The following is a 115,343-nucleotide window of genomic DNA, read 5'->3' on the forward strand; positions in this document are numbered from 1 at the left end:
AACTGTGCTTGCGCCGTGGCATAATTTTGTTCGTTTTGGCTTAATTTAGCTTGTAAATCAGCTTGTTGCTTTTCACTTGAAGCTAACTGAGAAGAGAGTACATTTTGTGCGGTTTGAGCCTCTTTTAGTGCTTGTTCTAAGACAACTTTTTGCTCTGCTTGTACTGTTTTTTCTGCTAATGATGCCTGAATTTTCTCAGCAAGTTGCTCTTTTTCAGCTAATTGAGCCAATAATTGCTGGTTTTGCTGTTCTAATTGCTTAATACCCGCTTGCTGTGCAGCTAAAGCAGATTGAACATCCTCTTTCTCACTTTTTGCTGTGTTAAGCTCAGTTTCTTTTTGTTTAAGCAATTCTTTTTGCTGTAATAGCTCATTCGTCACTAATTTCACTTGCTCATCAGTGCTGCCAGCAATCTGTAACTGGTTTTTGGCATCCAGTTCTAATTTAGCTATATTCGCGGTTAATTGCTCAATTTTTAAATTCGCAGCAGCGTATTGCTGCTCTTTTTCAGCCAATTGCTGCTTTATTTTTGATTGTTCAATTGCACTCTCATTTAATTGTTTTTCAAGCTGAGCAATTGTTTCTTGAGTTTGCTGATTTTCTTGACTGAGCTGGGTTAAATTATTCTGTTTTTGTTCAATCGTTTTTTCTGCTTCTGCAAGCTTATGGTTTAACGTATCAATTAACGATTGATCATCTGATGATGAATTTAATAACGCTTGTAACTGCGTTATCTGATGTTTATTTTGCTTAACATCGTCATTAAGCTTATTAATTTCAAATTCTTTTTCGGCGATTGTCTGTGTTAATTGCGCAATACTCTTATTGTGATTAATTAACTCAGCAACTAACTGCTCATCATTTAACAAATTATTGTAAGCAATAAGTTGGCCTACACCTTGAGCTATACCAAATTTATATAAGTTGGTTAACTGTTGGCGTTCAATTAATTTAGCGAGCTGTTCAAGATAAGCCGTAGCATCTATCCCTGATGGCCGTGCAAATTTAGATGAATATAACCCCAGAGGATCGAGGACGAGCTGGTATTTTGCAAAATCTTTTGCAAGATACGCAGGGTTCCATTGATTACTTTGAAAAAAATAAGGATAAGATGAAAGCAATACAGGTGCTGATACATTATCAACAATCACCGGGCAAACTCCAGAAAAGGTTGTATTTTCTGGTTCTATCGGTGTCGTTTTAGCAGCATCGACTGGCTTAGTCGATGCTGCGCCTGATTTTCTTTTACCCGTTGTCTTACCTTTGGTTCCTTTATTCGCCGCCGCGGACTTTTGTCTTTCCTTTGGCGCAGGCACCGTCGATAAGGAAGAGAAGATATCGTAACCTTGAGCTTGTGTATTAACTGGCTGTTGCTGCTGCTTTTGCTCACTTACTTTGCCTTCATTTTCCAAATGAAGGTAAGTATCAAAATCATCAATAACGCTATTAAATTTGTCTGCTTTTGGAGCATGACTAAAAAATGTCGTAACAAGTGCCAGCGACACACAAAGTCTAAGGTTTATTCTCATAATCCACTAATTTTCTTCAATGTTGATTCGGTAGACAATACTGAGTTATAGCGAACTTTTGCACAGAGTACTTTCGTTTTAGACTCAATCGCCATTTGCAGTAATTCAATTGTGTCAGGGCTCGCGGTGCTTTCAACTTCTCTGTAAAGACGGTTGATATCACTCACTTCCTTAAATGAACCTACTAAACGATTGTAATCTTTTGGTGAAAGTGTTTTTAGTGCGTTTAATTCCTTAACGCACGTATTGAGGTGTGCAAACGTTTGTTGATCAGCGCCACTTTGTCCATAAGTTGTTGTCGCTATCGGAGTGCGATTAATAGCGCTATTTAACACTTTTTGAGATTCTGGGTATGAATCATCAGTTTGAGTTGCATTTACAGCAGGTTGCGGAGCAACTGGAGTCGTATTTGCATTTACTGTTTGTTTTGGGGTGTTCGGCGTTGCTGTATTATATGTGTCTGAGCCAAATGTACAGCCAGAAAGAAGAGCCGTACCTGCTATAAGCAAAGATGCAACATGAAATTTATTTTTTAAAAACATATGGTTACCTTACCAGTACTTTTCTTCGCTATTATAATGATGTCCAAGAAACCTAGTGTAAGCTAAAAACTAGTTATTTTCTATAAGTCCGAATGTAGAAATAGAGTCATCTCATAAATTTAGATTAAAATAATTTTAGTTTTAAATTTATTTTATCGCTACTCTTTCGTTACTTTTATGAGCTTATTCTTATTAATACACCAAGTCAGTCATAAATTAACACTTTTAACGTGCCATTTAATTATATTATGTTATCTAAACATTATTTTACTAGCTTATGTAACCATAAACATAACAGTTCAATAACACAAAATTCGAGTTCTTTTTTATCTTGCTGCTGAAACATTTATTCACAAATAAAATAGCTTTATCACACAAAAAAAGTGTTTTAATCAGTCTAATAGCCTTTATATTGCTTTAAAAATTTTAGTATAACCATTTCACCTGAAAATAAGTAACTTCACCTAAACCCCAATTATAGAAAAGACAGGAACAATAAATTTCATGTGTACTCAACGGGTTATGTTAAAAAAAACAGCGTAGGCCCTATGTAATACCTGTGTAAGTATACCAACTCTCTGACATAATTACTTATACTAAATTGATACCATTCGTAACTCAAATTTATTTTCAACATTATTATATAGACTACTTTTTACTAATTAGCTAATGCCTAGGATAAAAATAGGTAAATACATATTATTTTGATATTAGTTAGATTGATTCGTGGATATAAGGGATAAAATGAAAGGAATTACTGAACATAATAAGAGTTAACAATGTGCCCAGAGTTATCTGGGCACAAAATAACACAGATTATTTTGTCGGACGTAAAGCTGGGAATAAAATAACGTCGCGAATAGTATGACTGTTAGTGAATAACATCACCATACGGTCGATACCAATACCAAGACCCGCAGTTGGCGGTAAACCATGTTCTAACGCAGTCACATAGTCTTCGTCATAGAACATTGCTTCATCATCACCTTCGTCTTTTTGACGAACTTGTTCTGCAAAACGTTCTGCTTGGTCTTCTGCATCATTTAATTCTGAGAAGCCATTACCAATTTCGCGACCACCAATGAAAAACTCAAAACGGTCTGTAATAAATGGATTATCATCATTACGGCGTGCTAAAGGGGAAACTTCAGCTGGGTATTCAGTGATAAAAGTTGGTTGAATTAAGTGACTTTCCGCAACTTCTTCGAAGATTTCACACTGAACACGGCCTAAGCCCCAGCTTTTCTCAATCTTAATACCTAACGATTTTGCAATCGCTACAGCTTTATCCATATCGTCTAAGTCAGCCACATTCGTTTCTGGACGATATTTACAGATAGCTTGCTTCATGGTCAATTTAGTGAACGGTTGACCGAAATCAAACTGTTGATCACCATACTGAACGACTGTATTGCCTAACACTTTTTGTGTCAGTGTACGGAATAAATCTTCCGTTAATTCAATCAGGTCACGGTAATCTGCATACGCCATATAGAGTTCCATCATGGTGAACTCAGGGTTATGGCGAGGTGATAAACCTTCATTACGGAAGTTACGGTTAATTTCGAAAACACGTTCGAAACCACCAACAACGAGACGTTTTAAGTACAGTTCTGGTGCAATACGCAGATACATATCAATATCTAACGCATTGTGATGCGTAATAAATGGACGCGCTGATGCACCACCAGGAATGACTTGCATCATTGGGGTTTCAACTTCCATAAAATGGCGGGCAACCATAAAATTACGCACTTCAGCTAAGATTTTAGAGCGCACAATGAACGTATTACGTGATTCATCATTTGCAATCAAATCCAAATAACGCTGGCGATAACGTGTTTCTTGGTCTGATAAACCGTGAAATTTGTCTGGTAGCGGGCGCAAGGCTTTCGTTAATAAACGAACTTCATGGCAGTGAACCGTCAGTTCGCCTGTTTTCGTTTTAAATAAACGACCTTTGGCACCTAAAATGTCACCTAAGTCCCATTTTTTGAACTGTTCGTTATAAACGCCTTCGGCTAAATCATCACGAGATACGTAGATTTGAATACGCCCGCCGACATCTTGCAATGTTGCAAATGAGGCTTTACCCATGATACGGCGAGTCATCATACGACCCGCAATAGAGACTTCAATATTTAAGTCTTCCAATTCTTCTGATGACTTTTCACCATACTGCGCATGAATTTTGTCAGAAAGATCTTCACGACGAAAATCATTTGGGAATGGAATTCCTTTTTCACGCAACGCCGCGAGTTTTTCTTTACGGGTTTTCAGTTCGTTATTCAAATCGGGAGCTTGTTCTGCACCCTGTTGCTCTTGAGACATTTTTTCCTCACAGGCCAGCTTTTAAACTAGCTTCAATGAATTTATCCAAATCACCATCCAGCACGGCTTGCGTGTTACGCGTTTCCACACCAGTACGTAAATCTTTTATTCTTGCATCATCAAGGACATAAGAACGAATCTGGCTTCCCCAGCCAATGTCTGATTTGTTCTCTTCCATCGCTTGCTTGTCTGCATTTTTCTTTTGCATTTCCAGTTCATATAGCTTCGCTTTTAACTGGCGCATCGCTTGGTCTTTATTTTTATGCTGCGAACGGTCGTTCTGGCACTGCGTCACAATATTCGTTGGAATATGGGTGATACGTACCGCTGATTCCGTTTTGTTTACGTGCTGACCACCCGCACCTGAAGCGCGGTACACATCAATACGTAAATCCGCAGGGTTAATTTCGATATCAATATCGTCATCAACTTCAGGGTAAATAAAGGCCGAGCTAAACGAAGTGTGACGACGCCCACCGGAGTCAAATGGACTCTTTCGAACCAAACGGTGAACACCCGTTTCCGTTCTTAACCAGCCGTAAGCGTAATCACCAATAATTTTCACTGTTGCTGATTTTAGACCCGCAACGTCACCATCAGACTCTTCAATAATCTCGGTTTTAAAGCCCTTTGACTCAGCCCAACGCAAGTACATGCGTAATAACATACTTGCCCAATCTTGAGCTTCAGTGCCACCAGAACCTGCTTGTAAGTCAATATAGCAATCAGCACTGTCATATTCACCAGAGAACATACGGCGAAACTCCAGCTGCTCTAATTTCCCTTGCAGTTGCTCTAACTCAGCACCGGCCTCGTTGAATGTGTCTTCATCGTCAGCTTCAACCGCCAACTCTAATAAACCTTCAACATCTTCAAGGCCTTGTGTTAGCTGATCGATTGTTTCAACTATCGCCTCAAGGGATGAGCGTTCTTTACCGAGTGCTTGCGCCCTTTCTGGCTCATTCCAGACATCAGGTTGCTCAAGCTCTGCGTTGACTTCTTCTAAGCGTTCTTTCTTGGCATCATAGTCAAAGATACCCCCTCAGAACCGCTGTCCGATCAGACAGGTCCTGAATCTTACTTTTTACTGGGTTTATTTCAAACGTCATTTTCAATATCTTATGGTTGGTCAAAAATAATTTTTTATTTACAAACCATTTAGTATAACGGAATTTATCACAGGTTTATAGCGCTCTGAGGTGCTAATTCAGCCTAAGTTACCCCAACATATTTATGATTAATCAGGCCAAATATGTTCAACCATCAGCTGTACACTTTTTTGCCCGCGATATTCATTTACGTCGAGCTTAAATGCAATTTTAGCTTTTTTAATACTGTTATCCGGCCACCTACGCACATCAATATTAAACATAATCGCATCAAGCATTGGCCCACCGTTTATAGGTTCTAACATCAGTTTAAGGTGACGCTCCCCCACTAAACGCTGCTGTAATAACTGAAAATGGCCATCAAATACAGGCTCAGGGAACGATTGCCCCCACGGCCCACTTTCACGAATGAGTTCTGCGGTTTCTAGGCAAAACTCGTTGCGAGAAAGTTCACCATCGCTCCAAACAACACCGGCAAGTTGCTCAGGAGCAATAAGCTCGCCCATTAAAAGCTCAAAATGGTGCTTAAAATCTGCAAAATTATTTTCTTCTAAGGTCAACCCTGCGGCCATTGCATGACCGCCAAACTTTTGCATTAAGCCTGGTTGCAGCGTATTAAGCCGTTCAAGGGCATCGCGCATATGCACACCTTGAACTGAACGCCCAGAGCCTTTCAGTACACCATCCCCGGCAGGCGCAAATGCAATCACAGGTCGGTGATATTGTTCTTTAATTCGAGAGGCTAGAATTCCAACAACCCCTTGGTGCCATTCTGGGTGATAGATGGCAAGGCCGTTTGGTAATTGATTATCGCTGTACTCAAATTTATTAAAAAGAACGGATGCTTCTTGCTGCATTCCTTGTTCAATTTCACGACGAGCTTGATTTAACCCATCTAATTCGTTAGCAAGCTCCCTCGCATAGGCCATATCATCAGTCAGCAATAACTCAATACTCACTGACATATCATCCAACCGACCTGCCGCATTTAATCGCGGACCAAGCGCAAAGCCAAAATCATTGGCAACAAGCCTCGATAAATCACGTTTTGAAACTTCAACTAACGCCTTAATACCTGCGCAGCAACGCCCTGCTCGAACACGGTTTAATCCTTGGTGAACCAGTATCCGATTGTTGGTATCAAGGGGCACCACGTCCGCCACTGTACCTAATGCCACCAAATCAAGATATTCCGCTAAATTAGGTTCGCTTAACCCTTGTTGGATAAACCATTCTTTTTGGCGTAAATGTGCGCGCAGTGCCGACATTAAATAAAATGTCACCCCGACGCCCGCTAATGATTTTGAGCCGAAGTGGCACTCATTGAGGTTTGGGTTAATAATAGCGTCGGCTTCAGGTAGTGTTTCACCCGGCAAATGGTGATCGGTAATAATGACATTAATCCCATATTGCTTTGCAACGGCTACGCCTTCATGAGATGAAATTCCATTATCCACGGTGATAATTAAATTTGCCCCCCGCTTGTGAGCTTCTTCTACCACCAACGGTGTTAACCCATAACCATTTTCAAAACGATTCGGTACGATATAATTTAAATTGACATAGCCCATCGATTTTAATGCGCGAATAGCCAGTGCTGTACTTGTTGCACCATCCGCATCAAAATCCCCTACAATGGTAATGGATTCATGCTCCGTCAGTGCTCGGTAAAGTAAGACAAGTGCATTTTCAATGCCTGATAGCGAACGATAATCCAGCAAATTTGTGGCTTTACGCTCTAGCTGAGCCATATCCGTGATACCACGATGCAGGTAAATGCGCTGCAATAATTCAGGGAGCCCTGGAAGTTGAGCGGACTCACCATCAACGTGCCGTTGTCGTAAAAAAGTTTCTACATTCACAATAATTAACTATTTTTCGTCGAGTAATTGAATAAGCGCATCAGGTTTTAGGAAGCCAGGTAGCATTTGACCATCAGGTAAAATAATCGCAGGGGTACCTGTCACTTTAAATAAGTTAGCAACACTCATATGCTTACTTAGATCAATTTTACAGTTATCAATCATCGCGACTTCTTCGCCTTTAAACGCTTGTGTTAACGCATTTTGTGGTAAGCCATTACACCAGATAGACGCCATTTTTTTACCCACATCACTTTGGGCACCTTGACGAGGGTAAGCAAGATAACGCACCGTCACACCTTTGCTATTAAGTTCGCCTACAGTTTCATGGAGCTTTTTACAATAGCCGCAACTGATATCGGTAAAAACCGTCACCACGTATTTTTCTTGCGGCGCTTTGAAATAAATCATTTCATTTTTGAGGGCTTCTACCTTTTTCATTAACGGTTGATTACTAATATTGACTGGGGTTTTTCCACTCATATCGTAAATCGGCCCCTGAAGTAAATACTTACCATCATCCGTGATGTACACAATACCTGTCGTAGTTTCTACGACATTTAACCCGACAATAGGCGAAGGTTTAATCGACTCTACTGTCATATCGTATTTTGCCAATGTATCACGAATGACTTTTTCTTCTGTTGCAGCATAGGTAGTTGTCGTCATTGCAACAAAGCAAGCTGCTGCCAATAATAGCCATTTACGTTTCATTAATAATCCTTTAATTGTCATCCTCTTGGATGATGTTGTTCATGTAGCGCACGTAATCGTTCCGTCGCAACATGAGTATAAATTTGCGTTGTTGATAAATCGCTGTGTCCTAATAACATCTGTACGACACGTAAATCTGCCCCATGGTTCAATAAATGTGTTGCAAAGGCATGTCTAAGGACGTGGGGCGAGAGCGATTCCGCATCAATTTGTGCCAGCACCGCGTAATACTTTATTCGATGCCAAAATGTTTGCCGGGTCATTTTTGTTCCACGTTTACTTGGAAACAAAATATCGCTGGTTTTACCCTTTAATAAATCAGGGCGGCCTTCATCAATGTATTTTTCCAGCCAATATATTGCCTCTTCCCCCAAAGGAATCAATCTTTCTTTATCGCCTTTCCCGACAACACGGATGACGCCTTGGCGCAAACTAATGTCAGAAAACGTTAAACCGATCAGCTCAGAAACACGTAAACCACAGGCATATAAAACCTCTAGCATGGCTTTGTCACGCAATTCTAGCGAGTCTTCTGTTGCAGGCGCATTTAATAAATCGTCCACTTGCTGTTCACTAAGGTCTTTTGGTAATCGCTGCGGTATTTTAGGTGCTGCTATAACAGCTGAAGGGTCATCCGCCCGCAGTTTTTCACGATATAAATATTGAAATAAACGCCGCATCGCACTTAATAAACGCGCTGAGCTTGCCGCTTTGTAGCCGCCATCGATACGCTCTGCGAGAAAAGATTGTAAATCAATTGATTGAACGCTTTCTAAATGCAACTGATGCGCATCAAGCCATTTATCTAGCGATTGAAGGTCATTTCGATACGAGGCTAATGTATTTTCAGCTAAATCTTGTTCAAGCCAAATTGTATCAAGAAATTGTTCAATTAATGGATTAAGGTGTTTTGTTTCCACGACCAATTCGTTTCCTTTGAATAATACCACACGATTCTATTATGCCTGCATGGGGGTGCATCTGTTACAATACCCTTCTTGTGATAAAAACCATAGCTGGACATAGTAATAATATATATGAAAATAGGTCTTTTTTACGGTTCTAGTACCTGTTATACCGAAATGGTTGCCGAAAAAATACGTGACATTCTCGGTGATGATTTCGTCACGCTGCATAATGTCAACGATACCCCTCCCAGTGAAATGGAACAGTACGATATTCTGATTTTGGGAATACCTACGTGGGATTTTGGTGAAATACAGGAAGACTGGCTAGAAATTTGGGACGCGCTTCCCAATCTTAACTTAACAGGCAAAATTGTTGCTATGTATGGGTTAGGCGATCAAATAGATTATAGCGAATGGTTCCTTGATGCTCTTGGATTGCTTTATCATCAACTTAAACCCACAGGCGTACAGTTTATTGGTTTCTGGCCAACGGATGGTTACACCTTTGATAGCCCTAAACCTTTGAATGAAACTGGTGACATGTTTGTTGGGTTAGCCCTTGATGAAGTGCATCAATTTGAGCAAACTGATGAGCGCATTGCACAGTGGTGTGTGCAAATTTTACAAGAAATCGAAGCGTCTCTTTAAGACGCAATTCTGGCGGTAAATCATGTTCCTATTAGGCGTTAATCCATTTACTTTTAAATATCAGGGTATTGGAGCAATAGCTGATTGAGATTCCGCCAGTTTTCTTCTGAAACTGAATCTTTGGCTACCCACAAATGAATTTTTTGTGCCTTGCCTTGCAACGCTTCTAATGTAAGTAACACACCATAACGGCTTAGCCATGGCGCTTTCACGATATTCCATTCGTTTTTCTTCCATTGAACTTTATTGCCATTTACCAGCACGGCGACACCTTTTATTTTGCTGATATTTTTTTGGCTTTTTGCCCAACTGGCGACCACGATGACCAACAATGGTAGCCAAAACATGGAATTACCTGGTGACCATGGTGCAAGCAGTAAAAATATACCGACTGCGCCATGAACACAGGTAGAAAAAAATTGTGTCTTCCACGAAATGGAGAGATTAGATTTCCACAGGACCACGATTTTTATTTTTTTCCTGAATGAGTTTAACCATACGGAACAGCTCGTCATCCTCTGGACGACCGTGATTCATTAACCAATTGAATAAGTCTGGATCCGCACACTCTAATAAACGAACAAATATCTGTTTGTCTTGCGTTGATAAGCTATCGTATTCATACTCAAAAAACGGCATGATTGAAATATCTAGCTCACGCATTCCACGCCGACACGCCCAATGAATTCGTGCTTTATTCTCAATATCCATTCCACTACGACCTTTTGTTGCAGTTAACTGATAAGATTGATTATTTTCAATACTCTAACAGATTATCTACGAAGAAAACATGTCATAGACTACATTGTTGTAATTTTAGTAGTAAAATGCCGTTTTTCTACAAACAGGTGCTAAAAAAATCCGAGATAATGCAAGCTGCATCATAATAACTACTTGCAATGTTATCTAGCTATTTTACCATTAAGCACCTTTATCTATCAAAGAACAACAGGTGAAATCATGACTACCCACATTGATAGTACACAGCAATTTCCCCTTGAATCTCAGTCTTTACCACTCGTTTTGATTTCACTGGAAAACTGGGAACTCATTCATCTTACTGGCCTCGACGCAGAAAAATACCTGCAAGGGCAAGTGACCGCGGATATCGCAACACTGACACAAGCCCATGCCTTAACAGCACACTGTGATCCAAAAGGCAAAATGTGGAGCGACCTACGCCTATTCCATCATTTAGATGGTTTTTCTTATTTGCTTAGACGCAGCGTTGCAGATTCACAATTAGCTGAGCTCAAAAAATATGCAGTTTTCTCTAAGATTACATTTGAGAAAAAACCTGAACTGAAATTGCTGGGTGTTGCAGGAAAAGGGGCAAGAGAAGCACTCGCAACGTTGTTTACCACATTACCTGATGAGCAAAACCAAGTTGTCACTGAGGGCGATGCCACGTTGTTGTACTTTTCACTCCCTGCAGAACGCTTCTTAGTGATAGCCACTGAAGACATAGCACAAAAGATATCTGACACATTAAGTGCTGTTCAAGTCGGTGATGATCAATGGCTTGCGTTAGAGCTTGAAGCGGGTTTTGCTGTTATTGACCAAGAAAATAGTGCGCAGCACTTACCGCAAGCTACAAATCTGCAAGCACTTCCTCATGGGATCAGCTTTAAAAAAGGCTGTTATACCGGCCAAGAAATGGTGGCTCGAGCAAAATTCCGTGGTGCCAATAAACGTGCAATGTATTTACTAAAAGGCACTGCCACAACACTTCCCACTATTGGTGAAGGCGTTGAATGGCAATTAGGTGACAAATGGCGCCGTACAGGTACTGTCCTTGCCGCTGTACGCTTAGGTAATGGCGAAATTTATGTGCAAATCATTATGAATAACGATATGGAAGCCGACAGTGTTTTCCGCGTTATGGCCGATGAACAAAGCCATTTAACCATTGCTGCTTTACCTTATTCATTAGAAGAAGAACATTAATTGAGGTTTTTATGTCATCAGCATTAAGTAACAAGCCCGCTGAGGTGGTCAATTTTGGGGCTTTTACTGAAGTCGTCCAATTTTTAATGGAACTGGATAAACTAAAAAGTGTTTATCGTAAAAATAAGTTGCTCAACCGTGAACGCCACGAAAATACGGCGGAACACAGCTGGCAATTTGCCGTTGCGGCAATGAGTTTTGCGCCTTATGTTCAAGGCGTGAATATCGAACATGCGATTAAACTGGCTCTCGTGCATGACATTGTTGAAATTGATGCGGGTGATGTATTGGTTTTCGATAATGCAGCTCGTGATGCTATTCATGCAGAGGAAGTCAAAGCCGCAAACCGTATTTTTAACCTTCTACCTAGCCCACAAAACGCAACATTGTTGGCGCTGTGGAATGAATATGATGCATTAGAAACCCCTGAGTCGGTCTATGCGAATGCGATTGATAGGGCAATGCCAATGCTGATGAATTTGCATAATCAAGGGCAAAGCTGGGTCGAAAATCATATTCGACTCGAACAAGTGCTCAGCAAATGTGATTACATTGAGCAAATTCTTCCTGAGTTTTACCAACAGCTTAAACAACAATTAGAGCTTGCCCAACAAAAAGGTTGGCTACTTTAATTAATAGGCTAAAGCGGCTTTTCTGTCGCTTTAGCCGACCCCTGAAAGCATCTCTTCACTTACCGCCCCTTAAATGAAACTAACCTAATTAATAGCAATCTATTAAATTAAATTATACTTAGATAAATAATTTCCTAGTAATTTATCTTTTATATAGTTTTTATTCGCTGTCAATGAGGTCAAATATGCCAAAAGACAATAAAAATGCTTCCCCTTATTTATTATTGCTTGATATTCATTCCCCTTCTATTGTTCAGTTCAATAAATCAACTCATCACCTGATGCCACTCATTGAAGGTCTCGGTGGTACACCTGACGGTATCGCCGTTGATCCTGATAATCGCTTAATCTATTGGAGCAATATGGGGGATAATTTTGATGAAAATGATGGCTCAATCAATGTTATGCACTTTGATGGTAGCAATAGAAAAATGCTATTAGGCAAAGGAGCAATAAGAACCCCCAAACAATTACAACTCGATCTGCTCAATCAACGGTTGTATTGGTGCGATCGTGAAGGTGGAATGGTTTCTTCCTGCCGCATTGATGGTTCCGATCTAATCACCCACATTGCAAGGCCGAGAGATAAAAATGATCAAGTTGATATACTTGAACAATGTGTAGGCATTGCCATTGATATAAAAAATAATTGGATTTACTGGACGCAAAAAGGAACACCGAAAGGGAATTTAGGCCGTCTCTTTAGAGCGCCATTAAGCCCTGAAAATTCGCAATCCCCCGAAAGCCGCAGTGATATTCAGTTACTCTTGGCTAATTTACCTGAGCCTATCGATTTATTACTCGATGAAGAAGCGAATATTTTATATTGGACGGATAGAGGTGCTGAACCTGATGGTAATAGCCTAAACTGTGCCAACGTGACCCTTCATGGGCTCACAGATCACCGCGTAATCAGCCGAGGATTCAAGGAAACAATAGGTCTAACTTACGATAAATCGGCACAACTGATGTATGTCGCCGATCTCCTTGGCGGCGTATATCAAGCGAATATAACAACGGGTGAGGTTGAAAAGCTTTACCAAGGTAACGGCTTTACAGGTATTGACCAATATTCTGGTTAAACGATAGAAAAGTAAAAAGGCTTGCCCCAATGAAAAAGGAAGCAAGCCTAATACTGATCCAACTAAATATATCTAGTTTACCAATTCGGACTGTTACATATACTCTTCAATCGGTACACATGAACAATGCAAATGACGGTCGCCATAGACATCATCAAGGCGTTTTACCGCTGGCCAATATTTATTCGCTTTGGTTTGTTCCGTTGGGAATACGGCTAGCTCGCGACTATAAGCATGTGGCCAGTCACTCGCCAGTTCAGTTTGCACGTGTGGAGAATTCACCAGTGGGTTATCCTCTAACGTCCATTTCCCTTCAACCACTTGGTCAATTTCATCACGTATCGCTAGCATCGCGTCAATGAAACGATTGATTTCTGTGATACTTTCAGACTCAGTCGGTTCAATCATCAATGTTCCCGCGACTGGGAAAGACATTGTTGGTGCATGGAAGCCATAGTCAATCAAACGCTTAGCAATATCTAATTCGCTGATCCCAGTATCTTTCTTGATAGGACGTAAATCGACGATACATTCGTGAGCCACATAGCCTTCTTGCCCTGTGTACAGAATGTCATAACGACCCGCAAGGCGCTTAGCGATATAGTTCGCATTCAAAATTGCCACTTGGCTTGCCTTTCTTAAGCCATACGAGCCCATCATGCGAATATACATCCAGCTAATCGGTAAGATTGATGCACTACCAAACGGAGCAGCAGAAACGGCGCCTTGGTCAGTAACCATATCTAATTCGACTACGGAATGCCCCGGCACAAAAGGTGCGAGATGCTTTTTCACACCGATAGGCCCCATACCTGGGCCACCACCACCGTGTGGGATACAGAACGTTTTATGTAAATTAAGGTGAGAAACATCCGCGCCAATAAAGCCCGGCGTCGTCAACCCAACCTGCGCATTCATGTTGGCACCATCAAGGTACACTTGCCCACCATGTTGGTGAATAATTTCACACACTTCGCGAATACTTTCTTCGTACACCCCATGCGTTGATGGATAAGTGACCATCACACAGGATAAATCGTTGCTGTGCTGCTGCGCTTTTTCACGTAAATCTGTTAAATCGATATTACCTTCATCATCACAACGCACTACCACCACTTCCATTCCCGCCATATGGGCAGAGGCTGGGTTAGTCCCGTGTGCCGAAGCTGGGATCAAACAAATATTACGCGCGCCTTCATTGCGGCTTTCATGGTAACGGCGAATCGCTAACAGGCCAGCATATTCCCCTTGAGCACCGGAGTTTGGCTGCATGCAAACTGCATCGTAACCGGTTAATTGCACCAACCAATGGGAAAGCTGCTCAATCATTTGATGATAACCTTGCGCTTGATCCGCAGGGCAGAATGGGTGTAATTCCCCAAATTCTGGCCACGTAATCGGGATCATTTCCGCAGCGGCATTGAGCTTCATGGTACAAGAACCGAGTGGGATCATCGCTTGGTTCAACGCTAAATCTTTGCGTTCTAAACTGTGCATATAACGCATCATTTCCGTTTCGCTGTGGTAACGGTGGAAATTAGGATGCGCTAAGATTTCGTCTTTACGCTGTAATGCTGCAGGGATGGCTTGTTCATTTTCAGCCACTTGCTGGTCTAGTTTTTCAAAATTTAATTTGTCATCAGAACCAGTTATTACGGCGAATAATTCATTAATATCGTGGCGAGTGGTTGTTTCACTCAACGTAAGACCTACAGCACCATGAATATCGGTTCGTAAATTGATTTTTGCTTTTTCTGCACGCGCTAACACTGCGGTTTTATCGGCCACTTCAATCGCTAAGGTATCAAACCAAGTTTTATGGCGTGATGTGAAACCCGCATCCGCTAATGCTTTCGCTAAAATAGAGGTAAAGCGATGGATACGCCCTGCAATCAATTTAAGCCCTTCAGGGCCATGATATACCGCGTACATGGCGGCAATATTTGCCAGCAAGACTTGGGAAGTACAAATATTGGAGTTCGCTTTTTCACGGCGAATATGTTGCTCACGGGTTTGCATTGCCATACGTAGCGCAGTATTGCCCGCTGCATCACGGGAAACTCCAATAATACGACCCGGCATGGCGCGTTTAAACTCATCGCGACAAGCAAAAAACGCCGCATGTGGACCGCCATAGCCCATCGGTACACCAAAACGTTGCGCGGAACCGAAAACAATATCTGCCCCTTGTTTACCCGGTGCAGTTAATAGCACAAGTGCCATCATTTCTGACGCAACGCAACTGACAATTTGGCGCGCTTTTAATTGAGCAAGCAGATCAGTGTAATCATGGACATTACCTGTTGTGCCGACTTGTTGTAACAGCACACCAAACACGCCCTCGTGTTCTAAAACTTTGTCAGCACTGTCGACAATAATTTCAAAACCGAAAGTCCCTGCACGCGTGCGTACCACATCAAGGGTTTGCGGGTGAACATCATCCGCCACAAAGAAGCGTTCTGCATTTTTTAATTTGCTAATGCGTTTCGCCATCGCCATCGCTTCTGCCGCAGCCGTGGCTTCATCCAATAATGATGCAGAGGCAAGGTCTAACCCAGTTAGGTCAATGGTGAGCTGTTGGAAATTGAGCAGAGATTCTAAGCGGCCTTGGGAAACTTCAGGTTGATAAGGCGTATAAGCTGTATACCAGCCCGGATTTTCCAGTAAGTTACGTAAGATAACAGGAGGTAATACGGCAGGTGCATAGCCCATCCCAATGTAACTTTTGTAGCGTTTATTCAACGATGCAATGGCTTTTAATTCAGCCAATGCTTCTTGTTCGGTGGCTCCGCCGCCTACTCTTGGCGGCTCTGGAAGTAAAATGGCCTTCGGCACAATTTTATCCATTAGGTTATCGAGCGATGACGCCCCCACGGTATCTAACATGGTTTTTATTTGTTGTTCTGAAGAACCAATGTGGCGCGAGATAAATTCTGAACGGTTTTCTAATTGACTCAGTGACATCGACATATCTGTGTTCCCATCCTTTGTCTGCTATGCATAAGTTGTCGGGCGGTTATTACGGAACTTGCGAGATAACACTCAAAATCAGTGATGTAGCGATTGTTTCTTGTTTCTTGTTTCTAACTATTTGTCTTTTTTAACACTCTAAAAGGTGTTTATTCTATCTAGTTTGCGTTGTGGCTAGGCAGCAAGCGAGACAATCTTGGGGAGCATACACCAGTATGTGACCCAAGTTGTCGAGTGCAGCCAACACCGCCACAACACAAAATATGACGAATAAACTATTCTTCAGCTTCAATCATAGAATTATACCCAGCCGCATCAATCAAATCCGCCAACTCTGCGGTATCCGATGCTTTAATGCGGAAAATCCAACCTTCTTGATACGGCTGTTCGTTCACCAGCTCTGGAGAATCGCTCAGTTCACTGTTCACTGCCACAATTTCGCCGCTCAGTGGTGCATAGATATCAGACGCGGCTTTTACAGACTCAACCACTGCTACATCATCACCTGCGCTCACGACATTACCCACTTCAGGTAAATCCACAAACACCATGTCCCCTAACGTTTCTTGCGCATGTTCTGTGATACCAACGGTATATTCACCATTGCCTTCATCACGCAGCCACTCATGTTCACGGGTATACATTAACTCTTTAGGTGTATTGCTCATCATTAGCCTCTCATTTTAAATTTATTCATTGGGTTAGCCCAAATTACACTAAGCAGTTACCTTCGCGGACAAAGCCCGGTTTAACCACTTCAACTGGCATTTCTCGCTGTCGAATTTCAACAATCGCTTTGTCTTGAATTCCGTTCGGGACACGTGCTAACGCAATACTGAAACCTAAAGTGGGTGAGAAAGAACCACTGGTAATAACGCCTTCTTTCAATTCACCCAGATCATCCGTAAAGCGAACCACTTGCCCTGCTCGCAGTATACCCTTATCACGCATCACAATACCGACAAGTTTTTCAGTTCCTTGTTCACGTAACTTTTCGAGGGCTTCACGGCCGATAAACTGGCGGTCTTCAGGTTTCCATGCAATAGTCCAACCCATATTGGCTGCAAGGGGAGAAACACTTTCATCCATATCTTGGCCATATAGGTTCATCCCCGCTTCTAAACGTAATGTATCACGGGCACCTAGCCCAGCAGGATGGACGCCAGCTTTCAATAATTTATGCCAAAAATCAATTACCTGCTCTTTTGGCATTGCAATTTCATAGCCTTTTTCGCCAGTGTACCCTGTTGTGGCGATAAACAAATCGCCCGTTTGAACCCCATAAAATGGCTTCATGCCGGCAATGGCTTGATTTTGTTCTGGAGTCAATAATGAATGGACTTTTTCTGGCGCTTTAGGGCCTTGAACAGCAAGAAGGGCTAAATCATCACGCACTTGGATATCAACCGTATAACCTGAGGCATGTTGCTCAATCCATTCGAGGTCTTTTTCCCGTGTCGCGGAGTTAACCACAAGACGGTAAAAATCATCAGCAAAGTAATACACAATCAAGTCATCAATCACGCCACCAGATGCATTCAACATACCGGTATACAGTGCTTTGCCTTGCTCAGTGAGTTTATTGATATCATTTGCTAAGAGGTAACGTAGGAAGTCACGGCAGCCACTGCCATGCAAATCGACAATGGTCATGTGGGAAACATCAAACATCCCTGCATCCGTTCGAACAATATTATGTTCATTAATTTGCGAACCATAATGCAATGGCATCATCCAACCATGAAAATCCACCATCTTTGCACCACAAGCAATATGCTCGTCATACAGTGTTGTCTGCTTTACCATGAATACCCTCTTTGTTCGATTAAGATATTTTGGAATGTTTACGGGTTAAAAATACCAATTGGCAATTATTAAATGGGCATTTTTAACCTGACGCAAACGATAACTTCTGTAAAAAAACTACCACTATTTGTCTTCTGATCCTATAAAAAAAATAGGGCGACCTACCCACTGTATTACTGATTACCCCCTACTTTTACCAGTGAATTTTGTTAAATAATTGAGAATGATCACTCAAAAACAGCCTTTCACTGCTTATTTAGCTCAAAATACCACCAAACTAACCCCTAAACACGCGGATGATTAAATTAATCAAAAGCTCATTAGATGAGAAAAACTAATGCGAAAAATTGATGTAATTAGTTTTTTTCAGGCATAAGAGAAATGAAAAACAGAGAGCTAAAAAACAATTCCTATCGAAATATGAAATTTTTTGACACAAAATTCAGCATAATTAACTGGCAAAAAGAAAAATGCAATATATTACACAAAGGATGAATTAATATGTTTCAGGTAAGTTCAACAAAAAGCAGTATTCCTTTAACACCGACCAGTGAATACAGCACACAAAACCTCATTCCACAAAAGCACATGGAAAGCCATCAACACTCTTTTGTAACGGAGCTAAGTGCAAACCATTTTCCTACAGAAGCGGAAGGAAAACCGATGTCTACATTGATTAACAAACTCAAAGGAACTGATTCAATAGCTGACGCAAAAAAATTAACCAATGAAATAAAAACAGCAGCAAAGAAGTTAGCTGATGGTATTCAAGAGATGAGAAACAATTATTTTACGGTAGAAAATGAAGACACAGATTTGGTATATGGTCGCATGGCAGAGGGGTATACTGATTCCGATCGTGATAAATACATTAGAGCATTAGTTCACTATTTCCAATGCGATAACGAATTAACGTCATTACCCAATGACCTTGATTTCTCAATTAGAAGAATAGCGGCACCACATCATAGTGGCCAGGTATACGGTGACTGGAAGGCACTTGAAAACTTAATCAAAGGTCAATCAACCGTCCTGCCTGACTTAACCTATAACCGTGGTTCTACCCAGTTCGGTTAACGACAAAAAATAGAGCTTATATAACAAAAAAAGAAGGGTTTCACTTTCAACCCTTCTTCTCAGATTAAAATAAATACCAACTATTCAGTCACTTCAACCTGTAACTGTTCCAGCCACTTAGGCATATCAAACAGCCCCATCGCGTGGTTCAATAGTTGGGGTTTTACACCCGGTAGGCTATCTGCCAATACTAAACCGATATCGCGCAAAAGTTTTTTCGCAGGGTTATTGCCATCGAACAACTCACGAAAACCTTGCATCCCCGCCAACATCAATGCAGCACTGTGTTTACGGCTACGCTCATAATCACGCAAATAAAAATACTGACCAAAGTCCTTACCTTCACGGTGCAAGCGTTTAATTTCACCGATTAACATCGCCACATCCATAAACCCAAGGTTAACACCTTGCCCAGCCAATGGGTGGATGGTATGGGCAGCATCGCCCAATAAGGCTAATCGCTGCGCCGCAAACTGCCGTGCATAACGCCCTGTGAGTGGAATGGTCATGCGGTCACTTTCGACTTGGCACAAACCAAGCTGAACATCGAATGCAACGGCAAGTTCTTTATCAAAATCAGCTTTATCGAGTGCTTGGCGCCTTGCGGCTTCTGTTGCTGGTTGCGACCAAACAATAGAGCAAAGATGCGGATCAGCTAATGGTAAAAAGGCTAGAATGCCTTCGCCATCAAAAGATTGACGCGCAACACCCTCGTGCGGCTTTTCTGTGCGAATGGTTGCCACCAGCGCGGTATGTTCGTAATCCCAAAATGTCAGAGGGATATCGGCATGGCTGCGTAACCACGAATTTGCGCCATCAGCGCCAACAATTAGCCTTGCGGTCAGCATACTTTCATCATCTAACGTGATAAACACATCATTCTCACCCCACACCACCTTCTTGATGGTGGCAGGTGCCAATAATGTCACATCACGCAGCTCTGACGCTTTTTGCCACAATGCATCGCGAATCACATTATTTTCAACAATATGGCCTAAATGGGTCAGGTTGCGCTCTTGCGCTGAAAATGTGATACGACCAAAACTGTTGTTATCCCACACTTCCATACCATTATAGGCAGCGGCTCTCATGCTCTTAATCGCTGACCAAACGCCTAAATGAGTTAACAGTTTTTCACTTGCCGCATTAATCGCGGATACCCGTAATGCATAAGGCTCCGACGCAGAAAATGTCTTTTTCGGTGGGTGATTTTCCACCACAGCAACGCGCAGGCCGCTTCCTTCAAGGCCACATGCAAGGGCAAGCCCCACCATGCCACCACCAGCGATAACCACATCAAACGATTGCATACTTTTTTCCTCTTTATTTCGTGGTTATTGGTGAACAACCCAACCCAATGTTTGGCGAGCCAAAACATCGCGGACAGGCGGCAACATCTCCATTGCCATTAAACCTAAATTTCGCCCCACAATTAATGGGATACAGCGATTTGCAAATACGCGAACCAAACCGTCTGTCATGGTCACGGTTTTTTCTCGGTCAATTGCACGCGCTTGTTGATACTGGCTTAATAGGGAATAACTGCCAATATCTTGCTGATTTTCATGAGCCTTAACCAGAATTTGCGCCAGTTGCATCACATCACGGATACCAAGGTTAAACCCTTGCCCCGCAATGGGATGTAACGTCTGAGCGGCATTTCCGACTAAAACGACTCGATGGCTCACCGGATTCAGTGCTTTGCGCAGCGCCAGCGGGTAACAATGGCGTTTGCCCGCCATGTCTATTTTCCCTAAGCGCCAACCAAATGCGGTTTGTAACTTGTTGATAAAGGTTGCATCATCCCATGCTTTAATCGCATCCGCATGCTCTTGGTGATGGCACCATACTAGCGAACTACGGCCTTCTGACATAGGCAATAACGCCAGTGGACCAAACTCGGTAAAACGTTCGAAAGCTTGGCCTTGCGGGTCAATGGCCGTTTTCACATTGGCAATAATCGCCACTTGGCCATAATCATCCTGCTGCCACTGCATATTGCAGGCTTGACCCACTAAAGAACGGCTACCATCGGCGGCAATGATTAGCGCCCCGCTCACCGTTTCACCTGTATCTAATGTTACGGTGACAGAATCTTGTTCGCGGTGGATACGTTCAACTTTTGCGGGGCAATGTAGCGTTACCCCTGGTGCTTTTCGTAATAATGAAAAGAGGCGAGCACCGGCTTCATGCAGCTCAATCACATTGCCAAGTGCTGGAATATGATAGTCTTTTGCGTTGATATTCACAAAACCCGCATGCCCGCGGTCAGACACATGAACGTGAGTAATCGGCGTTACGCAATCAGCAAACGCAGGCCATACCCCTATTTTCGCTAAATATTGGCACGTACCATGGGCTAATGCGATAGCACGCGCGTCGAATCCGGGGTGTTTACCTTCTGGCAAAGAGGCCTCGATTAATGAAACCGATAATTTTCCTTGGCTAAGTGAAGAAATCGCCAGTGCCAATGTCGCGCCAGCCATTCCTCCACCCACGATGATCACATTCATGGGTTGTTTCTTACCTTTTTATGATTAACCTTTTACTGTTAGTAACCCCTACCCCAAACGCTGTTTTGCAGCTGCCATTAGGGCTTCAATTTCATCAGGGTCTTTGACCACTAAGTCCGTTAAGTTTTCATTCCCGTTTTCAGTGATCACAATATCATCTTCAATACGAATACCGATACCACGGTATTGCGGCGGCACGTCAGCATCTGGCGCAATATATAAACCAGGTTCAATAGTCAGCACCATGCCCACTTCTAATGTACGGTCACGGTCTGTACCATAGAACCCCACATCGTGCACATCTAACCCTAACCAATGACTTAAACCATGCATAAAGAAGGCTTGATATGCTTTGTTTTCGATCAATTGATCGACATCGCCATGTAAAATTCCGAGTGCAACCAACCCTTCGGTTTTAATCCGCACAATTTCACGCGTGACTTCATGGATGCTGGTACCTGGGCGATACAACGTTAATGCAGTATCTAATGCTTTGAGAACAATGTCATAAATTTCACGTTGTGCCTGACTAAACTTGCCATTAACGGGGAAAGTACGAGTAATATCCCCTGCATAGCCGTCAAACTCGGCACCGGCGTCAATCAGTACTAACTCACCATCTTTCATTTGGCATTCATTTTCGGTGTAATGCAAAATGCAGGCATTTTCGCCGCTACCAACAATCGAATTATAAGATGGGAAGCGCGCTCCATGGCGAGTAAATTCATGTTCTAACTCACCACAGAGTTGATATTCATACATATTTGGGCGGCAAGTTTCCATTGCGCGAATATGTGCCAAGGCAGAAATACGCCCCGCCTCACGCATTGTGTTCAGTTCGGCTTCAGATTTAAACAAGCGCATTTCATGAACAATTGGGCGCCAATCGATAACCGTTTGCGGCGCATGTAAATTACGGCGGCTACCTTTACGCAAGGTTTCCAGCGCATCAAACACCAGCTTATCTGCGTAAGCAAATTCACCCTGTGCATGGTAAACCACATCCAATCCATTCAGTAATTGGTAAAGTTGCTCTTCAATTTCACCGAAAGGTAATGCTTTATCGATACCCAGTTTTTGAGGGGCTGCTTCTTGACCTAGGCGGCGACCAAACCAAATTTCTGCCGTTAAATCACGAACGCGGTTAAAAAGAACGGTATGGCTATGTTTTTCATCGCTTTTAATCAGTACTAATACTGCTTCTGGCTCACTAAACCCTGTCAAATACAGAAAATCACTGTGTTGACGATACGGGTATTCACAATCGGCATTACGCTGCGCAGGCGGCGCAGAAAAAATAATTGCGGCACTCCCCACGTCCATTTTTGCCAATAATGCATTGCGACGAGCAACAAATTCCTGTTTATTCATACCGTTTTTGCCTTATTATCTGAATTATTAGGTTACTAACATATTACTGCTGCCAATATGCGCGACGATAATGACTTAACACTGATTAAAATCGACCTAAAGCCGCTTCGTTCTACCTTTCGATAAAACAAAGTGGCGTGTTTTTAGTGACAAACAAGTCGGGATTAGTGAAGGATCGGCTTGTTATTCTCAGCTGCTGTTGGGCCTTTTTTCGGCTCAACTAACGCGATATAACATAACTGCACAGCCACTCTCACATACTCAACCACTTCTTCCAGCGCTTGTTCGAGTTCTTCTTGGTCTTCATCTTCATCGTAACCAAGCATCCCGATATTACGCAGATCCGTAATGACTTCGCTGATTTCTTTTTTATCAGCTAGTTTCGGTTGTGCGACACCCACACCTAATAAAAAGTGATTAACCCAGCCCGCTAATGCATCTGCGTGGTCAAATATCGACGCATCTTCATCAGGGAATAGCATGGTAAATGCAAATTCACTGTCATCAAGTGCTTCAAATGTAGTATCGAACAGCTCGCGTAGAGGTTGAGCGACCGTTTGTGGGAATGCAAGGCCATCGTTTGCAAGGTCATGGACAAGTGTTTGCCAGACATGGTCACGACTTCCGCCACAGATTAACCCCGTTATTAAACCATGGATTTCCGCAGCGGTAAGTGCTATTGAGTGCTGTTGCAGCAGTTTGTCCAGTGATTCATAGTTTGGTAAAGATTTTTGTATAGACATCTGAATTCGTCATGTTAGCTTATGATTCGTGATATGCTACCATCAAGGGTAGTCGCTAACCAGTATGCTTTTGTCTTATCTATTAATTGCGCCAAATATGATGTATTTATGGCGAGTATTATTCAGTATGGAGGTTTCATGTCCGCACAACCTGTCGACATTCAGATTTTTGGGCGTTCAATGCGCGTTAATTGCCCATCAGAACAAAAAGAGGCCCTTCTTGAGTCGGCTAAAGAATTAGAACAACGCTTGCAAAATCTGAAAGATAAAAGCGGCGTTACCAATATGGAACAGCTTATTTTTATCGTAGCATTGAACGTCTGTCACGAATTAGCACAAGAAAAGACAAAAACGCGTGATTATGCTTATAATATGGAAGAGAAGATAAAAATGTTGCAACATACCATTGAACAAGCGTTGCACGACCAGGTGAAGATCACTGAGAGGCAAGTATTGCCCTTAGAGTAAATCTGCTTATTAATCAGACACTAGTAGAAAAAAATATACAAAATTAGGGTTGCATTTTAAATCTAGTTTCGTACAATGAAGTCACTGAGTAACGAAAAGTTCTCAAACCAAATTTCTCTGAGATGCGCGTGAGTGGGCGAGTCCCCTGAGCCGATATTTCAACTAAAAAGAATGCGGTTATTGCGCTGGTGAGCATGCCTGATTCGTTCAGGAAGCCTAAAGGTTGCTAAACTGCGTTCACCTTGAACCAAGGGTTCAAGGGTTACAGCCTACAACGGCATCTTGGAGACCCTCAATTTTTTTCTTGTTGTACTTTCAATCGCTTAATCCCTCAAACTCAATTTATTAACCTACACTATTTCTGGCCTTGCGATATACTATTTTGAATATTGCTATTTCCTATCGCCGTCCACTGTAGGTTATTTATATGCAAGACACACTTTCTACGCAGCGCCAACAAATCCGCCAAGCCATACGCCAAGCTCGACGTCAGTTAACCCCTGAGCAGCAAAAAATAGCGGCTGAACAAGCTAAACTCAATGCGTTGCAGCACCCTAAAATTGCACAAGCAAAAAATATCGCACTGTTTTTATCGTTTGATGGTGAAATTAATACCCAGCCACTTATCGATGCTTTATGGCAACAACACAAACAGGTTTATCTACCTGTTTTACACCCTTTTAGTGCTCATCATCTATTATTTCTGCACTATCGCCCAGACACGCAGTTAATCAAAAACCGCTTTAATATTGCAGAGCCCCCCTTAGATATGCGCGATGTTCTCCCCCCTGAACAACTTGATGTGATGTTAATTCCGTTAGTGGCCTTTGATAACCAAGGGCAGCGCTTAGGAATGGGGGGTGGGTTTTACGATAGAACGCTAGCGAACTGGCAACAAAGTGGTTTTTACCCCATCGGACTAGCTCATGATTGCCAACAGGTTGAACAGTTACCAGTTGCGTATTGGGATATTCCGCTGCCTGAAATTATTACCCCGAAAAAAATATGGCGCTGGTAATCAATACCTGCGCCATATCATGAGAAAAAACGGGTTATGGGAACTTAGAACAACAGACGTGCACGAATAGTGCCCGGCAGGTCTTTCAGTTTCTGTAGTGCTTCATCCGTTTGATTTGGTGTTTGCATCAGTACATCGATAACGACGTAACCCACATTACCTGACGTCCGTAAATACTGACCCACAACGTTAATGTTGTTGTCAGTAAACACTTGGTTAATGCTATTCAAAATACCCGGACGGTTTTCGTGGATATGCAAGAAACGGTTAGTGTCTTCAGTGTGTACAGGCAGAGAAACTTCTGGGAAGTTGACCGCAGAAAGCGTTGAACCGTTATCAGAATATTTTGCCAGTTTACTCGCAACTTCTAAGCCAATGTTTTCTTGTGCTTCTTCTGTAGAGCCACCAATGTGAGGCGTTAAAATCACATTGTCGAATTTAATCAGCTCAGAAATAAACGGGTCATTCGGGTCGTTATTTGCCGCGGGCTCACTTGGGAATACGTCAACCGCTGCACCGGATAAATGCTTGCTTTCCAGCGCTGCTGCCAATGCAGGAATGTCCACCACGGTACCACGTGACGCATTGATAAAGATTGAACCTGGTTTCATGCGGTCAAACTGTTCTTTAGCAAACATGTTTTTCGTGCTGGCCGTTTCTGGTACATGCAAGCTGACGACATCACTCATATTGAGTAACTCAGTCAAAGAACGTACTTGGGTTGCATTTCCTAAAGGCAGTTTATTTTCAATATCATAGAAGAAAACATTCATACCAATGCCTTCAGCTAAGATCCCCAGCTGAGTACCGATATGGCCGTATCCAACAATACCAAGGCGTTTACCACGTGCTTCAAAACAGCCTTTTGCTTGTTTTTCCCAAATACCACGGTGCGCTTGCATATTCGCTTCAGGAATACGACGTAACAACAGTAATAGCTGGCCTAATACCATCTCAGCAACGGAACGGGTGTTTGAGAATGGTGCATTAAAGACAGGGATACCACGTTTTGCCGCGGCGTCTAAATCCACTTGGTTGGTTCCGATACAGAAGCAACCAACCGCCACTAACTTTTCAGCGGCAGCGAAAATCTCTTCAGATAAATGAGTGCGGGAACGGATACCGACAAAGCGCGCATCTTTGATCGCTTCTTTTAATTCTTCATCAGACAATGCGCTTTTATGGTATTCAATATTGGTATAACCCGCTGCTTTTAAGTTATCAACCGCGCTTTGGTGAACACCTTCTAGCAGTAAAAATTTTATTTTGTCTTTATGCAAAGATACCTTGACCATTTCCCTACCCTATCGTGAACGTTTTAAATTTGTGACAGATGAATTTGCTTGTTTGACTCATGGTTTTGCTCAACATAATTCAAGGCATATCCATACCAGCACATTCATCTACCTTGAAATCTGAAAAGAGTATACCAACATAGCAAAATTCAGCGCAGTATCAATACAACCGTTTGCTTAAGGCGTACTAAAAAGCGCGAGGAAAAAGAAGTTAAATGGTAGAAAATCAGGAGCAGTAACACAAAATAAGGATTTTTCCTGCACAATGCATATTAGTGTGAGATATATCACCAAAATCGCGGGATAATAAAAATAATGAAATAAATTTCAAATTAATGATATTTATAAAACTGGTCAATTATTTTTCAATCTACCCACTAACCAAATACGTTAACGCCTTTTTTTTACTGCACAAAAAAGCCAGCAACTAAATAGTTTGCTGGCCTGTAGATTAACCAAATTAATTTATCGCAAATAATTGCGATTATAGTTTGATCGTTTTAACCCCGGCATCCGTTGTGCCCATCAGGACAACATCAGCACCACGATTAGCAAATAAACCAACAGTCACAACGCCCGCGATACCATTGATGGTGTTTTCTAATGCAACAGGGTCAACAATACTTAAATTGTGAACATCTAAAATCACGTTGCCATTATCAGTAACCACATTTTGACGATATTCCGGTGTACCACCCAGTTTGACCAATTCACGCGCCACATAGCTACGCGCCATTGGGATAACTTCAACAGGCAGAGGGAACTTGCCTAACACATCAACCAGTTTTGATTGGTCAACGATGCACACAAAGGTTTTTGCAATCGCAGAAACGATTTTTTCACGTGTTAACGCAGCACCGCCGCCCTTGATCATGTTCATATGATGGTCGACTTCATCCGCACCATCAACGTAAACATCTAATGAGTCCACTTCATTACAATCAAAAACAGGGATACCCAACGATTTAAGTTTTTGCGTAGACGCTTCGGAGCTAGAAACAGCACCTTCAATTTGCCCTTTCATTGTTGCCAATGCATCAATAAAGTGTGATGCAGTAGACCCTGTACCGACACCAACAATTGTGCCGGGTTTTACGTATTCCAGTGCTGCCCAACCCACCGCTTTTTTTAATTCATCCTGCGTCATGCTCATGCCTTTTGCTATTTAATTGAGACGTAATTAAGAATTAGTATATACCGAGCCCGCAATAAGTTGCAGTGTTGTTCGCTGCATTTGTGCGTTACTTCTTGTGATTTGTCGAGTGCCCGCAATAATTGCAGGTGTTATCAATAAAAATATGGCATAGTGCTTAGCAGAATAACAACAAGGAGACTTTTTGATGAAGCGCCCCGACTATCGCGCATTACAAGCACTGGATGCCGTTATCCGCGAACGCGGCTTTGAGCGTGCAGCTCAAAAGCTTTGCATCACGCAATCCGCTGTTTCACAACGGATAAAACAGCTAGAAAACCTGTTTGGGCAACCGTTACTTGTGCGAACCGTTCCGCCGCATCCGACTGAACAAGGGCAAAAGCTGTTAGCGCTGCTTCATCAAGTTGAATTGTTGGAAGAACAATGGCTTGGGGATGAAAATACGGGTTCAACGCCTCTGTTACTTTCCCTTGCCGTCAACGCCGACAGTTTAGCAACGTGGTTCCTCCCTGCGCTCAACCCTGTTTTAGGTAATAGCCCTATTCGGTTGAATATCCAAGTGGAAGACGAAACCCGTACTCAAGAACGTTTAAGACGGGGTGAAGTGGTAGGTGCAATCAGTATCCAGCCACAAGCGTTACCCGGCTGTTTAGTCGATAAACTCGGCGCGTTGGACTATATCTTTGTTGCTTCTCCTGATTTCGCCGCCAAATATTTCCCAGATGGTGTCACTCGCTCATCCCTATTAAAGGCCCCCGCAGTGGCATTTGACCACTTGGATGATATGCACCAAGCGTTTGTTCAGCAAAACTTTGGCTTATCGCCGGGCAGTGTTCCTTGCCATATTGTTAATTCGTCCGAAGCCTTTGTGCAATTGGCTAAGCAGGGTTCTACCTGCTGCATGATCCCACATTTGCAGATTGCTGATGAATTAAAAAATGGTGAGTTAGTCGACTTAACGCCGGGGTTGTGCCAACGCCGTATGCTGTACTGGCATCGCTTTGCGCCTGAAAGCCGCACGATGAAGAGAGTGACTGACGCCCTCTTAAAAACCGGGCGCCAGATGTTAAAACAAGAAGATGAAATTGCAGCTGAAAGTTAACGTTTTAGCTCAAACACCACATCAACTTGGTCATTAAAATCAATGCTTTGCTGTTCATAGGTCTCATCAATGTTGAGATCTTGAACAGCGGCTTTCATTTTCCCACCATAGGCTCTCGCCGCTATTGGGTAAGGCACTGCCGCAGGCGCATTATAACTGATGCTATACACTGGACCTAACTGCGCATTAAACCCTTTTGCAACTTCAGTTGCTTGCTCTGTTGCATTTTTGATGGCTTGCGCGCGGGCTGCATCACGATATTGCTCAGGTTTTAACACACCAAATTGCACTGAGTTAATATCATTTAAACCTGCCGCTAACGCACCGTCTAACAGGGTATTCAGTTGGTCCAGTTTAGTCACTTTCACTTCAACGGAACGGGTTGCAGTATAACCTTCAATCGTCGATTTTTGTTTTACACTGCTGTAATCATATTTTGGCTGCGTACGCACATTGGCCGCGTTAATGTCCTGTTTTTCGATTCCATTTTTCTTTAAGAATTCGAAATACTCGGCAACGCGCTTGTCTACAGCAGCTTTTGCCGCAGCGGCGTCTTTTGCAGTCACTTCAACAACAATGTTCAACGTCGCCATATCAGGCGTTGCTTTCACAACAGAATTACCAGATGTGGTAATGTGCGGGCCATTCGGTAACGCATCGGCCAGAGACAGGGTAGGAACCGCCGTACCTGCCACCATGGCAGCGAGAACTAAAGATTTTAATTTCACAGAACCTCCCAATACAATAATTTGTCGCTAAAAAAGGGATAGTTCACCATAAACTATCCCGAGTACAAATTAACAGTAACACATCATAAAAAAAGTGCAGATCAGAATAATAAGAAATTCACAGTATTTATCATTCTGTTGAGGTTATGTTGTTGTTAAGAGATTACCCCTAATCCTTTAAGCCCTTGTATTGCCAATTGAAGTGCAATAAACCACATCACACTACCCACAAAAACGTTGATAATTCGCTGTGAGCGTGGCTTATTCAGCACAGGCGAAAACCATGCGGCTAAAATCGCTAAAGCAAAGAACCAAACAAATGATGCTGTCAGCGCCCCCGCCGTAAACCAAGGCCGTAACTGGCTTTCTAATTGCCCTCCCACACTACCAAGTACGACAAAAGTGTCTAAATACACATGCGGGTTTAACCATGTGACGGCAAATAGCGTAACAATCACTTTCCAGCGGGTAATGACTTTATTTTCAGCTTGTAAGACGGCATCATCTGGGCTGAGCGCGGTGCGAAATGCGCCATAACCATACCATGCCAGAAAAATAACCCCGGCCCATGTAATTAACTGCATCAATATTTCAGATTGGCTTAATAGCGCACTGCCGCCAAATACCCCACCAATAATTAACACGGTATCACTTAAAGCGCATAGAAATGCACTCATCATATGAAACTGTTTACGGCTGCCTTGCTGTAAAACAAAGGCATTTTGTGGCCCTAGTGGTAAAATCATCGCTGCACCAAGAAGTGCGCCCTGAACATACGTTGTAAACATGCAAAAAACCCTAATAATTATTCAATTCGTATGCGCAAATAGTAGCGAGAAAAAATTATTAGTGGAAATGATTAACTCTAATAGGTCATAAGTTAGACTTATATAATGGAAGGGAAATACAGAGACAAAAATAGCGCCATAAATAGCGCTATTTTATTGAATCTAATTAAAAATTCATTTATTGAATTTTATGGGTTTCTGAACCTTGTTGGTGCAGATGCACATCCATTTGTGGGAATGGGATACCAATATTGTGCTTGTCTAATGCACGTTTGAAGTTTTCCATAAGATCCCAATACACCGCCCAAGTATCGCCATTGGTTGTCCAGTAACGTACCAAATAGTTTAAAGTCGACGGGCCCATTTCATTAAGGCGGATGGTCACACCTTTATCATGTTGAATGCGCGGGTCAGCAGCAACAATGTCACCTAACACTTTCTTCACAACATCAATGTCAGAATCGTAAGCAACACCAACGATAATATCACGGCGGCGGTTTGGCTCACGCGAGACGTTAATAATGTTGTCTGCAATGATTTTACCATTTGGGATCACAATAATGCGGTCATCCCCAGTTCTTAGCGTCGTTGAGAAAATTTGCACGTTTTGTACGGTACCTTCAACAGCACCGATTGTCACATATTCCCCTGCTTTAAGTGGTCTAAATACCACCAGCAATACACCTGCGGCAAAGTTACCCAGTGAATTTTGTAATGCTAAACCAACCGCTAAACCTGCCGCCCCCATCACCGCAATAACAGAAGCCGTTTGAACACCAATCTTGCCTAAAACGGCAATTAAGGTAAATGCAACAATGGTATAGCGCGCAATCGCCGATAAAAAGTCACTGACGGTTGTGTCAATACCTTTCATGGTCATTACACGGTGTAAACCGCGGCCAACCCATTTCGCAATCATCATACCGACAATCAGGATGACAATGGCAGAAACAATATTCACCACATACTGGACTAACAGATCTTGGTTTGCGACAAACCAATTCGTTGCATCATTCAACGCACCTGTAACATCATCAGTATTCATATGTGTGTTCCTTTCGCTTTTGTTATCAAAAAATAAATTTCTGCTAGCTCATTTTAACTAGAACGTTAAATCGCTAGTTTTACACTGCAAATAATAGCGATAATTTGTTAAAATACAAAACTTATCACTAAAAAAAATGCATTTATCGGTTTTCGATAACAAAAACACGATAGTCTTTTAACATTAATAGGAAGTCATCAATACCACAAAAAGCAACACTTTCATTATCATAGTAACTCATCCCCTCTTCGAGGCCTTCAGTTTCAAACGATAACTGGTTAGCTTTAATCATCACTTCTTCATCATCAAGCAGTAGCGTATATTCGTGCCCAATCAGCTCCCACTGATTTTCACTGCCTTTTAACTTTTCGTAGTTTTCTTCGATAGTATCGAGCAGACTAAGGTCGTTTTTAACCTCTTCATTTAGCCAATATCCAATCGCCTCATGATCCATCGAGAATTTTGCGGAGATAACTCCGGTAATATCTTGGAAAAATTGGTAGTCCATATGCAATACCTCTACTCTTTGCGTCATTATGCTCAGTATAACGCGAGATAATTCGATTTGTTGAGAGGTATTAACGCCTATTCTGAGATATTTCAATAATGGCATGAATTTCAACGCATCCGCGATAAAACTCGCTTAAAATTAATGCAAATAATGTGAATGTACGAAATAGGAGTCTCAATGATCAATCGATTAGACCATATTGTTCTCACGACAACGCAATTAGACGCCTGCCTTGACTTTTACCAACGCGTTTTAAAAATGCAGGTCATGACCTTTGGCGAGCAGCGTTATGCCCTGCAATTTGGCCAGCAAAAAATCAATATCCATCAATATGGTAAAGAGTTTGAACCCAAAGCACACTTGCCTGTACCCGGTGCGTTAGATTTATGTTTTATCAGCGATATCTCTCTCGCTGAAGTTCAGGCTCATATTCAACAGCAAGGGGTAGAAATTATTGAAGGGCCCGTGAAACGAACAGGGGCAATGGGGCCAATTCTATCTATCTATTTGCGTGATGTGGATTTAAATCTGATTGAGATTTCTGAATATCTTTAAAGCATAAAAAAGGCCTCTGTTTGTAGAGGCCTTATAATTACCAAAATAATGAATTAGACTGCGGTTTGGAAAATCACACCGTCAGCTTTTTCAGTATATTGTGATAACTGGTCAAAGTTCAGATAGCGGTAAGTATCTGCCGCGGTTTCATCCACTTTGTCCATATATTGCAGGTATTCTGCTGGGGTTGGTAAACGACCTAACAGTGATGCAACAGCCGCTAACTCAGCGGATGCAAGGTACACATTCGCTCCAGTACCTAAACGGTTCGGGAAGTTACGCGTTGAGGTCGAAACGACGGTAGCGCCATCTGCCACACGTGCTTGGTTACCCATACACAGTGAACAGCCTGGGACTTCAATACGCGCCCCACTCTTACCAAATACGCTGTAATAACCTTCTTCCGTTAATTGCGCTGCATCCATCTTCGTTGGCGGAGCAACCCATAAACGTGTTGGTAATTGGCCTTTATGCGAGTCTAATAACTTACCTGCGGCACGGAAGTGACCGATGTTAGTCATACAAGAACCGATAAACACTTCATCGATTTTCTCGTTTTGAACATCAGAAAGTAAACGTGCATCATCTGGGTCATTTGGTGCACACAGAATTGGCTCTTTGATATCATTTAAGTCGATTTCAATTACAGCTGCGTATTCCGCATCTGCATCACCTTCAAGCAGTTGTGGATCTGCTAACCAACTTTCCATGCCTTTAATACGACGTTCGATAGTACGACGGTCGCCATAACCTTCTGCGATCATCCATTTTAACAGGACGATGTTAGATTGCAGGTATTCTGTGATTGGCGCTTTATCCAGTTTGATCGTACAACCTGCGGCTGAACGCTCAGCAGAGGCATCCGCTAATTCAAACGCTTGTTCAACTTTCAGTTCTGGCAGACCTTCAATTTCTAAAATACGGCCAGAGAAAATGTTTTTCTTCCCTTTTTTCTCAACCGTCAGAAGGCCGTCTTTAATCGCATATAATGGGATAGCATGTACAAGGTCACGTAACGTGATACCCGGTTGCATTTCACCTTTAAAGCGCACCAATACAGATTCTGGCATATCCAGTGGCATAACCCCTGTTGCCGCAGCAAACGCCACCAGACCAGAACCCGCAGGGAACGAAATACCGATTGGGAAACGAGTATGAGAGTCACCACCTGTACCAACAGTATCTGGTAACAACATACGGTTTAACCACGAGTGGATAATACCATCCCCCGGACGCAGAGAAACACCACCACGGTTCATGATGAAATCAGGTAATGTGTGGTGAGTTGTTACGTCAACCGGTTTTGGATATGCCGCAGTGTGGCAGAATGACTGCATCACTAAATCCGCAGAGAAGCCTAAACACGCTAAGTCTTTTAACTCATCACGTGTCATTGGGCCTGTCGTATCTTGCGAACCGACAGAGGTCATTTTTGGCTCACAGTATTCACCTGGGCGAATACCTGGGCGACCACAAGCGCGACCAACCATTTTCTGTGCTAATGAGAAACCACGATTGCTTTGTGCAACAGATTTCGCATGACGGAAGACGTCAGTTACTTCTAGACCTAATGACTCACGCGCTTTGCTGGTTAAACCACGACCGATGATCAGTGGAATACGACCACCTGCACGCACTTCGTCAATCAGCACGTCTGTTTTTAATTCAAACGTTTCGAGTAATTCATTAGTTTCGTGGTTGCGAACTTCACCTTTAAATGGATAAATATCAATGACATCACCCATATTCAGTTTAGAGACATCCACTTCAATTGGTAGCGCACCGGCATCTTCCATTGTATTAAAGAAGATTGGCGCAATTTTGCCACCTAATACCACACCACCGCCGCGTTTGTTCGGGACGAATGGGATATCATCGCCCATAAACCACAGTACGGAGTTGGTTGCAGATTTACGTGAAGAACCTGTACCCACAACATCACCGACATACGCCAGTGGGAAGCCTTTTTTGTTCAGTGCTTCGATTTGTTTGATTGGTCCAACGTTACCCGCATCATCTGGCTCAATACCTTCACGGGCATTTTTCAGCATCGCTAACGCGTGCAGAGGAATATCTGGGCGTGACCATGCATCTGGTGCAGGTGATAAGTCATCGGTATTGGTTTCGCCTGTCACTTTAAATACCGTGACAGTCATTTTTTCGGCTAATGCAGGGCGTTGTTTAAACCACTCTGCATCTGCCCATGATTCAATAACTTGTTTCGCGTGTGCATTCCCAGCTTTCGCTTTTTCTTCTACATCGTAGAAGTTATCGAACATTAATAAGGTGTGGGAAAGGGCTTTTGCCGCGATAGGAGCTAATTTAGCATCATCCAGCGCTTCAATCAGTGCATGGATATTATATCCACCCTGCATAGTACCAAGCAGTTCAATCGCTTTTTCAGGGGAGATCAGAGGGGAGGATGTTTCGCCTTTTGCGATAGCGGCTAAAAATCCAGCTTTTACGTACGCTGCTTCGTCAACACCAGGGGGGACGCGGTTGGTCAGCAGGTCTAACAAGAAATCTTCTTCACCTTTGGGTGGGTTTTTCAGTAACTCTACCAGTGCAGCTACTTGTGACGCATCTAATGGCTTAGGGACAATCCCTTGAGCGGCACGCTCGGCTACGTGCTTACGGTATTCTTCTAGCACGACGTTCTCCTCGCTTCTTTGTTATTTATATACCCGGCTGTCTGCACCTTATTGACAAAATTATCATCCGGTGCCAGGTCAGAGGAATTTGCTCGCATAATCTCAATGGCGGTAAAATTATGTCCAGCTTCGGGCTCTCAGCATAGCAGAATTTAAACGTAATGTTAATTCATTCACAAGAAAGTAACATTTATCTACTAACTTCATGCCTTAACACTTAATTACGGGTTATTTTTTAGCTTAAGAGACTATAAATCATCATAAAAAGCTGAAAAAACCATACTTTTTATAATGCATTTTGCTGAGTAAAGCACCCTCTTTTGTGGCTTTTTCCTTCAGGTATCACAAATTATATTTATTATCGCAATTTTATTTACATTACTAATTGATAAGGTAAATCATTGCGATTGGTTTTAATCAACTTAAAGGATTTAATTGATTTTATTGGCCTTTTATTCCAAGCAGGTTTCCGAAGGGATCAACGAACTGACACATTTGCTTGTTACCATCTATTAACATCGGTCCACGATACAACTTAGCCCCTAACTGAGTAAAGTGCTCAAACGCCAAAGCAAAATTGTCTACTTGCCAATACAGCACAGTTCCTTTTTTACCTTCACTGACTTTTTCATCCGCTTGCACCACTTCTATCGTAAAGTCCCCCACATGCAATAAGGTAAAGTCAAACTCAGGTAAATATTCAGCAATAGCTTGAGGAAATGCCTGTTGATACCAAGCCAGCCCTGCTTGAACATCAGGTACGTGAATTAAAATCGCAGTTGGTTTTAGTTGCATGATGGTTTAGTTATTTAACTAGATGATAAACGATGGCCTGTATCATAAGAAGTTATCAAATCAGATCAAGTACGCTGTTAGCTTGATAAGTGTGAATGATTTAGGTACATCATGATAAGTGAGAGAGTTAGATGACCGTTTAAACGACCACCTTAATTTAATAGAAAGCACGTGCAAATTCGTATTAGACAAAAACCTTCTGATAAAACGTTAGACGGAAAATTTAAGATCCCACATACTTTCCATATTCATTTTTCCATAAAATCGCTGGCATTTCATAAAAATAGAAGTTCAGCGCATCATCATCTTCTGCTTTAGCATTTTCAGGCCAGTGTTGTTCAAGATGATTAACAATTTCTTGGCTATTAATATCCCAATATGGAATAACGTTGCCTAAAGGGTCATCTGGAGAACAAAATTTAATTACTTGCTCATCTAATAGCTCTTTTATCATAGAAAAAAATATACATCTATGTTCATAAAAAGATTTATTTGGATTCCAACCCACTATAGAACCAAACAACCCTGATAACCATAGCCCTTTTGCATCACCAATAATTTCATCAAAATGTAACGTTTTTTCCATACTAGATACAACCTGTTAAATTGCAGTCTAAAAGCTAATCTTTAACGACTTTAATTTCTTTATCAACTAGACGCCCAAAGCTTTCACTTTGTGAAATTACGGTGACGGTTTTCTGTATTAATTCATCAATACTAACTTGAAGCTGTTCAGGAATTAAGTATTCCATAGATAGAATCTGCCCTCGATGGTTCTACGTCCATTCTACAGTCCCATCTTTAAGTATCCAAACGGCTCCGCCAGGGCATTCTTTATCAAAAAACCAAAACTGATCAATTAATTGCTCTTCTGTTTCTGGAAATGCTGTATAGAAGCACTGTAATTGTTCATCTATTGAACCACTTAAAAATTTACCGTTCTTAGCTAATTTTAACTTTCCATCACTTAATAGCTTGTCTAAGAACCAAAAGAATATTTGTTTCCTTTCCTGAAAAGGGAAATTATCATACAGGGCATGGAGTGAAGGAAGCATATCTGGCGTGATATATGCCCATAACCCATCAAGGGCTTGGGTTTCAGCGTATTCAGCAATAGTTTTATATTCAATATTTGATATCATCTTATTTGTTACCTAAACTTGATCTCTGCATTTTTTCCAAGGCCGTTCTCTACTTGGCGTAAGGTTGGATTGTTTCTTATTTGGACTGTCCAGCGAGCTCCTGTTTGTTCTGCCGAACTAGATACGCTCCTAAGTGTTATCATTGTACCATCAGTTAGTTTGGCAGTATAAATACCATCTTTTACCTTAGTTAAGGGTTGAGCAGCTAATTGTTCAGCATAATTATATATCTGTTTGTCTGTTAAATTTTGACTATCATAAATCCTCGTTGAATAACGATTTCCTCCTACACCTTGTTTAATTGTTTGACCGTCAATAGTTATAGTCTGAGAAGGTGAGTCTTTATCATAAACCCGCGTTAATTCCTCAAAATTCTTTTGTTGTTGTTCATTATGACGAGCATGTTCCTCATCCCCAGGCTCCCAACCATCCGGTGTGCCAGAAGTACTGCCACCTAATTCCACTTTTTCTGAATTAGATAACTCCTTCCCAACATTTGGATTTTTTGCTGCTTTATCTAAATCATTTGAGCAGCTCATGCCAAAAGAGCAATCAAACGTTTCCGCTAGACCATCGCGAATATTGCCTAATGTATTTTCTATACCTTTCGCAAGGCCACTATTTGCCGTTTGTGTTACTTGCGAGTTTGAACCTGCACGATAAGGTAATGTAGGAACACTTGGCGTGGGGATAGCCAATACACTACTTCGAGCTATTCTCAGTTTATTTAATTCATGTATATTAGACTGAATTTCATTCAACGTATTTTGATGCCGCGCTTTAAAAGCCAATAAATGATTTCTTGCTTCTATTTCGACGCGCTGATTAACTGCCTTATAAAATGGCTCTACATTAAAAAAATCAACTCGGGGTATACCCGGTATTTTACCTGAAAAATTATTAGATAAAATTCTATCTCTATCTTGCTTCGTATTTAATTTTAATGTTGCAGTGATATTTAACTCTGATGAATAGAACTTCCATTGATAAGTACAAGGGTATTGCTCTGGGTTATTCAAAAACTTCCACTCATAAGATTTTTCAATATTACTCAGTTCCCCCCTTAATATAACAATTTTATCTTCGATAATTTCTTGTGGTGATTTTGGCGGTTCATATTTTAAAACGGGTAACTCTGGTGGTGACTGTACCTGATCCTGATAATCATAAAACTCCTTTTGAGGAGGCTCTTTATGGAAGCTATCATAATAATCCGCTTCTTTTAACCTATCATAATAATCAGTAACCCATGTATTTTTATTTATGTCCTCATATTGATCATCAGAAACATGATTCATTTCATTTTGAAAATAATGACTAAAGCTACTGGGTGGGGAGTGACTTCCTATTACTGTCATTGAATCTATATGACTCATATTTTCCATAATCTAATATCCTTATTAGCGATTAAATAACTCAATAAGGAAAATAAGATTTTAATTTTTTATAGTCAACTAAGCGATATCATTCTAATAATATGAAATTTCAGAATTAAATAATTATATTTAAAATAAGCATTAGTGAATTAAATAAAATATTGTTTTTTATTTTTAGACAGATACAAAAAAGCCAATGTGTTTCCACATTGGCTTCTTTATATGCGTTAGTGATAAATAGCCGACTAGAGAGACCATTTACCACTGCGAATTAGAAAATTACTTTTTCTTTTTCGCTTTTGCATTTGGTAAGTCAGTGATGCTACCTTCGTAGATCTCAGCAGCCATACCAATTGATTCGTACAGTGTTGGGTGAGCATGGATAGTTAATGCTAAATCTTCTGCATCACAGCCCATTTCAATTGCTAGACCGATTTCGCCCAGTAATTCGCCACCGTTCACACCGACAACCGCACCACCGATAACACGGTTAGATTGCTTGTCGAAAATCAGCTTAGTCATACCTTCTGAGCAGTCAGATGCAATTGCACGACCTGATGCAGCCCATGGGAAAGTTGCCACTTCGTAGCTGATGTTTTGCTCTTTCGCTTCTTTCTCAGTTAAACCAACCCAAGCAACTTCTGGCTCAGTATAAGCGATAGATGGGATAACTTTCGGGTCAAAGTAGTGTTTCAGACCAGAGATAACCTCTGCGGCAACGTGACCTTCATGAACACCTTTGTGAGCCAACATTGGTTGACCAACGATATCACCGATAGCAAAGATGTGCGGAACGTTAGTGCGCATTTGTTTATCCACGTGGATAAAGCCGCGATCGTCAACTTCAACGCCAGCTTTGCCTGCATCTAAGTTTTTACCGTTAGGAACACGGCCGATGGCCACTAATACAGCATCATAACGTTGTGGTTCTGCGGAAGCTTTTTTACCTTCCATAGACACATAGATACCGTCTTCTTTCGCTTCAACTGCAGTTACTTTCGTTTCTAACAGCAGGTTGAATTTTTTGCTGATTTGTTTGGTGAATACTTTAACCACATCTTTGTCAGCCGCAGGGATGACTTGGTCAAACATTTCAACCACATCGATTTGAGAACCCAGTGCATGGTACACAGTTCCCATTTCTAAACCGATGATACCACCCCCCATAACCAGAAGACGCTCTGGAACTTCTTTCAGTTCTAACGCATCGGTTGAATCCCAAATACGTGGGTCTTCATGAGGAATGAATGGTAATTGAATTGGACGTGAACCCGCTGCAATGATTGCGTTATCGAAATTGATAGTCGTGCTACCGTTTTCGCCTTCAACAACCAGTGTATTTGCACCTGTAAATTTACCCAGACCGTTAACGACGGTAACTTTACGGCCTTTCGCCATACCAGCCAGACCACCTGTCAGCTGATTAATGACTTTTTCTTTCCATAAGCGAACTTTAGAGATATCCGTTTTTGGCTCACCAAATACGATACCGTGCTCTGCTAATGCTTTCGCTTCTTCGATCACTTTTGCAACATGCAACAAAGCTTTTGAAGGGATACAGCCAACGTTTAAACAAACACCACCAAGGGTTGAATAACGTTCTACTAAAACAGTTTCTAAACCTAAGTCAGCGCAACGGAAAGCCGCAGAATAGCCTGCAGGGCCTGCACCAAGCACAACGACTTGGGCTTTAATTTCAGTACTCATCATGACCTCTTTTTGTTTTGTCCAGCGGTACTGCTGAATAAACGATCTTCCACTGGAAAAGTACACACCGAGAGCAGTTTACAGAATTGTTAACACCCTGAAAAGGCTCATTTCGTGATGTAACTCCCAACCTTTCGTAGCAGCAGCAAAAAATTCTGCCTCAGCCTAAATAAAACAGACCGGCCTATCAGCCGGTCTTATTATTTACATCACTAAACGGCGAATATCGCTCATTAATTGCCCTACTAGGGTGATGAAGCGTGCTCCATCAGCCCCATCGATGACACGGTGGTCAAAGGACAGTGACATAGGCAGGATCAGGCGAGGAACAAACTCGCTACCGTTCCAAACAGGTTTCATTGAAGAACGTGACAGCCCCATAATAGCAACTTCTGGTGCGTTCACGATTGGTGCAAAACCGGTTGTACCGATACCACCAAGGCTAGAGATGGTGAAACATCCGCCTTGCATATCAGCCGCAGTCAGTTTACCTGCACGCGCTTTCTTAGAAACTTCCATCAGTTCACGAGATAACTCTAAAATGCCTTTTTTGTTAACGTCTTTAAAGACAGGAACAACTAAGCCATTTGGTGTATCAACCGCGATACCGATATTGATATATTTTTTCAAGAACAGACGCTGTGCATCTTCAGAAATCGAGCTGTTAAAGCGCGGCATTTCTTCCAGAGCGCGAGCAACCGCTTTCATGACAAAAACTAATGGCGTGATTTTCACGTCCAGTTTTTTCTTCTCTGCTTCTTTATTTTGTTGCTTACGGAATTCTTCAACTTCAGTGGTATCCACTTCTTCCATCAGCGTAACGTGCGGGATCATCACCCAGTTACGGCTCAGGTTTGCACCAGAGATTTTTTGGATACGACCCAGTTCGACTTCTTCAACTTCACCAAATTTGCTGTAATCAATTTTCGGCCATGGCAGCATACCTGGTAAACCGCCACCTGCCGCAGCTGGAGCTTCAGCACGTTTGACTGCATCTTTCACGTAAGCTTGAACGTCTTCACGCAGGATACGGCCTTTACGACCAGTGCCTTTTACTTTCGCCAAGTTAACACCAAACTCACGCGCTAAGCGGCGAATAACCGGTGTTGCATGAATGTATGCATCGTTCTCAACAAATTCATTTTTGCTATCAGCTGCTTTCGCAGGTGCAGAAGCTGCTGGAGCTGGCGCTGCTGCAGGTGCTGGTGCCGCTGCTTGAGCAACTGGCGCCGCAGCTGGTGCTGCACCTGCGACTTCAAAGGTCATGATCAGCGAGCCAGTTTTCACTTTGTCGCCTGCCGCAATCTTGATTTCTTTAACGGTTCCAGCAAATGGTGCAGGAACTTCCATTGATGCTTTGTCGCCTTCAACCGTAATGATTGATTGCTCAGCAGAAACGGTGTCACCCACTTTAACCATCACTTCGGTAACTTCAACTTCATCACCGCCGATATCTGGAACGTTAACATCTTTAATTGCAGAGGCTGCTGGAGCCGCTGGTGCTGCAGCTTGTGCAACTGGAGCTGCGGCTGGCGCTGCACCTGCAACTTCAAAGACCATGATCAGCGAGCCAGTTTTCACTTTGTCGCCTGTCGCAATCTTGATTTCTTTAACGGTACCTGCAAATGGTGCAGGGACTTCCATTGAAGCTTTATCGCCTTCAACGGTAATTAAAGATTGCTCCGCAGTCACGGTATCGCCAACTTTAACCATGATTTCAGTAACTTCAACTTCATCGCCACCGATATCAGGTACAGCAACCTCTTTTGACGCTGCTGCGCTTGGTGCTGCCGCAGGAGCAGCTGGCGCTTGTGCTGGAGCAGGCGCAGCTGCGCCCGCTTCTGCTTCAAAAACCATGATCAGCGAGCCAGTTTTGACTTTGTCGCCAGTCGCAATTTTAATTTCTTTTACCACACCCGCTTGTGGCGATGGGACTTCCATAGAGGCTTTATCACCTTCAACGGTAATGAGCGATTGCTCTGCTTCTACTTTGTCGCCAACTTTAACCATCACTTCGGTGACTTCAACTTCATCAGCACCGATATCTGGCACTTGGATTTCAATAGACATTGATATTTACCTCTTATGCCAAACGTGGGTTAACTTTTTCTGGGTTGATGTTGTATTTTTTAATCGCTTCTTCAACGACTTTAACATCAACTTCACCACGTTTAGCTAATTCACCTAACGCTGCTACGATGACATAGCTGGTATCCACTTCAAAGTGGTGACGCAGGTTTTCACGACTGTCAGAACGACCAAAACCATCAGTACCCAGTACACGGTAATCACTTGCAGGTACGTAAGTACGAACTTGTTCAGCAAACAGTTTCATGTAGTCAGTTGATGCAACCGCTGGCGCATCATTCATCACTTGTGCAATGTATGGAACGCGTGGTGTTGCAGATGGGTGCAGCATGTTCCAACGCTCACAATCTTGGCCATCACGCGCCAATTCAGTGAATGAAGTTACGCTGTAAACATCAGAACCGATGCCATACTCAGCAGACAGGATATCCGCCGCTTCACGAACGTGGCGCATCATTGAACCTGAACCTAATAACTGCACTTTACCTTTACTACCTTCAACAGAAGTCAGTTTGTAGATACCTTTACGGATACCCTCTTCTGCGCCTTCTGGCATTGCAGGCATGTGGTAGTTTTCGTTCAGCGTCGTGATGTAGTAGTACACGTTCTCTTGTTTCTCACCGTACATGCGCTCTAAACCGTTTTGCATAATCACAGCAACTTCATAAGCGAATGCTGGGTCATAAGAAATACAGTTAGGAATAGTCAGTGATTGAATATGGCTGTGACCATCTTCGTGTTGTAAGCCTTCACCGTTCAGCGTTGTACGACCTGAAGTACCACCAATCAGGAAGCCGCGCGCTTGTTGGTCACCCGCTGCCCACATTAAGTCACCAATACGTTGGAAACCAAACATTGAGTAGTAGATATAGAAAGGGATCATCGGCAAGTTGTTAGTGCTGTAAGATGTTGCAGCAGCTAACCAAGAAGAACCTGCACCCAGCTCGTTGATACCTTCTTGCAGGATTTGACCTTTCGAGTCTTCTTTATAGTAGGCAACTTGTTCTCTGTCTTGCGGCGTATATTGCTGACCTTTCGGGCTATAAATACCGATTTGACGGAACAGACCTTCCATACCAAATGTACGCGCTTCGTCAGCGATAATTGGCACTAAACGCTCTTTGATAGAGTTGTTTTTCAACATCACGTTCAATGCACGAACGAAAGCGATCGTGGTCGAAATTTCTTTTGATTGTTCTTCTAATAATTGGCTGAAATCTGCCAGAGCAGGGATTTCCAGTTTCTCATCAAAAGTTGCACGGCGAGCAGGTAAATAGCCACCCAGCGCTTGACGGCGCTCGTGCAGGTATTTGTACTCTTCTGAATCTTTTTCGAAAGTAATGTATGGCAGTTTTTCGATTTGCTCATCAGCCACTGGCACATTGAATTGATCACGGAAATGGCGAACGCCGTCCATGTTCATTTTCTTCACTTGGTGTGCAATGTTTTTACCTTCTGCTGTTTCGCCCATACCATAGCCTTTAATGGTTTGCGCTAAAATAACAGTTGGTTTGCCTTTGGTTTCTTTTGCTTTCGCAAATGCAGCATAGACTTTCTTCGGATCGTGACCACCACGGTTCAGTGCCCAAATCTCATCATCAGTCATATCTTTAACTAATGCAGCAGTTTCTGGGTAACGATTGAAGAAGTGCTCACGGACGTATGCGCCATCACGTGATTTAAAGGTTTGGTAGTCACCGTCTAAGGTTTCGTTCATTAATTGAACAAGTTTGCCGCTCGTGTCTTTACGCAGCAGCTCGTCCCAACGGTCGCCCCACATAACTTTGATAACTTGCCAACCAGCACCACTAAAGATGCCTTCTAATTCATTAACAATTTTGCCGTTACCTGTTACTGGGCCATCCAGACGTTGCAGGTTACAGTTGATAACGAAAACTAAGTTATCTAATTTATCGCGTGTTGCGATAGTAATTGCACCTTTAGATTCTGGCTCATCCATTTCACCATCACCTAAGAATGCATATACGCGCTGCGCAGATGTATCTTTCAGGCCACGGTTATCAAGGTATTTCAGGAACTTAGCTTGATAGATAGCGTTGATTGGGCCCAGACCCATTGATACGGTTGGGAACTGCCAGAAATCAGGCATCAATTTAGGGTGCGGATATGAAGACAGACCATTTCCACCAATTTCTTGACGGAAGTTGTTCATTTGCTCTTCAGTTAAACGGCCTTCTAAGAAAGCACGTGCATAGATTCCTGGAGAGATGTGGCCTTGGAAGAATACTAAGTCCCCGCCATCATTGTTATTATGAGCGCGGAAGAAGTGGTTGAAGCAGACTTCATACAAGGTTGCTGATGACTGGAAAGAAGCCATATGGCCGCCCAGTTCCAAGTCTTTTTTAGACGCGCGCAGAACAGTCATTACTGCGTTCCAGCGAATTGCAGAGCGAATACGGCGCTCTAAGTCCATGTTACCAGGGTATGCAGGCTCATCTTCAACAGCAATTGTGTTGATGTAATCAGAACGACCAGATGCACCAGCAGCAATACTTACGCCGCCTTTACGCGCTTCGCTTAATACCTGTTCGATAATAAACTGAGCACGATCAACACCTTCTTCACGGATGACCGATTCAATCGCCTGTAGCCAGTCGCGAGTTTCAATCGGATCCACGTCATTTTTTAACATATCTGACATGGTGTATTCCTTATCTGTTATCTATTTTATATGGTTATGTGGAGCCTATCTTCCTGCTATTTTCCCAATGTTGCTAAAACAGCGGGAAGATAGGCCCTGATGTAGTTGCCGCTTTAACTCTCTTTTAGAGCATTCACAATAATATAGACGCAGCAGTCAGGATCTATATTATTAAGTTAAATCAGGGTGTTGCTGTAAGCGCCGTAAAGAACGTTCTCTGCGAGTTTGCTCTCGACTAATATCCAATAGCAAATCTTCAATAAAGGACAGGTGACGGTGAGATGCTTCGCGCGCCTTTTCAGGCTCTCTTGCCATTATTGCTGCAAAAATTTGCGCTCTATGGGAGCTAACTGCGTTATACATCTCTTTACGGGTATACAAAAATTCAAAGTTTTGACGGATATTTTGTTCTAACATCGGGATCATACAACGCAATAGATGCAGCAAAACCACATTGTGAGCCGCTTCCGTCACAATGAGTTGATACTGAAGTACTGCATCAGATTCAGCATCTAATTCGCCGCTTTTTTGCGCTATTTCGATAAGTTCATAACTTTGACGAATACGGTCAAGATCTTCTTCAGTACCGCGAAGTGCAGCATAATAAGCCGCAATACCTTCAAGGGCATGACGAGTTTCGAGAAGATCAAATTGAGATTCAGGATTACCTTCAAGTAGTAGAGCTAAAGGGTCGCTAAAGCTTTGCCACATTTTCTTTTGTACGAAGGTTCCGCCGCCTTGGCGACGAGATAGAAGCCCTTTCGCTTCTAATGTTTGAATAGCTTCACGCACTGATGGCCTAGATACGTCAAACTGCTTTGCAAGTTCGCGTTCAGGGGGCAGCTTTTCGCCAGGGCGCAATGTCCCTTCGAAAATGAGATGTTCAAGCCGTTGCTCTATTACATCTGATAACTTTGGTTGGCGAATTTTACCGTAAGTCATAATCTGCCATATTCATTAGTGAGTAATTATTGATTACGTATTACCCAGTGTTAATTGGTAATACCAATTTGTTTATGGGCTAATAAAGTAACAAAGTATTCACTATCTGTCCATAAAGACCTTGCGCTAAATCATAAAATCCTGCAAATCTTAACAATTTTTTTTAAAATTTAGCATGTTTTGATAACTAAGTGAGCAACTAGGTAAGAGAATTTTTAACATAAAAAACAATCATTACTGCTTAAAACCAAAAGCTGAATCGTAAAACCACAAATTATACCGACTAATTATTCACTTTTTATGATTTAAAAATCAGATGCACTTATAACCTTTATATTATACTTATAACCTACATCTTTTTTGTTTCATTAATGTTAAAAATGCAATCAAAAAAAACTTAACTTAAATTTAATAAGCCCTGATTTGGCAAGATTGGTCATCTCATTTCAGTGGAATGTCAAATTTATTGAGAAGTGCCCTTTCCTATTTTCATTCTAACAAATTACCAATATAGCAATAAGAGATGTATAAGGAGCAAGAGAACTATATGACGAGTTTGCTTCATACAATTCTCTTGCCAAATAATCGATAGGGTAAGCCCTTGTAACTAGTGGTTCTCAACAAAACGCATTGATAAGTCCATTGCTTGAATGTGTTTAGTCAAAGCTCCGACTGAAATAAAATCAATACCCGTTTCGGCAAATTCCTTTATTGTTTTTAATGTCACATTACCTGAAACTTCAAGCGCAGCCTTCCCAGCGGTTAACACTACGGCCTCTTTCATCATTGTTGGTGTAAAGTTGTCTAACATGATGATATCTGCATCTGCCTTTAGCGCGAGGAGTAATTCGTCTAGGCTTTCCACTTCAATCTCAATAGGCACGTCAGGATGCGCTTGTCTGGCGAGTTCAACTGCGTTATCCACAGAACCCGCTGAAATAATATGATTTTCTTTAATTAAATATGCGTCAGAAAGACCTAAACGATGGTTAACCCCCCCACCCATAAGAACAGCATACTTCAGCGCAGTTCTTAGGCCAGGAATGGTTTTACGAGTATCAAGTAACTTAGCGCGCGTCTCTGCTATTTCTTTTACATATATTGCGGTTGCTGTCGAAACAGAGGAGAGAGTTTGAATAAAATTTAGTGCAGTCCGCTCCCCTGTTAATAAAACTTGAGATGGCCCCTGCATTTCACACAATACTTGGTTTGGTGTAACAGTATCGCCATCTTGCACTTTCCAATCAATTTTGACTTGCCCGCCTAGCTGCAGAAAGACTTCCTCGAGCCATTGCTTACCACAAAAGACGCCATTTTCCCGTGTAATTATACGGGCGGCTGCCATTGTACCTTCATTAAGTAGTTGCCCTGTAATATCTCTTTTATAGTCAACAACTTGCCCTAGATCTTCTTTTAACGCAACCGTCACCATAAAAGGGATATCAACCGCTAATCGTTCTAATAGAATGCTGCGTCTTTGCTGCTCATCATAACGTCGTATAGCCATTTCTTACTCCAAAATATGCTCTCGTCTTATTGTATCTATGCTAATCTTTCTATCCAAAGATAACGAGCCCTGACAAAAAGAAAACAGAATACTATGGATAACGAGATGAAAATACATGATGGTTGGTTAAATAATGTGACTCATATCCCCTCACCACATCATGATCAACGGCCTGATGGGGTTACCCCCTCATTGCTGGTTATCCACAATATTAGCCTTCCCCCTGGCCAATTTGGCGGGCCTTATATCAACCAATTATTTACAGGGACCTTAAACCCTCAAGAGCATCCTTTTTTTGATGAGATAAAACATCTTCGTGTTTCTGCTCATTGTTTAATTCGTCGTGATGGCTCTATCATTCAATATGTTCCTTTCCATTTACGTGCTTGGCACGCTGGGCAGTCTAGCTACCAAGGAAAAGAAAAATGCAATGACTTTTCAATAGGGATTGAGCTAGAAGGGACTGATTTTGAGCCCTTTACTGAATCACAGTACCAATCTCTCGCAATTTTAACGCAACAACTGATTACTCAATATCCATTGATTGCCCACAATATTACGGGTCATAGCAATATAGCCCCCTTGCGTAAAACCGATCCTGGTCCATTCTTTGATTGGCAATATTATAATGGCCTACTTTCATGTTAATTTAATAATATTATTAGCAATTAATAATTAATCTATTTTTTAATTGCTAATATATTTTTCAATATCCCTATTCATTTTATTCACACACTTATTTTTCTTTAATTAAAAGCATAAAACAAACCAAAATTAATGATAAATTATATTTTGCGAAGCGGCTCGAAAAAAAATGTAATAACTAATCATTTTCTTTATTTATCTACAAAGCGCTTCGCAATATCATTTACTCTAAATAAAATCTCTAGAAAATACGCTTTATGCTAGAGCCTCACTTAACAAAGGAGGTTTTATCATGCGTCAACAAGGATTTTCACTTATCGAAATAATGGTAGTCATTGCAATCATATCTATACTTGGTGTTATTGCTATTCCTAGTTATCAAAGTTATATGCAAAAAGCGGCAATGACCGATGTCCTTCAAACCATTTTACCTTACAAAAATAGCGTTGAAATATGCCACTTTAACTTTGGTAGCCTATCTCAATGTGATAGTGGAAATGACAACATTCCAAATAATGTATCAGGGAAACACATCAAAACTATTGATGTAAAAGCAGGTGTTATAAAACTTAGTGGAGATAAAACGTTATCGGACCTTAATATATCCCTAACACCTATTCCCACTACAAATAACACACCATTTAAATGGAATGTTATATGCGAAGTAAAAAATAATGCAAATTTAAAATCTTTATGTGAAAAGACGTTTAGTTTTTAATTAAGGACAATTATGAACACAACGAAAGACAACCAATTTATCTATAAAGAACTGAAAAAACTATGCGATAAACACTATATTATTATCGTCGATTATAATCAGAAGCGATTATCAATCGCTACGGTTAAAAAGCCCGATGATAACCTTATGGCAACTCTAAAATTTATTGCTAGCGTACCTGTTTGTTATGACATCTGGCCTAAAGAAAAAATTGACCATTATTTCAATAGTGCAATACATCAAATCAAAGAGGAGATTGTTCTTTATCAGCCTAAAGAGACGGAGTCATTAGACATAACATCCCCTGCTGTTGATTTTGTTGAGAATTTACTTAGAACTGCGATTCATAAGCGCTCATCCGATATTCACCTTGAGCCATCGAAACAAGGTTTAAAAATTAGGATCCGTGTTGATGGAAAACTTTACTTTCTTCCCTCCGCCCCATACGAAATCCACAATGAAATTATTGCACGGTTAAAAATACTTTCCAAAATGAATATTGCGGAAAAAAGGCGTCCACAAGATGGGCAAATGAATTGGTATTTTGATGGGCAAAATTACAGTATTCGCCTTTCTAGTATCCCCACCTTATATGGTGAAAAACTCGTATTAAGAATTCTTAATACCCAATTAAAATATTCATTAGAGCACATAGGGATGTGCTCTTCCCTTCTAGACTCATTAAAAAAATCCTTAAATCAGCCGCAAGGCCTAATTTTAGTAACAGGGCCTACAGGCAGTGGCAAAACGGTGACTTTATATAGTGCCTTAGAATTTCTAAATCAATCTTCTCGAAATATTTCAACAATAGAGGATCCCATAGAAATTCCTTTACACGGAATAAATCAAATACAAGTTCATGAAAAATCCGAGCTTAGTTTTTCTTTTATTCTTAGAGCACTATTACGTCAAGACCCTGATATTATAATGATCGGTGAAATAAGGGATGAAGTAACAGCCCAAATAGCTACTCGTGCAGCACAAACAGGGCATTTAGTTTTATCAACACTGCATACCAATTGTACTGTAAGCGCTATTGAACGTATGGTGCAGCTTGGTGTAGAAAAAAAACAACTTATGTCTTGCTTAAAAATGGTAATAGCCCAAAGATTGGTGCGTAAATTATGTCCTAAATGTAAAATACCTGCGCCATCAAAAACTCAGCTAAATAACCTGCTAACGATTAACGAGTGGAAATCTAAGGGCTGTGAGCACTGCTTTTCTGGCTTTATGGGAAGAACCGCTGTTTATGAGTACATTGACCAGCAAATAATTCAAGATATACCGGAGCAGAAAGGTAGCAACAGTGTAAATTTTGAGCGCCTTTTTCAAGCGGGTATCAAACTCATTGAGTCAGGAGAAACAACGTTACAAGAAATTTATGCCGTTGTTGGTATCGAGGGGGCATGAAATGTTCATTTATTCGTATGTTGCACTCAATGCTCACAACCAGATAATTAAAGATACTTTGATAGCAAAAAATAAAAGAAAAGCTTTTATTATCATTACGCAAAAAAACTTAACTCCCTTACGAATTAATTTCAAAGCTATTTTTACTTTAAGCAAAAAAAATATTAACTACCGAATACTTTTCTTTCATCAATTAGGCGCCTTAACCTCATCAGGGATAACACTGGTACAAAGCTTAAAAATACTATCAGAAAATAGCCACCTTCCTTTTTGGGATGGATTTATTAACAATTTGATTCTGCATATTGAAAAAGGAGAGCTTTTTTCTGATTTTTTAAAAAATTACCCGCAAATTTTCAATAGCACAATTATTAGTCTTATTCTTGTTGCAGAGAAAACGGGAAAATATGATGAAAATTTCAATACGATTAGTTTTATGTTAGAGCATCATGAAAGGACAATGCGATTACTCAAAAAATCATTACGCTATCCATTTACGCTTTGTCTATTTTCAGGAGGGTTGCTATTCATTTTATTTTTATATGTAATTCCACAATTTAAAAGTATATATGATAGTTTTCAGCATGATTTACCACTAATAACCACCACCATGATTTATATATCTGACTTTATCGAAAAAAAATACACTTATTTTTTGTTGTATGTTGCTATTAGCTTTATCGTTATATTTAAAATAAAGCAAAATTTAACCCCATACCTATATAATGTCTTATTACATACCCCTATACTTAAGGATTTAATCAAATACTACCACCTAAATTTATATTTTCTAGTAATATCATCAACATATAAAAATGGTCTTCCATTGATTGATTGTTTGCGCTGTACAATAAAAACAATCAATTATGTACAATACAAACAAGATTGTGAAAATATTCTATCTGCTGTTCTTAGAGGTAGCTCACTGTCTAACGCAATGAAAGAAACAACTTTATTTCCTAATTTAGTCGTTCAATTAATCGCGATTGCTGAAGAGTCAGGTAAACTTCAATACTTTACGAATTATTTGTCTAATTATTATACAGATCAATATATGCTATTTATCGAGAGAAAAATTAAAAGCCTTGAGCCTATACTTCTTCTAGGTATCTCTTTGTTGGTTGGCATAATTATGTTAGCTATGTACCTACCAATATTTAACTTAGGAAACGTCATTACAGGCTTATAATTCGTAGATAATGCAACTTATATCATTAACATACTATAACCATATAAAATCATGTTTAATAAGTATTTTTAACTATTTCAGTTACATTAATTTGAATGAAGACAAATGGGTAATTTCAGTGTAATCTATTTTTATCTCCAATAGGTGAACGAATAATTTTATGCCTTATATAGTTGCTCTAACAGGTGGAATAGGAAGTGGTAAGACTACCGTTGCAAATGAATTTGCTAAACTCGGAGTCCCGCTTGTCGATGCTGATGTAATTTCTCGTCAGGTTGTTGAGCCTAATACTCCTGCTTTTGCGGCTATCATATCGCATTTTGGTAATGGAATAGTCTCTAAAGAGGGAGCTTTAAATAGAGATCTCTTAAGAGAAATTATTTTTTCAAATTCCGATGAGAAAAAATGGCTAAATGCCCTTCTTCATCCATTAATTCAACAAGAAACACAAAAACAGCTCAAGCAAGCTATTTATCCATATGTCCTGTGGGTTGTTCCTTTATTAATTGAAAACAACATTTCTCATTTAGCAAATAGAGTATTAGTTGTAGATGTTACTCCTGAAGAACAAATTCAACGCACAATAAAAAGAGATAATATAAGTCTCGAACAGGTTAAAAATATATTAAAAGCACAAGTTAGTCGCGAAAAACGATTATCTTATGCTGATGATGTTATTACAAACCATACTAATGACACCAGCATTCAAGACAAGGTAGCAAATCTTCACAATCAGTATTTGACATTAGCAAAAATAAAAACATAGGAATTAAAATGGGCGAACTAGCAGCTACAAATTTTATCACTTATGAATATCCAATGAATGAAAAGATCCGTTCTTGGTTGCGCCTTGAAACTCTTTTGTCTCAAATTTATGAGCTCAGCAATATCACCTCCTACTCTTCCGGTATCGCCTTCTTCCGTTCTGTCTCAGAACTTATTGAAATCCTTGATAGAGGCGAAGTTCGTTCAGATCTTATCAAAGAGCTTGAAAAGCAACGCACACGTTTATCAAATTGGGCTAGTGATCCGAATGCTGATAACCAGCTAATTAGCTCATTATTGTCAGATTTATCAGCAAAAATTTCTCGTTTAATGTCAGCACCTCGCTTTGGCCATCATTTACGAACAGATAAAATCATCAGTATGGTTCGTCAACGCTTAAGCATTCCCGGTGGTTGCTGCAGTTTCGATTTACCTACATTACAACTATGGCTAAATGTCCCACAAAGTGAGCGTGATAAAGCTATCAGCGGTTGGCTCCAAAGTCTCGACCCACTTAATGATGCTTTAAAAACAGTTCTGTCATTGATTCGCCAAGCAGGAACGTTTGAAAGCAAAGAATCCTATAATGGCTTTTACCAAGATAGTGTTGAAGGCAAAGAATTGCTCCGCATAAAATTACCCGCTGAAAACTTTATTTACCCACAAATTTCAGGTCATAAAACACGCTTTGCTTTACGTTTCCTGCATATAGATAGCGAGAATGGTATACTCCCTGATATGATCCGTTTTGAATTATCTTGCTGTTAAAGTAGAGAAATGTTTTATGAGTGAAATTATTGAAGTTAACTGCCCAACATGTCAAAAAGTTGTGATTTGGAATGAAGCTAGCCCTTTTCGACCTTTTTGTAGCAAGCGCTGCCAATTAATTGATCTTGGTGAATGGGCGAGTGAAGAGAAACGCATTGCTAGTCAGAGTGACATTTCTGAAAGTGATGACTGGAGTGAGCAACCCGATAATTGATTGTGAATTTCTCATAAAGTGGAAAATGTAAATCAGCTTTAATTTTGTATATTTTCCACTTTATTTTCAATATATTATCGTGTCAGCATATCAACAATAATACGATTCGCAGGCGGAAATTCATCGGCTATCAATGCTTTTTGCTCTACCCAACGCGAATCCTGCCCCTCTTTTCCATAAGGCTCGTTATCCCACGCAGACACAATAAAGAAATAAAGCGTAATAATTCTATCTTCAAACTCATGATCTACACGGTGAAATTGTTCATATTCAGTGACAATAATCCCTACTTCTTCCTCAAGTTCACGAATTAATGCAGCCTCAGGTAATTCATCTTGTTCTAATTTTCCGCCGGGAAACTCCCAAAACCCTGCCATGTGAGTCCCTTCAGGGCGTTTAGTAATAAAAATGTGTTGCTGTGAATTACGAATAACTCCAGCGGCAATGTGCAGATGTTTTTTTTCCATAATTTTTTCGTCAAAAAGGCGGGTTACCCCGCCTATTATTTAGTTATATAAATTTAAAGATCGATTAGTTTAAGCGACCATGGCATTGTTTATATTTCTTACCTGAACCACAAGGGCATGGATCATTACGGCCAATTTTATGGCCTTCTGTTGCCATTTTAGCTTCAGTTTCTGTCATTAAAGACTCAGCGCCCGTTTCATGGCTCAGCTGTTGTCTTTTTGCTAAACGTTCTGCTTCTTCACGGCGTTGTTGCTCTAACGCTTCAACTTCTTCTGGCAAACGAACTTGAACCTTAGATAAGGTACTAATTACTTCATATTTCAAGGCTTCAAGCATATTAGCGAACATACTGAATGATTCACGTTTATATTCTTGTTTTGGATCTTTTTGCGCGTAGCCACGTAAGTGAATGCCTTGGCGTAAGTAATCCATTGAAGCCAAATGCTCTTTCCATAAGGTATCTAATGTTTGTAACATGACACCTTTTTCGAAGTTACGCATCGCTTCTGCGCCAACAATTTCTTCTTTACGCGCATAGATTTCAACCGCTTTTTGCATGATACGCTCGCGTAGAGTTTCTTCATGCAGCTCTGGTTCTTTATCCAGCCACTCTTTCATTGGCAGATCAAGGTCAAAATCATTAACTAAACGCTGATGCAAACCTTCGATATCCCACATTTCCTCTAATGATTGAGGTGGAATATATGCATCCATTGTGGTAGTAAATACGTCTTCACGAATGCTATCAACCGTTTCTTTAATATCGCCACCGTCGAGCAATTCATTACGCTGGGTATAAATAGCACGGCGTTGATCACTCGCAACATCATCATATTCAAGTAATTGTTTACGAATATCAAAGTTACGACTTTCAACTTTACGTTGTGCGTTCGCAATCGCTTTAGTGACCCATGGGTGCTCAATGGCTTCACCCGGTTTCATACCGAGTTTTTTCATCATACCTGTAACACGGTCAGAGGCGAAGATACGCATCAAAGCATCTTCCATCGATAAGTAGAAACGTGAAGAACCCGCATCCCCTTGACGACCCGCACGACCACGTAACTGGTTATCGATACGGCGTGATTCATGACGCTCTGTACCAATAATATGTAAGCCACCCGCAGCTAAAACCGCATCATGGCGCACTTTCCAATTAGCTTTGATTTCATCAATTTGCTCTTGCGTTGGCTCTTCTAATGCAGCAACTTCCGTCTGCCAGCTTCCCCCTAACATGATATCGGTACCACGACCTGCCATGTTAGTTGCAATAGTAACTGCGCCTGCTTGACCCGCATTTGCGATGATATCCGCTTCCATTGCGTGGAATTTTGCATTCAGAACGTTATGGTTAATTTTGGCTTTTTTCAGTGCATTCGAGATAAGCTCTGATTTCTCGATAGAGATTGTACCAACTAGAACAGGCTGACCATTTGATGTTCTTTCACGGATATCTTCAATAATTGCCGTAAATTTATCAGCTTCGTTCATGTAAACGAGGTCAGGCAAATCTTTACGCACCATTGGGCGGTTCGTTGGAATAACAATGGTATCTAACTTATAAATCGAGCTAAATTCAAATGCTTCAGTATCCGCTGTACCCGTCATACCCGCCAATTTTTCATATAGACGGAAATAATTCTGGAATGTAATCGACGCTAAGGTTTGGTTCTCATTTTGAATTTCAACGCCTTCTTTAGCTTCAACCGCTTGGTGTAAGCCATCTGACCAGCGACGACCTTCCATTGTACGACCTGTATGCTCGTCAACAATAACGATTTGGCCATCTTTAACAATGTAGTCAACATCTAAGGTGAACAGCGCATGCGCACGTAAACCTGCCATTACGTGGTGCATAAGCATAATGTTTGCTGGTGAATATAACGACTCACCTTCATCCATTAAGCCTTCTTTCGCCAGAAGTTCTTCAATTAACACCAGACCGCGTTCGGTGATAGTGACTTGGCGTGATTTTTCATCAACAGAGAAATGACCTTCACCTTGGAACGTATCAGAGTCTTCTTTTTCTTGGCGTTGCAGATGTGGAATGAGTTTATCCACTTTTTGGTAAAGTTCTGAGCTGTCTTCTGCGGGGCCTGAAATGATAAGTGGTGTACGCGCTTCATCAATAAGAATTGAGTCGACCTCATCCACTAATGCATAGTGAAGTTTACGCTGCACACGCTCTTCAGGGCTGAATGCCATGTTGTCACGTAAGTAGTCGAAACCAAATTCGTTGTTAGTACCATAAGTAATATCTGCGGCGTAAGCTTCACGCTTCGCAGGCGGTGCCATACCCGGTAAGTTGATACCAACAGTTAAACCTAAAAATTCAAATAATGGGCGGTTATTTTCCGCATCACGTTTTGCTAAGTAGTCATTCACCGTTACGACGTGGACACCTTTGCCCGTTAATGCGTTGATATAAGCTGGTAATGTCGCAGTTAATGTTTTACCCTCACCTGTACGCATTTCTGCGATACAACGTTCATTCAGTACCATCCCACCGATTAACTGTACATCAAAGTGACGCATACCAAAAACACGACGGCTGGCTTCACGCACGGTCGCAAATGCTTCTGGAATAATGCTTTCTAGGCTCTCACCTTTCGCTAAACGCTCGCGAAATTCAACTGTTTTGGCTTTTAACTCATCGTCTGATAACTTTTCAAAATCAGGCTCTAGACGGTTAATTTTTTCCACTTCTTTGCGCAGTCTACGCAGAGTACGATCATTACGGCTACCAAATACTTTGGTCAAAATTTTAGTTAACATACTTTTAATCTCATTAAATCAATAAGTTATTTTTTTCATAAATTTAAGGCGCAGATTTTCTCAACATTGAATTGATAAATCTATTAAGAGATCAAGCAGTTAATGGACCAGCACGGATGCCATGTACTTGTGCAACCCAAATCGCAGGTTGGTAGGTAATGAAGTGAGGGTAAATATAATGACTGACTAGCACTGTGCTTTCATGCGTTTGAAGCGAACGCTGTGCCAACATGGCATAGAGCGTATCTAGCATCAACTGTGGTGCAATAAGCTGTTCTGATTCTTCTTTTGCAGTTGCTACGTCATCATCTTCATTGGCAGAAAAAGCAAAGGTGAGCTGGCGAATAACATTGCGCACCGCATGTTGCTGCCAATAATTAACCGAGTATGATGATGAGGAAGAAGAACGCTGAGAATTTTGCTGCGCAAACAAGTTATCGAAAGCATTAACCGCTTGGTTTTGGCGGTTTGCAGGCGATGAGCTAACTTGCGTAAGCTGAGATTCAGAAAGGGCATTTAAAATTGTAGGCAAGCCGACACCCGTGGCAACCACACCTAATAGTAGGTGGGACCAAAAGTATTTTCTACCAAGTTGTCGCCAAAAATTTAAAATGCCCATTAAACTCTTATATAATGAATACGTGACAATATTATTATCTGTACATTAGTTTTCATCATTGTTAGCCGGAGCCACAAATGAGAGATAGTCATCCACAAGCACTTTTCGATGTTCTTGAGGGATCATTGGCAAATTCATCAAATACTTTACAAACTATTCAGCGAAATGCGAAAGCTATTATCAAGCTGAACCGCGCTGTAAAGGGCTTATTGCCGGCTGAAGTTAAGCCAATGTGCCGTGTTGCAAACTACCGTAATAATATTATGGTCATTGAAGTAGCAAATGCCAGTTGGATGACCCGTCTTAATTACGAAAAATTAAACCTACTTTCCGCATTAAGAACATCTATTCTACCATCATTATCGTCTATCGACATCAGAATCAATCCCGATTTAATGCGAAAACCTAAACAAAATAGTTCACTAACTAACCGAACAGTCGCATCAACACAAAAAATGAACGAAAGGCAGATAAGCACACAAACAGCACAAGCATTATTGAAATTGGCAGAAAATAGCCCGAAAGGATTAAAAGAAAGGTTTGAGCGGCTGGCTGCACTAGCCGGAGAGAGTACTAGTGCAACCAACAGAAAGCGCTAACCCAGTTTTGGGCTAGCCGCATAATAATTATGCGTATACAGCTGAAGGCGCTTTGAATGCCACAGGCAGTTCAGCTTCATCTTCAAAGGTGACCAGATCCCAAGCTGATTCTTTCGCAAGAACCGCTTGCAGAAGTTTGTTATTCAGTGCGTGGCCAGATTTGAACGCAGTGAATGCGCCAATAATGTTGTGCCCACACATAAATAAGTCACCAATTGCATCCAACATTTTGTGACGAACGAATTCATCTTCAAAACGTAAGCCATCTTCATTGAGGACTTTATAGTCATCAACAACGATAGCACAGTCGAAACTACCGCCTAAGCATAAGCCTTGGGATTGCAGATATTCGATATCACGCATAAAACCAAATGTACGTGCACGGCTGATTTGGTTCACAAATGACTCCGCAGAGAAATCAAGTGAATAGCGCTGAGTGCTGCTATCAATCGCCGGGTGTTGGAAATCGATAGTGAAATCCAGACTGAAACCATTATAAGGTCTCATTTCTGCCCACTTATCGCCATCTTCAACACGAACAGTTTCTTTAATACGTAAAAATTTCTTCGCACAATTCAATTCTTCAATACCGCCATCTAGCAGTAAGAAAACAAACGGTGCAGCACTGCCATCCATAATTGGGATTTCAGGCGCATTGACTTCAATAACAATGTTATCAATACCTAACCCTGCTAATGCAGCATTCAAATGCTCAACAGTCGAAATACGTACGTTATCTTCATTGACTAAGCAAGTACATAACATGGTATCACGAACTGATTTCGCATCTGCCGGAAAATCAACCGGTGGATTAAGGTCAGTACGACGGTAGATGACCCCGGTGTTTGCCGGCGCTGGACGTAAAGTCAGCGTAACTTTTTTGCCGGTATGTAAACCAACACCAGTCGCTGTAATAATACGTTTTAATGTCCGTTGTTTGATCATCGTCTATTTCTCGCAATGTTATAAGTCCTACTGATCATCATACAAGATAATCAGTAGGAAATTTTAGCACAAAAAGCGGAGAATCCAATATAAATAAAATTAATCGGCCTGCTTACGCAAGAACGCAGGAATATCGAGATAATCTGGTTCTTTGTTTGTTTGCGTATTTTGGTCATTGACCGCTTTAGCCGCTGCTGGTTTCTCTTCGGTTAATGAAGACATGCTATTTTGCATTTGCTGATAGCGTTGCTCCATTGACGCTTGCTGTGACATTTTATTGCTAACTAAGGTAATTTCAGGACGTTTGTCCATACCAATACCTGTTGCAACAACTGTAACACGCAGCTCTTCGTGCATTTCTGGGTCGAGAGAAGTACCGATTACCACAGTCGCATTATCAGATGCGAATGCACGGATAGTGTTACCTACCGTTTCAAACTCATCTAAACGCAGGTCGAAACCAGCGGTGATGTTGACTAACACACCACGAGCGCCTGACAGGTCGATGTCTTCCAGTAATGGGCTAGAAATTGCCATTTCAGCAGCTTCTTCGGCTCTATCTTCACCGCGTGCCACACCAGAACCCATCATCGCGTAGCCCATTTCTGACATAACAGTACGCACGTCAGCAAAGTCCACGTTCATTAAACCTGGGCGAGTAATCAGTTCTGCGATACCCTGTACTGCACCTTTAAGTACGTCGTTTGCCGCACCAAAAGCATCCAGTAATGAGATACCACGACCAAGAACTTTTAATAATTTGTCATTTGGGATAGTGATCAGTGAGTCTACGTGTTTTGATAACTCAGTGATACCCGCTTCTGCAAATGCCATACGTTTTTTGCCTTCAAAGTTGAAAGGCTTAGTCACGACTGCAACTGTCAGAATACCCAATTCTTTAGCCACTTCGGCAACGACCGGAGCCGCACCAGTGCCTGTACCACCGCCCATACCCGCAGCGATGAAGACCATGTCCGCGCCATCTAATGCATTACGTAGCGCTTCGCGGTCTTCTTCTGCGGCATTGCGGCCGACTTCAGGGTTTGCACCTGCACCCAGACCTTTTGTAATACCGGTACCGATCTGGATAGTTTGTCCAACTGCGGTTTTACGCAGTGCCTGTGCGTCCGTGTTGACGGCGAAGAACTCAACGCCTTCAATACGCTCACGCACCATGTGTTCAACGGCATTACCGCCGCCGCCACCAACGCCGATGACTTTAATCACCGCATCGTTAGTTAGCTCCATTGGTTCAAACATAATGTCTCTCCGTTTTGTGCTTACTACTTTCGAAGCTAATAATAAGCTTCTTTATTAAAATTAGAATTCTTTTCTCAACCAACTGGTGATTTTACTGAACCAACCTGTGACTGAGGCACGCTTTTCTGTTTCGGTATCATCACCAAGATGGCTTTCTTTACCGTAATGCAGAAGCCCAACTGCGGTAGAGTAGTATGGCTCCTGCGCGTAATCTGTTAACCCTGTAATATTTAGCGGAGTGCCGATTCTTACTTGGGTATGGAACACTTTTTGCGCACATTCAACTAAACCGTCAATCTGTGCGGCACCGCCCGTTAAGACAATACCTGCCGCTAAATGGTGTTTGACACCTTGTTGACGTAACTGTTCCTGTAAATTTAAAATTTCTTCATTTACTAAGTTTAACAGCTCAGTATACCGCGGCTCGATGACTTCTGCTAAGGTTTGACGCTGTAAACTTCTTGGTGGTCGACCACCGACACTCGGCACTTCCACCGTTTCGTCTTTACTCACAATCGAACCAACAGCGCAACCATGACGTACTTTAATGGCTTCTGCATCACTTGGTGGTGTACCGAAAGCATAGGCAATATCGCTGGTCACGACATTCCCTGCATAAGGGATCACTTTTGTATGGCGTAACGCACCGCCTGTATAAACGGCCATATCCATGGTACCACCACCGATATCAACCACACACACACCTAATTCACGTTCATCTTCGGTTAAGACGCTATAGCTTGCTGCGAGACCAGCAAAAATCAGCTGGTCAACTTTTAACCCACAGCGCTCAACAGCTTTCACAATATTTTTCGCCATATCATTATGGCAAGTAATCAAATGAACTTTTGCTTGCATACGCACACCCGACAAACCAACGGGGTTTTTAATCCCTTCTTGGTAGTCGATAGCAAATTCTTGCGGGATCACGTGCAAAATTCGATGTTCATCACGAACACGCACTGATTTCGCCGTATGCACAACACTATCAACATCTTCTTGCGTCACTTCTTCTTCAGAAACTGGCACCATACCAATTTCATTTTGGCAGCTGACGTGTTTACCTGAAAGCGCCAGATAGACAGAGGAAATTTGGCAATCTGCCATCAGCTCTGCTTGGTCGATAGCTCTTTGAACACATTTTACGACAGACTCTAAGTCGTTTACGCCGCCTTTATCCATTCCACGAGATGGACAGCTTCCCACCCCGATAATATTAACCATACCATCGGGCAGAATTTCGCCAACAAGGGCCGATACCTTGGAAGTTCCAATTTCAAGGCCTACCACTAATTTTCTGTCCGTTGCTTTAATCATTTCTTCTGCCTAATTTGAGTTATTAGCAATATTTTTTATTGTAACCCCGGTGGTGCATCGACCAAAACTGGTGCCCAGCCCACCGCAGCACCACTGGTATAACGTAAGTCAACATAGTCGACTCGTTTATCCGTTGTTTGCTGCAAGAGCGGATACAGTTCAAGGAACCGATTTAACCGCTCTAAAACATCTTTTTTACCCAGTTCGATTCGGGTGTCGTTATCCAAAATAATCTGCCACGCATGACGGGCTGTCATTGATAACGATTTAAGTTTTAGTTTGTTTGTCGCTAACGTACTTTGAAAGTTGGCTAACTCTTTTAGGACCTCTTTTTGGCTCCCTTGTGGGCCATAAAGCAAGACATAATCCCCTTTGCCACTTTCGCTTGCGGGCAAGTTAAATACCCTGCCTTCCGCATCCACCATGTTTTGGTCGTTCCATCTGGCGTATGGTCGATACTCAACAATATGAATCTTTAATTCATCAGGCCATTGTTTACGCACTGTGACTTGGCGTATCCATGGCATCATGCTTATTTGGTTCTGGATAGCGTTGACATCAACAGTCATAAACGTACCCGGTTGCCCTAATGATAAAATCGCCTTTCTGACATCGTCATTCTTGGTGTAATGCCGCTCACCCGTTAGGACAAGCTTTGACATCGGTAATCTGTCGGCATCTTTCATCCATGTCATCACCATCCAACCGCTCCAAACGATGGTGCCCACAACGATGAGAAAGAAGAACAACCCACCTAAAAATGTCCCATTACTTGGACCAGAACGTGGGTCATCATCGTTGTGATTCTTATGATGCCTGACGTTTAACGCTGCTTGTGACATATCAACGAGCCAATTCTAAAATTCGCACAACTAACTGCGAAAAATCTAAACCTGCCTGACGCGCAGCCATTGGCACTAGGCTGTGGCTTGTCATACCCGGCGACGTGTTCACTTCTAACAAGTAAAACTGGCCATCGCTATCTTGCATTACATCAACGCGCCCCCAGCCATCACAACCAACCGCTAAATAAGCGTTCATCGCTAATTCGGTAAGCTCAGACTCACGCTGTGCATCTAATCCACTTGGGCAGAAATATTGCGTCTCATCAGACAAATATTTTGCTTCGTAGTCATAAAATATCCCCGGTGGCTGGATACGAATCGACGGTAGGGTTTTATCACCTAACACCGCGATGGTGTATTCAGGACCACTGAGCCACTTTTCAACTAATACGGTTTCGTCGAAACGAAACGCTAATTCAAGTGCCGCAGGCAGCGCATCTAAGCTATCCACTTTGCTCATACCAACACTCGAACCTTCTAAACTGGGTTTTACAATTAATGGCAAACCCAGTGTGTTAACTTTTGCAGTGATTTGTTCACGGCTCATCTGCAAATGTTGCTGTTTAGTTAAGTATATATAAGGAGATACACTTAGTCCCGCACCTTGCCATAATTGTTTTGTTCTGAGTTTATCCATGCTCAGTGCCGATGCCATCACACCACTTCCCGTGTAAGGCAAGCCAAGGTATTCAAGCATTCCTTGAATTGTACCATCTTCACCGCCACGACCATGTAATGCGATGAAAACTTTATCAAAACCTGCTTCTTTTAGCGTAATAACAGGGAAAGTTTTGGTATCAATAGGATGCGCATCAACCCCGCCTTGACGAAGCCCTGCCAGCACGGCATTTCCTGACTGAAGTGATACTTCACGTTCAGCTGATGTCCCACCAAATAGCACCGCAATTTTCTCTGCCATGTTTATTCCTCGACCATCGGCGGCTGTAATTTCGTTTCCGCGAGTGTTTTGGCTATTTTACCAATATTTCCTGCGCCTTGAACTAAAATTAAATCATTTTCATCAAGAGTTTGAGCTAAAAGATGAGAAATCTGTTCCGGCTCCGAAACATAAATCGGATCAATCTGGCCACGACCGCGAATTGTGCGGCATAATGAGCGGCTATCTGCCCCTGCAACGTGCTTTTCACCCGCTGAATACACATCCAGCATCAATAACACATCCACTTGCCCTAATACATTGACAAAGTCATCGTATAAATCACGGGTACGTGTATAACGATGAGGTTGAAATATCATCACAATGCGTTTATCTGGCCAGCCTGCTCTCGCCGCTTTAATAGTGGCATCCACTTCAGTTGGGTGATGACCATAGTCATCCACTAACATGACCTCACCCTCTTTGCCGTTAACATTGCGTAATGCGAAATTACCCAAGAAATCAAAACGGCGACCAGTGCCTTGGAATTCCACTAGTGCAGACAAAATGTGTAAATCATCAATGCCTTCTTCCGTCGCAACCGCAACTGCAGCAGTGGCGTTTAGTGCATTATGGCGACCTGGTGCGTTCAATACGACCGTCAATTCCGGCATATTTTCACGGGCAATAGTGAAAAAGCCTTGATTACCTTTTTGTTCATATTTGGTGATACGCACATCGGCGTCTTCACTGAAACCATAAGTAGTGATGTAACGGCCAATCTTTGGTAGCAATGAACGGATAACAGGGTCATCAATGCACATCACTGCACGGCCATAGAATGGTAAGTTATGCAGGAAATTAATGAACGTGTCCGTTAAATTATCAAAGTTGCCTTGGTAAGTATCCATGTGGTCAGCTTCGATATTGGTCACGACTGCCACCAATGGCTGCAAATGCAAGAACGAGGCATCACTTTCATCCGCTTCTGCAATCAGGTAACGGCTGCTACCCAAGCGAGCATGTGTGCCCGCTGATTTCACTAACCCACCGTTAACAAACGTTGGGTCTAAACCTGCTTGAGCGTAAATACCTGAAATCATTGCGGTCGTAGTGGTTTTACCGTGAGTCCCTGCAACGGCGATACCATGACGGTAGCGCATGAGTTCAGCGAGCATTTCAGCGCGACGAATAACCGGAATACGGAGTTCTTTCGCTGCCTGAATTTCAGGGTTTTCACTTGAAATCGCCGTTGAAACGACAACCACACTGGCATTCTCAACATTTTCCGGACGGTGATTAAAATAAATCGTTGCACCTAATTCGGTTAATTGTTGAGTCACAGCATTGGGCGCCAAGTCTGAACCACTAATTTCATAGCCTTCATTTGCCAACACTTCAGCGATACCACCCATGCCAGCACCACCGATGCCGACAAAATGGATGTGCCTGACTCTTCTCATTTCTGGCACTGATGTTCTTAATTTCGCTAATTGTTGTGTATTCACTCTGTTTTCGCTTCTTTATAAATTCGTATCAAATGTGACTAAAGCTATTTAGCCACTTCGCAAATCACGGCGGCAACACGCTCGGTTGCATCACTAATCGCACAATCATGGGCTTTTTCAGCCATCGACAACAATTCTGCTCTATCCCACTGTTCCAGCAAGCTTGCTACCGCTTCTGCGGTAAATTGTGGCTGTTCTAAGATCTTCGCGGCGCCTGCTTTTTCCAGTGGTAATGCGTTCCAATATTGTTGGCGGTCTTTGTGCTGAAAAGGCACAAAAATAGCAGGTAAACCTGCCGCTGCAACTTCACTGACGGTCAATGCGCCAGAACGGCATACAACAATATCTGCCCAAGCATAAGCTTGCGCCATATCGTCAATAAATTCAGTAACTTTATACTCAGAATTGCCTGAAACTTGCAGCTGTTCATTATACAACGCTTCAGTGGATTCCTTACTGCCTTTTCCCGCTTGATGCCAGATATTTAACTGTTTGCCTACTTTTGCAGCAACCTGAGGCATCACTTGGTTTAAAATTCGTGCGCCTTGGCTACCACCAACAACTAATACGCGTATCGCGCCTTCTCGCCCAGCTAAGCGAGCAGCAGGCGCAGGAAGTGCCAACACATCTTCACGAACAGGGTTACCAACGACAGGCGCATCAGGGAAAGCTCCCGGAAATGCTTGCAAAACCCGTTTTGCAATGCGTGATAGCCATTTATTCGTCAAGCCCGCGATGCCATTTTGCTCATGCAAAACAACCGGAACACCACACTGCCAGGCCGCAATACCGCCGGGGCCTGAAACATACCCGCCCATGCCTAATACCGCGTCGGGCTGATAACGCTTGATGATTGTTTTCGCTTGTCGTATTGCTTTATAAATACGCCATGGTGCGCCTAACTGTGCAGCAATGCCTTTGCCTCTTAGACCTGAAATCTGAATAAATTCAATGTCTATGCCATGTTTTGGCACTAAGGTCGCTTCCATTCTATCTGCAGTACCTAACCAGCGAATTTCCCAGCCCTGAGCCTGCAAATAATGCGCCACAGCGAGCCCCGGAAAGACATGCCCTCCTGTTCCACCTGCCATGACGAGTAATTTTTTTGGCTGACTCATTTGGTACTCCTTACAAACGCCTGCGCTTTTTCTAGACGTGTTTCAAAATCAATTCGCAGTAATACCGCTATCGCTGCGGCCATCACTAATAAACTGGAACCACCATAACTAATTAGGGGTAACGTTAACCCTTTCGTTGGCAGCATACCGGAGGCTGCACCGACGTTAACCAAGGCTTGGAAAGTAAACCAAATGCCGATTGAACAAGCCATATAGCCGCCAAATAATTGGTTAGACATCAGCGCGCGACGACCAATCATCATCGCCCTAAATGCCAACATAAATACCATTAACAGGACTAATACAACTCCCACATAGCCCAGTTCTTCCGCTAACACGGAGAAAATAAAGTCAGTGTGTGCTTCAGGGAGGTATTCCAGTTTTTGAACGGAATTACCTAACCCTTGGCCTAACATTTCACCACGACCAAATGCCATTAACGATTGTGTTAACTGGTAACCACTACCAAATGGGTCATCCCATGGGTTCAAGAACGAGGTTACACGGCGCAAACGGTAAGGCTCAAACCAGATCAGCGCTAATACCCCCACCGCACAGGTGGCGATACCAATAATAAACGGTGCTAACCTTGCACCCGCTAAAAACAGTAAACCTAATGTGGTGACGACTAATACAATGACCGTACCCAAGTCTGGCTGTAAAAGCAGTAATGACGCCATCACAATCAAAATACACATCGGTTTGATAAACCCGAGGAAGCGAGTGCGGACTTCTTCTGACTTGCGTACTAAGTAGCTTGAAACATAGCAAAATAGGGTAAATTTCGAAATTTCAGCAGGCTGAATTTTCACAAGCCCAACGTCAATCCAGCGAGATGCCCCGTTAACTGAGCTCCCTGCGACTAATACCACCACTAGCATGCCCAATGAGCCCATCAGAAATAGGAAATTATACTTTTCCCAAAAGGCCATCGGGATACGCATAACCGCTAATGATAAGGCGAAAGCTATAACCAAATAGACCACATCACGTTTTGCAAAGTAAAACGGGTCTTCTGTCAAACGTTGCCCAACAGGCATCGAAGCAGAGGTCACCATAATGAAGCCGATTGCCGCTAAACCGAATGCCAACCATACTAATGTACGGTCGTACAGCGTTGAGCCTGAAATCACGCCATTTTTTTCGCCAATGACCCAATTTTTTAAACGCATCGCACCCGGTATAGTCATTACCCAAGCTCCTTCGCTAATTGCGCAAAAACAGCGCCACGTTGCTCAAAGTTTTTAAACTGATCTAAACTGGCGCAAGCTGGCGATAATAACACCATGTCCCCTGCTTTTAATTGCGGCGCAATTTGGCGTAAACTTTGTTCCATCGTGTCAGTTAATACTGATTTTTCAGGGGCTAAAGCGGCTAATGATTTGCCATCACGGCCAAAGCAATATAAATGGTAGTTATCCGCTGCAATATATTGTTTTAATGATGAAAAATCGGCTGATTTACCATCACCACCTAACAATAAATAGACTGAGCCGTCAACGTGCAGACCATTCAGTGCCGCTTCAGTGCTACCCACATTGGTGGCTTTAGAGTCATTAATCCAACGTACACCATTGTTAAATAACACTAATTCAAAGCGATGTGCTAAACCTGCATAGGTTTTCAATACCTCAATACACGCTGGACGCGGAATGTTCACTGCATCCGCAAGGGCTAACGCAGCCAATGCGTTCAAATAGTTGTGCTGCCCTGACAGGTGCATCTCTTTGACGTCTAACAGTGTTTCGCCGTTGACCACCAACAGACGTTTTTTTGAATCAAAACAATACTCGCCACTGTTTACCCCAAAACCAATACATTCATCAGCTGATTTGTTTTCAGGCAGTGTTAACGCATCTTGCCTATTCACGATGCAATTTTGTGCACCCTGATAAATTTTTAATTTCGCGCTGCGGTATTGCGCTAAGCCCAGAGGATATCTGTCCATATGGTCTTCGCTAATATTCAGTACCGTTGCTGCAGCCGCTTTTAGGCTTGATGTGGTTTCGAGTTGGAAACTGGATAGCTCTAAAACGTACAATGCATGGCCTGAATTGAGTAAAGACAGCGCTGGCGTGCCAATATTGCCGCCTACACCGACAGAAATCCCTGCCGCGCTCGCCATCTCCCCCACTAACGAGGTGACTGTGCTTTTCCCGTTTGACCCTGTAATCGCCACAATTGGCGCATCCGCTTCACGGCAAAACAGCTCAATATCACCGACGATTTCAATACCGTTTTGCGCAGCTTCCTGCAATTGTGGTGTCGCTAATGCAATCCCTGGGCTTGCAACAATCAAATCCGCTTCTTGAAGCCATACGTTGTTCAAACTTCCGCTATGGCACTGCACATTTTCAGGCAGTTTATCCACACCCGGAGGTGTTGCACGGGTATCCATCACGCGTGGCACAACACCACGCTCAATGAAAAATTGAACGCAAGATAGGCCTGTAACTCCCAGACCTATAATGACAACGTTCTTACCCTGATAATCGACCATATTAACGCACCTTCAACGTTGCCAGCCCAATCAGCACTAGCATCAAGGAAATAATCCAGAAACGCACGATAACACGAGGTTCTGGCCAGCCTTTCAATTCATAATGATGGTGAATTGGAGCCATGCGGAAGATCCGTTGACCGCGTAATTTAAACGAACCAACCTGTAAAATTACGGACAAGGTTTCAACCACAAAGACCCCACCCATAATCACTAATAAGAACTCTTGGCGCAGTAACACGGCGATAGTGCCCAGTGCACCACCAAGCGCCAGTGAGCCCACATCCCCCATGAAAACTTGTGCTGGGTATGTGTTAAACCAGAGGAAGCCTAAACCTGCCCCAACAATGGCGGTACAGACAATCACTAATTCACCTGCGTGTGGTAAGAATGGAATATGCAGGTAGCCCGCAAAATTGACGTTACCTGTCGCCCATGCCACTAACGCAAAACCCGCCGCCACAAACACGGTTGGCATGATGGCTAAACCATCAAGGCCATCAGTTAAGTTCACGGCGTTACTGGTACCAACAATCACAAAATAGGTCAGTAAAATATATAACATGCCCAGTTGTGGCATCACGTCTTTGAAAAATGGCACCACCAATTGCGTTGCTGGCGTGTCTTTCCCAATCGCATACATAGAAAATGCCACCACTAACGCGATAACGGACTGCCAGAAATATTTCCAGCGAGCGATTAAGCCACGCGTATCTTTTCTTACCACTTTGCGGTAATCGTCCACAAAGCCCACGATGCCATAGCCGATTAACACCAGCAATACGCACCAAACGTAAGGGTTATCTAAACGCGCCCACAATAAGACAGACACGGTGATTGAAAACAGGATTAATAAACCGCCCATGGTTGGTGTGCCACGCTTGCTAAAGTGTGACTCAGGGCCTTCGCTACGGACAACTTGACCAATCTGCATTTTTTGCAGATAAGCAATCAGGTGCGGGCCCATCCATAAGGCGATCGCAAGTGCAGTCAGCAAACCGACAATGGCTCTGAACGTCAGGTATGAAAAAACGTTCAAGACAGAAAACTTGTGGACCAACATTTCGGCAAGCCAGACTAACATTCGAAGCACTCCTTCAATGCATTCACGACATCTTCCATCGCGGAGCTGCGTGAACCTTTAACTAAAATAGAAACAACATCATTCTGCTGTGCTAGCGGAATTAGTCGGGTTAATAAATCGCTTTTTACCGTAAAGTGCTCACCACACTCACTAAATTCGCTGATCAACTCGCTCAGTTGACCAACGCTGAATACTTTATCTAAGCCCGCCTGTTTAGCTGCAACACCAACACGCTGATGGCATTCTTCGGCGTAGTCACCCAGCTCACCCATATCACCGACAACTAAAATGCGGTAACCCGGCATTTTTTCCAGTACGTGAATGGCGGCAATCATAGAGCCATCATTAGCATTGTATGTGTCGTCTAATACCACTTTGTGTTCCGCTAAGCGAACAGGGAACAAACGCCCCGGCACCGCTTTAGTATTTGCTAAGCCATTCTTAATATCTTCGAGGCTTGCACCCACCGAAATGGCTAATGCACTCGCCGCTAACACGTTGGCAATATTATGTACGCCCGGCAAAGGTAACGTGATATCAACGTGCCCAACGGGGGTATGCAACACAAAATCCGTTGTTAATTGGTTGATTTGAATATCGGTCGGGTAGAAATCAGCTTTAGGCTGCTGTGTTAATGAGTAATACCACACGGTTTGGCGCGGTTGGAATTGCCATTTTTCACTGTAGCTATCCAAGTTGACAATCGCCGTCCCTTCTTCTGGGATACCTTGGTAAATCTCACCTTTGGCTTTAGCGACACCCTCTGGCGAACCAAACCCTGCTAAGTGTGCACCAAATAAATTGTTCACTAATGCGGTTTCAGGCTTCACGATATTGGTGGTATAGGCGATTTCATTTGGGTGGTTAGCACCCATTTCAATCACAGCAAAATCATGCTCTGGCGTTAAGCGAAACAGCGTTAACGGTACGCCGATATCGTTATTTAAATTGCCTGCGGTATATAAGGTTTTGCCACGCTCTGCCAAAATAGAGGCGGTCATTTCTTTTACAGAGGTTTTACCCGATGACCCGGTTAAACCGACAATGCGAGCACTCACTTGCTGGCGAACCCACGCTGCAAGTTGCCCCATCGCAATACGGGTGTCTTTTACAACCACCTGCGGGCAATTTACGGCTAATTTATGGTCGACTAATAATGCTTTTGCACCATCAGCCACCACTTGCTCAGCAAAATCATGAGCATCAAAACGTTCGCCTTTAAGGGCGATAAACAGGCAACTTTCACCTATTTTACGGCTATCTGTGCTCACGTTTTCAATCACGAACTCGCTATTAGGTGCAGACTCAATCCGCCCTGAGGTGATTTTTGCAAGCTGCGCGAGGGTTAATGAAATCATGCGATCACCCCCAATAAGCGCGCTACCGTTAAGCGGTCAGAGTAATCTAATTTACGGTTACCAATAATTTGGTAATCTTCGTGGCCTTTACCGGCAAGGACAATCACATCATCGGGTGAGGCTTGTAAAATCGTATTGGTGACCGCTTCTGGGCGACCGGGAATAGCTAATGCTCGGCTTGAATCTAATAAGCCCGCCATGATGTCGTTGATAATATCAATAGGGTCTTCGCTGCGTGGGTTATCGTCAGTGATCACGATTTTATCGGCCCACTCTTCCGCAGCGGCACCCATAAGTGGGCGCTTACCTTTGTCACGGTCACCACCACAGCCAAATACGCACCAAAGTTGCCCTTTACAATGTAAACGAGCTGCCGCAAGGGCTTTTTCTAATGCGTCAGGTGTATGTGCATAATCGACAACAACCGTTGGTTTGTTCGGTGCGCTGAAGACTTCCATTCGACCACAAACTGGGGAAAGGGATGAGGTCGATGCTAATAATTGCTCGAGCGGATAATCCATCATTAACAATGTCGCCATCGCAACTAATAAGTTACTGACGTTAAACGCCCCCATCAGCGGGCTTTCAAATGCGCCTTTGCCCCACGTGGAGTCAAAATGAATGGTAGCGCCCTTATCATGGTATTCCACTTCAGTGGCTTTTAACCATGGGCCTTGCCAGTTTGTAGGGATACGGTTTTCCATCGTCACAGCGCACGCTTGTGGTAAGCGCTGTAACCATTTCAGCCCAACGTCATCATCTGCATTAATAATTTGATTTTTGGTTTGATGCGTCGAGAACAGTAACCATTTTGCTGCTTCGTAATTTTCCATATCACCATGGTAATCAAGGTGATCACGGCTTAGATTGGTGAACACAGCAGCTTCAAATTGCAATGCTGCCACACGCCCTTGCACTAAACCGTGGGAAGACACTTCCATCGCAGTCAACGTGGCTTTTTTATTTAACAGTTGCGTGAGCTCAAGCTGGATATCTACCGCCGAGCCTGTGGTGTTTTCTGTCGGTGAAACTTGCCCTAACAGGCCATTTCCAACCGTACCCATCACTGCACTTGTCTCGCCAAGGCCTTTCGCCCACTGCGCAATCAGCTGAGTTGTCGTTGTTTTACCGTTTGTTCCTGTGACGCCCACTAATTTCATTTTGGCTGAAGGCTGGTCATAAAACTCACCCGCCAGTGCCGATAAACGGTTGTTTAAGTCATTGAGATAAATCACTGGCACGCCGTGAACAAAGCGGATCTCACCTTCTTCCGCTTCCCCTTGAGCCTCAGCGATCACCGCACCAACCCCTTGAGCAATCGCTTGAGGAATATAGTGCCGACCATCCGATTGATGGCCTTTTATAGCAATAAACAGATCACCCGCGGCAACCTTTCGGCTGTCTAGCGTCATCTCACGCAGTGAGATAGGAGTTGTGCTTACACCAAATGGCGCAAGGAGATCACAAAGATTACGATCTGCCACTTTTAACCTCTTTTTGACTGTTCACAATTTCATTTTTATCGTTAGGTTGTAATGCATCTGGCTCAACATTCATCAGTCGTAAGACACCGCCCATAATTGAGCCAAACACGGGAGCAGAAACTGCCCCTCCGTAGTACTTACCGCCGCTCGGCTCATTGATCAGGACAACAAGCGCATAACGTGGATTACTGGCTGGCGCGACACCCGCTGCATAAGCAAGGTATTTATCAACATAGCGCCCTTCAGGACCGACTTTTTTCGCGGTCCCGGTTTTAATTGCAATTCGGTAACCTTTAATCGCTGCACGTGCTCCACCACCGCCGGGCAGTGCCACGCTTTCCATCATATGCACCACCGTGCGCATAATTGGCTCAGGGAAAACACGCGTTCCCGGCACTGGTGGGTCAACCTTTGTGATAGACAGCGGCCTGTAGATACCAAAACTACCGATTGTCGCGTAGGCTCGCGCTAATTGTAACGGCGTTACCATTTGCCCGTAGCCAAAAGAAAAGGTGGCCCTATCTAAATCAGACCACCGTGTTTTTTTACTTGGAAAGATGCCACTACTTTCCCCGACTAACCCCAGATTAGTCGGCTTGCCAAACCCAAAGCGGCTATACACATCCACCAGCTCTGTGGCAGGCATCGCTAACGCCAGTTTAGAAACACCCACGTTACTCGACTTCTGTAAAATCCCAGTAATAGTTAACTCCGCATAGCGTGCAACGTCTTTAATTTCATGGCCGCTAATACGATATGGATAGGTATTAATCACTGAGTTTTCTTTGATAATTTTGTTGTGCAGCGCGCTCATTACCACCATCGGTTTCACCGTTGAGCCCGGCTCAAAAATATCGGTAATTGCACGGTTACGCATGGCATCCATTGCGGTGCCAGCAAGGTTATTTGGGTTATAAGATGGGCTATTTGCCATCGCCAAAATTTCCCCTGTGTGCACATCCACTAAAATCGCCACGCCTGATTCCGCTTTGTTTTCTTGTACGCCGCGGGTCAGTTCACGGTAAACAATCGATTGAATACGTTCATCGATGCTCAACGTTAAGTTATGTGCCGCTTGGCTATCGACAGACGAAATGGTTTCGATCACGCGACCATTACGGTCTTTACGAACAGTACGCTCTCCCGGCGAACCTTTTAACCAACGGTCAAAGCTCTTTTCAACGCCTTCAATACCTTCCCCGTCAATGTTTGTCACCCCCAGTAAGTGAGCAGTTACAGGGCCTGACGGGTAATAACGGCGGGATTCTTTACGCAGATAGATACCCGGGATTTTTAATTTTTTAACGTAGTCACCGATAGACGGGTTAACTTGGCGCGCTAAATACACAAAACGGCCACGCGGGTTGGCCGATATTTTGTTGGTAATTTGTTCGAGTGGAATTTCGAGTGCGTCTGCAAGGGCTTTCCAGTGCTCATCATTGCTAACCCCGCCTTTCTCAAACACTTCTTTTGGATCAGCCCAAATTGCGTTGACGGGGACACTAACCGCAAGCTGCCGACCTTCACGGTCGCTGATCATACCACGCGCCGTCGCAACTTCCTGAACACGTAAAGAACGCAAATCGCCCTCTTTAACTAGCTTTTCAGGGGCGATAATTTGTAAGTAGGCGACACGGGTTAATAACCCTGCTAGCGCCAAGACAATGCACCCGCACAGCAAAATAAAGCGCCAGCGGACAAAGCTGGTACTTTCTTCTTGTTTCTTATTTTTTGCTGTTTTTGGTGCTTTCATTGGGAACCTTTTTTATTGCTGAGAAACAATAATTTTTTCTTGTGATGGCTCAACTTGAACCATCTGTAATTTATCAACGGACAAACGCTCAATACGGCTATGGCTCGCTAAGGCATTTTCCTCGAGGATCAGATTGCGCCATTCAATATCCAGCGAGTCTTTCTCTTCGTATAATTTGTCTTTGGCCGCGGTTAATAAGCGCGTTTCGTGTGCCGTAGTAACCACAAATACCGCGCTAATAATAATCGCAGCCAATAAAATCAAAGGAACGATGCCGTAGCGAAATAAATCACGTCCAATCACGCGTGCTAGGCTGTGCCTTTCAGGAACCATTATTGCGCCGCCTTCTCTGCAAAACGCAGCACCGAACTGCGTGCGCGTGGGTTTTCGTCAATTTCGTTATCCGATGGCTTCATTTTGCCTAAATCACGTAACTGCGCTGCACCTAATGCTTTAATTTGCGTTTCCGTCAGTGGGATCCCAGCAGGTACACTTGGCCCTTTACTGTTTTTGCGGATAAATTGTTTAACTAGTCTGTCTTCCAAAGAGTGGAAACTGATCACCGACAAGCGCCCTTCTGGTGCCAAAACACCCATTGCACCGTTTAACGCCTGCTCAATCTCTTCCAACTCGCTATTGATGTAGATACGAATAGCCTGAAAACTGCGAGTTGCAGGGTGCTTATGTCGGTCTTTCATCGGACTAACTTTAGAAATCAACTCAGCCAGATGGCGTGTTCGGGTCAATGGCTCTTCTTCTGGGTTATGATTGCGCTCCACAATCGCCCTTGCGATACGCTTCGAAAAACGCTCTTCACCAAAGGTTTTGAGTACCCATGCAATGTCATCAGCCTCTGCATTCATCAACCATTGTTGCGCTGATTGCCCTTTGGTTGGGTCCATACGCATATCTAATGGCCCGTCACGCATAAATGAAAACCCTCTTTCTGGGTCATCTAGCTGCGGCGAAGACACGCCTAAATCCAATAAAACACCGTCAATTTGCCCCACCAGCCCTTCTTCTTCCACGTATTGTGCAATGTCTGAGAACGGGCCGTGCTTAATCATAAAACGCGGATCATCAATGGCTTGTGCCGCTTTAATCGCTTCTGGGTCACGGTCAATGGCGATTAAACGCCCGTGCTCACCCAGTTGGCTTAAAATTAAGCGAGAATGCCCGCCACGACCAAAAGTGCCATCGATATAAATGCCATTTGGCTTAATATTCAAGCCATTAACGGCTTCATCCAATAATACGGTTACGTGCTTAAATTGCTGTTGCGTCATTGTTATAGTGACAAATCCTGTAAGCGGGCTGAGAGTGGTTCAGTGGTGAGGCGCTCCGCAGCGATATCATTTTCCACTTGTTTGTACCAAGTTTGCTCATCCCAAAGTTCAAATTTATTAATCTGGCCAACCAACATGACCTCTTTGGTTAGCCCTGCGTGTTGGCGCAATGTATTGGCTAACAAAAGACGTCCTGCATTATCCATTTGGCATTCGCTAGCGTGACCCAGTAAAAGCCGTTGTACACGTCGCTCAGCTTCGTTCATGGTGGATAAGCGAGACAGTTTTTCCTCAATGATTTCCCATTCAGGTAGGGTATAAAGCAGCAGGCACGGCTGGTGAAGGTCAATGGTACAAACCATTTGCCCTTTCGCTTCCTCGGTCAGCATTCCTCGATAACGAGTAGGCACGGTTAGCCGCCCTTTGCTGTCGAGATTAACCAGTGTTGCCCCACGAAACATACCCGATTAAACCCCTTTCATTTCCTAGTCACCCACTTTACCCCACAATTCTCCACATATAAAGTTTACGAATGGTATGAAAACCTTGTCAAGCCAGCCACGCTCAGCTTTAGGTTTATTTACAGAACAATTCAGAAAATATAAGGATGGGTAAAATCTTACTTGGAAAGAAAATAAGAAATAACAAATTGATATAATTAGCTAATTTTATAAATTTCACACAAAATAACAAAACAACTGTTTATTGCTGAGAAATCATAAAAATCACGCTAAATCCAATCTCTATCTCATTTTTAATCAGCCTATTTCGTACCAATTCTTTACTTTTAATCTGTTCTTAAAACTGGGTTAATCCCCTTCGAGGACTAAAACACGGCTCTAGAAAAATAAAATCGTTATATTTCAGACCACTAAACAACTGTTTTAATAAACAGTACTTAAGTTAATAAAAAAAATGCCAACCCAATACAGCGATGAATAAAAACTCGCTTTATTTTTATTTTTATCGCATTTAGCTTTTGTTACAAAATAAACAAACAATCGATTAAGATAATTCCTAAAGTTAAATATTTACCTATTTTTAACCGATAAAAAAAAGACCCCTACATTGTAGGGGCCCTTATATTACTCATAATCGTGATCAACATCACTCATTATTGAGAAGCTTTACACTGATTGCCCAAAGTTCAGGCTATTTATTGCTTACGGCCTAAACTTCCACGACGACATAAATCACGACGTATGCGAGTGATGCCTGTATCGGGTTTTTGCTTCTCATCAAGACTCGCTAACACGAGCTCAAGAATGCGCTCTGCGATATCGCGGTGGCGCTGTGCAAGTGACAACACAGGGCAACCGAGGAAATCCAATAATTCGTTATCTCCAAAGGTCGCAATAACCATATGCTCAGGCAAACGACCACTGCGTTTGAGTGCAACATCCAGTACGCCTTGGAGCAATGAGAAAGACGTTGTAAATAACGCATCAGGCATCTCATTGCCGCTATCAAGCCAATTTGCAAACACGTCTGCGGCAGAATCACGCTCGTAGCTATTTGCGTACAAATAGTCAACTTCACGCGCATCATCACTCCATGCTTTACGAAAACCCTGCTCACGTAAATAGCTGACAGACAGCTCAGGTAATGCCCCTAAGTACAATACCGATTCAGCTTTGAACTTGCGTAACTCTGCTGAAATCATGAAAGCATCTTCTTGGTCATCCCCTACAACACTAATAAAGTGCTCTTTTTCAAGGGCTCTATCCAGTGCAATAATAGGGAGCGAACGGTTTGCCCAACGCTGATAAAAAGGGTGCTCTGGTGGCAGTGCAGTCGACACAATAATGGCATCAACTTGGCGCTGCAAAAGGTGTTCAACACAACGAATTTCGTTGTCTGGTTGATCCTCAGAACACGCGATTAACAATTGGTAGCCGCGTTGACGTGCCTGTCTTTCTAAATAATTAGCTATACGTGTATAGCTGGTATTTTCCAGATCGGGGATCACTAACCCAATGGAACGGGTGCGCCCTGCACGTAAGCCCGCAGCAACTGCATTTGGATGGTAATTGTGCTCTCTGACGACTGCCATCACTTTTTCAACAGTTTTATCGCTGACTCGATACTGCTTGGCCTTGCCGTTGATCACATAACTAGCCGTTGTGCGGGAAACACCCGCTAGACGGGCTATCTCATCCAGTTTCACGTTAACCTCTTTTTAATTTCGGGAACAGCCTCGAGTCATTCGAGGCCTTATATCCGAGTATTCTACCTTTGGAAGATAAATTTTTCATCGCATAATTTTGTCGCCACGCGAAACACCGACGATACCAGAGCGTACTACTTCAACAATTTCAGCAACACCACGTACTGATTCGATGAAAGCATCCAGTTTATCGCTTGTTCCTGCGAGCTGAACGGTATAAAGCGTTGGCGTGACATCGACGATTTGCCCGCGGAAAATATCCGCACAGCGTTTCACTTCGTCACGTCCATAACCTGAAGCTTGCAACTTCACTAACATGATTTCACGCTCGATATGTGCTGAAGCCGTCAGCTCACTCACACGCAGAACATCCACCAGCTTGTGCAGTTGTTTCTCAATTTGCTCAAGCACTTTTGCATCACCCTTGGTTTGGATGGTCATACGTGACAATGTTGGGTCATCAGTGGGCGCAACCGTCAAACTTTCAATATTATAACCACGCTGAGAGAACAGACCTATGACACGGGACAAAGCACCTGATTCATTTTCTAATAAAACGGATAAAATACGACGCATGATCAGGTCCTCTCTGTTTTGCTCAACCACATTTCGTCCATTGCTCCACCACGGATTTGCATTGGGTAAACGTGTTCGGTTTCATCAATATTGATATCAACAAATACTAAGCGTTGGTTTTCATTCACCTCAACTAGCGCTTGCTTGAGTTTTTCTTCAAGTTCATCAGGAGAAGCAATCGAAATACCAACATGGCCATAAGCCTCTGATAATTTAATAAAATCAGGGAGTGACTGCATGTAGGATTGGGAATGGCGGCCTTGATAAATCATATCTTGCCACTGTTTTACCATGCCTAAAAAACCATTATTGAGGTTCAGGACTAAGACAGGCAAGCCGTATTGCAGTGCCGTTGATAGCTCCTGAATATTCATTTGGATGCTACCATCGCCCGTTACACAAACCACTGTTGAGTTTGGATGGGCTAATTTCACCCCTAATGCGGCAGGTAAACCAAAGCCCATGGTGCCGAGACCACCTGAATTTATCCAATGTCTTGGTTTATCAAACGGATAATACAATGCAGCAAACATTTGATGCTGCCCGACATCCGAAGTCACATACGCCTCACCATTTGTTAAACGATAAATCATTTCAATGGCTTGCTGAGGTTTGACTTTAGTTTGATTGGTTTCATAACGTAGGCACTGTTTTTTGCGCCACTCTTCAATATCTTTCCACCAATCTTTTAATGCATTTTCATCTTGTTTAGCTGAAGCTTGGTCTAACTGCCCTAACATTTGTTTTAAGGTCAATTTCGCATCACCAACAATCGGAATATCAGCATTCACAGTTTTTGAAATTGAAGTTGGGTCAACGTCAATTTGGATCACCGTTGCATTTGGGCAATATTTTTCTAAATTATTGGTTGTACGGTCGTCAAAACGGACGCCCACTGCAAAAATCACATCTGAATTATGCATGACTTTATTTGCTTCATAAGTCCCATGCATACCTAACATGCCGACGGATTGCTTATGGGTTTCAGGAAAAGCCCCTAACCCCATCAAGGTCGAAACAACAGGCAGTTTTAATGCTTCTGCTAACTCAATGAGTTCTGCTGAACAATTAGCGTTAATCGCACCGCCACCAATATAGAAAACGGGTTTTTTTGCCGCGACTAATTTAGAAAGTGCTTTTTTGATCTGCCCTTTGTGCCCTTGCAGGGTCGGGTTATATGACCGTAAAGAAACAGATTCAGGGTAATGATACGGAAATTTAAGTGCAGGGTTCACCGTATCTTTCGGAAAGTCGATCACAACGGGGCCAGGACGGCCACTTGCTGCGATGTAAAAGGCCTTTTTAATCGTCTCAGGAATTTCTTCCGCACTTTTAATTAAAAAACTGTGCTTCACTATCGGGCGGGATATTCCCACCATGTCACATTCTTGGAACGCATCATTACCAATTAAAGAACTAGCAACCTGCCCTGATAGCACCACCATCGGCACAGAGTCCATATAGGCGGTTGCAATGCCAGTAATCGCATTGGTTGCCCCGGGGCCTGAAGTGACGAGAACGACGCCAACATCCCCTGTTGAGCGAGCATAGCCATCGGCCATATGCACTGCGGCTTGTTCATGACGCACCAGAATATGTTCCACACCGCCTACAGTATGAAGCGCATCATAAATATCTAATACTGCACCGCCTGGATACCCAAACACGTGCTTTACTCCTTGGTCAATCAATGACTTGACGACCATTTCAGCTCCCGACAACTTCTCCATGAGTTTGCCCCCAGACATTATTTGCAAGTTAAGAGGTATCAATTACCCCTTTATTTTTATCATTTAAACAGGTTAATGCGTGCTATTAACATATCTCTCTGGCTGAAACGAAGCAAACATCATTTCAGCACAAAAATAGTGACTATTTCACATTATCTTGAACATTTGCCGTTCGCAGAGGGAATAACTGCATATGGAAAAAATGGAAGAAAGATTGACTATTTTCCAGCCAACTGGCGATTTGAAATATTTTGTTCTGACCGTGAATAAAAAGAAAAGATATAGGCAGGATTAATATATAAGAGCATCAGGCTCACCTATCGAAATAGATAAGCCTGATAATAAAACGCTTAATTACTCTTGATACATAGATTCAATTTCTAATTGATAGCGCTCAGAAATGATTTTACGACGTAATTTCAAGGTTGGTGTTAACTCCCCTTTTTCCATTGAAAACGTCGTTGGTAACAAGGTAAAACGTTTAACTTGATGAAAATTCTCTATGTTTTTTTGCAGTTCTTTTAAACGAGCTTCAAAAAGCGCCACAATATTAGAGTCTTTCAGTAACTCAAGACGATCACGATATTTTAAGTTAATCGAATGCGCATATTCTTCTAGGCTGTCATAACACGGCACTATCAGTGCAGAAACAAACTTACGTGTATCGGCAATGACGGCAATATGCTCAATAAATTTGTCTTGGCCTAACACCCCTTCAATCATTTGAGGTGCGATATACTTACCGTTAGACGTTTTCATTAAGTCTTTTAGCCTATCCGTAATATATAAATTGCCTTGCTCGTCTATTTTCCCTGCATCACCCGTTTTTAACCAGCCATCAGAGGTAAACGTATCTAAGGTTTCATTTGGGCGATTGTAGTAACCTTTCATCACAACAGGGCCCTTTACTTGGATTTCATCATCTTTACCAATACGTACTTCAACCGAAGATAATGGTGTACCAATCGAACCTAGAGGATATTTGCCCTCTTCCCAACATGAAACCGTCGCGCAGGTTTCTGACATACCATAGCCGTATTTAATATCCACGCCTGCGGATAAGAAAAAGGCAATAACATCATCATCTAAACGCGCCCCAGCGGCTGGCATAAAACGAATACGCCCACCTAACCCCTCGCGAATTTTACTTAAAACCAGCTTATCCGCTAATGGAAAGATAGCGCGATTGATTAATGATGGTACGCCGCCTTTTGACAACGCTTTCACACGATGCTTACCAAGGGAGATAGCCATCTTAAACAGCATTCTACGTGCCCACGGTGCTTTTGATACCTTACCTTGCACTGCACTATAAACTTTTTCATAGAAACGCGGCACAGCACACATCACGGTAGGTTTTACATCTGCCAGTGCTTCTCGCACTAAGTTGGTGTCCGTTAAATAAACATTAAGCGCCCCTACGTGCATAACATAGAAACTCCAAGCACGTTCAAAGACATGAGAAAGGGGTAAAAAGCTTAACGAAATATCCTCTTCCGTTAGTTGTAATCGCTCATCATGCAGGTACAACTGAGCGGCCATGTTGTAATAATCCAACATTACGCCTTTTGGCTCACCTGTAGTGCCTGATGTATAGATAATCGTAAATAAATCACTGAGATTATGGGCTGCAATGCGTGCATCCAGCTCCATTTGATATTCAGGCTGAGCTTGTGCCATAAAAGTCGATAAATGCAAGGTTGCCACTGAGTTATCAATCAGTTCAACTTCCTCATCTATAACGACAATCATTTTTAATTGGGGGCAAAGCGCAGGTAATTTGCACGCAATGTCATATTGCGTTTGTTCACCGACAAACAACACCTTAATGTTGGCATCGTTAATGATATAAGCGGCTTGTTCAACACTGCTGGTCGCATAAAGTGGAACCGTCACCGCTCTGATCTGTAATGATGCTAAGTCAATCAGTGACCAATCCATGCTGTTATGGGCAAATAACCCAATATTTTCTTGTGTTGAGACTTCTAATGCTAAAAGGTGACGAGAGATCGCAGACGTGCGTTCACCCACCTCATTCCATGTTAATGAGCTTTGCTGCCCATTATTCCATTGACTGAAAGCTATCCGACTCGCTGATTCGTTCGCATTGATTCTGCTACGTAAGCGATTTACTAAATGGTATGGATATAGATTTTCAGTAATCAAAGTTAATTCCCTATAGGTCATTATTGATATAAGTCACTCGGTATCTTCACAAGAACTTAACCGTTTCACTATTTTCAGCTTACAAGTGTTAGCTGAATATCGGCAGTGTATCGACTAATAACGTAGGAGGAAAGTTTTTATATGTAAATTTTCTGCAAATGTTATGTTCGCTGCAAAACTCACCGTTGCTCTCGCTATGATGAGTGATTTAACTTGCCTTAGTGCTCTGAATGTTGTGGTTCAGAGCACGACAACAAATTTATATTAAGGAGTGAGACTAAGCCGCAACCGCTTGATCGAGCAATTCTGCGATCATCTGGCTAAATTGTGATTTCATCCATTGATGGCCTTTATCCCTAGCAGTCGATTCATGCCATGTTAGATAACAAGGACGGGTATCATTTTCTAAAGGTAACGGCAACATGCGTAGTTTTAACTGCCCTGAATAATGTTCAACAAGCCATTTCGGCGCAATAGCGACTAAGTCAGTTTGTGCAACAATATTCAATACACTGCTTAGATCTGTTCCCTTATAGTTAATCGTATGAGATAACTCAGTGTTATTGTAATACGGTGTGCTAAATGACCCTATATTATCCATTGACATAATTGCATGTTTCTCGCTCATTAATTCAGTTTCTGAAATTGAATTAACAATACGTGGATGGTTATTTGCGGCAACTAAAACTAATTCATCATTAAATAAAACCTGATGTTGGTATTCGGGTTTTTCGAATTGGTTATACCCAATAAAGAAATCTATTTCCTGATATTTTAATTGATGTGCAATGTTATTATCCAAAAATGAATGAATAAATACATTAATATTAGGTGAGGCCATTTTAAACTTCGCCACGATCATCGCAGCTAAACGAATATCTAGAGGAGAACAGATTGATAAATTAAATACGCGATCGCTATCTTGCGGGTCAAAACCCGCCCCTGGTAACTCATTATGCACTAATTGCAACGCCTGTCTTACTGGCCCAAATAGCTGTTTCGCCCGCGAAGTCGGCTGAATTCCACGACCGTAACGCACAAATAATTCGTCGTTAAACATTGATTTTAAACGCGAAACAGCATTACTCACCGCCGGTTGAGACATGCCCAACACTTGAGCGGCTTTAGTGACATTTTGCATCTGCATAACCACATCAAAAACTGTTAACAAATTTAAATCAACATTACGTAGGTGAATATCGCTGCTTTCTTTTTTACCTGTTGAAATCGTATCAAAATCAGTCATTTTTTACTCCACTAAATATATTTATCATTTTTCATTAACGAAAAGACGTATTCACCTTAAAAACACCGACGAATATATAAACTCGCTAAATATTATTTCTGAAACAACTTATAGATAGTAAGCTATTTCGCTTTCCCTGCATTTATTAAAACGACGTTTCTATTACTTTACTCATTAATTATGATTCACAGAATAGATATCATTATAAAACGCAAATATTCACCAAAGTAATGAGTGATATTTTTATATTAAAATCACAATTACTCTCAGTAAAAATAATAAAGCAATTTCCCGAAGAAATCATAATAAATCGCATTTGGATTCTGTAAATATTCTCATTATCAGATTAATTTTTACTTATTCATTTATTAGATAACTAAGTTAATCAATAGCCATTGATGTTAGTGATTAATTTTACGGGTTTTATCTTTTCTGGAAATTCTTGAATTAAAAAAAACAAAAGATAATGATAAAACAATAACTTACATAAATAAAAGCATCGAAAAAATTCACCAGAAGAATTTTACCCTGAATTTTCAATTCAAATATAGGCAAAAACATCACTGAAATTAGCAAAAACAGTCACATTCCCTAACTCAACTCCATAATTCACAATTGGTAAAAAACAGTCAGAAATCCATCATTGACATTAACTTTAAGATCACGTATCTATAAATACAGTTGATTTAGAAACCTATGAGAGACAGTTTAAATGACATTTTCTATCCGCCTACTAAGCCTACTACTACTCGCATTAAATTTGCGCGGTATGCTTATGGACGGAAAATAGAAATACACTGTCCACAAACATTAAGAACCCGCGCAACCCGCGGGTTTTTTTATGCCTGCGGCTTTGGAAGAACATAAAACTCAATTTATTAAAACAAAATTCGATATGAGGAATACAATATGAGCAACCAAGTCATTATTTTCGATACCACATTACGTGATGGCGAGCAGGCATTGCAGGCCAGTTTATCAGTCAAAGAAAAATTACAAATCGCTTTTGCGTTAGAACGTTTAGGTGTTGATATTATTGAGGCAGGTTTCCCTGTTTCCTCCCCTGGTGACTTTGAATCTGTGCAAACTATCGCACGTGAAATTAAAAATAGCCGCATCTGCGCATTGGCACGTTGTGTCGAAAATGATATCGACGTTGCAGCAGAGTCATTAAAAGTCGCTGAAGCTTTTCGTATCCATATCTTTTTAGCCACCTCCAATTTGCATATGGAGAAAAAATTAAATAAATCGTTTGATGGCGTAATGGATATGGCAATCAATTCAATCAAACGTGCCCGTCGTTACACCGATGATGTTGAGTTTTCTTGCGAAGATGCGGGCCGTACTGACCCAGATAATTTATGCCGTATCGTTGAGACTGCAATTAATGCAGGGGCAACAACCATTAATATCCCTGATACTGTTGGTTACACCACTCCTTATCAATTTGGCGGGATCATTACCGATTTATATAACCGCGTTCCAAATATTGATAAAGCGATTATTTCTGTCCACTGCCACGATGACTTAGGCATGTCAGTTGCCAACTCCATCAGTGCTGTACAAGCGGGTGCACGCCAAGTGGAAGGGACAATCAACGGATTAGGTGAGCGCGCAGGGAATACCGCCTTAGAAGAAGTCATCATGGCGATTAAATTGCGCGAGCAAATGTTAAATGTCCATACCAATATTAATCACAAAGAAATTTACCGTACCAGCCAATTAGTTAGCCAATTATGCAATACCCCAATTCCAGCCAATAAAGCCGTGGTGGGTAGCAATGCATTCTCCCACTCTTCCGGTATTCACCAAGACGGCGTGTTAAAAAACCGCGAAACTTACGAAATCATGACCCCTGAGTCGATTGGTTTAAAAGCAGAAAAATTAAATTTAACCTCGCGTTCTGGTCGCGCTGCCGTGAAACACCGTATGGAAGAAATGGGCTATCACGAAGGCAAAGACTTCAAATTGGACGAATTGTATACCGCATTTTTGAATTTAGCGGACAAAAAAGGTCAAGTGTTTGATTATGATTTAGAAGCCTTGGCTTTCTTTACTAAGCAACAAGATGAAACCGACCACTTTGTGATGGATTATTTCAGCACACAATCTGGTTCAAGCATTGTGGCAACCGCGACAGTCAAAATGCAGTGCGGTGATAAAGTGAAATCGGAAGCTGCAACGGGCAATGGCCCTGTTGATGCTATCTACCAAGCCTTTAGCAACATTACCAATTACCCAATGAAATTAGTTTCTTACCAGTTATCTGCCAAAGGCCATGGCGAAAACGCATTAGGCCAAGTAGATATCGTGGTGGAATGCCATAACCGTAAGTTCCACGGTATGGGCTTAGCGACAGACATCGTTGAATCCTCAGCAAAAGCGATGGTTCACGTGTTAAACAGCATTTGGCGTTCTGAACAAGTCGAAATCGAAAAACAAAAAATAAACCAAGAATCACAATCAAACACAAAGGAAGCAGTGTAACCATGTCTAGTTATCAAATTGCCGTATTACCGGGAGATGGCATCGGTCCAGAAGTAATGGCACAAGCACATAAAGTGTTGGATGCAATAAGCAAACGCTTTGCCATTACGATTAATACTAAAGAATACGATGTTGGCGGTGCGGCCATCGATAATCACGGCGAGCCACTGCCGCAAGCGACAATAAAAGGTTGTGAAGAAGCCGACGCGGTATTGTTCGGTTCAGTTGGCGGTCCAAAATGGGAACATTTGCCACCAGACAGCCAACCTGAGCGTGGTGCCTTATTACCATTACGTAAGCATTTTAAATTATTCAGTAATTTACGGCCTGCACGTTTATACCAAGCCTTAGAGGCATTTTGCCCATTACGTGCAGACATTGCTGCGCAAGGCTTTGATATTCTGTGTGTTCGTGAGTTAACTGGCGGTATTTATTTCGGCCAACCGAAAGGACGCAAAGGCGAAGGCAGTGAAGAATACGCCTTTGATACGGAAGTGTATCACCGTTACGAAATCGAGCGCATTGCACGCATCGCGTTTGAATCTGCCCGTAAACGTACCCATAAAGTGACGTCAATCGATAAAGCGAACGTCTTACAAAGCTCTGTATTATGGCGCGAAGTTGTGAATCAAATCGCTAAAGAATATCCCGATGTTGAAGTTAATCATATGTATATCGATAACGCCGCGATGCAAATGATCAAAGCGCCTTCTCAGTTTGATGTGGTTTTATGCTCCAACTTATTCGGTGACATTATTTCCGATGAGTGCGCGATGATCACCGGTTCAATGGGCATGTTGCCTTCGGCGAGCTTAAATGCAGATGGTTTTGGCTTATATGAACCTGCGGGCGGCTCTGCACCGGATATCGCGGGTAAAAATATTGCGAACCCAATCGCACAAATTTTATCGGCATCAATGTTATTACGCTTTAGCTTGGACCAAACTGATGCCGCAGATGCGATTGAACGCGCGGTAAATAAAGCGTTAGAAGATGGTCACAGAACATCCGATTTAGCGGGTGCAGGCAAATCAATCAGTACCAGTGAAATGGGCGATATTATTGCTCGTTATATTGCACAAGGGGTTTAATCATGGCCAAGACTTTATATCAAAAATTATATGATGCTCACGTCGTGCGTGAAGTCGAAAATGAAATCCCTTTGATTTATATCGACCGCCATTTGGTGCACGAAGTGACTTCACCACAAGCGTTTGATGGATTAAGAACTAAAAACCGCCCATTGCACCAACCCAGCAAAACCTTTGCAACGATGGACCACAACGTATCCACGCAAACCAAAGATATCAATGCTTGCGGTGATATGGCACGTATTCAAATGCAAGAGTTGATGAAAAACTGCGAAGAGTTTGGCGTCACTCTGTATGACTTGAACCACCCATACCAAGGGATTGTTCACGTCATGGGCCCAGAGCAAGGGATCACTTTACCGGGCATGACAATTGTGTGTGGGGACTCACATACCGCGACCCACGGTGCTTTCGGTGCGTTAGCGTTTGGTATCGGGACATCCGAAGTTGAGCATGTCATGGCGACGCAAACGCTGAAACAAGCGCGTGCAAAAACCATGAAAATTGAAGTGGTTGGTAAGGCACCTGCGGGCATTACGGCAAAAGATATTGTTTTGGCTATCATTGGTACCACTGGCAGTGCAGGCGGTACGGGCTATATCGTCGAATTCTGCGGTGAAGCCATTGAAAACCTGAGCATGGAAGGCCGTATGACCGTGTGTAACATGGCCATCGAGTTGGGCGCAAAAGCGGGTATTATCGCCCCAGATGAGACCACCTTTAATTACATGAAAGGCCGCCAATTTGCACCAAAAGGCCAACAATGGGATGACGCCGTTACTTATTGGAAAACGTTGAAAACGGATGACGATGCCAAATTCGATAAAATCATCACCATTCAAGCAAGCAGTATTGCGCCACAAGTGACTTGGGGAACTAACCCGGGGCAAGTGATTGCAATCAACCAACCGATCCCTGCACCAGAATCTTTTGCGGATCCCGTTGAGCGCGCTTCTGCTGAAAAAGCGTTAGCTTATATGGGATTAGAGTCAGGCATTAAGTTATCTGATGTTAAAATCGACAAAGTGTTTATCGGCTCATGCACGAACTCACGTATTGAAGATTTACGTGCCGCCGCGGCGATTGCCAAAGGTAAAAAAGTGGCAAATGGCGTACAAGCTATCGTGGTTCCGGGTTCAGGCCCTGTCAAAGCCCAAGCAGAGCAAGAAGGTTTGGATAAAATCTTTATTGATGCTGGCTTTGAATGGCGTTTACCGGGTTGTTCGATGTGTTTAGCGATGAACAATGACCGTTTAAACCCGGGCGAGCGCTGCGCATCTACCAGTAACCGTAACTTTGAAGGCCGCCAAGGCCGCGCAGGTCGCACCCACTTAGTCAGCCCAGCCATGGCAGCCGCAGCGGCGATTAATGGCCATTTTGCTGACGTTCGCGATATTCAGATTTAAAGGAGAGAAAAATGGAAAAGTTAATCACCCATGTGGGCATTGTTGCTCCTTTAGACGCCGCGAATGTGGACACTGACGCCATTATTCCAAAGCAATTTTTGCAGAAAGTGACTCGCACAGGCTTTGGTCAGCATTTATTCAATGACTGGCGTTTTTTAGATGAACATGGCCAGCAACCTAACCCTGACTTCGTGCTGAACAAGCCGGCTTTCAAAGGGGCAAGTATCTTATTAGCTCGTGAAAACTTTGGCTGCGGCTCATCCCGTGAGCATGCGCCATGGGCATTGACGGATTTTGGCATTCAAGTGGTTATCGCCCCAAGTTTCGCTGATATTTTTTACGGTAACTCATTCAATAACCAGCTGTTACCTATCAAATTAAGCGAGCAAGAAGTGGATGAAATGTTTAACTACGTTAACAGCCACGAAGGTTGCCAATTCACTGTTGATTTAGAAGCTCAAACGGTCACCGCTGGCGATAAAACCTATCATTTTGAGATTGATAGCTTCCGCCGCCATTGTATGATGAATGGGTTAGATAGCATTGGCCTGACGTTACAACACGTCGACCAAATTAAGGGTTATGAGCAGCAGATCCCGACCTTTATGAACTAAGATACTCGTCATATTTCACATGGCGTGGGTGTTAGCATCGCTCCACTACACGCTGTGTGAACTCTTTAGACTATCCCCATTTTCAAATTTTCACGCTCTCAAATGCGGAACTCTTCCTTCTTTACACTTTTCCCCCTCAAAGATCACTTCCCCATTAGTTTCTTCCTGTATAATTATTTAAACGAAATGCCACAATTAACGATTAACGATTAACGATTAACGATTTTTTCTAAATAGTTCGCGTTATGGCAAGGCGGCAAGAGAAGATATCCCTAGGAGCATACATCAGTATGTGACTAGGGTATTCGAGCGAAGCCAACACAGCCATAACGTGAAATATGACGAAAAAATAAAAAAAAGCCGGTAAAAACCGGCTTGGTGACAGACACCACTACTCTAAATGGGGGAGTCGGCCTGCAATTGCACGCCAAACGAGCTACTTACTGCCACCTATTATCCGCGGATATTAGGAAATTAAAATTGATGCAATTTTTGCCGGAGTTCCTCTTTTATGTCCAATACACGCTTACAAACACAATTCGTTCGCCTCTGGCAGCATTTCCAAGGGCAAAACAGTGAAACTACTTTGCAGGATATTGCCGACACCTTATTTTGCTCTCGCCGCCATGTACGAACATTATTAAATAATATGCAGGGCCATGGTTGGCTCAGTTGGCAAGCCGAAGCAGGTCGTGGCAAGCGCTCTACTCTTATTTTCCACGTGAATGGTTTAGAACTTCAACAAGCCCAAGCTGAGCAATTACTCAAAGAAGAGAGCATCGAAAAACTTGTCGCGTTGGTGGGTGACAAAGAAACCATTCGGCAAATGGTGCTTTCTGAACTAGAACGCAGTTACCGGCAAGGGAAAAACCTATTACGCATCATTTATTACCGTGATTTCCCCAATTTATTGCCCGGTGCGCCCATGCGCCGCTCTGAAATTCATTTGATGAGCCAAATTTTTAATGGCTTAACCCATATAAATGAGGAAAAAGGGGAAGTCGAAGATGGGCTGGCTCACCACTGGCAAGCTATCAGTGACACACATTGGCGCTTTTATTTGCGCCCTGCTATTTATTTCCACCACGGGCGGGAAATGCTTGCAGAAGATATTATTCACTCTTTACTGCGTTTAAAACAGTGTTGGCCGTTATTTTCCCATATTCAGTCCGTCAGCACACCACAGCCTTATGTCATTGATATTCAATTAAATCAGCCTGATAAACAGCTACCTTGGTTGTTAGGCAGCCACCATGCGGCTATTTTGCCTAAAGAGTGGAAAAGCCTAGACAACTTTAGCCGTTGCCCTATTGGTACAGGCCCTTATCAAGTTGACAAAAATTTGCCACAAAAGCTCACCATTACAGCCTTTGACCGCTACTTTGGTTATCGCGCTCTGTTGGATGAAGTGACGATTTGGGTGGTGCCAGAGCTTTCAGAACAAATGGTGTGCACCACGTTAAAAATGGATGGCGACAAGCACCATAATGATTCGTTAGAAAGCCGCATGGAGGAAGGTTGCTATTTTTTACTAATGGATCAACGTTCTGAGCTATCCCAGCGGGAAGATGTGCGTAAATGGTTATGCAGCTTTCTCACACCCGTGAATTTACTTGCCCATTGTGAGCCATTCTATCAACGCCACTGGGCCCCAGCTTATGGCCTATTGCTGCACTGGCACCACAGTAAAATGCTCACGCTATTTCCTAAACCAGAAGACCTCACCGAACTCACCGTGACGTTTTACCATAATCATCATGAATTCTACGCAATCAGCCAAATTATGAAGCGCGTTTTGCATCAGCAAGGGGTTGAGTTGAAGATTAATATCATTGGTTATGATGATTGGTTTAACGGTAATTCTCAAAGTGATATTTGGTTAGCAACGGCCAACTTCTTTAAGCCCCTTGAGTTTTCCATTTTCGCCACGTTGTACGAAATGCCCCTCTTACGCCAATGTCTTGGTGATAACCTTGATACTCAATTAAGCCAATGGCGAAATAACGCTTTCGACGTAGAAGCGTGGTGTGAAAGCTTAATTGACTCGCAAATTTTCCATCCGATATTTCATCACTGGTTAGAGTTGCAAGGCCAGCGCACCATGCGCGGTGTCCGAATGAATACCTTCGGTTGGTTTGATTTTAAATCCGCATGGTTTAAGCCATCTGAGGATAACCCATCTAATTAGTGATAGTTATAAACAGCCAAAGTGAATAATAAGGATGTTATTCACTTTTTCTGTGGATATCTATGTGAACAACCCTATAGCAATCAGGGTATATCCCCAGAACGGGTTTTTATCAAAAATAATTAAAATCTAATAAACTTTGATAAATCAAAGAAATAAAGCCAAAAAAAACACGTTATCCACTGGTCAATTTTTTCGCTAAAAAGCTTAGGACTTCAACTGAACAAATATCAAACAACGTCGTATTTATCCACAACTAATGTGTTTAACTTACTCACTTTTTGTGATGAACGTCATAAAACCTCATTAGTCAAGGCTGTAAATACACACAGTAATCACTGTTTTACACAGTTATCCAGAAAACCTGTGGATAACCTAGTGCATGATCCTGTGATTATCTTGGGATGAACGTGAATAACCCTAAAACCAACATTGAAGAACAGGGAATAAAAAATATTAAACAGTTAAATATCATGCAGTTAAAAATCATCATGAAAAAGTGTTATACTCTCTTCGTTATGTGAATTATTTTTGATTGTTTTTTATACACTTAATTTTCAGAGCATTATGTCATTTACACCACCACGACCACCGGATAACGAAGCTACCTTAATGAGTCGGGCTCAAGCGCTTGCCGGCTATACTTTGGGTGATCTCGCCCAAATTGCAGGTATCCCTATCCCCCCTGATCTAAAGCGTGATAAAGGCTGGGTGGGCATGTTACTCGAGTATTATTTAGGAGCGAGCGCAGGCAGTAAGGCGGAGCAAGATTTTGCCCACATTGGTATTGAGCTAAAAACGATCCCCATCGACCGCCATGGCGTGCCACTGGAAACCACCTTTGTCTCCGTCGCGCCCCTCACGGGAAATAGCGGTTTAACGTGGGAAAATAGCCATGTGCGCCGTAAGCTATCGCGAATATTGTGGTTTCCAATTGAAGGTGAACGCCAAATTCCCTTAGCGGAACGTCGGGTCGCTAACCCATTAATTTGGAGCCCGTCCCCCCTTGAGGAACAATTACTGCGGCAAGATTGGGAAGAGTTAATGGATTTGATTGTGCTCGGCAAAGTGGAAACCATTACAGCGCGCCACGGGCAAGTTTTGCAAATTCGCCCTAAAGCGGCAAACAATAAAGCCCTAACAGAAGCCATTGGTGAGTTCGGCCAACCGATTATGACGCTGCCCCGCGGCTTTTACCTTAAAAAAGACTTTACCGCCCCTTTGCTAGCGCGGCATTTTAATCTCGCTTAATCAACAAGGTGTCGCCTGTACCAAGCAGACGATAAACATTTATCACTGTTTTATTGTAGAAGGTACACAGATGTTTGAGTGGATACTCGACCCCAATGCTTGGATGGCTCTTGCCACCCTAACTATTTTAGAAATCGTTTTAGGCATCGATAACATTATTTTCTTGAGTATCGTGGTGAGCAAACTCCCTGCCCATCAACAAAATAGTGCCAGACGCACAGGGCTCATTGCGGCGATGGTCATGCGCCTTGCCTTATTGGCCTCAATCGCGTGGTTATCGCGCCTGACAACCCCGTTGTTCACCGTTGCAGACCATGTTGTTTCCGCTCGCGATATCATCTTATGTGCAGGCGGAATTTTCTTGATATGGAAAGCCAGCCAAGAGATTTTTGAAACCATTGAAGGGGAAGACGAAAGCAACCTTGCGCAGCGGCAAGTGCATTCGTTTTGGGGTGCCATTGTGCAAATTGCCCTGTTAGATATTATTTTTAGCCTCGATTCCGTCATCACCGCCGTTGGGCTTTCTGACCACCTGTTTATTATGATGGCTGCAGTGATTATTGCAGTGCTTATCATGATGTTAGCCGCAAAAAGTATCGGGGATTTTGTTGAGCGCTATCCCTCCGTCAAAATACTTGCACTCTCTTTCTTAATTTTAGTGGGCTTTACACTGATACTCGAAAGCGTACAAGTCCATGTCGCTAAAGGGTATATCTACTTTGCCATGTTCTTTTCCATGGCCGTTCAAATGCTCAACATTCTGCGCAGCAAAAAATGGAAGATGAAACACAAAGTCGACTAATTACCTGATTCAAGTGCTTGCTTTGCCGCTAAGATAGCCCCTTCAACGGCTTTCTTAGCTTGCGGGCTGTTTTTCCAGCAACTTGACCCCGTGAGTGCAGCACCTGAAATTAAAATTTCATCATAAGAAGCTTCACTTAACTGAGCCAATGATGAAAACCCCATCTGTTCTAAACGGCTGATCACCATCGGCCCTACGCCTTTAACTGCTAATAAAACCTGTTTTTCTGACTCTGAAAATGCCATTTGAGCTCCTTTTCGCTAATTATTAAGCTAATATTTTGCAATTTACCTCTTTAATACTTTAAAATTGCAATTATAACAATGCCAGTTTGAATAATAATTAACTGACCTATCTTATCACCCAGTCTGTGCCTGTTTTAGGAATTTACCATGTACAATGCGCCGTTGATTAACCCTCGCCAACATATCATGACACTACCGGATGGTCGTCAACTTTGCTGGTTTGAATCAGGGCCAAAGACGGGCTTCCCTGTCGTTTTCTGTACTGGTGCAGGCATGAGTGGCAACCTCGGCTTTGGCTTAGATTTGCTGGAAAAATACAATATTCGTTTGATCGTGCCAGAACGTGCAGGGCTTGGCGACTCTACTTTTCACGCCCACAAATCATTAAAAAGCGTTGCATTCGATATTCAAGCGTTACTTGATAACTTAGCGATTAAACAGTTTTCAGTGCTGGGCTTTTCACAAGGCGGTGTGTTCGCGATGGCGGTTGCTCATTATTGCCAGCCTGTTTCTCTGTCTATTGTGTCTGGGCAAGACCAATTCGAACACCCTGCCACGCGCGCCAAATTAACGGCTGACGTGGTGAATATGCAGGAACAAGCTCTGAATACACCAGAAAGCTTATCCGACTGGTTACAGAAAAATGTCACTGGCGAATGGCTATTGGCGTTTATCCTCAATTGCAGTGCCGAAATCGACCAACAGCTCTACAATGAAGAACACTTTTTAGAAGCCTACACCGATTGTATGTGCCGTGCGTTTTCTCAAGGCAATCAAGGTTATGTGCAAGATTTATTGCTTTCCTTGCAAAACTGGGGATTCACCCCTGAAGACATCACCTGCCCAACCGCCTTATGGTATGGCGAGTTAGATATGAGCACCGTGCACTCCCCTGATTTTGGGGATGTTTTGGCAGATCGTTTTTTCAACTGCAACCACCATTTATACACACAAGAAGGCGGTTCTTTGCTTTGGACGCAAGCCGACGCTATTTTAACTGACCTGCATAGCCACGCCGCATAAGATAAAAAGCCGCGGTGAATAATTCACAGCGGCTATTGCTTTCATTCTGGTATCACTACGCTGTATTAACGGTAAACGATCCCGCCATCCGTCAGAATAGATTGACCGGTAATATAGTCAGAGTCATCGCTTGCTAAGAACGCCACTAAACCCGCGACATCATCAGGGGTTTGAGCACGGCCTAATGCGATACCTTCAACGTATTTTTTGTAAGTCTCACCTTTTGGCGCGCCCGTAATTTCAGCAAAGCGCTCATCAATTTCCACCCACATATCTGTCCCAACAATACCTGGGCAATATGAATTGACGGTGATACCTGAGCTTGCATACTCTTTTGCCGCCGCTTGTGTTAAGGCACGTACCGCAAATTTTGTCGCGGAATACACACCTAACATAGCGAAACCGTCATGGCCTGCAATGGAAGAGGCATTGATGATTTTCCCTTTGTGCTTACGCTCTTGGAATTTCTCACTGGCAGCTTGAATGCCCCACATGGTGCCATCCACGTTGATTTTGAAGATTAAATCCATATCTTCTTGGCGAACATCAGCGATTGGCTTAACTTGCGCAATCCCTGCGTTGTTGATCATCACATCAAAACCACCTAGCTCAGCTTCTGCATGAGCAACTGCGGCAAACACTTGGTCACGTTGGCTGATATCCGCAGCAAATGTTGTCACTTTACGGCCTAATGCTTCAATTTCTTTTGCCACATCTTGCAGTTTGTCTTTTTTCAAATCGACCAGTGCAATATCTGCGCCTTCTTTTGCTAAACGCAGTGCAATACCGCGACCAATTCCCTGTGCCGCTCCGGTCACTAAAATAACTTTGTTATTTAAAGCCATACTGTTCTCCTACTTATTTATAGCCAAAATGACTAGTCCACCATAGTCTATAAGTTAACAATAATAACAATAAGTTACAAAGAAATGATTTTAATCTACCATTTGGAACTTATAAAAAACATTTCACTATCGGATAGCGTTATTTATTTTACTCACCAACGAAAAGTACACGAATTCGTAAATTAACAGGCATTCGTTAATAAAAATCATTCTCAAATGAGTAAACAAAAAATGCGAAAGTGACACGCTATGAGTAAAAAGTGAGTAAGGAAAAACACTCACCCTCCTTCCATCTAAATTGTGTTTATTTGCCCTCTTAATTAGCTATTCAGCTTACACCCTTAATAAGAGTAAATTTATTTATCAATTACACATTAAACGCATTGAAACTTAATGTTACAAATTAATTGTTTTAATAGAACGTTTTACATGAACCATTAAAATAAAATTTCAAGTCATTGATAAAAATCGATTTATTTAAAAAAAGAATAGTTCCAATTAAAAATAACTCAAATTTTGGCAAATCAACATATTAACTTAAGTGCTAATCAGCTCCTTGCCTTCAAGGCGAGTCATTTAGCTAACGTTGTGCTGCCTAGAAAAGTCTTTTTGGATTGATTGAGAAAGGAAATTGTAGCTACGGTTTTTCTGCTTAAAAAAAACAGAACCTGCTTAACGCAGGTTCTGTTGCTTTAATCAGGCCTAATTTATTTTTTAGACGCTTGAATATACAGCATTTCTAAAGCAATTGATGCCGCGGCTAATGCCGTGATTTCAGATTGGTCATAAGCGGGAGCCACTTCCACTAAATCCATCCCAACGATATTTAGTGGCTGTAAACCACGCAGTAGTTTTAGTGCGCGATCTGACGTTAAACCACCAACAACGGGTGTCCCTGTACCCGGTGCAAACGCAGGGTCAAGGCAGTCGATATCGAAAGTGAGATATACTGGCATGTCACCCACGATCTCTTTAATTTGCGCAACCATCTCATCCACACCGCGGTCATTCACTTGCCCTGCATCGAGTACAGTGAAACCGTTGTCGCTATCGTGCTCAGTACGGATACCAATTTGCACTGAACGAGTTGGGTCAATCAAACCTTCTTTTGGTGCATGATAGAACATGGTGCCGTGGTCATACTGGCTACCGTTACCGTAAGTGTCAGTATGAGCATCAAAATGCACTAACGCCATTTTGCCGAAGTGTTTAGCATGCGCACGCAGCAGTGGCAGTGTGACAAAGTGGTCACCCCCAAAGGTTAAGCAGCGTTTGCCTGACTCTAACAATTTTTCCGTGTGCGCTTGGAGTTTGTCGCACATATCTTGCGCGTCGCCGAACGCAAACACCACATCACCGCAATCCACCACATTTAAGCGTTCGGTCAGTTTGAAGTTCCACGGCCAGCGGTGGCTTTCCCATGCAAGGTTGGTCGACACTTGGCGAATTGCGGCAGGCCCGTGACGGCTGCCTGCACGGCCTGAGGTTGCCATATCAAATGGCACACCTGTAATAACCCACTCCGCATCTGAGCTATATGGTTGAAAATTCAATGGGAAACGTAAAAAACCAAATGCGTTAGAAACCAGTGAATTATCAACTTGATTACCTAATGTACTATTAATCATTTTTATTCCTCAAAATAGACCCGCTCATTAGCAAGCCCTTTTAATATTTGGTTCAAACCATGTTTTGGCATGAATTTACTATCTGCAATACACTAAACTAATGTGCCAATACGCTAAACCAATGCGCTAAATAGTTCGTGTTGTGGCTAGGCGGCAAGTAAGGATATCTCGGGGAGCATACATGAGTATGTGACCCGAGTAGCCGAGCGTAGCCAACACCGCCACAATGCGAAATATGACGCGCATTTATTCGTCTTCGAGATAGGTATAACCATACAACCCATTTTCGAATTCTGCCACAAAGTCTTTTTGCAGCTGCTCGCTCAGACCTGTACCTTTCACTTGCTCCGTAAAACTTTCAAGCAGGACTTCTGGTACCAGTTTGACGTATTGCAGCATGTCGGCCACTGAGTCGCCCTCTTCACTTTGCAGGTAGCGAATATTGCCTTGGCTATCGACCCATACATCAATTGCGGCGGTATCACCGAACAGATTGTGCATGTTGCCTAAGATTTCCTGATACGCCCCTATCATAAAGAAACCAATCATTGGCGGGTTTTCTGGGTCATAAGCTGGCATTGGCATGGTGGTTTCTACGCCATCGCCGTCAACATAATGGTCGATTATGCCATCGGAGTCACAGGTGATGTCTAATAGCACCGCACGGCGATCTAACGGTTTATCTAAGCCCTCAATCGGTAACACAGGGAAAACTTGGTCAATCCCCCATGAATCTGGCAGAGATTGGAATAACGAGAAATTCACATAAAACTTATCTGCCATGCGCTCTTGCAGCTCGTCGATGATTGGACGGTGAGCACGGTTGCTTGGGTCTAGGTCTTGCTGAATGCGACGGCAGATATTCAGGTATAACTCTTCTGCCCATGCACGTTGAGTTAAATCAAGCACCCCGTGAGCATACTGAGTATGGGCTTCTTGTAAGTCGAACTGGCTATCATGTAACCATTCACGCAGGGAACGGCTGTTGCCCTGATGCTGCATGGATTCCCACGTTTCCCACAGTGATACCAGTGAGCGTGGCGCGTCTTCATCGGGTGGCGATGTTTTGGTAAATTCGTTACGCTCAACACCAATAACATTGGAAACCAATACGGTATGGTGCGCTGTCAATGCACGGCCTGATTCCGTGATGACGGTTGGGTGCGGAAGGTCAAACTCTTCACAGGCATCGCCAATCGCCCAAATCACGTTATTTGCGTATTCGTTCAAGCCATAGTTAACTGAACAATCGGACTGCGAACGCGTCCCTTCATAGTCAACGCCTAAACCGCCACCTACGTCAAAGCATTGAATATTGACGCCTAAACGGTGCAATTCCACATAAAAACGAGCTGATTCACGGACACCTGTGGCGATATCACGAATATTGGCCATTTGTGAGCCTAAATGGAAATGCAGTAATTGCAGGCTATCTAAACGATTTGCATTACGTAAAATTTCCACCAATTGCAGAACCTGCGTTGCCGCCAAACCAAATTTTGATTTTTCGCCACCACTGGCTTGCCATTTGCCTGAACCTTGAGATGCTAAACGGGCGCGCACACCTAAACGTGGCGTCACGTTCAAGCTTTCGGCTTCTTTTAATACCATCTCAATTTCAGACATTTTCTCGATCACAAGGTAAACCTTGTGACCCAGTTTTTCCCCGATCAATGCTAAGCGGATATATTCACGGTCTTTATAACCATTACACACGATCACGGTTTGTGTTTTACCCGCATTCGCTAATACCGCCATAAGTTCTGCTTTCGAACCCGCTTCAAGCCCTAATGGCTCTCCGGAGTTGACTAATGACTCAATGACACGGCGCTGTTGATTAACTTTAATTGGGTATACCAAAAAGTAATCGCCTTTATAGCCATAAGATTCACGAGCACGTCTAAACGCCGCATTAATAGAGCGCAGACGGTGCTGTAAAATTTGAGGGAAACAGAACAACGCAGGTAAGCGCAGGTGCTCTTGCTCTTCTTTGACCTGATTAACCAATTCAGCTAAATCAACAAAAGTGTCAGGGTTTTCAGGGTTCGGGCAAACACAGACATTTCCGCGCTCATTCACCTGATAGTAACCACCGCCCCAATACGCAATGTTATAGGTCTGGCGCATTTTGCGTGCGATATTATCATTCATAATAAACTCCTGTATGGAGGGGTGAGTGGCGCGCTCTCATTCCTGATATATGTCAGTAAAGACATAGCACTGACAAGCAGTTATATCGGGGGAAACGGCAATACTCAGATTTTAATAAAAAGTGCTTAGAATTCTAAACAGTGACAATATACGACCTTAAGCTGACAAATTAATGACTCAGCCTCGAAGGTGTATTAAAGGTGTGACGGTAACTTCGTGATGAAGTAAAGAAAGACAGGAAAGTAAACGCCAAAGTCACGCGGCGATCCGCATATGACGGTTGGATACTGTTATTCAGTAGATTATGGATCATTCCCCATTAACCCCCAATATAACTGTTTAGCCCCTTCAGATTTCAATGTTGTAGCACTATTTTGGCAGGCTGACCTGTTGATTTAAGCTATATCACCTTGTGTTTTATTGAAATTCAAAAGTTTATAAACATTCCTGATAGATAGTAGGCGCTTTATTTTGACCTACTGGTATATAACGGGAAAAAACAACCATCCGTTACGGTCGCAGTTTATACATCTATTGGACTCAAAAAGCAAAAGCAAAATGCCGAAATTGCGATAAAATTTTGGCCGCTATTCATGAGAGCGGCTCAACATGCAAAAAAAGCTCATCGATGTACTGTTATTCATGCTGAATGATTTTTAAGTGAAGAACAGCCAGATAAAATAAACTGCCTTTTCCTCGGTGATTCAAAGCGATTTCGCTTAGTTTATGGTGTGTTATTAGGGGTTTTGCCTAGTGGGCGATAGTGAATTTGTGCCTCTATTCATTTTTTGTATAAATACAGGTAGAAATTTTTACTGCATGGGACTAAAATAGCCGTCTAGATGTTAAAACATCCAACTATAAATTCTGCGAATTCTTAAGGTATTAATCTCATGGCTACACATCTCTTTACTTCTGAGTCTGTATCAGAAGGGCATCCAGACAAAATTGCGGATCAAATCTCTGACGCAGTACTTGATGCTATTCTCGAACAAGACCCAAAAGCTCGCGTTGCCTGCGAAACCTACGTCAAAACAGGTATGGTAATGGTCGGGGGAGAAATCACCACCAGTGCTTGGGTTGATATTGAAGAAATCACACGCAAAACCGTTCGTGAAATTGGTTACACCAGTTCAGATATGGGCTTTGATGCCAATTCATGTGCTGTTTTAAGCGCAATTGGTAAGCAATCTCCTGATATCAATCAAGGTGTTGACCGTACAGATCCATCAGAACAAGGTGCGGGCGACCAAGGTCTGATGTTTGGCTATGCAACCAACGAAACTGACGTGCTGATGCCAGCACCGATTACTTATGCACACCGCTTAGTTCAGCGCCAAGCAGAAGTACGTAAAAATGGTACACTGCCATGGCTGCGTCCAGACGCGAAAAGCCAAGTCACCTTTAAATACGATAACAACAAAATTGTGGGTATCGATGCCGTTGTTTTATCGACCCAACATTCTGAAGATATCCAGCAAAAAGACCTGCATGAAGCGGTGATGGAAGAAATCATCAAACCCGTTCTGCCAGCTGAATGGTTATCAAAAGAAACCAAATACTTTATTAACCCAACAGGCCGTTTTGTGATCGGTGGGCCAATGGGTGACTGCGGCTTAACAGGTCGTAAAATTATCGTTGATACCTACGGCGGCATGGCTCGTCATGGTGGCGGTGCGTTTTCAGGTAAAGATCCATCAAAAGTTGACCGTTCTGCGGCTTATGCAGCGCGTTATGTGGCAAAAAATATTGTTGCTGCGGGCCTTGCTGATCGTTGTGAAATCCAAGTGTCTTACGCAATTGGTGTTGCTGAGCCAACCTCCATTATGGTGGAAACCTTTGGTACCGCAAAAGTTGACGAATCTCTGCTGATCCAACTCGTGCGTGAGTTCTTTGACTTACGTCCTTATGGTTTGATCAACATGCTTGACTTGCTACACCCTATTTATCAGCAAACTGCGTCTTACGGCCACTTTGGTCGTCCACAATTTCCGTGGGAAAAAACAGACAAAGCAGACGCTTTACGCGAAGCCGCTGGTCTGTAATCGCACTAAAAAATATGACACAAAAAAACCCATCATCATGATGGGTTTTTTATTGCTTGAAACCTAAATCCTATTAAATGACTTAGGATTTTTGGCTAAATTGGTAAACTGACATCCCTGCAATCATTGCCAGCGCAAAAATAATGCCTTGCGTGATCCCCAACCCTGTCAATAACAATGCAGGCCCTGGGCAAATCCCTGCTAACCCCCAGCCAAGGCCAAATAGCACGCTCCCTGTTACCAATTTCTTGTCTATTTTTTGATTGGTTGGGATTTGTAACGGGCAATTTAACACGCTCACACGGCGCTTTTTCACCCACGCATAAGACATTCCGCTGATGACCATTGCAACGGCCATCGTCACCAGTAACGAAGGATCCCAATTTCCTGTGATATCAAGGAAAGCTAAAATTTTGGCAGGATTTCCCATCCCTGCAAGCACTAGCCCTAAGCCAAACAAGACGCCCGAAATTAACGCAATCAGAATTGGCATCGGTTTATCCCCCTAACCCAAAGTGATTAGAAATTGCAACGGTCACAAAAGCGACAACCATAAAAATCAACACAGCGACAATTGAGCGACGGGAAAAACGTGCCATCCCACAAATACCGTGCCCACTTGTACACCCGCTTCCTAAACGTGTCCCAAACCCGACTAACAAACCTGCAATTATCAAAACAGGCGTACTTGCAGCAATGTTCACTTCAGGGGTATAAGCAACCCACATAAATAAAAGTGGTGAAATGATAATGCCCAAAATAAAGGCGACCTTCCATGCGATATCCCCTTTCGCAGGTTTTAAAATCCCCCCTAAAATACCGCTAATTCCAGCAATTCGGCCGTTAAAAATCAGTAAAATCGCCGCAGCGACACCAATTAATACCCCACCGATTGCAGCCGAAACAGGTGTAAAGTTGACCCAATCAATACTCATCTTATTTCTCCTTCACAGGGCAATAAAGTTGATATAACGTATTGAGCAACGTAAATAATTTTTCATCCGCAATCGCATAATAAATACGTTTGCCCTCACGGCGAGTTTTAACCAACCCATCATTACGCAGTACAGTCAGTTGCTGAGACAATGTCGGTTGCTGAATACCAAGCTGTTGTTCCAAATCACTGACGCAAGCCTCCCCTTGTGTCAATTGGCACAATAAAATCAGCCTATCAGGGTTACCCAATGTTTTTAATAATGAAGCCGTTTGTGATGCCGCCTGTTTCATAGCTGAAAGCTGTTGTTCCGATGCGATATTATTCATATAGTCACTTATACCCAATAATATTATATATAAATACAATATATTATTTAATATAATAACTGTCAATTTTTACTTGTTTGTGAACATCTGCATCGCGTATTCTTAACGAATGAAAACTATTCGAGTCCCCATTTTCCTACAACAGCACGTTATGCGAGTTCTACGCGAAAAACTTGCCCTTGCAGAGCAAAAGCTGGAACAAACATTTCCAGAACCTACTGTTAACTATAAACAACGCGGTACCACAGCAGGTAGTGCTTACCTGAAAGAGTGGGAAATTCGCATCAACGCAACATTACTGATTGAAAATACAGAAAGCTTTGTCGATGAAGTCGTCCCTCATGAACTTGCACATTTGCTGGTTTATCGAGTGTTTGGCCGTAAAGGGATAGCGCCTCACGGAAAAGAGTGGAAATGGATGATGCAGCATGTATTGCAGGTTGATGCAAAACGTACACACAACTTTGCCGTTGCAACGGTAAAAAGCAAAACATTTGCCTACCACTGTGCTTGCCAAACTGTGCATCAATTAACTATTCGTCGCCACAATAAAGTGGTACGAGGGGAAAACCAATATTTGTGTCGTCAATGTGGGGAGATTTTAAAACAAGAAGAAAAAATTGGCGCTGCGGCAGAAAACTAATTTTCCTGCCGCATCAAGTTTGAGGTGTGCGCTTAAGCAAACTCCGTCATCACTAATTTAGCGATTTCAAAGTAAATAATTAAGCCTGTTCCATCAATAAAGGTTGCGATAAATGGTGCGGACACTACCGCTGGGTCAACTTTTAATTTCTTCAATACCATTGGGATAATTGAAGAAACAATCGCACTCCACATTGTGATAGCAACGATCGTTAAACTCACCACGATAGTCACTTCGTGGCCAACACCTAAAATCCAAGCACGGATTAGGGCTGCACCACCAATGGTAATTGCAACTAAAAACGAGGTTGAAACCTCTTTCTTCAGAACAGTACCAAGATTACGCAAACTCACCTCACCCAATGCCATTGCACGAACGAGTGTAGAGGTGATCTGTGTGCCACTGTTGCCCCCTGTTCCAATTAATAATGGAATAAAGAAAGCCAGTGAAATTGCGGCTTCAAGTTGTTCTTCAAATGCTTTTAGTACTGTTCCTGTGTATGCTTCCGCCACAAACAACATTAATAACCAAACCACACGCTTACGCCATAATGTGACTGGACTTGTCGTTAAGTAAGGTTCATCAAGAGGTGTGGTTGCGCCTTGTAACTGCGCATCAAGTGTATTCTCATCTTCAATCAGTTCTGCGATATCTTGCGGACGCAAAACTCCCATTAGCTTGCCAAATTGCACCACTGGGATCATATCTAACCCACTATGGTTAATCAGGTCATAAACATCATGACGAGATTGTTCAGGCGCAACTGAAAAATAATTGTGACGCATAATATCTGACACAAATAAGTCTTCAGGTGATGCTAATAATGATTTAACTGAAAGAATGCCATTTAAATAATTGTCGTTATCGACAACAAATAAATAGGTGGGGATTTGCTCGCCCTCTAGGTGCTCAATAAGGTTTTGTTTTACACAAGCAATTGAATCTGCGACAGAAACTGGCAGATATGATTGACTCATATATGCGCTGACTGTGGCGTCATCGATTTTTGGTTGTTGTGTATTGTTGCCTTTGAGGCGTGCGTCTTTCATCGCGGATTGAGCAATTGCAACTGCTCCCGCTTTGTTCTGGGTAGTGAATGTCATTTTTTAGTCCCTAGCTACTGTTGGTTACTCAAACAGTACTCACATAGGGGCGAAACCAGATGAGAGAATGCGAAAGCTATCTCTTCGTCTCGGTTTTAGCACTATACAACGTATCCTGTTTTTAACAGGAAGTTACATGGGGATATACCTTCGGTCGATATATCCTGTCCTAATCTTGGGCGTCTCTCGACGTCGTCAGATCAGTAACCTATGTTTGTATAGGAGCCTCGCCTAACGAGATACTGCACTTTGGATGCGGCGCGAATTATACCCATTGAGAAATTAATTGCCACCCTTATTCTAGGGTTTTTTACGCATAGGAAACTTACCGTTTAGGTTTTGTTTAAGTTAATATTTAATATAAATTCACAAGGTAACAAAATGTAACTTTAAATACATTCTGTTACTTTTTTATTAATGATTGAGATAAAAACATTTATTAATTAATAATCATGCAAAAAATTAAAAGTGCATTTAATATAATCGTTAAAAATTTTTATATTACACAGGAAAAATACTTACCAATTCTCAATCCTATAGCCTATTTTAGTTTTCCAAGTTGAATTTACCTCATTTAATATATTACACACTCAAATAGCGAGTAAGATAAATCACTCATGCCATTATGTCCTACGATTTATTCTTTTATTAAAAACGAAAAAATCACACTTTAAGATATGGAAATTTACTTAGGCCGACATTTAACTCTACAAAATAACATGTAGCAATTTTTTTTAATTTATATAAATGATTTTTTATTTTAATTCAGAGTTAAATATCAACAGATTTATCTTAGAATAAATCAGAATTAATTAACCGTGAAAGTTTTATTATGGATAAAGTAATTGTAGGAATGTTAACGAGCTTAACATTTCGTGTAAATGATGAAATTAAGATCGCGGCAATTTCCGCTTTGGGTGATTTTAAGGCAACGATTGAATATAATGATGCCATTATAAGGATCATAGACTTATGCCAAGATCCTAATAAGGAAGTTGCTGTTTCTGCGATTAATACATTGAGTAAGCTATCGGTGTATTTTATCCAACCACCACTATTAGAACACTAACCCCTACCCTTATTAAGAGTAGAACAAGTTAACAAATTCTTTTTTAGATAACATACTGTCCCATTAATTAAAATATGAGACAGTACATTGTGTCTAAATAGTTTTAGGCGATTTCAGTGTCACCTTGTAATTGGCAACTGCACGCTAAAACGTACCCTTCGGCAATTTCAGCCGCGGTCAATGTCATTGTGCTTGTTGTTGTATAATTACCTGATAGTACTTTTGTTTTACAACTTCCACAAACCCCCGCACGGCATGCTGCAATAACAGGCTGCTTATTTTGTTCTAACGCGGATAATAACGAAATCCCCACAGGTACTTTAAAGTCCGCTAAACGTTGGCGAATTTTTAACGTCAGAACATCTTCGCTATCAACCACTTCTGGTTCAGTAGAAAAGCGCTCCATAAAGAAATGTTCGGCAGGTACACCCAAATTAGCCGCAAATTGCTGGGCATTTTTCATATAAGGAACCGGCCCACAAGTCATTACCACCCGTGAGGCAATATCAGGAACTAAAGCATACAGTTTTTCTTCATTTAAACGGCCTTGAGCTAACTCACCATTATCTGGCGTTTCTGCCATAATGCATAACTGTAAGCGGTCAGGATAAGCACGTGTCAGTTGTTGCCACTCCTGCGCAAAAATCACTTGCTTGTCATCTCGCACATTAAATAAGACTTTTACATGCGTTTCAGGACGATTAGCCATCAACCAGCGAGTCATCGACATAATTGGTGTCACGCCACAACCCGCAGCAAGCATCAGATACTGCTGGCTTTTGACATTCGCACAAGTAAATTCCCCTTGCGCTTCAGACAACCAGAGGTAATCCCCCGGTTTTACTGAACGAGTTAACCAGTTAGAACCCGCGCCATCCTCTAAACGCCTAACGGTAATTGAAATATAACGGCTTTGACCTGGCGATGATGAGAGTGTATAAGCCCGCATGACATCATCACTATTCTTAATGCTAACCAATGCATATTGGCCTGGTGAATACATATAAAAATCGTGATTAATTAAGTTGATCGTCCAAACATCCGATGTTTCTTGGACAATCGAATGAATTTGCATTCTGTTTGGACATAAACTGCTTGGCATTGTCATCGCACGACTCCTTTAAAGGGGCTTGCGCCCCCTATTCTCATATCAGTATTTAAGGCTTGTTATATTGTCTGGCTAATTATGCAGGTAAGATTTCAGCCAAATCTTGCTCAACTGTCGTAATGCTGCGCATTCCAAACTTCTCATTTAATACATTGAGTAAGTTTTCAGTTAAGAAACCTGGTGCACTTGGGCCGGTGTAAATATTTTTCACGCCGAGCGCCAGAAGTGTGAGTAAAATCACGATGGCTTTTTGCTCAAACCACGACAAAATTAAGCTCAATGGTAAATCATTGATACCACAACCCAGTTTTTCAGATAAATTCACAGCAAGCATAATCGCTGAGTAGGCATCGTTGCACTGACCCACATCAAGTAAGCGAGGTAAGCCTTCGAGCGTGCCAAAATCTAATTTATTGAAGCGGTATTTACCGCAAGCCAGCGTTAAAATCAGGCAATCTTCAGGTACTGCACGTGCAAAATCGGTGTAATAACTTCTTTCATCACGGCTGCCATCACATCCCCCAACAAGGAATACGTGGCGTAATTTTTTCTGTGAGACTAAATCGATGACTGCATCGGCTGCACTTAACAGGGTTTGGCGACCAAAACCTACGGTGATTTTGTGTTCGATTTCGGTGTATGGGAAGCCCGCTAATGATTGTGCTTGTGCGATCATTTCAGCAAAATCATCACCTTCAAGGTGTTTTGCGCCCGGCCAACCAACAATGCTACGTGTCCAAATGCGGTCTTTATAATCACCCACATCTGGGTCAATAATACAGTTTGAAGTCATCAACACAGGGCCTGGGAACTTCGCAAATTCTACTTGCTGATTTTGCCAGCCGCTACCGTAGTTACCCACTAAATGAGCGTATTTTCTCAGTTCTGGGTAGCCATGAGCAGGTAACATTTCACCGTGGGTATAGATATTAATTCCTGTCCCTTCAGTTTGCTCTAACAGCATTTTTAAGTCTTTCAGGTCGTGACCTGAAATTAAAATACATTTCCCTGCAACAGGACGAACATTAACTTCCGTTGGCGTTGGGTGACCAAATTCCCCTGTTTCACCTGCATCTAAAATTTCCATGATTTTGAAGTTCATCAAACCAATTGCCATGGAATTATCGAGCAGTTCATTCATATCTGCTGGTAATGTACCAAGCCAAGCCATAATTTCATGATATTGGCCATAAACATCATTATCATACTGACCTAATACATGTGCGTGCTCCATATACGCTGCCGCACCTTTTAAGCCATATAAGCAAAGCATGCGTAGGCCATGAATATCTTCACCCACTTGGGCTTTGTCGATATCTAATGCAAATTTTGCGGCTTGTGCTTGCAATGTTGGAATATCAGTCCCGTCTAATTGCAAATTAATCAGTGGGTGATTGAATGCAACTGCGCTATTTACTGATTGGCAGTGTTTGATGAGTTTGTCGCGTAAATAAATCGCTTCACGTGCATAACCGATAATACGGTCTGAATCGAAGTTCACGTTAGTTAACGTGGAGAAAAATGCGCGGGGAGCAAAGCTATCGATATCATGATCGATAACGCCTAGAGTACGTGCCGTAGCCGCACTCGCCGATAAGCTTTGCAATACAGCAACTAATAAATCTTGTAGGTCAGACGTTTCAGCTGTTTTACCGCACATACCCTGCGCGTATGCACAGCCATTTCCAGCTGGAGTTCTAATTGTTTGTTCACATTGCACACAGTACATGTTGTTCGCCTCTTAAAGTTGCATTTTAAATACAACATTAAGATTACGCTCTTTATTAGAATAAAAAAGAGGCATTTTGAAGTTATCTAACCATTTATTGATCTACATTAATATTCAATGTTAATGAGAACTATTCACATCAATAAAAGTATGCTAAATAAACAAACCCTCCTTTTTCCTGTATTATTTTTGTTCCCTATCGCCGAAATCGATGAAAAAATCATTTCTTATGATGGTTTTCGAGTAAGCCTTGATATACTGAATATAAGTGATTGTTATTTGGTCGTAATTAGAGAGTCAAATAAAGATGATACAGGCAACCTCATCCCCAAAATCTACTCCCTCTTCAGCTAAGGGGCTATTCTCACGAATAAAAAGCTCAGATAAAACGCCATTAAAGATCCTCTTACTGTCTGCCATTATTGGTGCATTTGTAGGGTTAGTTGGCTCTTTATTTGAAATGGGTACAACCTGGGTCAGTAATTCACGTGTTCAATCGGTGGGTGAACTGGTCAGCAATAAATGGCTGGTTGTGATCGCTATGTTTTTTATTTCTGCCATTTTGGCGATGATTGGCTATTACCTTGTAAAACGCTTTTCTCCAGAATCTGGAGGGTCAGGGATCCCTGAAATTGAAGGCGCTTTACAAGATTTGCGCCCTGTTAGATGGTGGCGAGTGATCCCCGTAAAATTTATTGGTGGACTTGGGACATTAGGCTCAGGAATGGTTTTAGGCCGTGAAGGCCCAACAGTACAATTGGGTGCCAATATTAGCCAAATGTTCTATGACCTTTTTCGCCTAAAAGATAATGAATCCCGCCATACATTATTAGCATCGGGAGCAGCGGCGGGTTTAGCGACCGCATTTAATGCCCCACTTGCGGGGATATTATTTATTATCGAAGAGATGCGCCCGCAATTTAAATACAGTTTAATCTCTATTAAAGCGGTATTTATTGGTGTCGTCACCGCAACAATAGTCTACCGCTTAATCAACGGTGAAGCCGCAGTACTCAATATTGGGCAATTCTCCGCAGCGCCGATGAATACCCTGTGGCTATACCTTGTATTAGGTATGTTGTTTGGTGTTATCGGGATTTGCTTTAACCGCTTTTTGCTATTTCTACAAAGTCAGTTTCAACGTTTTTACCAAAACAAACTTTCACGTTTTGTCCTTATGGGTGGGTTAATTGGCGGCCTTTGCGGGGCAATTGGCGTTTATATGCCTGAAATTGTGGGCGGCGGTTATGCCGTGATCCACCAGATGGTCGCAGGCAGCTTTACTGTCACTTTCTTATTGCTATTTTTTGCACTGCGTTTTCTAACTTCAACCATTAGTTTTAGCTCAGGGGCACCCGGCGGGATCTTTTCACCGCTATTGGCTTTAGGGACCTTATTTGGCGGGATTTTTGGTTACAGTGCATTAGCCATTTTCCCTGAATACCAAATTGAGGTAGGGACATTTGCTATCGCAGGAATGGGCGCGTTATTTGCCGCTACCGTCAGAGCGCCTCTTACAGGGATCGTCTTAGTATTGGAAATGACCAATAATTACCAGTTAATCTTACCAATGATTATCACCTGTATCGGAGCCACCATGATGGCACAATTCTTAGGTGGTCGACCATTATATTCCGTGCTGCTAGAAAGAACCTTAGCGCGTAGTGATAAAGAAAAAGCCGCTGAAGCTTAATTTTTCGTATAAAAAAGGGGCTTTGGTTAGCCCCTTTCTCTTAATCATCGTTTATTTCTTTTTGGCAATTAATGTCGCAAAGTTTAATTTGATGCGATTACCTTGCGCATCTGTGCGGTGCAAATGGCCTGGGTTTTCGTTGTATTTTAAGATTTCCCAATCTTGGTAATAGCCTTCTAACTCACCAGGTCTCAAGAAACACTTAAATGGCACTAAATCCATTGGTGCGTCTGGTGTTTCAACCGCACAAACAATGACGTTTATCCCGCCCGATAATGTATGTTCTTGCATGTTTCTTACCACATCGGTAATTTTTTCCCGCTGTAAGAACATTAATACTACGGTGGAAATGATTAAATCGTAATCGCCTTGAATTTGATGGCTATTGATGTCATAAACCGCGGTGTTGATATTTTCAATACCCGCTTGTTTTTTTACAAAATCAATCGCCTGAATATGTTGCGGATTGATATCAACTGAAGTGACATCATACCCTTGTAAAGCGAGGTAGAAGCTATTGCGGCCACGTCCTGAACCAAGATCCAATGTTTTACATGGCTTAGAAAGGTTATTTTCACACAGATAACGCACTTCTGAATGTGGAGTCGTCAAACCGTATTCTTTAAAAAATTTAAGCTCAGGCTTGCACATAAATGAAAGCTGGCACTGCATGTCATCACTACACGCCGCAATTCGGTGCCAAACTTGCGGTTCTATTATTGGTGGCTGGTTGTTTACATCAAACGTAAAATGTTGCTCGCTACCATCATCATTAAAAATAATGAAATCCAAAGACCCTTGCAGCACCTTCAATTGCGCATAAGAATCTTCTTTTGTGTTATGACGTTCTTGGAACATTAACGGAAGAGACGCTTTATCCCAGACAGGCATGGTCTTGTAACACACTAGCTCGTTCATATCATCACCAATAAGTTGCATTTTAAATGCATCTTATCCTGTTCGTTTATTATCTGCAAAGTATTCATCAATAAATTACTGAGGCTTTGATGCATATCAACCTACAGCAATTGCCACAGGTTGATACAGCAAAATTGGGCACTAATAGCCTAATTGTTTTGCACTAAGCCCTAAGAATTCAAATGGTTTTGCCACCACGTAGTTATTGGTGGCATCCCCTGAATAGATATGACTTTGTTCTTCACCCAAATCCAACTTTTTCACTTTCCCAGTTTCAGCCGAAAAATCAATTTTCGCTAAATCCGTCCAAAAGATATTTGGCGTGAGCGCTGATTCAAAAAAGTATAATTGACGCTTATGGTCCACCAATGTGCGCCAGCGAGTTGAAGAGATTTCTGGAGAAGATTCAGAGCTTAAACCATAAGGCACAGAGACATTACGGATCACCCCAAACACACTCGCAACCGCTTTATTTGCCGTGGTGTTTTGTGGAATGGCATTGACATAAAACTGCGCACGAGCAAACCTATCCGCCGAACGGTTTGTCCCCGGCAACATGACGGTGCCACCAATACCTTGCCAATATTCCTGCATTGCCAATTGTTTTTCATAGGTTGGCGAGTTGGTCATTACTTGGTATTTACGGCTATGATGGATAACCTGTTTACCATCGATATACTCAATAATTGCACTGTCACCGCTGGCATCTGAAATAGACAAATGCAAGGTGGCTAAACGGTCTTGACCGGGAACATTATCAGTAACCACCAGCAATGGATTTTTTTCAAGATCTTCAACCGCTTCGGCAACAGTCGCATAGTTATCTAAAACATACTGTGCCCATAATGAAATTGATAACGCCGGTTGTTTATCATTTACTTGCGGATATTTTGACTCTGCTAGCCAAAGTAGGTTGGCAACCAATCCTTCTTCATTAACCCCATCAGTGGTCGAAATATCGTACCCAGACGCAATCACACTGCCATATTTTGATTTCCATTTCACTGAATTCGGCCCAGCAACACCATCTCGCGTCATACCACGCGGAAAAATCCAAAGATTCGTGCCGATATCATATTTCCAGTCCATGGTTCGCCCTGTCATGATTTGCTCATTTTCCCCCAAATACACAACACGGGTACAAGCTTGGCTAACCACGGCTGGCAAAGAAATTGCCGCTAGGGTAATGAGCGTCACAATACTTTTTTGAACGAACTTCATGCCACCTCCAAGAGAGATAAAACTAACAGATTGATATAGTAAGCATACTACATAAATTGAAATAATGAGTTTTGTACAGATAAAGTATAAAAAATGGCAGGAGATGTGAATAAAATAAATGTAATAATTGATAATACGTAGTAATAGCACCCCTCTCAGGGTGCCATTTTTTTATCACTAAATTAGTTATTTACCGATGAAAATAAAGAGCGTAATAAGGCCGCTTTTTTCCCATTGTCAGGGATCGCAAGAATTTCATCATAAAAACTAATCGATACTTGGCATGCTAATGCAGGGGATTTTTTACCTGCACTCAAATTCCCAAGAATTGCTGCATCTGCACCATATTTAGCGCTTAGGCCAGAGGCTAATTGTGCCAGTGTTTCTGTATATTCTGTCGGTGACATCAATGCTTGAGTTTTACCCGCTTCACTGGAAATCAATAACTCATTAGTGGCTTGAATTTGTTTTAATAATACCGCTTGGCTTTTTTTCGGAGGGATGATTTCAGCCGTTTCTCTTAAATGTGGAAACAGTGAGTAAAAACAGGTTTTTCCCGTTGGGTCTTCTTCTAATAACACTTTAAGGTAATCATTGACCTTACTGGTAAAATTAATCACTGCATCATCAGATGCATATTCCATGCGCTCAACAACGAGCTTCATCACACCACCAACAACTTGGTCGAATAGCTGGCGACGAATATCTTCATTTTCGGGATCATACTGCGTGATTAAGTGTTCAAAACTTTGGTAGGTTTCAGGGCTAATTTTTTTCACGGTTGCAATAATCGGCAGCTCTTTTTCAGCTTGCGCTAATGCTTCCGAATGGATAGCGGTATTGTTCTCAGTCGATAACACATTGTTATCTTTGCTTAACCAGTAAAAACCGACTGCAAATGCAATAAAAATGATGCTAACAATCAATGCGGTTTTACGTGAACTATTTGTATTCAAAGTCGCCCTGCCTTTTCTTATTCAAACGAATTACGATGCTAACTTTCACGCTATTAGGTTATCTTTTCATCACATCCAATCACTCACTGACAAAAAGTCACTTAAGTAATTATAGTGTGCATTACGATAACATTCTGAATTAACCTGAAAAAAGTGATATTGACTATTTTAGCCTGTATCAATGCGGGCTCGCTATAGGAATAAGGGAAATTGCAAGGTAAAGGTGAGGGAATTTGCCACAAAAAATCAATTCATTATTTTATAATAAAAAACACCCTCGAGGTTTATCTCCCCGAGGGTGTTTGAATAAAACTATTTAGTCTGAACGCCTTCAACTGAAATTAACAGTTGAGCTTCTTGGGATTTAGGGCCCAAATCAGACTTGATGTTAAACTCTTTCAGTTTGATGTTACCTTGCGCTTCGAAACCTGCACGGTAACCACCCCATGGGTCTTTACCTTCACCCATAAGTTTTGCATCTAATGTGATTGGTTTCGTTACACCATTTAAGGTGAAATCACCGGTAATTTTGTAAGTTTCGCCGTCTTTTTTCACTTCCGTTGAAACGAATTTCGCTTCTGGGAATTTAGAGGCATTTAAAAAGTCTGCGCTACGTAAGTGCTTATCACGCTCAGCGTGGTTAGTGTCGATGCTGCCTGTTTTAATCGTCACTTCAACTTTATCTTTTGCTGGGTCTTTTGCATCATAAGTAAAGTTACCATCAAAATCTTTAAAGCTACCGTATACCCAGCTATAACCTAAGTGCTGAATACGGAATTCGATGAAAGCGTGTTGGCCTTGCTTATCAAATTGGTAAGTTTCAGCAAGTGCAGAACCTGCCGTTAAAAATAGTGCACCAGAAGCCAGACCAAGAACCGTTTTCTTCAACATAATTATCTCCACGTTACTTATCGGGGTTAAAACCCAACATTCTTTTTAATGTAATATCACGATCAAAAATGTGATGTTTAAATGCGGCAAACGCATGTAAAACTGACAATAAAACTACCGCCCAAGCAAGGTACAAGTGAATTTCACCTGCGGTATCGGCTTGTGTTGCAGCGCCAGTAAATAAAGCGGGAACCTCAAACCAACCAAATACACTGATTGGTTGTCCATCAGCGGTCGAAATTAAATAACCGCTAATCAAAATACTGAATAAAATAATATAAATCAGAATTTGAACAGTAATAGAACTGACTTTCGTTAATTTACTGTAGCTTGATAATGGCTTTGGTGGTGGTGAAATAAATCGCCAAATCACACGAAATGCCATAACAATAAATAATAATATTCCTATACTTTTATGAATTTCTGGTGCTTGGTGGTACCAACTATCATAATAGCCCAGAGTCACCATCCATAAACCTAAGGCAAACATTCCATATACGACAATCGCGACTAACCAGTGAATGAGCAGCGAAATGTGCCCATAACGGGTTGTATTATTTTTCCATTGCATGATAAAAAACCAGTTAGAGATGAAGGTGATATTTAATTAACTAAGCCGTAATAATCATAAGGTGAAATTAATTTTATTCCTATCCCAAAGTTAAACAAATATTTTGTTGAAGATATTCAAATACGATCACCATTATAAAAAATAGTTTATTATTCTATTTTGTCTATATTAAATAATAAAATTTGAATAAAGTTTTTTCCAGTTTTGTAAATCACTGTGTCCGGTTATTTTTTAATAGCACCATTCATTCTATCTTATTCCTATTCGTTATATTTTTTTTTGCGATAAAAAACATTTGTAGACCCTCCATCTTCCTTTTACATTGGTATCATCCCTTTCCCACCCTTTTTCTTTGATGAGCAGGTTTGCCTATGTATACGCTTTGGATTGCTAACAAAAATTACTCTTCTTGGTCATTACGCCCTTGGGTTTTATTAAAAGCACTGCAAATTCCTTTTGAAGAAAATATCTGTTTTTTTGAAAATGGTAAAAGTAGCCATGATAAATTTAGCCGTTTTTCACCAACGGGGTTAGTCCCTTGTTTAGTAGACGGAAAGCAAACCGTTTGGGATTCTTTAGCGATTTGTGAATATGTGGCAGAAGAGTATCCGCAAGTGTGGCCAACAGACCGTGCAGCGAGGGCTTGGGCACGTAGCGCCAGCGCTGAAATGCACTCAGGTTTCACCACCTTACGTCAACAATGCCCAATGGATGTTTCTCGCAATGCCCCGTTAAACGAAATCTCTCGTGAGTTGCAGGCTAACCTCGACCGAATTTCACAGCTATGGCAAGAAGGGCTGGAAAAATTTGGCGGCCCTTGGCTGGCAGGGAATGAATTTACCGCAGTGGATGCGTTTTATGCCCCTGTCGCATTTCGTATCCACAGTTACCAGTTGCCAGTCAATGTCGCGGCACAACAATGGGTTGCCCGCATACTAAGTTTGCCTGCGATGCAAGAATGGCGACAAGCTGGTATTCAAGAACCCCATATTTCTCATTAAAAAAATAGCGCAGAGTCTTTTCCCTCTGCGCTATTTTCAACCCGTTATTGCTCGGTAAAAAATCACCTGTACGAACATCAAAATTAATTATTAAACAATGCGTTCAACAAGCAAACGAAACCCGTACATTTTTACGACAGTGGCCCTTTAAAGCGATTCATCCCACGGATCTGCTGTCATCACATCCCCTTGTGGTGTATGCAATGTGACCTGATCGTTTTTAAACCACTCAGCTAATGAAAAACCGCCTTTCGGCGTTTCCACATGAATATCAATGGGGCAATAAGGTGTATTAGCTTTGATGGCAAATTCAGCAAAATCTTCTTTTTGATGGCGCGTTGGGCAACGCAGCACCACATCGAGGTCGCAATCAGATAGCATGCTTTGAATATCTGTTGCCAGTGTATAAGCGCAGCTCCCCGCCACGCCCCATATCCACGGCCATTTGGTTTGTGAAATCAACCATAAAACCTGTACAGGTGGCAATGCAATAAACATCGACCGTTGCAATTCAACGGAGTCAGCCACCAATGACTCAACATTCATGATGTGAGTGATTGCTGATTTTTTAATTTGAGTCGTAACGCGTTGATGTGGCTTGATACCCCGTATTGCGACTGTCACCTTACCGTCTTCAGCCTTGTCACGGTACACCGTCAGTGGCAGTTTGCTATTCCACTGTACGCCAACCCAT

Annotated in this window: 103 protein-coding genes, 1 other RNA gene and 1 riboswitch (1 of these 105 running past the window's edge); of the genes, 31 read left to right on the forward strand and 73 right to left on the reverse strand. The window is 42.3% G+C overall.

Features of this window, described 5'->3' with window-relative positions; all coding sequences use genetic code 11:
- From AC4IFO_RS08690 to xerD, 7 genes are all read right to left on the reverse strand, one after another.
- Nucleotides 1-1,505 (reverse strand): hypothetical protein (locus AC4IFO_RS08690; RefSeq protein WP_490733531.1); only part of this gene is annotated, 1,505 nt, incomplete at its 3' end.
- Nucleotides 1,506-1,525: 20 nt separating this feature from the next.
- Complete coding sequence (locus AC4IFO_RS08695; protein WP_490733533.1) at nucleotides 1,526-2,071, reverse strand: YuaE family lipoprotein; 546 nt, start codon at nucleotides 2,069-2,071, stop codon at nucleotides 1,526-1,528.
- Between the two features lie 816 nt (nucleotides 2,072-2,887).
- Complete coding sequence (gene lysS / locus AC4IFO_RS08700) at nucleotides 2,888-4,402, reverse strand: lysine--tRNA ligase (protein WP_490733535.1); 1,515 nt, start codon at nucleotides 4,400-4,402, stop codon at nucleotides 2,888-2,890.
- A gap of 7 nt (nucleotides 4,403-4,409) precedes the next feature.
- Nucleotides 4,410-5,511, reverse strand: a protein-coding gene (gene prfB / locus AC4IFO_RS08705; protein ID WP_490733537.1) for a peptide chain release factor 2 whose coding sequence is annotated in 2 segments (ribosomal slippage) — nucleotides 4,410-5,432 and nucleotides 5,434-5,511 — 1,101 coding nt in all. Because the reading frame shifts where the segments join, the coding sequence is not laid out codon by codon here.
- Nucleotides 5,512-5,639: 128 nt separating this feature from the next.
- Entirely contained in the window at nucleotides 5,640-7,373 is a 1,734-nt protein-coding gene (recJ, locus tag AC4IFO_RS08710; RefSeq protein ID WP_490733539.1) for a single-stranded-DNA-specific exonuclease RecJ, read from the reverse strand.
- Nucleotides 7,374-7,382: 9 nt separating this feature from the next.
- Entirely contained in the window at nucleotides 7,383-8,087 is a 705-nt protein-coding gene (gene dsbC, locus AC4IFO_RS08715) for a bifunctional protein-disulfide isomerase/oxidoreductase DsbC (protein ID WP_490733541.1), read from the reverse strand.
- 17 nt (nucleotides 8,088-8,104) lie between these two features.
- Complete coding sequence (gene xerD, locus AC4IFO_RS08720) at nucleotides 8,105-9,007, reverse strand: site-specific tyrosine recombinase XerD (RefSeq protein WP_490733542.1); 903 nt, start codon at nucleotides 9,005-9,007, stop codon at nucleotides 8,105-8,107.
- 117 nt (nucleotides 9,008-9,124) lie between these two features.
- Between xerD and fldB the strand changes: the two genes are divergently transcribed.
- A complete protein-coding gene (gene fldB, locus AC4IFO_RS08725; protein ID WP_490733544.1) occupies nucleotides 9,125-9,643 on the forward strand; it encodes a flavodoxin FldB in 519 nt (172 codons plus the stop codon).
- Nucleotides 9,644-9,696: 53 nt separating this feature from the next.
- On the opposite strand, the gene AC4IFO_RS08730 is transcribed toward fldB, so the two are convergent.
- Nucleotides 9,697-10,107, reverse strand: a complete 411-nt coding sequence (locus tag AC4IFO_RS08730; RefSeq protein WP_490733546.1) for a protein YgfX — start codon at nucleotides 10,105-10,107, stop codon at nucleotides 9,697-9,699.
- Nucleotides 10,088-10,354: an FAD assembly factor SdhE gene (sdhE, locus tag AC4IFO_RS08735; protein ID WP_490733548.1), complete on the reverse strand. Its 267-nt coding sequence runs from the start codon at nucleotides 10,352-10,354 to the stop codon at nucleotides 10,088-10,090. The genes AC4IFO_RS08730 and sdhE overlap by 20 nt, the downstream gene beginning before the upstream one ends.
- A 249-nt stretch (nucleotides 10,355-10,603) precedes the next feature.
- On the opposite strand from sdhE, the gene ygfZ reads away from it, so the two are divergent.
- The 3 genes from ygfZ to AC4IFO_RS08750 all read left to right on the forward strand — a co-directional run bounded on the left by ygfZ (nucleotide 10,604) and on the right by AC4IFO_RS08750 (nucleotide 13,304).
- Nucleotides 10,604-11,590 (forward strand): tRNA-modifying protein YgfZ, encoded by a 987-nt coding sequence (gene ygfZ, locus AC4IFO_RS08740; protein ID WP_490733550.1) that lies wholly within the window; start codon nucleotides 10,604-10,606, stop codon nucleotides 11,588-11,590.
- A gap of 11 nt (nucleotides 11,591-11,601) precedes the next feature.
- Nucleotides 11,602-12,222, forward strand: coding sequence for an HD domain-containing protein (locus AC4IFO_RS08745; RefSeq protein WP_490733552.1), 621 nt, complete (start codon nucleotides 11,602-11,604; stop codon nucleotides 12,220-12,222).
- Nucleotides 12,223-12,407: 185 nt separating this feature from the next.
- Nucleotides 12,408-13,304 (forward strand): YncE family protein, encoded by an 897-nt coding sequence (locus AC4IFO_RS08750; protein ID WP_490733554.1) that lies wholly within the window; start codon nucleotides 12,408-12,410, stop codon nucleotides 13,302-13,304.
- Between the two features lie 93 nt (nucleotides 13,305-13,397).
- On the opposite strand, the gene gcvP is transcribed toward AC4IFO_RS08750, so the two are convergent.
- From gcvP to gcvT, 3 genes are all read right to left on the reverse strand, one after another.
- Nucleotides 13,398-16,274 (reverse strand): aminomethyl-transferring glycine dehydrogenase, encoded by a 2,877-nt coding sequence (gene gcvP / locus AC4IFO_RS08755; RefSeq protein WP_490733556.1) that lies wholly within the window; start codon nucleotides 16,272-16,274, stop codon nucleotides 13,398-13,400.
- A 275-nt stretch (nucleotides 16,275-16,549) separates the two neighbouring features.
- Nucleotides 16,550-16,942: a glycine cleavage system protein GcvH gene (gene gcvH, locus AC4IFO_RS08760; protein WP_273827314.1), complete on the reverse strand. Its 393-nt coding sequence runs from the start codon at nucleotides 16,940-16,942 to the stop codon at nucleotides 16,550-16,552.
- Nucleotides 16,943-16,985: 43 nt separating this feature from the next.
- Nucleotides 16,986-18,080 (reverse strand): glycine cleavage system aminomethyltransferase GcvT, encoded by a 1,095-nt coding sequence (gene gcvT / locus AC4IFO_RS08765; RefSeq protein WP_490733558.1) that lies wholly within the window; start codon nucleotides 18,078-18,080, stop codon nucleotides 16,986-16,988.
- Nucleotides 18,081-18,581: 501 nt separating this feature from the next.
- On the opposite strand from gcvT, the gene AC4IFO_RS08770 reads away from it, so the two are divergent.
- A complete protein-coding gene (locus AC4IFO_RS08770; RefSeq protein ID WP_490733560.1) occupies nucleotides 18,582-19,157 on the forward strand; it encodes an NleF caspase inhibitor in 576 nt (191 codons plus the stop codon).
- Nucleotides 19,158-19,237: 80 nt separating this feature from the next.
- Here the strand turns inward: AC4IFO_RS08770 and ubiI are convergent, their stop codons facing one another.
- The 4 genes from ubiI to AC4IFO_RS08790 form a co-directional block, all read right to left on the reverse strand.
- On the reverse strand, nucleotides 19,238-20,467 hold the full coding sequence (ubiI, locus tag AC4IFO_RS08775) for an FAD-dependent 2-octaprenylphenol hydroxylase (RefSeq protein ID WP_490733562.1): 1,230 nt from the start codon (nucleotides 20,465-20,467) through the stop codon (nucleotides 19,238-19,240).
- 24 nt (nucleotides 20,468-20,491) lie between these two features.
- A complete protein-coding gene (ubiH, locus tag AC4IFO_RS08780; RefSeq protein WP_490733564.1) occupies nucleotides 20,492-21,670 on the reverse strand; it encodes a 2-octaprenyl-6-methoxyphenyl hydroxylase in 1,179 nt (392 codons plus the stop codon).
- A gap of 48 nt (nucleotides 21,671-21,718) precedes the next feature.
- Nucleotides 21,719-23,041 (reverse strand): Xaa-Pro aminopeptidase, encoded by a 1,323-nt coding sequence (gene pepP, locus AC4IFO_RS08785; protein ID WP_490733566.1) that lies wholly within the window; start codon nucleotides 23,039-23,041, stop codon nucleotides 21,719-21,721.
- Between the two features lie 164 nt (nucleotides 23,042-23,205).
- Nucleotides 23,206-23,784, reverse strand: a complete 579-nt coding sequence (locus AC4IFO_RS08790) for a YecA/YgfB family protein (RefSeq protein ID WP_490733568.1) — start codon at nucleotides 23,782-23,784, stop codon at nucleotides 23,206-23,208.
- 138 nt (nucleotides 23,785-23,922) lie between these two features.
- Here AC4IFO_RS08790 and zapA point away from each other — a divergent pair, with 138 nt between their 5' ends.
- The 3 genes from zapA (at nucleotide 23,923) to AC4IFO_RS08805 (ending at nucleotide 25,270) form a co-directional block, all read left to right on the forward strand.
- Nucleotides 23,923-24,252 (forward strand): cell division protein ZapA, encoded by a 330-nt coding sequence (gene zapA / locus AC4IFO_RS08795; RefSeq protein ID WP_047756767.1) that lies wholly within the window; start codon nucleotides 23,923-23,925, stop codon nucleotides 24,250-24,252.
- A 111-nt stretch (nucleotides 24,253-24,363) separates the two neighbouring features.
- Nucleotides 24,364-24,545, forward strand: a non-coding RNA gene (gene ssrS, locus AC4IFO_RS08800) — 6S RNA.
- Between the two features lie 134 nt (nucleotides 24,546-24,679).
- Nucleotides 24,680-25,270, forward strand: a complete 591-nt coding sequence (locus tag AC4IFO_RS08805; RefSeq protein ID WP_490733570.1) for a 5-formyltetrahydrofolate cyclo-ligase — start codon at nucleotides 24,680-24,682, stop codon at nucleotides 25,268-25,270.
- 44 nt (nucleotides 25,271-25,314) lie between these two features.
- Here AC4IFO_RS08805 and serA read toward each other — a convergent pair whose 3' ends face one another.
- Together serA and rpiA are read right to left on the reverse strand one after the other, a co-directional pair.
- Nucleotides 25,315-26,565: a phosphoglycerate dehydrogenase gene (gene serA, locus AC4IFO_RS08810; protein ID WP_219246580.1), complete on the reverse strand. Its 1,251-nt coding sequence runs from the start codon at nucleotides 26,563-26,565 to the stop codon at nucleotides 25,315-25,317.
- 484 nt (nucleotides 26,566-27,049) lie between these two features.
- On the reverse strand, nucleotides 27,050-27,712 hold the full coding sequence (gene rpiA / locus AC4IFO_RS08815; protein ID WP_219246578.1) for a ribose-5-phosphate isomerase RpiA: 663 nt from the start codon (nucleotides 27,710-27,712) through the stop codon (nucleotides 27,050-27,052).
- Nucleotides 27,713-27,905: 193 nt separating this feature from the next.
- Between rpiA and AC4IFO_RS08820 the strand changes: the two genes are divergently transcribed.
- Entirely contained in the window at nucleotides 27,906-28,820 is a 915-nt protein-coding gene (locus AC4IFO_RS08820; RefSeq protein ID WP_219246576.1) for a LysR family transcriptional regulator ArgP, read from the forward strand.
- On the opposite strand, the gene AC4IFO_RS08825 is transcribed toward AC4IFO_RS08820, so the two are convergent.
- The 4 genes from AC4IFO_RS08825 to AC4IFO_RS08840 all read right to left on the reverse strand — a co-directional run bounded on the left by AC4IFO_RS08825 (nucleotide 28,817) and on the right by AC4IFO_RS08840 (nucleotide 31,889).
- Complete coding sequence (locus AC4IFO_RS08825; RefSeq protein WP_490733573.1) at nucleotides 28,817-29,548, reverse strand: oxidative stress defense protein; 732 nt, start codon at nucleotides 29,546-29,548, stop codon at nucleotides 28,817-28,819. The genes AC4IFO_RS08820 and AC4IFO_RS08825 overlap by 4 nt on opposite strands.
- 155 nt (nucleotides 29,549-29,703) lie before the next feature.
- Complete coding sequence (argO, locus tag AC4IFO_RS08830) at nucleotides 29,704-30,336, reverse strand: arginine exporter ArgO (RefSeq protein ID WP_490733575.1); 633 nt, start codon at nucleotides 30,334-30,336, stop codon at nucleotides 29,704-29,706.
- A gap of 178 nt (nucleotides 30,337-30,514) precedes the next feature.
- Nucleotides 30,515-31,381 (reverse strand): small-conductance mechanosensitive channel MscS, encoded by an 867-nt coding sequence (gene mscS, locus AC4IFO_RS08835; RefSeq protein WP_490733577.1) that lies wholly within the window; start codon nucleotides 31,379-31,381, stop codon nucleotides 30,515-30,517.
- A gap of 142 nt (nucleotides 31,382-31,523) precedes the next feature.
- Nucleotides 31,524-31,889 carry a YacL family protein gene (locus tag AC4IFO_RS08840; RefSeq protein ID WP_273804531.1) on the reverse strand — a complete coding sequence of 122 codons (366 nt, stop codon included), beginning with the start codon at nucleotides 31,887-31,889 and terminating at the stop codon, nucleotides 31,524-31,526.
- Nucleotides 31,890-32,069: 180 nt separating this feature from the next.
- On the opposite strand from AC4IFO_RS08840, the gene AC4IFO_RS08845 reads away from it, so the two are divergent.
- A complete protein-coding gene (locus AC4IFO_RS08845) occupies nucleotides 32,070-32,447 on the forward strand; it encodes a VOC family protein (RefSeq protein WP_490733579.1) in 378 nt (125 codons plus the stop codon).
- A gap of 53 nt (nucleotides 32,448-32,500) precedes the next feature.
- Here the strand turns inward: AC4IFO_RS08845 and acnB are convergent, their stop codons facing one another.
- The 11 genes from acnB to nadC all read right to left on the reverse strand — a co-directional run bounded on the left by acnB (nucleotide 32,501) and on the right by nadC (nucleotide 47,317).
- A complete protein-coding gene (gene acnB / locus AC4IFO_RS08850; protein WP_490733581.1) occupies nucleotides 32,501-35,098 on the reverse strand; it encodes a bifunctional aconitate hydratase 2/2-methylisocitrate dehydratase in 2,598 nt (865 codons plus the stop codon).
- A gap of 441 nt (nucleotides 35,099-35,539) precedes the next feature.
- Nucleotides 35,540-35,893, reverse strand: coding sequence for a VOC family protein (locus tag AC4IFO_RS08855; RefSeq protein WP_275076458.1), 354 nt, complete (start codon nucleotides 35,891-35,893; stop codon nucleotides 35,540-35,542).
- 223 nt (nucleotides 35,894-36,116) lie between these two features.
- Complete coding sequence (locus AC4IFO_RS08860) at nucleotides 36,117-36,479, reverse strand: hypothetical protein (RefSeq protein WP_490733584.1); 363 nt, start codon at nucleotides 36,477-36,479, stop codon at nucleotides 36,117-36,119.
- Between the two features lie 34 nt (nucleotides 36,480-36,513).
- Entirely contained in the window at nucleotides 36,514-36,645 is a 132-nt protein-coding gene (locus tag AC4IFO_RS08865) for a hypothetical protein (RefSeq protein ID WP_490733586.1), read from the reverse strand.
- Nucleotides 36,646-36,669: 24 nt separating this feature from the next.
- Complete coding sequence (locus AC4IFO_RS08870; RefSeq protein ID WP_490733588.1) at nucleotides 36,670-37,035, reverse strand: DUF596 domain-containing protein; 366 nt, start codon at nucleotides 37,033-37,035, stop codon at nucleotides 36,670-36,672.
- Between the two features lie 8 nt (nucleotides 37,036-37,043).
- A complete protein-coding gene (locus tag AC4IFO_RS08875) occupies nucleotides 37,044-38,420 on the reverse strand; it encodes a hypothetical protein (protein ID WP_490733589.1) in 1,377 nt (458 codons plus the stop codon).
- Nucleotides 38,421-38,690: 270 nt separating this feature from the next.
- Nucleotides 38,691-40,118, reverse strand: a complete 1,428-nt coding sequence (lpdA, locus tag AC4IFO_RS08880; protein ID WP_206082677.1) for a dihydrolipoyl dehydrogenase — start codon at nucleotides 40,116-40,118, stop codon at nucleotides 38,691-38,693.
- A 204-nt stretch (nucleotides 40,119-40,322) separates the two neighbouring features.
- Nucleotides 40,323-42,188, reverse strand: a complete 1,866-nt coding sequence (aceF, locus tag AC4IFO_RS08885) for a pyruvate dehydrogenase complex dihydrolipoyllysine-residue acetyltransferase (RefSeq protein WP_490733590.1) — start codon at nucleotides 42,186-42,188, stop codon at nucleotides 40,323-40,325.
- Nucleotides 42,189-42,201: 13 nt separating this feature from the next.
- Nucleotides 42,202-44,868 (reverse strand): pyruvate dehydrogenase (acetyl-transferring), homodimeric type, encoded by a 2,667-nt coding sequence (aceE, locus tag AC4IFO_RS08890; protein WP_490733591.1) that lies wholly within the window; start codon nucleotides 44,866-44,868, stop codon nucleotides 42,202-42,204.
- 171 nt (nucleotides 44,869-45,039) lie between these two features.
- Nucleotides 45,040-45,810, reverse strand: coding sequence for a pyruvate dehydrogenase complex transcriptional repressor PdhR (gene pdhR, locus AC4IFO_RS08895; protein ID WP_490733592.1), 771 nt, complete (start codon nucleotides 45,808-45,810; stop codon nucleotides 45,040-45,042).
- A 607-nt stretch (nucleotides 45,811-46,417) separates the two neighbouring features.
- Nucleotides 46,418-47,317 (reverse strand): carboxylating nicotinate-nucleotide diphosphorylase, encoded by a 900-nt coding sequence (nadC, locus tag AC4IFO_RS08900; RefSeq protein ID WP_490733594.1) that lies wholly within the window; start codon nucleotides 47,315-47,317, stop codon nucleotides 46,418-46,420.
- 105 nt (nucleotides 47,318-47,422) lie between these two features.
- On the opposite strand from nadC, the gene ampD reads away from it, so the two are divergent.
- The 7 genes from ampD to yacG all read left to right on the forward strand — a co-directional run bounded on the left by ampD (nucleotide 47,423) and on the right by yacG (nucleotide 53,026).
- Nucleotides 47,423-47,965 (forward strand): 1,6-anhydro-N-acetylmuramyl-L-alanine amidase AmpD, encoded by a 543-nt coding sequence (ampD, locus tag AC4IFO_RS08905; RefSeq protein ID WP_490733596.1) that lies wholly within the window; start codon nucleotides 47,423-47,425, stop codon nucleotides 47,963-47,965.
- 289 nt (nucleotides 47,966-48,254) lie between these two features.
- Nucleotides 48,255-48,680: a prepilin peptidase-dependent pilin gene (ppdD, locus tag AC4IFO_RS08910; protein ID WP_490733598.1), complete on the forward strand. Its 426-nt coding sequence runs from the start codon at nucleotides 48,255-48,257 to the stop codon at nucleotides 48,678-48,680.
- Nucleotides 48,681-48,692: 12 nt separating this feature from the next.
- A complete protein-coding gene (locus tag AC4IFO_RS08915; protein WP_490733600.1) occupies nucleotides 48,693-50,090 on the forward strand; it encodes an ATPase, T2SS/T4P/T4SS family in 1,398 nt (465 codons plus the stop codon).
- Nucleotide 50,091: 1 nt separating this feature from the next.
- Nucleotides 50,092-51,279, forward strand: coding sequence for a type II secretion system F family protein (locus AC4IFO_RS08920; protein WP_490733602.1), 1,188 nt, complete (start codon nucleotides 50,092-50,094; stop codon nucleotides 51,277-51,279).
- A 160-nt stretch (nucleotides 51,280-51,439) separates the two neighbouring features.
- Nucleotides 51,440-52,045 carry a dephospho-CoA kinase gene (coaE, locus tag AC4IFO_RS08925; protein WP_490733604.1) on the forward strand — a complete coding sequence of 202 codons (606 nt, stop codon included), beginning with the start codon at nucleotides 51,440-51,442 and terminating at the stop codon, nucleotides 52,043-52,045.
- 8 nt (nucleotides 52,046-52,053) lie between these two features.
- Complete coding sequence (gene zapD, locus AC4IFO_RS08930; protein ID WP_490733606.1) at nucleotides 52,054-52,812, forward strand: cell division protein ZapD; 759 nt, start codon at nucleotides 52,054-52,056, stop codon at nucleotides 52,810-52,812.
- A 16-nt stretch (nucleotides 52,813-52,828) separates the two neighbouring features.
- On the forward strand, nucleotides 52,829-53,026 hold the full coding sequence (gene yacG / locus AC4IFO_RS08935) for a DNA gyrase inhibitor YacG (RefSeq protein ID WP_490733608.1): 198 nt from the start codon (nucleotides 52,829-52,831) through the stop codon (nucleotides 53,024-53,026).
- A 74-nt stretch (nucleotides 53,027-53,100) separates the two neighbouring features.
- On the opposite strand, the gene mutT is transcribed toward yacG, so the two are convergent.
- From mutT to secM, 3 genes are all read right to left on the reverse strand, one after another.
- The gene (gene mutT, locus AC4IFO_RS08940) at nucleotides 53,101-53,493 is read right to left on the reverse strand and encodes an 8-oxo-dGTP diphosphatase MutT (protein WP_490733610.1); all 393 of its coding nucleotides are present in this window, start codon (nucleotides 53,491-53,493) and stop codon (nucleotides 53,101-53,103) included.
- Between the two features lie 64 nt (nucleotides 53,494-53,557).
- Nucleotides 53,558-56,269 (reverse strand): preprotein translocase subunit SecA, encoded by a 2,712-nt coding sequence (gene secA / locus AC4IFO_RS08945; protein WP_219246532.1) that lies wholly within the window; start codon nucleotides 56,267-56,269, stop codon nucleotides 53,558-53,560.
- 91 nt (nucleotides 56,270-56,360) lie between these two features.
- Nucleotides 56,361-56,888: a secA translation cis-regulator SecM gene (gene secM, locus AC4IFO_RS08950; RefSeq protein ID WP_490733613.1), complete on the reverse strand. Its 528-nt coding sequence runs from the start codon at nucleotides 56,886-56,888 to the stop codon at nucleotides 56,361-56,363.
- 77 nt (nucleotides 56,889-56,965) lie between these two features.
- Here secM and AC4IFO_RS08955 point away from each other — a divergent pair, with 77 nt between their 5' ends.
- On the forward strand, nucleotides 56,966-57,487 hold the full coding sequence (locus tag AC4IFO_RS08955) for a DUF721 domain-containing protein (protein WP_490733615.1): 522 nt from the start codon (nucleotides 56,966-56,968) through the stop codon (nucleotides 57,485-57,487).
- Between the two features lie 27 nt (nucleotides 57,488-57,514).
- On the opposite strand, the gene lpxC is transcribed toward AC4IFO_RS08955, so the two are convergent.
- The 21 genes from lpxC to leuO form a co-directional block, all read right to left on the reverse strand.
- The gene (gene lpxC, locus AC4IFO_RS08960) at nucleotides 57,515-58,432 is read right to left on the reverse strand and encodes a UDP-3-O-acyl-N-acetylglucosamine deacetylase (RefSeq protein WP_206082693.1); all 918 of its coding nucleotides are present in this window, start codon (nucleotides 58,430-58,432) and stop codon (nucleotides 57,515-57,517) included.
- A 99-nt stretch (nucleotides 58,433-58,531) separates the two neighbouring features.
- Complete coding sequence (gene ftsZ, locus AC4IFO_RS08965) at nucleotides 58,532-59,692, reverse strand: cell division protein FtsZ (protein WP_206082694.1); 1,161 nt, start codon at nucleotides 59,690-59,692, stop codon at nucleotides 58,532-58,534.
- Nucleotides 59,693-59,752: 60 nt separating this feature from the next.
- Complete coding sequence (ftsA, locus tag AC4IFO_RS08970) at nucleotides 59,753-61,009, reverse strand: cell division protein FtsA (RefSeq protein ID WP_225819186.1); 1,257 nt, start codon at nucleotides 61,007-61,009, stop codon at nucleotides 59,753-59,755.
- Nucleotides 61,010-61,044: 35 nt separating this feature from the next.
- Entirely contained in the window at nucleotides 61,045-61,851 is an 807-nt protein-coding gene (gene ftsQ, locus AC4IFO_RS08975) for a cell division protein FtsQ (protein WP_490733617.1), read from the reverse strand.
- Between the two features lies 1 nt (nucleotide 61,852).
- The gene (locus AC4IFO_RS08980) at nucleotides 61,853-62,773 is read right to left on the reverse strand and encodes a D-alanine--D-alanine ligase (RefSeq protein WP_490733619.1); all 921 of its coding nucleotides are present in this window, start codon (nucleotides 62,771-62,773) and stop codon (nucleotides 61,853-61,855) included.
- Nucleotides 62,774-62,775: 2 nt separating this feature from the next.
- Nucleotides 62,776-64,239 carry a UDP-N-acetylmuramate--L-alanine ligase gene (gene murC, locus AC4IFO_RS08985; protein WP_225819189.1) on the reverse strand — a complete coding sequence of 488 codons (1,464 nt, stop codon included), beginning with the start codon at nucleotides 64,237-64,239 and terminating at the stop codon, nucleotides 62,776-62,778.
- Between the two features lie 44 nt (nucleotides 64,240-64,283).
- Entirely contained in the window at nucleotides 64,284-65,357 is a 1,074-nt protein-coding gene (gene murG / locus AC4IFO_RS08990; RefSeq protein ID WP_490733621.1) for an undecaprenyldiphospho-muramoylpentapeptide beta-N-acetylglucosaminyltransferase, read from the reverse strand.
- On the reverse strand, nucleotides 65,354-66,547 hold the full coding sequence (gene ftsW / locus AC4IFO_RS08995) for a cell division protein FtsW (RefSeq protein WP_490733623.1): 1,194 nt from the start codon (nucleotides 66,545-66,547) through the stop codon (nucleotides 65,354-65,356). Before ftsW ends, murG begins: the two co-directional genes overlap by 4 nt.
- Entirely contained in the window at nucleotides 66,547-67,857 is a 1,311-nt protein-coding gene (gene murD, locus AC4IFO_RS09000) for a UDP-N-acetylmuramoyl-L-alanine--D-glutamate ligase (protein ID WP_490733624.1), read from the reverse strand. The genes ftsW and murD overlap by 1 nt, the downstream gene beginning before the upstream one ends.
- Nucleotide 67,858: 1 nt before the next feature.
- Nucleotides 67,859-68,941, reverse strand: coding sequence for a phospho-N-acetylmuramoyl-pentapeptide-transferase (mraY, locus tag AC4IFO_RS09005; RefSeq protein ID WP_353242965.1), 1,083 nt, complete (start codon nucleotides 68,939-68,941; stop codon nucleotides 67,859-67,861).
- A complete protein-coding gene (murF, locus tag AC4IFO_RS09010) occupies nucleotides 68,935-70,299 on the reverse strand; it encodes a UDP-N-acetylmuramoyl-tripeptide--D-alanyl-D-alanine ligase (protein ID WP_490733626.1) in 1,365 nt (454 codons plus the stop codon). Before murF ends, mraY begins: the two co-directional genes overlap by 7 nt.
- Entirely contained in the window at nucleotides 70,296-71,783 is a 1,488-nt protein-coding gene (murE, locus tag AC4IFO_RS09015; RefSeq protein WP_490733628.1) for a UDP-N-acetylmuramoyl-L-alanyl-D-glutamate--2,6-diaminopimelate ligase, read from the reverse strand. Before murE ends, murF begins: the two co-directional genes overlap by 4 nt.
- Entirely contained in the window at nucleotides 71,770-73,536 is a 1,767-nt protein-coding gene (gene ftsI, locus AC4IFO_RS09020) for a peptidoglycan glycosyltransferase FtsI (RefSeq protein WP_490733630.1), read from the reverse strand. Before ftsI ends, murE begins: the two co-directional genes overlap by 14 nt.
- Nucleotides 73,537-73,548: 12 nt before the next feature.
- Nucleotides 73,549-73,869: a cell division protein FtsL gene (gene ftsL / locus AC4IFO_RS09025; protein ID WP_206082706.1), complete on the reverse strand. Its 321-nt coding sequence runs from the start codon at nucleotides 73,867-73,869 to the stop codon at nucleotides 73,549-73,551.
- The gene (gene rsmH, locus AC4IFO_RS09030) at nucleotides 73,869-74,822 is read right to left on the reverse strand and encodes a 16S rRNA (cytosine(1402)-N(4))-methyltransferase RsmH (protein WP_490733632.1); all 954 of its coding nucleotides are present in this window, start codon (nucleotides 74,820-74,822) and stop codon (nucleotides 73,869-73,871) included. Before rsmH ends, ftsL begins: the two co-directional genes overlap by 1 nt.
- Nucleotides 74,823-74,824: 2 nt before the next feature.
- Entirely contained in the window at nucleotides 74,825-75,283 is a 459-nt protein-coding gene (mraZ, locus tag AC4IFO_RS09035; RefSeq protein WP_206082708.1) for a division/cell wall cluster transcriptional repressor MraZ, read from the reverse strand.
- 695 nt (nucleotides 75,284-75,978) lie between these two features.
- Entirely contained in the window at nucleotides 75,979-76,989 is a 1,011-nt protein-coding gene (gene cra / locus AC4IFO_RS09040) for a catabolite repressor/activator (RefSeq protein WP_490733634.1), read from the reverse strand.
- Nucleotides 76,990-77,073: 84 nt separating this feature from the next.
- Nucleotides 77,074-77,565 carry an acetolactate synthase small subunit gene (gene ilvN, locus AC4IFO_RS09045; protein WP_206082710.1) on the reverse strand — a complete coding sequence of 164 codons (492 nt, stop codon included), beginning with the start codon at nucleotides 77,563-77,565 and terminating at the stop codon, nucleotides 77,074-77,076.
- Nucleotides 77,566-77,567: 2 nt separating this feature from the next.
- On the reverse strand, nucleotides 77,568-79,295 hold the full coding sequence (gene ilvI / locus AC4IFO_RS09050) for an acetolactate synthase 3 large subunit (protein WP_490733636.1): 1,728 nt from the start codon (nucleotides 79,293-79,295) through the stop codon (nucleotides 77,568-77,570).
- 354 nt (nucleotides 79,296-79,649) lie between these two features.
- Entirely contained in the window at nucleotides 79,650-81,482 is a 1,833-nt protein-coding gene (locus tag AC4IFO_RS09055; protein WP_490733638.1) for an AMP-dependent synthetase/ligase, read from the reverse strand.
- A gap of 256 nt (nucleotides 81,483-81,738) precedes the next feature.
- Nucleotides 81,739-82,707 (reverse strand): transcriptional regulator LeuO, encoded by a 969-nt coding sequence (gene leuO / locus AC4IFO_RS09060; protein ID WP_490733640.1) that lies wholly within the window; start codon nucleotides 82,705-82,707, stop codon nucleotides 81,739-81,741.
- A 909-nt stretch (nucleotides 82,708-83,616) separates the two neighbouring features.
- On the opposite strand from leuO, the gene leuA reads away from it, so the two are divergent.
- From leuA to AC4IFO_RS09095, 7 genes are all read left to right on the forward strand, one after another.
- Nucleotides 83,617-85,194 carry a 2-isopropylmalate synthase gene (leuA, locus tag AC4IFO_RS09065; RefSeq protein ID WP_490733642.1) on the forward strand — a complete coding sequence of 526 codons (1,578 nt, stop codon included), beginning with the start codon at nucleotides 83,617-83,619 and terminating at the stop codon, nucleotides 85,192-85,194.
- A gap of 2 nt (nucleotides 85,195-85,196) precedes the next feature.
- Complete coding sequence (gene leuB, locus AC4IFO_RS09070; RefSeq protein ID WP_490733644.1) at nucleotides 85,197-86,285, forward strand: 3-isopropylmalate dehydrogenase; 1,089 nt, start codon at nucleotides 85,197-85,199, stop codon at nucleotides 86,283-86,285.
- Between the two features lie 2 nt (nucleotides 86,286-86,287).
- Entirely contained in the window at nucleotides 86,288-87,691 is a 1,404-nt protein-coding gene (gene leuC, locus AC4IFO_RS09075) for a 3-isopropylmalate dehydratase large subunit (protein WP_490733646.1), read from the forward strand.
- An 11-nt stretch (nucleotides 87,692-87,702) separates the two neighbouring features.
- Entirely contained in the window at nucleotides 87,703-88,305 is a 603-nt protein-coding gene (gene leuD, locus AC4IFO_RS09080) for a 3-isopropylmalate dehydratase small subunit (RefSeq protein WP_490733648.1), read from the forward strand.
- Nucleotides 88,306-88,816: 511 nt separating this feature from the next.
- Nucleotides 88,817-90,493: an HTH-type transcriptional regulator SgrR gene (sgrR, locus tag AC4IFO_RS09085; RefSeq protein WP_490733650.1), complete on the forward strand. Its 1,677-nt coding sequence runs from the start codon at nucleotides 88,817-88,819 to the stop codon at nucleotides 90,491-90,493.
- 567 nt (nucleotides 90,494-91,060) lie between these two features.
- Nucleotides 91,061-91,744: a DNA mismatch repair endonuclease MutH gene (mutH, locus tag AC4IFO_RS09090; protein WP_490733652.1), complete on the forward strand. Its 684-nt coding sequence runs from the start codon at nucleotides 91,061-91,063 to the stop codon at nucleotides 91,742-91,744.
- Nucleotides 91,745-91,814: 70 nt separating this feature from the next.
- Nucleotides 91,815-92,546 carry a TerC family protein gene (locus AC4IFO_RS09095; RefSeq protein ID WP_353242949.1) on the forward strand — a complete coding sequence of 244 codons (732 nt, stop codon included), beginning with the start codon at nucleotides 91,815-91,817 and terminating at the stop codon, nucleotides 92,544-92,546.
- On the opposite strand, the gene AC4IFO_RS09100 is transcribed toward AC4IFO_RS09095, so the two are convergent.
- Nucleotides 92,543-92,791 carry a helix-hairpin-helix domain-containing protein gene (locus AC4IFO_RS09100; RefSeq protein WP_490733655.1) on the reverse strand — a complete coding sequence of 83 codons (249 nt, stop codon included), beginning with the start codon at nucleotides 92,789-92,791 and terminating at the stop codon, nucleotides 92,543-92,545. The genes AC4IFO_RS09095 and AC4IFO_RS09100 overlap by 4 nt on opposite strands.
- A gap of 147 nt (nucleotides 92,792-92,938) precedes the next feature.
- Here AC4IFO_RS09100 and AC4IFO_RS09105 point away from each other — a divergent pair, with 147 nt between their 5' ends.
- Nucleotides 92,939-93,814, forward strand: a complete 876-nt coding sequence (locus AC4IFO_RS09105) for an alpha/beta fold hydrolase (RefSeq protein WP_490733657.1) — start codon at nucleotides 92,939-92,941, stop codon at nucleotides 93,812-93,814.
- Between the two features lie 65 nt (nucleotides 93,815-93,879).
- Here AC4IFO_RS09105 and AC4IFO_RS09110 read toward each other — a convergent pair whose 3' ends face one another.
- The 3 genes from AC4IFO_RS09110 to speA all read right to left on the reverse strand — a co-directional run bounded on the left by AC4IFO_RS09110 (nucleotide 93,880) and on the right by speA (nucleotide 98,438).
- On the reverse strand, nucleotides 93,880-94,659 hold the full coding sequence (locus AC4IFO_RS09110) for an acetoin reductase (protein ID WP_219246482.1): 780 nt from the start codon (nucleotides 94,657-94,659) through the stop codon (nucleotides 93,880-93,882).
- 707 nt (nucleotides 94,660-95,366) lie between these two features.
- The gene (gene speB / locus AC4IFO_RS09115) at nucleotides 95,367-96,287 is read right to left on the reverse strand and encodes an agmatinase (RefSeq protein WP_206082723.1); all 921 of its coding nucleotides are present in this window, start codon (nucleotides 96,285-96,287) and stop codon (nucleotides 95,367-95,369) included.
- A 246-nt stretch (nucleotides 96,288-96,533) separates the two neighbouring features.
- Complete coding sequence (speA, locus tag AC4IFO_RS09120) at nucleotides 96,534-98,438, reverse strand: biosynthetic arginine decarboxylase (protein WP_219246472.1); 1,905 nt, start codon at nucleotides 98,436-98,438, stop codon at nucleotides 96,534-96,536.
- Nucleotides 98,439-99,331: 893 nt separating this feature from the next.
- Here speA and metK point away from each other — a divergent pair.
- A complete protein-coding gene (gene metK, locus AC4IFO_RS09125; protein WP_490733660.1) occupies nucleotides 99,332-100,483 on the forward strand; it encodes a methionine adenosyltransferase in 1,152 nt (383 codons plus the stop codon).
- A gap of 82 nt (nucleotides 100,484-100,565) precedes the next feature.
- Here metK and AC4IFO_RS09130 read toward each other — a convergent pair whose 3' ends face one another.
- From AC4IFO_RS09130 to AC4IFO_RS09140, 3 genes are read right to left on the reverse strand one after another with little or no spacing between them, the layout of a single operon-like run.
- On the reverse strand, nucleotides 100,566-100,976 hold the full coding sequence (locus tag AC4IFO_RS09130) for a DUF6691 family protein (protein ID WP_490733662.1): 411 nt from the start codon (nucleotides 100,974-100,976) through the stop codon (nucleotides 100,566-100,568).
- A gap of 4 nt (nucleotides 100,977-100,980) precedes the next feature.
- Nucleotides 100,981-101,418 (reverse strand): YeeE/YedE family protein, encoded by a 438-nt coding sequence (locus AC4IFO_RS09135; RefSeq protein ID WP_490733664.1) that lies wholly within the window; start codon nucleotides 101,416-101,418, stop codon nucleotides 100,981-100,983.
- 1 nt (nucleotide 101,419) lies between these two features.
- Nucleotides 101,420-101,746 carry an ArsR/SmtB family transcription factor gene (locus AC4IFO_RS09140; RefSeq protein WP_490733666.1) on the reverse strand — a complete coding sequence of 109 codons (327 nt, stop codon included), beginning with the start codon at nucleotides 101,744-101,746 and terminating at the stop codon, nucleotides 101,420-101,422.
- A 109-nt stretch (nucleotides 101,747-101,855) separates the two neighbouring features.
- Between AC4IFO_RS09140 and AC4IFO_RS09145 the strand changes: the two genes are divergently transcribed.
- Nucleotides 101,856-102,389: a SprT family zinc-dependent metalloprotease gene (locus tag AC4IFO_RS09145; RefSeq protein WP_490733668.1), complete on the forward strand. Its 534-nt coding sequence runs from the start codon at nucleotides 101,856-101,858 to the stop codon at nucleotides 102,387-102,389.
- A 32-nt stretch (nucleotides 102,390-102,421) separates the two neighbouring features.
- On the opposite strand, the gene AC4IFO_RS09150 is transcribed toward AC4IFO_RS09145, so the two are convergent.
- Complete coding sequence (locus AC4IFO_RS09150; protein WP_490733670.1) at nucleotides 102,422-103,492, reverse strand: magnesium transporter; 1,071 nt, start codon at nucleotides 103,490-103,492, stop codon at nucleotides 102,422-102,424.
- A gap of 73 nt (nucleotides 103,493-103,565) precedes the next feature.
- Nucleotides 103,566-103,738, reverse strand: a riboswitch (M-box (ykoK) riboswitch).
- Nucleotides 103,739-104,324: 586 nt separating this feature from the next.
- On the opposite strand from AC4IFO_RS09150, the gene AC4IFO_RS09155 reads away from it, so the two are divergent.
- Nucleotides 104,325-104,561 carry a HEAT repeat domain-containing protein gene (locus AC4IFO_RS09155; protein ID WP_490733672.1) on the forward strand — a complete coding sequence of 79 codons (237 nt, stop codon included), beginning with the start codon at nucleotides 104,325-104,327 and terminating at the stop codon, nucleotides 104,559-104,561.
- A 103-nt stretch (nucleotides 104,562-104,664) separates the two neighbouring features.
- Here AC4IFO_RS09155 and hcr read toward each other — a convergent pair whose 3' ends face one another.
- Together hcr and hcp are read right to left on the reverse strand one after the other, a co-directional pair.
- The gene (gene hcr / locus AC4IFO_RS09160; RefSeq protein WP_490733674.1) at nucleotides 104,665-105,669 is read right to left on the reverse strand and encodes an NADH oxidoreductase; all 1,005 of its coding nucleotides are present in this window, start codon (nucleotides 105,667-105,669) and stop codon (nucleotides 104,665-104,667) included.
- A 76-nt stretch (nucleotides 105,670-105,745) separates the two neighbouring features.
- Nucleotides 105,746-107,398 carry a hydroxylamine reductase gene (gene hcp, locus AC4IFO_RS09165; RefSeq protein ID WP_490733676.1) on the reverse strand — a complete coding sequence of 551 codons (1,653 nt, stop codon included), beginning with the start codon at nucleotides 107,396-107,398 and terminating at the stop codon, nucleotides 105,746-105,748.
- Nucleotides 107,399-107,705: 307 nt separating this feature from the next.
- Between hcp and clcA the strand changes: the two genes are divergently transcribed.
- Nucleotides 107,706-109,091 (forward strand): H(+)/Cl(-) exchange transporter ClcA, encoded by a 1,386-nt coding sequence (gene clcA, locus AC4IFO_RS09170; protein ID WP_490733678.1) that lies wholly within the window; start codon nucleotides 107,706-107,708, stop codon nucleotides 109,089-109,091.
- 51 nt (nucleotides 109,092-109,142) lie between these two features.
- Here the strand turns inward: clcA and tehB are convergent, their stop codons facing one another.
- The 5 genes from tehB to AC4IFO_RS09195 form a co-directional block, all read right to left on the reverse strand.
- Complete coding sequence (gene tehB, locus AC4IFO_RS09175; RefSeq protein WP_490733680.1) at nucleotides 109,143-110,030, reverse strand: SAM-dependent methyltransferase TehB; 888 nt, start codon at nucleotides 110,028-110,030, stop codon at nucleotides 109,143-109,145.
- A gap of 120 nt (nucleotides 110,031-110,150) precedes the next feature.
- Complete coding sequence (locus AC4IFO_RS09180; protein WP_490733682.1) at nucleotides 110,151-111,230, reverse strand: linear amide C-N hydrolase; 1,080 nt, start codon at nucleotides 111,228-111,230, stop codon at nucleotides 110,151-110,153.
- 182 nt (nucleotides 111,231-111,412) lie between these two features.
- Nucleotides 111,413-112,186, reverse strand: a complete 774-nt coding sequence (locus AC4IFO_RS09185; protein WP_490733684.1) for a topoisomerase IV — start codon at nucleotides 112,184-112,186, stop codon at nucleotides 111,413-111,415.
- A 312-nt stretch (nucleotides 112,187-112,498) separates the two neighbouring features.
- Nucleotides 112,499-113,077 carry a YceI family protein gene (locus tag AC4IFO_RS09190; RefSeq protein WP_490733686.1) on the reverse strand — a complete coding sequence of 193 codons (579 nt, stop codon included), beginning with the start codon at nucleotides 113,075-113,077 and terminating at the stop codon, nucleotides 112,499-112,501.
- 13 nt (nucleotides 113,078-113,090) lie between these two features.
- The gene (locus AC4IFO_RS09195; RefSeq protein WP_219246442.1) at nucleotides 113,091-113,648 is read right to left on the reverse strand and encodes a cytochrome b; all 558 of its coding nucleotides are present in this window, start codon (nucleotides 113,646-113,648) and stop codon (nucleotides 113,091-113,093) included.
- Nucleotides 113,649-114,019: 371 nt separating this feature from the next.
- Here AC4IFO_RS09195 and AC4IFO_RS09200 point away from each other — a divergent pair, with 371 nt between their 5' ends.
- Entirely contained in the window at nucleotides 114,020-114,649 is a 630-nt protein-coding gene (locus AC4IFO_RS09200; protein ID WP_490733689.1) for a glutathione S-transferase family protein, read from the forward strand.
- Between the two features lie 147 nt (nucleotides 114,650-114,796).
- Here AC4IFO_RS09200 and AC4IFO_RS09205 read toward each other — a convergent pair whose 3' ends face one another.
- Nucleotides 114,797-115,343, reverse strand: the 3' portion of a protein-coding gene (locus AC4IFO_RS09205; RefSeq protein WP_490733691.1) for a malonate decarboxylase holo-ACP synthase. 74 nt of this gene lie beyond the right edge of the window; only the last 547 of its 621 coding nucleotides appear in the window; its start codon lies beyond the right edge, outside the window — the gene reads right to left on this strand; its stop codon occupies nucleotides 114,797-114,799.

The sequence above is a fragment of the Providencia sp. UF-224 genome, from assembly GCF_058245955.1.

What these genes read in the sequence shown, in the direction of transcription:
- speB (WP_206082723.1), bottom strand. Translation starts at nt 96,287, where the DNA reads ATGATTAATAGTACATTAGGTAATCAAGTTGATAATTCACTGGTTTCT.
- ubiH (WP_490733564.1), bottom strand. Translation starts at nt 21,670, where the DNA reads ATGAATGTGATCATCGTGGGTGGAGGAATGGCTGGCGCGACATTGGCA.
- coaE (WP_490733604.1), top strand. Translation starts at nt 51,440, where the DNA reads ATGCCTTATATAGTTGCTCTAACAGGTGGAATAGGAAGTGGTAAGACT.
- serA (WP_219246580.1), bottom strand. Translation starts at nt 26,565, where the DNA reads ATGGTCAAGGTATCTTTGCATAAAGACAAAATAAAATTTTTACTGCTA.
- speA (WP_219246472.1), bottom strand. Translation starts at nt 98,438, where the DNA reads ATGAATGATAATATCGCACGCAAAATGCGCCAGACCTATAACATTGCG.
- ampD (WP_490733596.1), top strand. Translation starts at nt 47,423, where the DNA reads ATGAAAATACATGATGGTTGGTTAAATAATGTGACTCATATCCCCTCA.
- AC4IFO_RS08980 (WP_490733619.1), bottom strand. Translation starts at nt 62,773, where the DNA reads ATGGCAGAGAAAATTGCGGTGCTATTTGGTGGGACATCAGCTGAACGT.
- AC4IFO_RS08845 (WP_490733579.1), top strand. Translation starts at nt 32,070, where the DNA reads ATGATCAATCGATTAGACCATATTGTTCTCACGACAACGCAATTAGAC.
- dsbC (WP_490733541.1), bottom strand. Translation starts at nt 8,087, where the DNA reads ATGAAACGTAAATGGCTATTATTGGCAGCAGCTTGCTTTGTTGCAATG.
- tehB (WP_490733680.1), bottom strand. Translation starts at nt 110,030, where the DNA reads ATGCAACTTATTGGTGATGATATGAACGAGCTAGTGTGTTACAAGACC.
- zapD (WP_490733606.1), top strand. Translation starts at nt 52,054, where the DNA reads ATGGGCGAACTAGCAGCTACAAATTTTATCACTTATGAATATCCAATG.
- ftsA (WP_225819186.1), bottom strand. Translation starts at nt 61,009, where the DNA reads ATGATTAAAGCAACGGACAGAAAATTAGTGGTAGGCCTTGAAATTGGA.
- AC4IFO_RS09155 (WP_490733672.1), top strand. Translation starts at nt 104,325, where the DNA reads ATGGATAAAGTAATTGTAGGAATGTTAACGAGCTTAACATTTCGTGTA.
- ilvI (WP_490733636.1), bottom strand. Translation starts at nt 79,295, where the DNA reads ATGGAGAAGTTGTCGGGAGCTGAAATGGTCGTCAAGTCATTGATTGAC.
- lpdA (WP_206082677.1), bottom strand. Translation starts at nt 40,118, where the DNA reads ATGAGTACTGAAATTAAAGCCCAAGTCGTTGTGCTTGGTGCAGGCCCT.
- AC4IFO_RS08790 (WP_490733568.1), bottom strand. Translation starts at nt 23,784, where the DNA reads ATGTCTATACAAAAATCTTTACCAAACTATGAATCACTGGACAAACTG.
- ftsL (WP_206082706.1), bottom strand. Translation starts at nt 73,869, where the DNA reads ATGGTTCCTGAAAGGCACAGCCTAGCACGCGTGATTGGACGTGATTTA.
- hcp (WP_490733676.1), bottom strand. Translation starts at nt 107,398, where the DNA reads ATGTACTGTGTGCAATGTGAACAAACAATTAGAACTCCAGCTGGAAAT.
- lpxC (WP_206082693.1), bottom strand. Translation starts at nt 58,432, where the DNA reads ATGATCAAACAACGGACATTAAAACGTATTATTACAGCGACTGGTGTT.
- AC4IFO_RS08915 (WP_490733600.1), top strand. Translation starts at nt 48,693, where the DNA reads ATGAACACAACGAAAGACAACCAATTTATCTATAAAGAACTGAAAAAA.
- AC4IFO_RS09055 (WP_490733638.1), bottom strand. Translation starts at nt 81,482, where the DNA reads ATGACCTATAGGGAATTAACTTTGATTACTGAAAATCTATATCCATAC.
- AC4IFO_RS08855 (WP_275076458.1), bottom strand. Translation starts at nt 35,893, where the DNA reads ATGCAACTAAAACCAACTGCGATTTTAATTCACGTACCTGATGTTCAA.
- ilvN (WP_206082710.1), bottom strand. Translation starts at nt 77,565, where the DNA reads ATGCGTCGTATTTTATCCGTTTTATTAGAAAATGAATCAGGTGCTTTG.
- ftsZ (WP_206082694.1), bottom strand. Translation starts at nt 59,692, where the DNA reads ATGTTTGAACCAATGGAGCTAACTAACGATGCGGTGATTAAAGTCATC.
- ppdD (WP_490733598.1), top strand. Translation starts at nt 48,255, where the DNA reads ATGCGTCAACAAGGATTTTCACTTATCGAAATAATGGTAGTCATTGCA.
- yacG (WP_490733608.1), top strand. Translation starts at nt 52,829, where the DNA reads ATGAGTGAAATTATTGAAGTTAACTGCCCAACATGTCAAAAAGTTGTG.
- zapA (WP_047756767.1), top strand. Translation starts at nt 23,923, where the DNA reads ATGTCCGCACAACCTGTCGACATTCAGATTTTTGGGCGTTCAATGCGC.
- AC4IFO_RS09105 (WP_490733657.1), top strand. Translation starts at nt 92,939, where the DNA reads ATGTACAATGCGCCGTTGATTAACCCTCGCCAACATATCATGACACTA.
- lysS (WP_490733535.1), bottom strand. Translation starts at nt 4,402, where the DNA reads ATGTCTCAAGAGCAACAGGGTGCAGAACAAGCTCCCGATTTGAATAAC.
- hcr (WP_490733674.1), bottom strand. Translation starts at nt 105,669, where the DNA reads ATGACAATGCCAAGCAGTTTATGTCCAAACAGAATGCAAATTCATTCG.
- gcvT (WP_490733558.1), bottom strand. Translation starts at nt 18,080, where the DNA reads ATGGTAAAGCAGACAACACTGTATGACGAGCATATTGCTTGTGGTGCA.
- ubiI (WP_490733562.1), bottom strand. Translation starts at nt 20,467, where the DNA reads ATGCAATCGTTTGATGTGGTTATCGCTGGTGGTGGCATGGTGGGGCTT.
- murF (WP_490733626.1), bottom strand. Translation starts at nt 70,299, where the DNA reads ATGATTTCATTAACCCTCGCGCAGCTTGCAAAAATCACCTCAGGGCGG.
- ftsI (WP_490733630.1), bottom strand. Translation starts at nt 73,536, where the DNA reads ATGAAAGCACCAAAAACAGCAAAAAATAAGAAACAAGAAGAAAGTACC.
- AC4IFO_RS08750 (WP_490733554.1), top strand. Translation starts at nt 12,408, where the DNA reads ATGCCAAAAGACAATAAAAATGCTTCCCCTTATTTATTATTGCTTGAT.
- ftsW (WP_490733623.1), bottom strand. Translation starts at nt 66,547, where the DNA reads ATGACTATACCGGGTGCGATGCGTTTAAAAAATTGGGTCATTGGCGAA.
- AC4IFO_RS08820 (WP_219246576.1), top strand. Translation starts at nt 27,906, where the DNA reads ATGAAGCGCCCCGACTATCGCGCATTACAAGCACTGGATGCCGTTATC.
- sgrR (WP_490733650.1), top strand. Translation starts at nt 88,817, where the DNA reads ATGTCCAATACACGCTTACAAACACAATTCGTTCGCCTCTGGCAGCAT.
- clcA (WP_490733678.1), top strand. Translation starts at nt 107,706, where the DNA reads ATGATACAGGCAACCTCATCCCCAAAATCTACTCCCTCTTCAGCTAAG.
- AC4IFO_RS09200 (WP_490733689.1), top strand. Translation starts at nt 114,020, where the DNA reads ATGTATACGCTTTGGATTGCTAACAAAAATTACTCTTCTTGGTCATTA.
- AC4IFO_RS08695 (WP_490733533.1), bottom strand. Translation starts at nt 2,071, where the DNA reads ATGTTTTTAAAAAATAAATTTCATGTTGCATCTTTGCTTATAGCAGGT.
- AC4IFO_RS08875 (WP_490733589.1), bottom strand. Translation starts at nt 38,420, where the DNA reads ATGGAAAATATGAGTCATATAGATTCAATGACAGTAATAGGAAGTCAC.
- AC4IFO_RS08805 (WP_490733570.1), top strand. Translation starts at nt 24,680, where the DNA reads ATGCAAGACACACTTTCTACGCAGCGCCAACAAATCCGCCAAGCCATA.
- AC4IFO_RS08745 (WP_490733552.1), top strand. Translation starts at nt 11,602, where the DNA reads ATGTCATCAGCATTAAGTAACAAGCCCGCTGAGGTGGTCAATTTTGGG.
- pepP (WP_490733566.1), bottom strand. Translation starts at nt 23,041, where the DNA reads ATGAATAAACAGGAATTTGTTGCTCGTCGCAATGCATTATTGGCAAAA.
- rsmH (WP_490733632.1), bottom strand. Translation starts at nt 74,822, where the DNA reads ATGACGCAACAGCAATTTAAGCACGTAACCGTATTATTGGATGAAGCC.
- gcvP (WP_490733556.1), bottom strand. Translation starts at nt 16,274, where the DNA reads ATGTCGATGTCACTGAGTCAATTAGAAAACCGTTCAGAATTTATCTCG.
- gcvH (WP_273827314.1), bottom strand. Translation starts at nt 16,942, where the DNA reads ATGAGCAATACACCTAAAGAGTTAATGTATACCCGTGAACATGAGTGG.
- AC4IFO_RS09180 (WP_490733682.1), bottom strand. Translation starts at nt 111,230, where the DNA reads ATGAAGTTCGTTCAAAAAAGTATTGTGACGCTCATTACCCTAGCGGCA.
- aceF (WP_490733590.1), bottom strand. Translation starts at nt 42,188, where the DNA reads ATGTCTATTGAAATCCAAGTGCCAGATATCGGTGCTGATGAAGTTGAA.
- leuD (WP_490733648.1), top strand. Translation starts at nt 87,703, where the DNA reads ATGGAAAAGTTAATCACCCATGTGGGCATTGTTGCTCCTTTAGACGCC.
- argO (WP_490733575.1), bottom strand. Translation starts at nt 30,336, where the DNA reads ATGTTTACAACGTATGTTCAGGGCGCACTTCTTGGTGCAGCGATGATT.
- AC4IFO_RS09190 (WP_490733686.1), bottom strand. Translation starts at nt 113,077, where the DNA reads ATGTTGAAGAAAACGGTTCTTGGTCTGGCTTCTGGTGCACTATTTTTA.
- nadC (WP_490733594.1), bottom strand. Translation starts at nt 47,317, where the DNA reads ATGGCTATACGACGTTATGATGAGCAGCAAAGACGCAGCATTCTATTA.
- AC4IFO_RS08920 (WP_490733602.1), top strand. Translation starts at nt 50,092, where the DNA reads ATGTTCATTTATTCGTATGTTGCACTCAATGCTCACAACCAGATAATT.
- aceE (WP_490733591.1), bottom strand. Translation starts at nt 44,868, where the DNA reads ATGTCAGATATGTTAAAAAATGACGTGGATCCGATTGAAACTCGCGAC.
- ygfZ (WP_490733550.1), top strand. Translation starts at nt 10,604, where the DNA reads ATGACTACCCACATTGATAGTACACAGCAATTTCCCCTTGAATCTCAG.
- leuA (WP_490733642.1), top strand. Translation starts at nt 83,617, where the DNA reads ATGAGCAACCAAGTCATTATTTTCGATACCACATTACGTGATGGCGAG.
- secA (WP_219246532.1), bottom strand. Translation starts at nt 56,269, where the DNA reads ATGTTAACTAAAATTTTGACCAAAGTATTTGGTAGCCGTAATGATCGT.
- AC4IFO_RS08770 (WP_490733560.1), top strand. Translation starts at nt 18,582, where the DNA reads ATGTTTCAGGTAAGTTCAACAAAAAGCAGTATTCCTTTAACACCGACC.
- AC4IFO_RS09140 (WP_490733666.1), bottom strand. Translation starts at nt 101,746, where the DNA reads ATGAATAATATCGCATCGGAACAACAGCTTTCAGCTATGAAACAGGCG.
- AC4IFO_RS09195 (WP_219246442.1), bottom strand. Translation starts at nt 113,648, where the DNA reads ATGCAATGGAAAAATAATACAACCCGTTATGGGCACATTTCGCTGCTC.
- leuB (WP_490733644.1), top strand. Translation starts at nt 85,197, where the DNA reads ATGTCTAGTTATCAAATTGCCGTATTACCGGGAGATGGCATCGGTCCA.
- murD (WP_490733624.1), bottom strand. Translation starts at nt 67,857, where the DNA reads ATGGTCGATTATCAGGGTAAGAACGTTGTCATTATAGGTCTGGGAGTT.
- AC4IFO_RS08870 (WP_490733588.1), bottom strand. Translation starts at nt 37,035, where the DNA reads ATGATATCAAATATTGAATATAAAACTATTGCTGAATACGCTGAAACC.
- metK (WP_490733660.1), top strand. Translation starts at nt 99,332, where the DNA reads ATGGCTACACATCTCTTTACTTCTGAGTCTGTATCAGAAGGGCATCCA.
- AC4IFO_RS09130 (WP_490733662.1), bottom strand. Translation starts at nt 100,976, where the DNA reads ATGCCAATTCTGATTGCGTTAATTTCGGGCGTCTTGTTTGGCTTAGGG.
- AC4IFO_RS08860 (WP_490733584.1), bottom strand. Translation starts at nt 36,479, where the DNA reads ATGGAAAAAACGTTACATTTTGATGAAATTATTGGTGATGCAAAAGGG.
- secM (WP_490733613.1), bottom strand. Translation starts at nt 56,888, where the DNA reads ATGGGCATTTTAAATTTTTGGCGACAACTTGGTAGAAAATACTTTTGG.
- AC4IFO_RS08865 (WP_490733586.1), bottom strand. Translation starts at nt 36,645, where the DNA reads ATGGAATACTTAATTCCTGAACAGCTTCAAGTTAGTATTGATGAATTA.
- leuC (WP_490733646.1), top strand. Translation starts at nt 86,288, where the DNA reads ATGGCCAAGACTTTATATCAAAAATTATATGATGCTCACGTCGTGCGT.
- murG (WP_490733621.1), bottom strand. Translation starts at nt 65,357, where the DNA reads ATGAGTCAGCCAAAAAAATTACTCGTCATGGCAGGTGGAACAGGAGGG.
- rpiA (WP_219246578.1), bottom strand. Translation starts at nt 27,712, where the DNA reads ATGACGCAGGATGAATTAAAAAAAGCGGTGGGTTGGGCAGCACTGGAA.
- mraZ (WP_206082708.1), bottom strand. Translation starts at nt 75,283, where the DNA reads ATGTTTCGTGGGGCAACACTGGTTAATCTCGACAGCAAAGGGCGGCTA.
- AC4IFO_RS09135 (WP_490733664.1), bottom strand. Translation starts at nt 101,418, where the DNA reads ATGAGTATTGATTGGGTCAACTTTACACCTGTTTCGGCTGCAATCGGT.
- ftsQ (WP_490733617.1), bottom strand. Translation starts at nt 61,851, where the DNA reads ATGTCACAAGCAGCGTTAAACGTCAGGCATCATAAGAATCACAACGAT.
- mscS (WP_490733577.1), bottom strand. Translation starts at nt 31,381, where the DNA reads ATGAATACTGATGATGTTACAGGTGCGTTGAATGATGCAACGAATTGG.
- leuO (WP_490733640.1), bottom strand. Translation starts at nt 82,707, where the DNA reads ATGACTGATTTTGATACGATTTCAACAGGTAAAAAAGAAAGCAGCGAT.
- mraY (WP_353242965.1), bottom strand. Translation starts at nt 68,941, where the DNA reads ATGTTAGTCTGGCTTGCCGAAATGTTGGTCCACAAGTTTTCTGTCTTG.
- AC4IFO_RS09100 (WP_490733655.1), bottom strand. Translation starts at nt 92,791, where the DNA reads ATGGCATTTTCAGAGTCAGAAAAACAGGTTTTATTAGCAGTTAAAGGC.
- AC4IFO_RS08955 (WP_490733615.1), top strand. Translation starts at nt 56,966, where the DNA reads ATGAGAGATAGTCATCCACAAGCACTTTTCGATGTTCTTGAGGGATCA.
- AC4IFO_RS09095 (WP_353242949.1), top strand. Translation starts at nt 91,815, where the DNA reads ATGTTTGAGTGGATACTCGACCCCAATGCTTGGATGGCTCTTGCCACC.
- fldB (WP_490733544.1), top strand. Translation starts at nt 9,125, where the DNA reads ATGAAAATAGGTCTTTTTTACGGTTCTAGTACCTGTTATACCGAAATG.
- AC4IFO_RS09110 (WP_219246482.1), bottom strand. Translation starts at nt 94,659, where the DNA reads ATGGCTTTAAATAACAAAGTTATTTTAGTGACCGGAGCGGCACAGGGA.
- sdhE (WP_490733548.1), bottom strand. Translation starts at nt 10,354, where the DNA reads ATGGATATTGAGAATAAAGCACGAATTCATTGGGCGTGTCGGCGTGGA.
- mutT (WP_490733610.1), bottom strand. Translation starts at nt 53,493, where the DNA reads ATGGAAAAAAAACATCTGCACATTGCCGCTGGAGTTATTCGTAATTCA.
- AC4IFO_RS08840 (WP_273804531.1), bottom strand. Translation starts at nt 31,889, where the DNA reads ATGGACTACCAATTTTTCCAAGATATTACCGGAGTTATCTCCGCAAAA.
- pdhR (WP_490733592.1), bottom strand. Translation starts at nt 45,810, where the DNA reads ATGACTTACGGTAAAATTCGCCAACCAAAGTTATCAGATGTAATAGAG.
- AC4IFO_RS09150 (WP_490733670.1), bottom strand. Translation starts at nt 103,492, where the DNA reads ATGACATTCACTACCCAGAACAAAGCGGGAGCAGTTGCAATTGCTCAA.
- mutH (WP_490733652.1), top strand. Translation starts at nt 91,061, where the DNA reads ATGTCATTTACACCACCACGACCACCGGATAACGAAGCTACCTTAATG.
- AC4IFO_RS09145 (WP_490733668.1), top strand. Translation starts at nt 101,856, where the DNA reads ATGAAAACTATTCGAGTCCCCATTTTCCTACAACAGCACGTTATGCGA.